Genomic DNA, 115,343 nt, shown 5'->3' with positions numbered 1-115,343 from the left:
GGGCGTGAGATGTGCTCACATTGGCGCAATATCCAGTAAGAAGGATATATTCATTGTTTAATGAACAGAGCTAATCAAGAAGGTGAGTATGGAAGGTATCAGTATTACCAAATTGTTGGTAGTCGGCATATTGATTGTGTTGTTGTTTGGAACCAGCAAATTGCGCACGTTGGGCGCGGATCTGGGGGCTGCCCTGAAAGGCTTTAAAAAGGCTATGGGTAATGATGATGCACCTGCGGCGGCGCCTGTTGCTGAAGCTAAAACGGCCGTTGAAACCAAAACAACACCACCAATTGAGCATAAGGACTGATTGCCCTCGCTCGATATAACCGGTATTCCGGTGAAAGCGGCAGGATGAAAATTCTTTAACTTAGCTATTATCAGCAAACTTATTATGTCTGATAACAGAAAACGGATCTCCAGTGGAAATCCGTTTTTGCTTGTCTGGCATTTAAGGTGTAACTAAATATTTCATAAAATTGGCCTGAAAGTCTCATCAGGCCAATTTATTTATTTTACTTCCAACCCTTTTGCTTGCAGATCGGCATGATAAGAAGAGCGAACAAACGGGCCACAAGCAGCGTGGGTAAAGCCCATTGCCATAGCTTCTGCTTTCATTTCGTCAAACTCAGCCGGGCTGACGTAGCGCTGCACGGGTAAATGGTGGCGGCTTGGTTGCAAATATTGCCCTAGAGTCAGCATGGTTACTCCATGGCGGCGCAGATCATGCATAACCTCAACGATTTCAGCATTGGTTTCCCCCAAGCCAACCATCAAACCTGATTTAGTCGGAATATCAGGATGAGCCTCTTTAAAGCGCTCAAGTAATTTAAGCGACCACTCATAGTTAGCCCCAGGTCGCACTTGGCGATACACCCGTGGTACGTTTTCCAGATTATGGTTAAACACATCCGGTGGGGTGACAGTCAAAATATCTAACGCGCGATCCATACGGCCACGGAAGTCAGGCACCAATGTTTCAATTTTTATGGTCGGATTTTTGGCTCGAATGGCTGCGATACAATCTGCAAAATGTTGAGCGCCACCATCGCGTAAGTCATCACGGTCAACCGAGGTGATAACCACATAGCGCAATCCCATATCTTTGATTGTTTGAGCCAGCTTTTCTGGCTCATTGGCATCAGGTGTAACCGGACGACCATGGGCAACGTCACAGAATGGGCAGCGGCGGGTACAAATTGCGCCGAGGATCATAAAGGTCGCCGTTCCGTGGTTGAAGCACTCTGACAAGTTAGGGCAGGATGCCTCTTCGCAAACCGAGTGCAGACCGTTTTTACGCATTGCTGCCTTGATACCCTGAATGCGGCTGGAGTCAGCGGGTAGCTTGATTTTCATCCATTCGGGTTTACGTAACAGTTCCTGACGTTCGGTAACCACGGTTTTAATCGGGATTAACGCCATTTTATCTGCGTCGCGGTATTTTACGCCACGTTCCATCTGAATCGGTTTACTCATAATCGTGCAGGTTCCAGTTCTGAATCTCTCAATTTGAGATTTTTCATTAAATTCAACGTGATATGGCTTGCGTTAAAAATTTTTTGAAAATTGTTTAAAAATTATATCATCATTACCCTATCCTATTCAGCCCCCAATTACGTGGGCTATCTTAAAAGAGTCAGGGCATTCACGATTTCAATTGGCTAACTTAGGATACGTCAGATGATAAATAGTCTGCCAGTGACCATGGCTGCTGTTCCGCTTGCGGATAGCCCAATTGGCGGGTAAATTCGCGCACCAAGATTGGCTGGATATCAGCAACAGTTGTCCCTGTTTTTAAGGCACTGACTTGGGTCATTTGCATGCCAGCATAACCGCATGGGTTTATGCGTTGGAACGGCTCCAGGTCCATATCGATATTCAAGGCCAGCCCGTGAAACGAGCAACCTCTACGGATGCGTAATCCCAACGAGCATATTTTCTGCTGGCCGACATAGACACCGGGGGCATCTGGGCGGGCTTGTGAGTCAATAGCAAAATGAGCCAATGTCTGAATCACGGTATTCTCAATCGCGGTAACCAATTGCCGCACGCCAATTTTGGCACGCTTGAGGTCAATCATGACATACATGACTTGCTGGCCGGGGCCATGATAGGTGACCTGACCGCCTCTATCACTTTGGATAACCGGAATATCACCGGGCATCAGCACATGTTCGGCTTTTCCCGCCTGACCTTGAGTGAAAACGTGCTGATGCTCAACCAGCCAGATTTCATCTGGAGTGGCGTCAGTACGGAACTCAGTGAAATTATGCATAGCTTGAGATACGGGGGCATAGGGTTGTAGCCCTAGCTGACGTAAAATGATCTTGTGTTGTTGCAAGCGAGGCATCATCTGGTTACAGAAATGGTGGCGTCAGTATACCAGCCCAGCGATGTGGGGCTACTATTTTGACATTTAAAAAAGCAGGTTTGCGGTTCAACCATGGGGTTAAAAGGCAAAATAAGGCCCAGAGCGTGAATAACCGCTCCGGGCCATAATAAGGCGGGCTTGGTACAAATTAGGTATCTTGCTCGTAGGCAATATGGACTTAACTCGATGGTCCTAACTATATGGTCTTAACTACAGTACCATTCGCACCAGTTCAAGGTCGGCCAGCTCTTTATACAGGATTTCCACTTGATCAATATGGGTGGCTGTAATGGTGATGGAGACGGAGTGAAAGTTGCCTTTGCTGCTCGGTTTTACCTGCGGGGTATAATCACCCGGAGCATGGCGCTGTACCACTTCTACCACCTGGTTTACCAACTGTGGTTCTGCAATGCCCATTACCTTGTAGGTAAAAGAACAAGGGAACTCAAGCAGTTCGTTCAGTTTAGTTTTCATGTGCGCTCCTGGGGTGTTGACGGACAGATTACTGCCGGATAGGTGCTAGGATAAAGAAAGAATTATCCGACCTTAAAATTATAACTCCCGCCGGGGCGGGAGTTTCAGATTATTTATAATATGGGGATAGTCTGCTGATTTTCAAGCCCGCCAACTAACCGAACCAGCGGTGGAACATCAGTTTGATGTAGTCCACCATGCGACTAAAGAATCCGCCTTCTTTAACTTCATTCATCACCACTAATGGGCGCTGATCGATAGTTTTGCCATCTAACTGGAAGTTAATCATGCCAACAACCTGATTCTTCGCCAGTGGCGCATGAATCTCTGGGGTATTCAGTACATAGCTGGCTTTCAGGTCTTTCATACGGCCACGTGGAATAGTCAGGTAGACGTCTTTATCAACACCCAACTGCACTCGGTCACTGTCGCCGAACCAGACTGGCTCTGACGCAAACTCTTTACCCACTTTCAATGGTGCGACAGTTTCAAAGAAACGGAAGCCCCAGGTCAGTAATTTTTTACTCTCGGTTTCACGGCCTTTATAGGTGTGACCGCCCAGCACGGCTGAGATCAAACGCATTTGACCATCGGTAGCGGAGGCCACCAGATTGTAGCCAGCAGCATCGGTATGACCGGTTTTAATACCATCAACATTCAAACTGGTATCCCACAGTAAACCGTTACGGTTCATCTGACGGATATTGTTGAAGGTGAATTCTTTCTCTTTGTAAATGGCATACTCATCCGGTACATCGCGAATCAGTGCTTGACCAATCAGCGCCATATCGCGCGCAGAGCTGTACTGGCCTTCAGCATCTAAACCGTGAACTGTTTTGAACTGGGTATTTTGCAGGCCCAGTGCTTTAACGTAGTTGTTCATCAGGTTGACGAATGAGTCCTGGCTGCCAGCAACATAATCAGCCATCGCGACACAGGCGTCATTACCGGATTGCAGATTGATACCCCGAGTCAGTTTAGAAACCGGTACACGGTCACCGGGTTTCAAAAACATCAACGAAGAGCCTTTGAATTCTGGATTGCCGGTTGCCCAGGCATCTTTCCCCACGGTAACCATATCTTCTGGCCCGATTTTGCCTGCTTTGATTGCTTGGCCGATAACATAACTGGTCATCATTTTGGTCAAGCTGGCCGGATTACGACGCGCATCAGCATTCATTTCTGCCAATACTTTGCCGGAGTTGTAATCAATCAGCACATACGCTTCTGAGTCGATCTGTGGCACGCCGGGGATCATGGTTTTCAGATTGACGTCATCAGCGTTTGCAGCAGACGCTGTGCTCATAACAATAACAGTGCTGAGCGCCAGGCTCTTGATAATGCGAGAAGTAGTTACATATTTCATGATCAGGACAACAACATCCGTGGGAGTAAGTTAAGAAAGTGCCACACTATACCATACCCTCACTTACTTAACGTTGTAGCGGCGTTAGCGGCACTCACTCATCCGAATCACATGTTCATCGGGATGCATTCATTTGCGGCCTTGCTGCAACGCCAATAAATTTGGCTATACACCTGTGTGGCGTTTATTGGTTTCACCGTAACATCCTGTTTGCACAAGGGGTTACGGTTATTTTTATCTGACAGACCTTAAATTGCTACAAGGTATGTATGTTTTAAGGCGCCGCGACCACAAATGATTGCTGCTGAGCTTCGCTCGATAGGCGCTGTTGCAGTTCTACGGCTTGTTGGCGGCTACTGAATGGCCCAAGTTGGACACGATGCACGCTACCATTGGTGTCTACTTTACCCGGGACCCCAAAACGTTGGCTCAGGCTTTGCTGCCAAGTTTGTGCCCGTTGAGCATCACTCAACGCACCGACCTGAACCACATAACCACCAGAGGTCGCAGCACCTGTTGTTGCTACTGATGAGGTCACGGGACCTGGGTTGGCAACAACCGGTGGTGTCACCGGCCCTGCACCCAGAGTGGATACAGAATCCACGGCAGGTTCTGAGCTTTCCAACACGCCAGCCGGTACCGGAGTCGATGCCCTCAGGAAGCCGCTACTTTGTGGCGCGACCGGTTGAGTGGCATCCGCACCAGACAAATTACTGTTAGCGATAGGGCGCACTGGCGCACTTACTGCGGGCGCATCCTGTTGCACTGGCGTCCCCATCCCGCTGGAGGTCAAGTCCGGGCGGCTTGGTAAGGCATAACTTTGCTTGGCAATGGTGGTACCGACCATACCTGGGCCTGACAGCGAGCCATCAGGTGCGACATTGATAAAATCAATTTTCACTTTGGTATTATTCGAAATATTCAGGCGATCAGCGGCCGCTTTGGATAAATCAATTACTCGCCCAGGGGTATACGGGCCACGGTCATTCACGCGCACCACAATCTGGCGGCCATTACTGACATTGGTGACGCGCACATAACTTGGAATGGGCAAAGTAGGGTGGGCGGCGGTCAATGCATTAGGATCGAACGTTTCGCCAGTGGCGGTTGTATTGCCGTTAGCTTCTTCGCCATACCAAGCGGCAAGACCCACCTGAGTGAAGTTTTGTGGATCTTTAATAATGCTGTAAGACTGGCCATTGGCTTTATAATCCTGATTAAAATTAGGATTAAAGGGTTCATAGCGCGGTTCTGCCCCGCCAATCTCTTCAACCGGGCCGTTGTACGTCTGTTGCACCTGTTGCTGGGGTGCCGGAGGCTGACTGGTACATGCTGATAACAGCACGCCTGCGATGCCTATCCAAAGCCATTCCTTACGCATTGCTCACCTCTATAAATTCTTCGATAACATTTTGCGATGAGTATGTATCGACATCACGATACCAAACCCGGCCATCAGAACTATCAGTGCCGAGCCTCCATAGCTGACCAAAGGCAAAGGTACGCCAACCACAGGTAAAATTCCACTGACCATACCTATGTTAACAAACACATATACAAATAGTATCAGCATTAATCCTCCTACCATCACTCGGCCGAAGGTGGTTTGTGCGTGGGCGGCAATCACCAAACCACGCATAATGAGACAGAGATAAAGCGCTAATAGTACCAGCACGCCAATTAAACCTAGCTCCTCTGCCAGTACGGCAAAGATAAAATCAGTATGGCGTTCCGGTAAAAACTCCAGTTGTGACTGAGTTCCGTGTAGCCAGCCTTTCCCTGATAAGCCACCTGAGCCGATGGCGATTTTTGATTGGATAATATGATAACCGGCGCCGAGCGGATCACTTTCCGGGTCCAGCAGCATCATCACGCGGTCGCGCTGATAGCCGTGCATCAGGAAGAACCACAATATCGGGATAAATGCAGCGACCAATACGGCGGCAATAGCGATTAAACGCCAACTCATACCGGAGAGAAACAGTACGAACAGGCCAGAGGCCGCAATCAGGATAGAGGTACCCAAATCGGGCTGAGCGGCTACTAATAAGGTGGGCATAAAGATTAAAATTAGCGCAATACCGGTGTTTTTCAATGAGGGCGGACAGACGTCACGGTTCATAAAGCGAGCCACCATCAGCGGAACCGCAATTTTAGCAATTTCAGAAGGTTGAAAGCGGATAAAACCCAAGTCCAGCCAGCGCTGTGCACCTTTACTTATTTGGCCAAAGGCATCAACCAATACCAACAAAATTACGCACACGAAATAGAGGTAGGGTGCCCAGTTTTCATAGACGCGCGGCGGTATCTGCGCCATAACCAGCATGACAATCAGGCCCATCGCGATTTGGCCAACTTTGCGTTCCATCATGCCGATATCTTGCCCGCTGGCGCTCCACATCACAAAGGCGCTATAAGCCAACAGCGCCAGGATGCAAATCAAAAACGGCAGATCGATGTGCATTTTGTACCACAAAGAGCCTTTTTGTTGATTATCAGTCATGAGTTACCTTAGTCCACTTCAATTAATCTGCTTCAACACCTGGAGGCAGAGGGGCCGCATCCGGTAATTCAGTATTGTTATCACCCAACAAAATGTGGTCGAGAATTTGGCGAGTAATGGTCCCCACCGCAGGCCCGGCACCCCCATTTTCTAAAATCATGGCGACAGATACCGTTGGATTTTCGTAGGGCGCAAACGCAACCATCAATTTATGGTCGCGTAAGTGTTCTGCCACTTTATGGGCATTATAGGTTTCATAGCTATACACTTGGGCGGTACCGGATTTTGCCGCTGCTTTATAAGGTGTACCTTCAAAAAACTTACGCCCCGTTCCGTTCGGACGGTTGGCTACACCATACATGCCATCTTTAGCAATTTCCCAATAACCGGAATGTATATCACCAATTTGCGTGCGATCTTCTTGTTGATAGGGGACTAACTCTCCATTAATCCGGGTGCTTTGTAGCAGATGTGGCGTTTTAACCGCGCCATCATTAATCAGCGTCATTAACGCTTTTGCCATCTGGATTGGGGTGGCGGTCCAATACCCTTGGCCGATACCCACCGGAATGGTATCCCCTTGGTACCACGGTTTTTTGTGGCGTTTTTGTTTCCACTCACGGGTCGGCATCAGGCCCGCGCGCTCTTCGGATAGATCGATACCAGTATATTCACCGTAGCCGAATTTACTCATCCATGAGGACAAACGATCAATCCCCATGTCATAGGAAACCTGATAGAAGAAGGTATCCGCCGACTCTTCCAGCGCCTTGGTGACATTCAACCGACCATGACCCCATTTTTTCCAGTCGCGAAAGCGTTTTTCTGAGCCAGGCAGTTGCCACCAGCCAGGGTCAAACAAGCTGGTATTTTTGGTGATAACCCCGGCACTCAGGGCGGAAACGGCAATATAGGGTTTTACTGTAGACGCAGGGGGGTAGACACCCTGGGTGGCACGGTTAATCAGCGGGCGGTCAGGATCGTTCAACAACCCCTGATAATCTTTGCTGGAGATCCCATCGACAAATAGGTTCGGGTCATAACTTGGGTTCGATACCAAGGCTAAGATAGCGCCGGTGCGTGGGTCCGTGACCACCACTGCGGCGCGGCTGCCACTCAGCAGTTTTTCAATATAGGTTTGCAGATGTAAATCAAGCGTCAGGTAAATATCTTTACCGGCCTGCGGCGGCTGCTCATGTAGCTGGCGGATCACCCGGCCACGGTTATTGACTTCAACTTCTTCATAACCGGTTTTGCCGTGTAATACGGATTCATAATAGCGCTCAATACCCAGTTTGCCGATATCGTGGGTTGCGGCATAGTTAGCCAGAATGCCTTCTTTATCCAACCGTTCGACATCTTTATCGTTAATTTTCGATACATAACCGATAACGTGAGTCAGGGCCGAACCATAGGGATAGAAACGGCGTTGATAGCCTTTGACTTCAATACCGGGGAAGCGGAATTGGTTAACGGCGAAACGGGCGACCTGCACCTCGGTAAGGGGGGTCTTAACGGCAATGGAGGTAAAGCGGCGTGAGCGCTTACGCTCTTTTTCAAAATTAGCGATATCCTCATCCGTCAGATCCACTATCGGGCGTAGTGCATTGAGTGTCGCGGGGAGGTCTTCGATTTTTTCCGGCATCAATTCTAATTGATAAATGGTCCGGTTCATCGCCAACGGGGTGCCGTTGCGATCAAATATCATACCGCGGCTAGGAGCGATAGGGACCAGCTTAATGCGGTTTTCATTGGAACGGGTGCGATAGTCTTCGAAACGCACTATCTGCAAATTGTACAAGTTTACAGTCAATATTCCGCTTAGCAGCAGGATACCGAGGAAAGCCACAAGGGCGCGGCGGACAAACAAGGCTGATTCAGCTGAATAGTCGCGAAAAGGGTTAGGTTCTTTTTTCATCCCGCAGCTACTTCATCTTGTCCAAAACCAACACGTTACTCAAAGCCATCACTTTACTCAGGTTCATCGCCGCTTATTCCCGATGATAAGGGTGATTGGTCGTAATACTCCAGGCGCGATAGAGGCTTTCAGCCACTAAAACACGCACTAAAGGATGGGGTAGCGTAAGCACAGAGAGCGACCAGCTCTGCTCTGCGGCAGCTTTACAGGCTGGGGCTAATCCCTCCGGCCCGCCAATCAGCAGACTGACATCACGGCCGTCCTGCTTCCAGCGTTCTAATTGCTGAGCCAATTGTGGAGTTTCCCAGGGAGTGCCTGGGATATCCAGCGTGACAATGCGGTTATTCTTGCCAACCGCCGCCAGCATCAGTTCGCCTTCTTTTTCCAAAATGCGTTTAATATCCGCATTTTTGCCCCGCTTACCGGCCGGTATTTCTACCAGCTCGAAGGGCATATCTTTGGGAAAGCGGCGCAGGTAATCCATGAAACCTGTCTGCACCCAGTCTGGCATTTTGGTGCCGACAGCCACCAGTTGCAGTTTCACCGCTTAGCTCCAGAGTTTTTCCAGTTCATACAGACGGCGGCTTTCTTCTTGCATGACATGCACAATGATTTCGCCTAAATCCACAACAACCCAGTCAGACACACCCTGGCCTTCTACGCCCAGCGGTATCATGCCTGCCACACGGGATTCCTGCACCAGATTGTCTGCCAGCGCCATAACATGGCGGGTAGAAGTCCCGGTACAGATGATCATGTAATCAGTGATGCTGGACTTACCCTGAACATCCAAAGTGATAATGTCCTGGCCTTTCAAGTCATCGAGCTTGTCGATAACAAATTCTTGGAGCGCTTTACCTTGCAAAGGTTCCCCCTCGGGTGATTTCTGTCCATACCCTTCGTCCTTGAAGTTGCTGGGGTGTTAGCTGCACTTTCTCACCCGAATCACTTACTCATGTAAGCTTATCGGGATTCGTGCGCTGGCTGGCTACCTGCAACGTCAAGTTCTTTGGGTATTAACGTTCTTCCGTATTGTTTGCAGGAGTTCCCACGAACAGTTACCGGTATGAACAGTTAGAATGTAACGGTTTTTCAGCGAATACCTGAAATTTAGCGGCGGAGTATAACATGGGTGAATGCGTCGCGATATAAACCCTCAGTTCCTCAACCGCGATATAAACCTTGTAACTCAATATATCGCTGGACAGCACGCGGCAGCAGGTCATCGCAGCTCTCACCATTATGACGCCGATGACGAATATCGGTAGCTGAAATATTCAATAAAGGTGTATCAGCCAGATAGATTAACCCTTGTGGTTGCAGGTTTAATGCTTGCGGATCCAAGACCCGTCGCTCATCAAGCCATTGTTGTAACTCAGGTGTTTCCAGCGTTTGTGAGTAACCAGGGCGGGCGCAAACCAGCAAATGGCACACATCCAATATCGATTGCCAGCGATGCCATTTATGCAGCGATAATAATGAATCCTGCCCAATGATAAACGCTAACGGCAGTTCAGCACCACGTTCTTTACGCAGTGATTCCAGGGTATCAATGGTGAATGAGGGGGTATCGCGTAATAACTCCCGCGAGTCGACGCTGAACAGCGGGTTACCGGCTACCGCCAGTTCCACCATTTTCAGCCGTTGCTGTGCATTGGCCTCGGGTTGTGGGCGGTGAGGTGGGACATTATTGGGTAATAAAATAATATGTTGCAGACCCACTTGTTGAGCCAATGCTTCAACCGGCGTCAAGTGGCCGTAATGAATGGGGTCAAAGGTACCGCCGAACAGGGCATGTAGGGCGCGAGTCGGGGATTTATTGGGCATCAAAAAAGCTCTCAGGTAATATTTTGCCACACATCAGCATAGATAGCGTTTCTAATTCAGGCCAGATTGACTGACCATAATCCTGTTTCAAGCGAACTTCTATCTGTGCCAGCAAATGAACGGCTTGTTGCAATTGTGGCAGCGAAAGGCGTTGCAGAGCCTGCGTCATCATGGGCCGGCGATTTTGCCACACTTTTAACTGATCAAATAGCGTACGCAGTGGCACCTGATCCATGCAGCGCTTCAACGTTAGCAGCAAGAGCAGTTCTCGCTGTAAGGTGCGCAGCAAAATAACCGGTTCACTCTCTTCCTGCTGCAATTGTTGCAGGATATGCCAGGCGCGTTTGCTCTTCCCAGCTATTAGGGCATCGAGCCAGTGGTAAGGGGTGAAATGCGCAGCATCGTTGACCGCTTGCTCAACTTTAGGCAGCGTCAGTTTACCGTCAGGGTAGAGCAACGATAACCGTTCCAAAGCTTGTGATAGCGCCAGCAGATTGCCTTCGTAGCAGTAACAAAGCAGTTGAATGGCGGGGTCATCGACCTCCAGATTCAGGCTTTTAGCCCGTGTACTGACCCAACGTGGCAGTTGTGCCTGCTCCGGCGTTTGGCAACTGACAAATACGCTATTGCTACCGAGTGCTTTAAACCAGGCACTGTTTTCTTGTGCTTTGGTTAGTTTATTTGCGCGCAAAATCAATAAAATATCTGAATGTAACAGGCCCGATAACTTAACCAATTGTTCGTTCATTGGTGCCGTTAAACCACTGTCAGGGAAGCTCAGCGTCAATGTCTGGCGGCTGGCAAATAGACTGAGTGCCTGACAAAGACTAAAGATATTGTCCCACTCGGTATGAGTATCCAGCGCAAAACTGAAATGTTCGGTGAAATCATGCTCTATTGCTACCCGACGAATGTGGTCCTGACTTTCTTGTAACAGCAATGGCTCATTGCCGCATAACAGATAGCAAGCGCGCAGCCCCTCATGGAGCTGCGCGACAAGTTGTTCAGGATAGACTCGGATCATTGGGCCGGGGTACTGACTGCGGGTTTGCCAATATTGATTTCTTTAGTTTCTGCCATCTTGGCGGCGCCTGTTGCTGTATTATTGCCAACCGGCTTGTCACCATTTTCTTGCGCATTTTTGACTTCTGCAGCATGTACGGTCAGAAGCTGACGTACTAACTGCTGAGCGGCTTGTTCACGCATTTCCTGACGGAGAACCTGAGCTTCAGCATCTTTGGCGAGCGCTGTTAACGGGTTATCGAAGAATGTGCGGAAGATATTAACCCGTAATGGGTAAATATCATGGCCCGGTATCAATACCTGCGCCTGCACATGCAACACTAACTGATACTCCGCCGTTACCCCATTGCGGAAGATTGACACGGTATCCTGATTTTCTGATGAACCAAGGATCCGCAAGGCGGGTAAGTCTTTACGCATCGGGTCATCAACAATGGTGACATTGCTTAAACGCAACTGTTGACGTACAGCTCGGGTTAACGGGCCATAAGGGTCACTACTTTCCAGCAACAGTTTTTGCAGTTCAGGTGGCACCTGAGTGGTGCCTCGCAGATTAAAGCCACAGCCAGCGGTGACCAGCACCGCTAACCCCAGCAACAATGTCAGAATACGATGTCGCACAACTCCTCCTTGTCTTAACCTACAACCAGGTTAAGCAGTTTGCCAGGGACGTAGATTACTTTACGCACAGTAACCCCATCCAGGTATTTAGCCACCAGGTGCTCTTGACCAGCGCGTTCGCGAACTTGCTGTTCAGTGGCATCGGCAGGCACAGTAATTCTGCCACGCACTTTACCATTAACCTGTACGACTACTAATTTAGAGTCTTCGACCATCGCCTGTTCATCAGCAATTGGCCATGGTGCGGTATCGATATCACCTTCACCACCCAGAGCTTGCCACAAACTGAAGCAAACGTGCGGGGTGAATGGATAAAGCATACGTACCACTGCCAGTAATGCTTCTTGCAGCAGAGCACGATCTTGCTCAGTTTCCTGAGGTGCACGGCCCAGCTTGTTCATCAACTCCATCACCGCAGCGATGGCGGTGTTGAAGGTTTGACGGCGGCCCACGTCATCAGTGACTTTGGCAATCGTTTTGTGCAGATCACGACGCAGTGATTTTTGCTCTTCCGTCAGGCTGGCAATATCCAGCGGCGCAGTTGCACCTTTGGCAGTGCTTTCAAACACCAGACGCCAGACACGTTTTAAGAAGCGGTTAGCCCCTTCAACGCCAGACTCCTGCCATTCCAACGTCATTTCTGCCGGCGATGCAAACATCATAAACAGGCGCACAGTATCGGCACCGTATTTTTCTACCATAACTTGCGGGTCGATACCGTTGTTTTTCGATTTCGACATTTTGCTCATACCGGCATACACCAGTTCATGGCCTTGCGCGTCGGTCGCTTTAACAATCCGCCCTTTCTCATCACGCTCGACAATAGCATCAGCCGGTGAAACCCAGATACGTTCACCGCTGGTACCGGTGTAGTAGAAGGCGTCAGCCAATACCATGCCTTGGCACAACAGACGTTTGGCTGGTTCGTCGGAGTTCACCAGACCGGCATCACGCAGTAGTTTGTGGAAGAAACGGAAATACATCAGGTGCATGATGGCGTGTTCAATACCGCCTACATACTGATCAACCGGCAGCCAGTAGTTGGCGGCGGCAGGGTCCAGCATGCCCTCGTCAAATTGTGGGCAGGTGTAGCGTGCGTAATACCAAGATGATTCCATAAAGGTATCGAAAGTATCAGTTTCACGCAGGCCCGGCATCCCGTTAACGGTGGTTTTCGCCCACTCAGGATTAGCCTTGATCGGGCTGGTAATACCGTCCATTACAACATCTTCTGGCAGGATAACCGGCAGTTGGTCTTCTGGTGTTGGCACGACGGTGCCATCTTCCAATGTCACCATTGGGATAGGCGCACCCCAATAACGCTGACGTGATACACCCCAATCGCGCAGGCGATAATTCACTTTACGCTGGCCAACACCGAGAGCCACCAGCTTGTCAGCAATGGCATTAAAGCCCGCTTCATAATCCAGACCATCGAACTCGCCGGAGTTGAACAGGGTGCCTTTTTCGGTCATGGCTTCCTGACTCAAATCAGGCTCGCTACCGTCAGCGGCTAAAATAACTGGCTTGATTGGCAGGTGGTATTTGGTGGCAAATTCCCAGTCACGGGCATCGTGGCCTGGAACCGCCATTACCGCGCCGGTACCGTAATCCATCAAGACAAAGTTAGCGGCCCAGATAGCCAGCTTCTCACCTGTCAGTGGATGGATGGCGTATAGGCCGGTCGCCATGCCTTTTTTCTCCATCGTTGCCATTTCAGCTTCGGCAACTTTGGTATTGCGACATTCAGCCACAAAATCAGCTAGCGCCGGGTTGGTGGCAGCTGCTTGCAGTGACAATGGGTGACCGGCAGCAACCGCCACATAGGTCACACCCATAAAGGTGTCTGGGCGGGTGGTATAAACTGACAGTTTTTCTTCGCTATCTTGCACGTCGAAAACGATATCAACCCCTTCGGAGCGGCCAATCCAGTTGCGTTGCATGGTTTTCACCTGCTCTGGCCAGCTTTCCAGCGTGTCGAGATCATTAAGCAACTGATCAGCGTAATCGGTGATTTTAATAAACCACTGCGGGATCTCTTTGCGTTCAACTTTGGTATCACAACGCCAACAGCAGCCGTCGATTACCTGTTCGTTGGCTAACACGGTCATATCTTGTGGACACCAGTTAACCGCAGAGGTCTTTTTGTAGACCATACCTTTTTCATACAACTTGGTGAAGAACCACTGTTCCCAACGGTAATAGTCAGGTTTACAGGTGGCAATCTCGCGATCCCAGTCGTAACCGAAGCCCAGTAGTTTCAACTGGTTCTTCATATATTCGATGTTGTCGTAAGTCCATGGGGCCGGTGCGGTGTTATTTTTAACTGCTGCACCTTCTGCCGGCAGGCCAAACGCATCCCAGCCAATCGGCTGTAGGACGTTCTTGCCCAGCATACGTTGGTAGCGTGAGATAACATCACCAATGGTGTAGTTACGAACGTGCCCCATATGTAGGCGTCCTGAAGGGTATGGCAGCATAGATAGGCAGTAATATTTTTCTTTGCTGGTATCTTCAGTGACTTTAAATGTTTGCTTCTCTTGCCAGTGAAGCTGTACTTGCGTTTCGATATCTTCTGGGCGGTATTGCTCTTGCATGGCGGCCAGTGGTCCTATAGTGAAAAACAGCTACGCCTGTAGCATCATCTGTTTCATATCATAAAGAGAGATCCGCATAGCATAGCTGATAAGCGGCAGGCGCAACAACACTCAGCATCCCGCAGAACGGTTTTTCTGCGCGGTGAATGGCAGAAATCATCAAAGTGGGGGAGTAACAACCTTATGATGACGTGACTTCAGTCATTTACGGCTAAAATAATAAACGTTAGCTTTAATATCAGAGTAAGTACCAGCAGACAACAGCAGCGGGGCAACCATAAGCAGGCGAGAGATTGGCTCTATCACTATTTTCTTTGTAACAACCTTTGCTGTACCACAATCGCGGATCGAGGAGACAGTATGAACAAGGTAGCTCAATATTATCGTGAGTTGGTGGCATCACTGACAGAACGCTTGAAAAATGGTGAACGTGATATCGATAAGCTGGTGGAAAGCGCCGAGCAGCGGTTAGACGCAGTAGAAGAGTTGAGCCGGAGTGAGGTTGAGCAAATCATTCAGGCGGTGCGCCGCGATCTGGAGGAGTTTGCCCGTAGTTATGAAGAGAGTAAGGACGAATTCACTGATAGTGTATTTATGCGGGTGATTAAAGAGAGCCTGTGGCAGGAGCTGGCGGATATCACTGATAAAACACAGCTAGAGTGGCGTGAAGTGTTTAAAGATGTCAGCCACCATGGGGTGTATCACAGTGGTGAGGTGGTTGGATTAGGGAATCTGGTGTGTGAAAAGTGCCACCATCGCCTGGCTTTCTATACCCCTGAAGTGTTGCCGCTCTGCCCTAAGTGTGGGCATGACCAATTTAACCGCCGGCCATTCCAGCCCTAACATTAATTTGGGCTAAAAAGAGACACTCCGCAGTGGCGGAGTGTCATTCGATTATTCGCTGTAGCGGGCAACCCGTTCAACCAGCAAATCAATAAATCCTTTCCTGTCGATACCCATCAACACTTCTGCATTAGGCACATTATCTGTGAGCTGGTAATAATCGACCACCGTCATGCCTTGGGTGTATTCACCACGCGTTTCGATGCCGACCCAGCGTTCAATGCTAGTGAATAACTCGGGGGCCAATAACCAGGCAATGGTGCAAGGGTCATGTAGCGGGGCACCTTGAAAACCCCAGCGTTCCTGGCGGTGATACAGCATGAAGAAGTCCAGTAAGCCTGCTACCACGTCGGCGACCGGATTATTCAACTGACGAATGCGATCGATATCTTCATCCATTACTTGCGCCTGATGGGTCACATCCAACCCGGCCATAGTAAGCGGAATACCTGATTTAAATACCCGATCAGCGGCCTCAGGGTCGACAAAAATATTAAATTCAGCAGCGGCGGTCCAGTTTCCTAGCATCACGGCCCCCCCCATGATGACTATACGCTCTATTTTGGCCGTCAGAGCGCCATGACCGGCCAGCAGCAAGGCAATGTTAGTCAATGGGCCTGTAGCCACAAGGGTCACCGGATGAGGGCTGGCACGCAATATTCTCGCCATTAGCTCCACCGCATTGTCAGTTTGCGGGGCAAAATCTGGATCCGGTAATGAGGGGCCATCTAACCCGCTTTCACCGTGAACATTGTCGGCAATAATCAATTCGCGCAGTAATGGTTTGAGTGCGCCGCCTGCCACCGGGATATCCTGACGCTTGAGCAGTGTCAGAATGCGCAGGGCATTACGCAAAGTTTTGTCGGGAGTTTGGTTACCGGCACAAGTGGTAACCGCTGCTACGTTGAGTTCGGGGGAGGCCAACGCCAGAATCAATGCAATAGCATCGTCATGGCCGGGGTCGCAATCAATGATAATAGAGCGGGGCATCACTTTTCCTCTTGTTAGTCACAGTGTTAACCAGAGGATGCGCACAAAAAAACGGATAAGCAATCACGCAGGGCGTAAAAAGAGAACAGGCGCAAATTCCTCCCCTACAGATGCAGGGGAGGCAATATGATTAATGCAGGATTTTTGCCAGGAAATCTTTGGCGCGATCTGATTTAGGATTATTAAAGAAATCATCTTTGTTGCTGTCTTCGACGATTTTCCCTTCATCCATAAAAATAACGCGGTTAGCCACTTTGCGGGCGAAGCCCATTTCGTGGGTAACTACCATCATGGTCATCCCTTCCAATGCCAGTTTGACCATCACATCCAACACTTCGTTGATCATTTCCGGGTCAAGTGCGGAGGTGGGTTCATCAAACAGCATGGCAATGGGGTCCATGCAGAGTGCGCGGGCAATTGCCACGCGCTGCTGCTGGCCACCCGATAACTGAGAAGGAAATTTATCTGCATGGGTAGAAAGGCCCACGCGATCTAACAGTTTCAACCCCTTTTCACGTGCTTCTGCTTTATCACGTTTGAGTACTTTGATTTGCGCCAGCGTCAGATTTTCAATGATAGACAGGTGTGGGAACAGCTCGAAATGTTGGAACACCATGCCCACTTTGGAACGCAGTTGGGCCAGATTAGTGCCTTTATCATTCACACCAATACCATTAACTGTAATGCTGCCTTTTTGAATAGGTTCCAGCCCATTAACAGTTTTGATTAAGGTTGATTTGCCTGAGCCTGAAGGACCACAGACCACCACAACCTCACCTTTTTTAACTTCGGTGGTGCAGTCAGCCAGCACCTGAAAGTGGCCGTACCACTTAGAAACATTTTTCAGGGAAATCATCAAACAGTCCTTTTCTTCAAATAGTTAACCAGCATCGACGCGGCAATACTGATAACGAAATAAACCAAACCGGCAAACAGCACCATTTCGACCTGAGTACCGTCCCGTTCGCCAATGGTGGTGGCGGTGCGGAAGAAATCGGCCAGGCTAAGGACATACACCAGTGAAGTATCCTGAAATAACACTATCCCCTGAGTTAACAGCAGCGGCACCATTGCGCGGAAAGCCTGGGGCAGGATAACCAGCCGCATTGACTGCCCATGGGTCATGCCCAATGCCAGCGCAGCAGAGGATTGCCCACGGGAAATACTCATGATCCCGGCGCGGATAATTTCTGAGTAATAGGCCGCTTCAAACAGCGAAAAGGCTACCATGGCTGAGATTAACCGAATATCAGTTTTTGGTGATAAGCCCAGCACATTTTGTAATAAGCTCGGGACAACCAAATAAAACCACAGCAGCACCATCACCAACGGAATAGAGCGGAACACGTTGACATAGGCAGTTGCAAACCAACTGATGGCTTTAATCGGCGACAAGCGCATGACTGCCAGAACCGTCCCCCAGATAATGCCAAATACGATAGCGGTAATGGTTATCTTGGCGGTGACCACTAACCCTTGCAGTAGATAGGGCATGCTGGGGGCGATAGAACTCCAATCAAATTCGTACATTATTTACTCCCCAGATTGCCGGGTAACTGCACTTTCTTTTCAACTAATCGCATCAACAGCATGATCACGGCGTTGATCAGTACATAACCAAGAGTGATGGCGGTGAAGGACTCATAGGCGTGAGCTGAATAATCCAGCAATTTACCGGCTTGAGCGGCCATATCGACCAATCCGATTGTTGAAGCAATGGCGGAGTTTTTTACCAGGTTGAGCATTTCTGAGGTCATCGGGGGAATGATCACCCGATAAGCATTGGGCAGTAACACATAGCGATAGGTTTGTGGCAGGGTCAACCCCATAGCCAAACCCGCTGCTTTCTGGCCTCGAGGCAGTGACTGAATCCCGGCACGGACTTGTTCACAAACACGTGCTGCGGTAAATAAGCCAAGGCAAAGCATCGATGAAAGAAAGAACTGTATGTTCGGGTCAAGTTCACTTTTAAACCACATGCCAATATCAACTGGCAACAGTTCAGGTACCACCAGATACCAGGTAAAGAATTGCACAATCAAGGGTACGTTACGAAACAGCTCAACGTAGCAGGTCCCAATCCCTGACAGGATTCGATTGGGCACGGTTCTTAAAATACCAAACAGTGAACCGACAAAGAACGCGATCACCCAGGCGCACAGTGACAAAGCGACGGTGACTTGAAAGCCGGACCAGATCCAGCCGAGGTAGGTGGTATTGCCGAAGGGGGCAGGTTGCAAGAAGATGCCCCAGTTCCAGTCTATTGACATAACAAACTCCCTTAAAAGGATGGATAAGCCACCCTGATGACTGATGATTTAATGCGTAGCGACCTTGAGGACTCACAAAAAAATGCGGAGTGGGGAACGGCCACCCCGCATCCTGTCTTTACCCTGCATCTTTCAAATTGCAGATGTGTTGGCTGCCCTCGTTCACCTGAATCACTTATTTGTATAAGCTCATCAGGATTATGAACCTCATCAGAGGCTCACCCTACGGGCCAGCGCAAGCGCTGTTCAAAATGGTTTACAACCAATTTGTCTCTTGCTTGCCGTCTTCCTGCACTCTGAAATCTATTGGGTATCTCCTATCGGCCCATCATCAATCGAATCGGGCAGGTAACCACCCGCCCTGATTTATTATTGTTAGTTCAATGCTTTATCGTTAGGTGCTTTGAACAGCGCCTTCATTTCATCAGACAGTGAGAAATTCAGGTTAAGATTTTTAGGTGGAATTGGGTTTTTGAACCAGCGATCGAATGATTTTTCAGCTACACCAGAAGTTTGTGCACTGGCAATGGTTTCATCCAATAAGGCTTTAAAGGCCGGATCATTTTTGCGCAACATACAGCCGTAAGCTTCCTGAGACTGCGGAGTACCGACGATATCCCATTGGTCTGGTTTCTTGGCTTTGGCTCGCTCACCGGCTAGCAGAGCATCATCCATCATAAAGGCCACTGCGCGGCCACTTTCCAAGGTGCGGAAAGAGTCACCGTGGTCTTTGGCGCTGATGATGCGCATATCCATTTTGTCTTTTTCATTTAGCTTATTCAGCAGGACTTCAGATGTCGTACCTGAAGTTACAACCACTGCTTTACCGGCCAAATCTTTGAAATCTTTAACTTCAGACCCTTTTTTGGTCAGTAAACGGGTACCGACGACAAAAATGGTATTACTGAACGCCGCTTGTTGCTGACGCTCCAGATTATTGGTGGTGGAACCACACTCAAAGTCAAAGGTGCCGTTTTGCAGTAGTGGAATACGATTCTGTGAGGTGATTGGGATCAGTTTGACCTGTAAGTCTGGAGCATTAAGTTTTTTCTTAACTGCATCAATGATCAGATTAGAATAATCTTGTGCGTAACCAACAACTTTCTGCTGATTATCGTAATAAGAGAAGGGAACGGAAGATTCACGGTGACCCACTACGATAACGCCGCTGTCTTTAATCTTTTTCAGAGTATCAGCCTGGGCTTCAGCTTTCGCTGCGGGTTGTGCTGCCGCTTCTTCTGCTTGGGCTACGCCACTTGCCATCCCAGCTAACAGTAGCGCTAACGCCAATTTACGCATATGCATGGTCCAACTCCTTTGCTGTTGTTTTATTACTTGATGTTGTGATGCTAAAAATACGTTGTTGCTAAATCTCGTCAGGCGAGAAATCGTTTTGTTTCGTTTCAGCGGTACAACCACCGATGTTTTGTTGGCCAGTACGTGGTTTTCGCTGTTACTTGTATCAGATTATCTTTAAAAAATAGCCAAATGTTATGCGAATGATGAATAAATGTTTGTTTTTTGGGACGCAAATCGCACCAAATAGAGGCAATAAAACAGCAATGCACTTCTATGGTGCGGGCTATGCCCTATAAACGAGCGTGTAAATAATCCTGATCCCGCATTTGAAACGCTGTGTTCCCTACTTGTTGCGGTAATCCCCGACAACGGCTAAAAGATTGGCGGGCATTGGCAGAGAGTTAACACATAATGGTTAGAAACAATGCAAGGTCTGTGCCAGTCGCGGCGAAGAGATGAGGATAATAGTTCTACAATTGAGAGCTATAGAATACCCACGGGGAGTTGTGGGTATTAATCAGCCGCCAAACAGCGGCTTTACTGCCAGTTAGCCTAATTGCTGGTTGTTGATAGCCACATGGGCCTTAAACACATCCAATGCTGTCGGAATGGTCTCTTTTGCGGCGTGTTTTTCTGGGCTCCACAGCTTGGCAAAGGTAATCGCGCGGCCACAATGAATAAACACTTCATCTACCTCGATCACTAACACACTGCGGGCGGGGTGGCCATTTTGGCTAAAGCGCTCACACAGTTCAGGATCGACCGAAATCTTAGCCCGGCCATTCACCCGAAAACCTTCGTCCCAGTTGGGGATCAGGAACAAGATACCGATAGCGGGGTTATGCAGCAGGTTGCGGATACCATCCAGGCGGTTGTTCCCCGGGCGGTCTGGTAGCATCAGGGTTTTACTGTCCTGTACATGGATAAAACCCGGTTCCCCACCTTTGGGTGAGCAGTCGATACCATTGGCGCCGAGGGTACCCAGTACGGCGAAGGGGGCTGCCGCGATGAGTTTTTTAGCATAATCATCAATGTGATCTATCTGTTTCTTCAACACGGTTTCAAAGGGGGCGGCGTAGTGCTCGCTGAGTTGTGCTTCGCTGGTGAGGATAAATTCATGCTTCAGTGACATAAGGCTCTCAAGATTAACGGGCATGCAGATAACATGCCCACATATTATGTTATTTGTTATCAGAACGACTACGGATCGCGCGGTACAGCGTGAGGGCACCAAGCACCAGCGTGATAATCCACATCGGCCATGAACCCAAACGGGCATAGGGGGTGACGCCCGTTGTTGGTGTAACTTTGGCCTCTAACACCTGTTGGGTAAATTGCGGGATCTGGGCGAGCACTTCACCGCTCGGGCCAACCACCGCAGTGATACCGTTATTGGTACTGCGCAGCAGAGGGCGACCCAATTCAAGCGCGCGCATCCGTGCCATCTGGAAATGTTGCCATGGTCCAATTGAGTGGCCGAACCAGGCATCATTCGAGACGGTCAGCAGGAAATTGGTATCAGGATTGAAATTATCCCGTACCTGCTGGCCTAACACGATTTCATAACAAATAGCCGCAGTCAGGTTATATCCTGCCACCTTGAGCGATGGTTGCACATAACTGCCACGGCTGAACGTTGACATCGGTAGGTCAAACAGCGGTGCCAGCGGACGCAGTAAGGATTCTAGCGGCACAAATTCACCAAATGGGACCAGATGGTGTTTGCTGTAACGGTTTCGGCTCGGATATTGATACGGTTCTTTATCGCCTAAGACGATGACGCTATTAAAGAAATGATACCCCTGACCTTCAGGCCGACGCTGGGCATCGACAATCCCCGTGATCAAGCTGCTATGATTGGCTCGCATCAGATCATCAACCATTGTCAGGAAGCCGGTTTGATCGGTTTCAATATCAGGAATGGCAGATTCCGGCCAGATGATGATCGGCGCTTTGCCCATAAACGGGCGAGTTTCATCCAGATAGACTTGCAGGGTCGAAAGCAGGACTTTAGGGTCCCACTTCATGGACTGAGCAATGTTACCTTGCACCATGGCGATATTGACAGCGCGTTCCGGCTCTGGCGTGAACCAATGCACTTGGCGCAGTGGCCATGGTAACAATAACAGTGCCATCGCCACTATTGCCGCAGTCACCCGGCGCTGATAGCAGGCGTAGACCAGTAATCCACTGATTGCCATCAGTACAAAGGTGATGCCATCAACCCCGAGTATTGGGGCAATCCCACGCAGCGGGCCATTAATCTGGCTGTAGCCAAATTGCAGCCACGGGAAGCCGGTCAACACCCAGCCGCGCAAGAATTCCGTCAGTTGCCATACAACCGGGGCGGCAATCGCTAGCCGCCACCATGTCGCTTTTGGGCTGAGACGCGCTAACACACCGGCAAATAGCAGGGTGTAGAGCGATAGGTAGGCCGCCAGTAGTACCACCAGGAAAATATTGATTGCCGTTGGCATTCCGCCGAACTCGGAAATACTGACATAGACCCAGTTAATACCGCTACCGAATAGCCCCATTCCCCAACAAAAGCCAATAAAGGCGGACTGCCGGGTATTACGGTTCAGGGTTAGGCTGAGTAAGCCAAACAGTGAAACAATGGCTGCGGGCCAGTAATCAAACGGTGAATAGGCCAGCGTACCGCAGGCACCAAAAAATAGCGCCAGTAGGGCGCGAACCCACTGGCGTTGAAGATATGAAGCAATAGGCATCAAGGATTTATTCTTCCAGTTTGGGTTGCGGAGCATCATCCGGGATTTTTACATGAACCTGAATGATACGTCGGCTATCCGCCATGGCAACTTTAAATAAGTAACCTTCAATTTCAATGGTTTCACCCCGGGCAGGTAAATGGCCAAATGCCTGCATTACCAAGCCACCAATGGTGTCAACCTCATCGTCGCTGAAATGGGTATTGAACACTTCATTGAAATCTTCAATTTGCGTCAGCGCACGAATGGTATAGGTATGCTTGCTGAGTTGACGCACATCTCTGTCTTCTTCATCGTCATACTCATCTTCTATTTCGCCAACGATCAGCTCAAGAATATCTTCAATGGTCACCAGCCCTGACACGCCACCAAACTCATCAATGACAATAGCCATATGGTAGCGCTGGGAACGGAACTCCTTCAGCATCCGATCGACACGCTTACTTTCTGGCACTACAACCGCCGTCCGTAACACTTTATCAATACTGAATGGCTCGGAGTCGGTGCGCATAAACGGCAACAAATCCTTGGCCATCAGGATACCTTCGATGTGATCTTTATCTTCGCTAATCACCGGAAAGCGGGAGTGAGCAGATTCAATAATCACATCCAAACACTCATCCAGCGTTTGGTTACGCTTTAATGTGACCATTTGAGAACGGGGGATCATGATGTCCCGCACGCGCTGCTCGGCAATATCCATCACGCCTTCCAGCATGTCACGGGTATCGGGATCGATCAGATCGTTTTGTTCAGAATCACGGATAAGCTCTACCAAATCACCACGGTTTTTAGGTTCACCGTGAAATAACTGGTTAAGGATAAGAGTAAAGAACCCTTTCTTGGGACTGGGGCTATCGTTGTTTTGTGAGTGGTCGTCGCTCATGGCGTTTTAGTTAAGTTTACTCATGTTATACCCTTGTATCTGATGCCGTAGGGGCTAGCAAGGTTTGCTTGCCGCCTACCTGCAATTCCAATGACGTTGGGTAAAGATTATATTTTATCGGTAGCAGTAGACTCACACCGCCGACAGTTTTCCCCGACTAACAGGGCATTATAACACCCGATATGATGGGTTTATTCGGGGTCTTTCTCCGAAATATACGGATCTGGATAACCCAGACTTTGCATAATTTCAGTTTCGATTGACTCCATTTCTTCTGCTTCATCGTCCACGATGTGGTCATACCCTAGCAGATGGAGACTGCCGTGAACAACCATATGCGCCCAATGAGCTAATAGTGCTTTTTCTTGCTCGATAGCTTCTTGTTCAACCACCTGACGGCAAATGATTAAATCACCCAATAGTGGCAGTTCAATTTCAGGTGGGGCCTCAAAAGGAAAAGACAAGACATTGGTCGGTTTATCTTTACCGCGATAGGTTAGATTCAGCTCATGGCTTTCAGCTTCATCAACCAACCGAATGGTCACTTCTGCTACGTCTTGAAACTGCGGTAATACCGCCTCCAACCAACGCTGAAAGTCAGCTTCGGCAGGTAAACCCTGGCTATCGGCGCAGGCAATTTGTAAATCGAGTATAACTTGGCTCACGGAGCCTCCTGCTCAGACGGGGTATGGTTTTCCCGCTTACGTTGTTCGGCAATAGTCTCTTTGCGTTTTTGTTCCGCCGCTTCCCAGGCCTCATAGGCAATAACCACACGGGCCACCACGGGGTGACGCACCACATCTTCGCTATGGAAGAAGTTAAAGCTCAGCTCTTCTACCTCAGACAGCACTTCAATGGCATGACTTAAGCCAGATTTTTGGTGGCGCGGTAAGTCGGTTTGCGTCACATCACCGGTAATAACTGCCTTGGAGTTAAAGCCCATACGGGTGAGAAACATCTTCATCTGTTCGATGGTGGTGTTCTGGCTCTCATCCAGAATGATAAAGGCATCATTGAGTGTCCGGCCCCGCATATATGCCAGCGGAGCCACTTCAATCACGTTACGTTCGATCAATTTTTCAACGCGCTCAAAGCCAAGCATTTCAAACAGTGCATCATAAAGTGGGCGCAGGTATGGATCGACTTTCTGACTCAGGTCCCCGGGCAGGAAACCCAATTTTTCGCCTGCTTCAACGGCCGGGCGGGTCAGTAAGATACGGCGCACATTCTGGCGCTCCAGAGCATCAACTGCCGCGGCTACCGCCAGATAGGTTTTACCGGTCCCGGCAGGACCAATCCCAAAGGTAATATCGTGATCAAGAATATTGGCGATGTATTGCGCCTGATTGGGGGTACGCGGTTTAACCATGCCGCGCTTGGTACGGATATTCACGGCTTTTCCGTAATCGGGTACGCTCTGTGCCGTTTGCTCCAATACATGACTCTCTTTCACCGCAAGGTGGATATCTTCTGGGGATATCTCTGGGGTAACACCCCGAATGGGGGCGGTGTCAACATACAGATGGCGCAGGATATCTGCCGCTGCAACAACGCAGATATTCTTACCGACTAACTTGAAACGGTTGTCTCGGCGATTAATTTCAATACCTAACCGGCGCTCCAACTGCTTGATGTTGTCATCAAAAGGGCCGCACAGACTCAACAAACGCTGATTGTCGGTGGGCTCTAGCAAGATTTCTTGTGTCACTACGTGCAAACTATTTCTCTGAGTCACTGTGTTCCTCTGGATATATCATTCACGGATATTATTTGTCTGATACCCGATTATACCTTTCGTATTGGAAATGGCCTTGGGTATATAACGTCAATCATACATGTCATTTAAGAATTATTCATGGTGCATGGTGCTGACGCAAGTTTACTTATCAATCCGTGCTTTCACGCTCTATTCAAGTAGCGACCCTCTGGAGGTGCAACTTAAACAGTCCGAATCTGCGCAGCAGCCCACTAGAATAAAACAGGCACTGACAATGCAGCGCCTGCTAATGCGAGTCAACTCGAACAACTATGGTCAGGGTTGATACTGCCCCACGCCAATTTCATTTTCTTTTCGGGTCCGCGCAATGACCGATTGTGGCGATTCATGAACCCGTAGCGCCATCTGGTCTTCGGTGCGCTGCAAAATACCGCGCAGTGAACTGGCATAAACGTCTACAATTTCGACATCAACGAATTTGCCAATCATCTCTGGTGTACCTTCAAAATTCACCACCCGGTTATTTTCGGTACGCCCGGCCAGCTCCATCGCACTTTTGCGGGAGGGGCCTTCTACCAGAATACGTTGCACACTACCAACCATCTCGCGGCTGATTTCCATGGCCTGCTGAGTGATACGCTGTTGCAAAATATGCAGTCGCTGTTTTTTCTCCTCTTCACTGACATCGTCTGGTAGCTCTGCCGCGGGTGTGCCAGGGCGTGGAGAGTAAATAAAGCTGTAACTGGTATCGAAATGAATCTCCGCGACCAGCTTGATGGTTTGTGCAAAATCCTGCTGAGTTTCACCAGGGAAACCGATAATAAAATCGGAACTTATCTGGATATCTGGCCGCGCCTGCCGCAGTTTGCGGATGATAGCTTTGTACTCCAGTGCGGTGTGGGCGCGTTTCATCATGGTTAAAATTCGGTCGGAACCACTTTGCACTGGCAGATGCAGAAAACTCACCAGTTCTGGCGTATCGCGATAAACATCGATGATATCGTCGGTAAACTCAATCGGATGGCTGGTGGTAAAGCGAATGCGATCGATACCGTCAATGGCGGCAACCAGCCGCAATAACTCGGCAAAACTACAGATATCGCCGTCATAGGTGGCACCGCGATAAGCATTGACATTCTGGCCGAGCAGATTCACTTCCCGCACCCCTTGGGACGCTAACTGTGCAATTTCAAACAGAATATCGTCACTTGGGCGGCTGATCTCTTCGCCACGAGTGTAAGGCACCACGCAGAAGGTACAATATTTATTGCATCCTTCCATGATAGAAACGAACGCGGTCGGGCCTTCAGCACGCGGCTCTGGCAGCCGATCAAACTTTTCAATCTCAGGGAAGCTGATATCTACCACCGGACTGTGGGTGCCTTGGACGTGGTTAATCATTTCTGGCAGGCGATGCAGGGTTTGCGGCCCGAAAATGACATCAACACAGGGCGCGCGTTGGCGCAGATGTTCGCCTTCCTGTGATGCTACACATCCACCGACACCAATAATCAGATTGGGATTCTTTTCTTTCAGGAGCTTCCAATGGCCCAGCAGGCTGAATACTTTTTCTTGTGCTTTTTCGCGAATTGAACAGGTATTCAGTAGCAGTAAATCGGCTTCTTCCGGGATCTCAGTCAACTGGTAGCCATGGGTGCTGGCCAGCAAATCTGCCATTTTAGATGAATCATATTCATTCATCTGGCAGCCCCAGGTTTTAATATGCAGTTTTTTCGTCATGGCTTATCTACCATCAAAAATTCATCATAAATGTCACATCGCGCGGTGCGGTGATCCATGTGTTCGCCAGGCGCAAAGGCTCATTAGTTGCGGGGTATTGTAGTCATTTGCAGTTGCGATGACCACCGCAGTTCGGCTTAGTTATTCTGTGGGGTGATGAAAAATCCGGTACACTGAGGGCAGATAAAGTATGGATGTTATTTTAACTTTTAAAAAATGGCCAAAATGAATAAATCGCAACCAAATTATGATGTTGTGGTGGTGGGGGGCGGTATGGTCGGTGCTGCTGCCGCGCTTGGACTGGCACAAACAGGCTGGTCAGTCGCGTTACTTGAGCATGAAGCCCCAGCCCCATTTGAGGCTGACAGCGTGCCCGATTTACGAGTTTCCGCTATCGGCTGCACTTCGGTGTCGTTGCTGAAACAGCTCGGTGTCTGGCCGCAGGTACAGCAGATGCGTTATGCACCTTATCGTCGGTTGGAGACCTGGGAGCAGCCCGGTTCACAGGTGGTGTTTGATGCCGCCTCGCTCTCTTTGCCTGAGCTGGGGTTTATGGTTGAGAACCGGATTTTGCAGTTGGCATTATGGCAACAGATAGCGGAATGCCCCAATTTAACGTTGCTGTGCCCGTCACGGCTGCAAACTATGGTTAGAGTAGATGAGTGCTGGCAAATCACGTTAGACGCTCAGCAACAGATACAGGGCCGTTTAGTGATAGGTGCTGATGGTGCCAACTCTCTGGTACGACGGTTAGCTGGTATCGGCACCAATGGCTGGCAGTATCGCCAGTCTTGCATGTTAATTACGGTAGAGACGGATACAGCTCAGCAAGACACCACCTGGCAGCAGTTTTTCCCAACGGGGCCGCGTGCTTTCTTACCGCTATTTGGCCAGTGGGCATCATTGGTCTGGTACGACAGCCCGCAGCGTATTCGTCAGCTTCAGGCGCTGCCGATGGCACAGTTGAATCAGGAAATTGCCAAGGCTTTCCCATCACGTTTGGGGGCTGTTAAAGCGATTGCTGCTGGCTCTTTCCCGCTAGTGCGGCGCCATGCACAACGTTATGTACAGCCGGGATTGGTCTTACTCGGGGATGCAGCCCATACCATTAATCCACTGGCCGGGCAGGGGGTGAATCTGGGATATCGCGATGTTGATGCGCTGTTGGAGGTGCTAAATCAAGCGCGTGAACGGGCAGAACCGTGGCACAGCGAGCGGGTATTACTGCGTTATCAACGCCGCCGCCGCACTGATAATCTGATTATGCAAAGTGGTATGGATGTGTTTTACACCACATTCAGCAATGATCTGCCACCGGTGAAATTCGTACGGAATCTGGCGTTGATAGCCGCTCAGCGCGCGGGCAAATTGAAAGAACATGCGTTGAGGTATGCATTGGGGTTGTAGGGGATGTCTGTTTTTTTGAGTTCAATACTTAATATTTGGGACAGTTCGGAGCTGGTTTCGGTTGATATTCGATCTGTTCTTTTGGCGGGCGTTGTCGCCTCAAGCAACCATCAATCGAAACCTAATCCAACCTGGACTTGAGACATCGGACTCAAGTAAGAGGGAATATAGTGAAATCCCAGAATGCAAAAAGCCCGCCGAAGCGAGCTTTTCTAAATTTGGCTGGGGTACGAGGATTCGAACCTCGGAATGCTGGAATCAGAATCCAGTGCCTTACCGCTTGGCGATACCCCAAAAGATGGTGGCTACGACGGGAATCGAACCTGTGACCCCAGCATTATGAGTGCTGTGCTCTAACCAGCTGAGCTACGTAGCCATCTTTAAATCTTTAATCTTGAGAAGTTGTATGGCTGGGATACCAGGATTCGAACCTGGGAATGCCAGGATCAAAACCTGGTGCCTTACCGCTTGGCGATATCCCAACTGAAATACAATTCTTTTTTATATGACAACTCTCTTGCCTTACAGCTATCCATCCAAAAAAAAGATGGCTGGGATACCAGGATTCGAACCTGGGAATGCCAGGATCAAAACCTGGTGCCTTACCGCTTGGCGATATCCCATCCGCTGTGACAAACCGATGAACGAATAATGGTGCGGGAGGCGAGACTTGAACTCGCACACCTTGCGGCGCTAGAACCTAAATCTAGTGCGTCTACCAATTTCGCCACTCCCGCAAAAAGATGGTGGCTACGACGGGAATCGAACCTGTGACCCCAGCATTATGAGTGCTGTGCTCTAACCAGCTGAGCTACGTAGCCATCTTTTTCCGCATTACCTTCATCGGCGTTGCGGGGCGCATTATGCGTATATGGCCGAATTGCGTCAACTAATTTTTTCCCAAAAAAGCGCTGAAAGGGTTCGTTTGTGTGGCTTGTGAACAGTCTGGTGATTAAAGCAGCACTTATGGTGATTAATTGTTGAATTTGCCAGCAAAAAACAAGGCTACCCTAGGGCAGCCTTGAGATTGGACAGTCAATATAGGCAGACCATCACATTCAATTATTTATAAGCGTCCTGATGCACGCCAACCGCACGGCCGGAAGGGTCATCCATACTTTTGAATGATTCATCCCACTCGATGGCTTTTGCTGATGAACAGGCGACTGATGGGCCACCAGGGACACATTCAGCGGCACTTGGCAGCGGGAACAGCTCTTCAAAAATTTCGCGATACAAGTAGCCTTCTTTTGACGATGGCGTGTTGTATGGGAAACGGAAGTGGGCAGTTTCCATCTGTTGATCAGTGACTTGCTCTGCGGCTTTCTCTTTTAGTGTGTCAATCCAGCTATAGCCGACACCATCAGAGAATTGTTCTTTCTGACGCCAGGCGACGCTGTGTGGTAAGTAAGATTCAAAACATTCACGCAGGACATGTTTTTCCATTTTGCCATTACCACACATTTTGTCCTGCGGATTGATACGCATCGCAACATCGAGGAAGTTCTTATCTAGGAAGGGGACGCGGGCCTCAACACCCCAGGCAGACATCGCTTTGTTGGCACGCGCACAGTCATACATGTGCAGGGCTAGCAATTTACGCACAGTCTCTTCATGCAATTCTTTCGCATTTGGTGCTTTGTGGAAGTAGAGGTAGCCGCCGAACACTTCATCAGACCCTTCGCCAGACAGCACCATCTTGATCCCCATCGCTTTGATTTTACGCGACATCAGATACATTGGTGTTGAGGCACGGATGGTGGTGACATCATAGGTTTCAATGTGATAAATCACATCACGGATAGCATCCAAACCTTCTTGCACGGTGAAATGAATTTCATGGTGCACGGTACCTAAATGGTTGGCGACTTCTTTCGCAGCACGTAAATCCGGTGAGCCAATCAGACCCACTGCAAAGGAGTGCAGTTGTGGCCACCAGGCTTCACTGCGCTCATCGTCTTCGACACGACGGGCGGCAAATTTTTTGGTGATAGCAGAGATAACGGAAGAGTCCAGACCACCGGACAGCAATACACCGTAAGGCACGTCAGACATCAAGTGGCTTTTTACCGCGTCTTCTAACGCGTTAGCCAACTGAACTTTGTCAGTTACATTGTCTTTGACGTTGTCGAAATCAAACCAATCGCGATGATAGTATTCGCGAATCTCACCCTCTTTACTCCACAGATAGCTGCCCGCTGGGAACTCTTTAATGGTGCGGCACACCGGTACCAATGCTTTCATCTCTGAAGCCACAAACATGTTGCCGTTTTCATCATGGCCCATATACAGCGGGATAATCCCCAGATGGTCACGGCCAATCAGATAGGCATCTTTCTCTGTGTCGTACAGGATGAAAGCGAACATACCTTGCAGGTCGTCGAGGAATTCAGGCCCTTTCTCCTGATACAACGCCAGAATGACTTCACAGTCTGAGCCGGTTTGAAACGCGTAACGGTCACCATATTGCTGACGTAATGCCTGATGATTATAGATCTCACCGTTAACGGCCAAAATATGCGTGTGGGCCGCATTAAACAGGGGCTGGGCACCGGTATTGACGTCAACGATAGACAAACGTTCGTGGGCGAGAATGGCTTTATCATTTGCCCACACACCAGACCAATCCGGGCCACGATGGCGCATTAAACGTGACATTTCCAGCGCTTTTTTACGTAACTCAATGGGGTCGGTTTTAAGGTCGAGGACCCCGAAAATAGAACACATAATAATCTCCCTAACTTCTCTGCTTTGGCGGTGATGATGTTGAATTTGAGTCGTTCATCGCTGGATCTGTTTTTTCACACTTGCTTATGAGTGATGCAAGTTATGCCCCATGACGATACAGTCATCCAAATTATTTCTAAACTAGATGTGAGAAATACATGCAATTTATACGCCAATTCACAGCGCTATTATTTTGGTGCAATGGTTGGTACGGCAATGGGTACCTATACCCAAAGCACTTGACGTTGCAGGCAGGCAGCCAGCGAGTCAGTCCCGATGAGCTTAACTCAGTCAAGTGATTCGGGTGAGTGAACCCAGCTAACACCCCAGCAGCTTCAAGGACGAAGGCTATAAAAGAAAATGCGCCAAAATAGGGCGTAATGGCAAGAAACTTTGGTGCACTGCACTAAAAAAAGGCATAGCGCTAAAGGGGGTGGGGGCAAAAAAGAGAGTGGCGGCCATGACATGACCGCCAACAGAGATTAGATAATATTGATATCAACCACGGAAGAGAAAACGTAGTTCGGGCGAAATGGCATGGCTTCAATATCTGTTAGCGTTGAAACACCGGACAGGACCAAAATCGTTTTCAACCCAGCCTGGAAACCGGCCAGAATATCGGTACGTAGGTTATCACCGACAATTACCGTGCTTTCTGAATGGGCATGCATTTTATTCAGCGCCGCGCGAATGATCCACGGGCTGGGCTTGCCCACATAAAACGGCTTGCGACCGGAGATTTTCTCAATAGGTGCGCACAATGCGCCACACGCCGGAGCAAACCCGTGCCCGTGGCTATCGGGGTTGGTGGCAATAAAACGCGCACCATTGGCGACAAAATAGGCGGCTTTATGCATCATGTCCCAGTTGTAGGACCGGGTTTCACCGACAATCACAAAGTCAGGATTGATATCGGTGATAGTAAAGCCAGCTTTATAGAGTTCATGTACTAATGCACCTTCACCCACAACATAGGCTTTTTTACCTTCCTGATTGCGCAGGAAGTCGGCAGTGGCCATCGCCGAGGTATAAAAGGCACTTTCTGGGACATCCAGCCCAGCAGAACTGAAGCGGTTAGCCAGATCCTGCGCGGTTTGTGACGGATAGTTGGTCAGAATAACCAGCGGCATTCCGGCATTTTGGATCCGGGCCAGAAAGTCGTTAGCGCCCGGTATCGCTTTATTATCATGTAACAACACACCATCGATATCGCAAATAACGCTTTTAATTGTCATGGTTAAACCCAAATTAATTGGAGTTACAGTTAGGCAGCAAATGAGTGCATCCCGATGCGCTGACGCTGGTCAGTATTCGGGTCAGTGAGAGCAGCAGCCTCAAGTCAGAAGGGTATTATATTACTCATTTTTGCACGGCAATGGTCCACTATAACATGACCGATAAGGCGTTTACCCCTGCCGTTGCCTTATTTGCATCTACGCGTCAGCTTTCCAGCAGGCGTTGCAATAATACACCGTTCAACATGGCGCGCTTAGCCAGAGCAAAAGCACCAATTGCAGACTGATGATCAAGCTGCGACGTCACGATAGGCAGATTCAGGCGGAAGTTTTTCAATACTTGTGTATTGATGCAACTCTGAATGGCTGGCAGTAGGATTTTATCGGCTTCAATGATTTCACCCGCAATAACGACTTTTTGCGGATTAAATAAGTTGATGGCGATAGAAATGGCTTTGCCCAGATAGCGGCCCACGTGCTCAATCACTTCGCTTGCCAGCAAGTCACCCCGGTTAGCCGCTTTGCAGATAGCGCCGATATGACAATCATCCAACGTTAATTTGCTTGGGTAGCCCTGAGCGAGCAGGTGGCGCACTCGATTTTCAATGGCTGCATTGGAGGCAACCGTTTCCAGGCAGCCAAAATTGCCGCAATAACAGCGCTCACCCAATGGATCAATCTGGATATGACCGATTTCACCCACGTTACCGTTACTGCCCAAGAATATCTGGCTGTTAACGATAATACCCGCACCGGTACCACGATGCAGACGAACCAAGATGGAGTCTTCACAGTCACGAGTTGCACCAAAGTAGTGCTCCGCCAGTGCCAAACTACGAATATCGTGGCCAACAAAACTGGTGACATTAAAACGATTTTGCAGATTTTCGACTAATGGCCAGTTGCTGACACTGATATGGGGCATATAGCGCACGATACCTTTGTGCGGTTCAACCAGGCCTGGGAGGATAACCGCAATGGCAATCAGCTCACGCAATTTGCGCTGATAGGCTTCGATAAACTGACTGATAATAGTAAACAGCGCGTGTTCCAGCGTTTCTTGCGTGCGTTCAGGTAGCGAATAATGTTCTTCACCCAGTGATTTACCGCTCATATCAAACAGGGTAATAGTCGCATCATGGCGGCCCAGGCGCACCGCAATGGTATGGAACTGGCGGTTTTCTGTCACTATAGATATAGCACGGCGACCGCCGGTAGAGGCTTGCTGATCAACTTCCTTGATAAGCCCCCGTTCCAGCAGCTGACGCGTAATTTTGGTGACACTGGCGGGGGCGAGTTGGCTGAGATCGGCAATCTGAATGCGCGAGATCGGGCCTTGCTGATCAATAAGCCGGTAAACAACGGCACCATTGAGTTGTTTCACAAGATCCACATTACCAATTTGTGACTGTCCGCCGGTGCTCATCAATAAAATTACTCGCTTATTTTAAAACCTCGTTACCGTTAACGATGGTTTTAGTGATTTTATAATCGCGGGTAAAGGCAGTCAGGTTGGCCACTTTGCCGACTTCAATACTCCCTAACTGCTTATCCACGCCAATAGCGCGGGCCGCATACAGTGTCGCCATACGCAATGTTTCGTCCAGTGCGATGCCAACGTGTTCCACACTATTTTGTACCGCTTCGATCATCGTCAGTGCTGAACCGCTTAATGTGCCATTCTCATCCACACATAAACCATCGCGATAGTATATTGTTTTGCCAGCAAAAATAAATTGATCAATTTCAGCACCCGCCGGAGCGGTAGCATCAGTTACCAGTACCAGCTTGTCACCTTTCAGACGTTTTGCGTTGCGAATATTGGCCCAGTCGACATGCAGGCCATCTGCTATCACCCCGGTGTAGATTTCCGGCGTATCAAAAATCGCTCCGATCAGGCCGGGTTCACGCCCGGTGATGTATGGCATGGCATTATACAGATGTGTCGCAAAGCGGATACCGGCCGCAAAGCCTTGGCGGGCTTGCTGATAAGTGGCATTCGAGTGACCGGCTGAAACCAAAATACCGGCTTCAGTCAACTGGCGAATGTATTTGTCATCAACCATCTCTGGTGCCAGAGTGAATTGGGTAATCACATCCGCATTTGCACACAGATAATCAATCATCTCTGCGGTTGGTTTGCGAATAAACGCTGGGTTATGTGTGCCTTTCTTGAGCGGGCTAAGATATGGCCCCTCCAGATGCAGACCCAACGCTTTATGTTGGTTTTTTTGCAGGTATGAACGCATGACATTAATGCCGTGCTTCATAAACTCATCACTACATGTGATGAGTGTTGGCAGGAAGCTGGTGCAACCAGACTTTTCATTCGCGCGCTGCATGATATCCAATGTCTCTTCGGAGATAGCTTCGAGAGAATCATTGAATTGCACGCCGCCGCAGCCATTTAACTGCACATCAATAAAACCGGGGGCCAGAATGGCGCCACCCAAATCGCGCACCTCAATATCAGCCGGAAGTTCAGCGGCAGGACAGATACGTTCGATCAATCCATCAGCCACGACAACAGCATGATTATCCAGTACTTCGTGGCTGGTATAAATACGGCCGTGAGTTAAAGCGTACATCTTAGCCCCCTGATGACTGTTACAGACCTTTGATATTTTCAGCTTCCAATTCGTGGAAGTATTTTACAGTTTTAACCTTCAATTCCATAGTGGAAGGTTCATCACACACCATGATGGCTTTGGCATGCAGTTGCAGGCAACTGATGGTCCACATGTGGTTGATGCTACCTTCGACCGCAGCTTGCAAGGCTTGTGCTTTACCGTGGCCAGTGACCAGAATCATCACTTCTTCCGCATCCAGCAAGGTACCTACACCTACTGTAAGCGCATATTTCGGCACGAGGTTTGCATCACCACCAAAGAAGCGGGAGTTAGCGATGCGGGTTTCTTGCGTTAGCGTTTTGATACGAGTACGGGATGCCAAAGACGATGCCGGTTCATTAAATGCGATGTGACCGTCAACGCCCACGCCCCCCATAAACAGGTTAATTTTACCGTAAGACTTAATTTTTTCTTCGTAACGACGACATTCTTCATCGATATCTGGCGCGTTGCCATTTAACAGGTTGATGTTCTCGGCTGGGATATCAACATGATCGAAGAAATTGGAGTGCATGAAGGTGTAGTAACTTTCGGGGTGTTCTTGTGGCAAACCGACATATTCGTCCATATTGAATGTAACAACGTTTTTAAAACTGACGTCACCGGCTTTGTGCATCGCAACCAAATGTTTGTATGCTTCCATCGGTGTGCCACCGGTTGGCAGACCCAATACAAATGGGCGCTCAGCGGTTGGTTTAAATGCGTTGATACGGCTAACGATATGACGTGCTGCCCATTTACCAACTTCTGTGGTGTTTTTCAGCGGGATAAGTCTCATCTTGCACCTCTTGGATTGCTAATAGTGGCTATACTCTACGCGATTTGAATCATCAGCTAAGCGTAACCCAGATTTTGACTCATGCGTTGGTACAATGCTTTGTTCATTTTTCGAATGATAAAATAAGTTTTGTATCGTGGCTAGTGCATTGGTGCTTTTTCACTAGTTTTTGGTGACATTTATCACAGAATAGGGGGTTTTAATTTGCGTTACGAAATAATTTTTTTACACTCCGCAATGAGTAATACGTGCCGTGAATAAATAAAAAGTGTGCCATGCGTTTTTCTAAAAGGTAGTGAGTCAATTAAATAAACTACTTAAAGGGTCCGATAGCGGACGAATAGGGGGAAAGGTGAATATTCTTAGTTACTTACAAAAAGTGGGCCGGGCCTTGATGGTCCCAGTGGCCACACTACCAGCCGCCGCGATACTGATGGGCGTAGGCTATTGGATCGATCCGGTAAGCTGGGGTGGTGATAATGCACTGGCGGCATTATTTATCAAATCCGGTGCGGCGATTATCGACAACATGTCCGTGCTGTTCGCAATTGGTGTTGCTTACGGTATGTCAAAAGACAAAGACGGTGCGGCTGCACTGACCGGCTTTGTAGGTTTCCTGGTATTAACCACGCTGTGCTCGCCTGCTGCGGTGTCGATGATTCAAAAGATCCCGGTTGATCAGGTTCCGGCCGCTTTTGGTAAAATCAACAACCAGTTCGTGGGTATTCTGGTGGGTATTATCTCTGCTGAGTTGTACAACCGCTTTAGCAGCGTTGAATTGCCAAAAGCACTCTCCTTCTTCAGCGGCCGCCGTCTGGTTCCAATTCTGACGTCCTTCCTGATGATCGTGGTTGCCTTCATTCTGATGTACGTTTGGCCACTGATTTATAACGCACTGGTGACCTTCGGCGAATACATCAAAGATATGGGTTCAGTGGGGGCGGGTATCTATGCCTTCTTCAACCGCTTGCTTATCCCAGTCGGCCTGCACCATGCCCTGAACTCAGTGTTCTGGTTTGACGTTGCTGGTATTAACGATATTCCTAACTTCCTCGGTGGCCAACAATCTATCGATTCTGGTAAAGCTGTTGTGGGTATCACTGGCCGTTATCAGGCTGGCTTCTTCCCAATCATGATGTTTGGTTTACCGGGTGCGGCGTTGGCGATTTATCACTGCGCGCGTCCTGAAAATAGAGCGAAAGTGGCTGGTATCATGTTGGCGGGTGCATTTGCAGCTTTCTTCACTGGTATCACCGAACCACTTGAATTCTCCTTCATGTTTGTCGCACCGGTACTGTACTTCTTGCACGCCGTGCTGACCGGTATTTCGGTGTTCATTGCTGCCAGCATGCATTGGATTGCCGGCTTTGGTTTCAGCGCCGGTTTAGTGGATATGGTGCTCTCTTCTCGCAACCCGCTAGCCACACAGTGGTATATGCTGATCCCACAAGGTTTGGTGTTCTTCGCCATTTACTACGTGGTGTTCCGTTTCACCATCCAAAAATTCAACTTGCTGACACCTGGGCGTGAATTGGCAGTTGAAGGCAGTGAAGAAGATGGTTATGACGTCAATGTTGATAACACCCCAGCAGTGAACGAAAGTGAAATCAACGGTTTGGCGCGTCGCTATATTGGTGCTATCGGTGGTTCAGATAACCTGACTGCCATTGATGCCTGCATCACCCGCCTACGTCTGAACGTAAAAGATTCTGCCCAGGTTAATGACAGTGTTGCCAAGCGCTTAGGTGCGTCAGGTGTCATTCGTCTGAATAAACAAAGTGTGCAAATCATTGTGGGTACCCGCGCAGAATTGATTGCTTCGGCCATGCGTACTGTGTTGGCAGGTGGTTCGGTTCCTGCCGCCACCAGCAGTTCTGTGGCACCCGCAGACGTTAAGCCTCAGGCAGTTATTAACACCACTAAAACAGCCTCTCTGGTACTGGTTTCGCCTATTACCGGTGATGTTGTCGCACTGGATCAGGTTCCTGATGAAGCTTTTGCCAGCAAAGCAGTCGGTGAGGGTGTTGCCATCCGTCCTACTGATAAAATGGTGGTTTCTCCGGCGAACGGGACTATCGTAAAAATCTTCAATACTGACCATGCATTCTGTCTGGAAACTGAAACCGGCGCAGAAATTGTGGTTCATATCGGGATTGATACGGTAAAACTGAACGGTCAGGGCTTTGCTCGTCTGGTTGACGAGGGAGCCACTGTCGTTGCCGGTCAACCGATATTGGAACTGGACCTGGCTTATCTGAACGCCAATGCGCGCTCAATGATTAGCCCGGTTGTGGTAAGCAATATTGATGATTATGCCGGTATCTCGGTATTGGCAGGCAGCTCTGTTGTGGCCGGTCAAAGCCCGTTGTTTGAGATTCAGAGCAAATAATTGGCTTATACTCGTCATACTTCAAGCTGCATGTACGTTGGCTGCGTTCAATCACCCGAATCACTTACTACAGTAAGCTCATCGGGATTCATTCGCTTGCCGCCTTCCTGCAACTCGTATTATTTAGAGTATAGAATTCGCGGTAGTAGAGTACTTATGTATTGAATGACCGGACTGAGTTTTAATCAAATCAGCGGGAAGAGAGCGATCTCTTCCCGTTTTTTTGTTTTGTTTCCTGTAACAAACGGTTGTTTCCAAGTCGGGCTTGTTGGATTATATGCGGTTATATTTGTTGCGTTTGCATTGAGGAATAGAACAATGAGTGAGGCAGAAGCCCGCCCGAGTAATTTTATCCGTCAGATAATTGACGAAGATTTAGCCAGCGGTAAACACACGTCGGTTCATACCCGCTTTCCGCCAGAGCCAAATGGCTACCTGCATATTGGTCATGCCAAATCTATCTGCCTGAACTTTGGCATCGCACAAGATTATCAGGGTCAGTGTAATTTGCGTTTCGACGACACCAACCCGGTGAAAGAAGACGTCGAGTTCGTCGAGTCGATTAAACACGATGTAGAGTGGCTAGGCTTCACCTGGAGCGGTGATGTGCGTTACTCCTCAGACTATTTCGACCAACTGTACCAGTACGCTGTCGAGCTGATTAATAAGGGCCTGGCGTATGTCGATGAGTTAACCGCTGAGCAGATGCGCGAATATCGCGGCACACTGACTGCGCCGGGGAAAAATAGCCCGTACCGTGATCGCAGTGTGGAAGAGAATCTGGCGCTGTTTGAAAAGATGCGTGCTGGTGGTTTTGCTGAGGGAACTGCGTGTCTGCGTGCCAAAATCGATATGGCGTCACCGTTTATCGTGATGCGTGACCCGGTGCTGTATCGTATTAAGTTTGCCGAACACCATCAGTCTGGTAACAAGTGGTGCATCTACCCGATGTATGACTTTACCCATTGTATTTCTGATGCGATTGAAGGGATCACCCATTCACTCTGTACGCTGGAATTCCAGGATAACCGCCGCTTATATGATTGGGTGCTGGATAATATCTCTATCGAATGTCATCCGCGTCAGTATGAATTCTCTCGCCTGAATCTAGAATACGCCATTATGTCTAAGCGTAAGCTGAATCAATTGGTGACCGAGAAAGTCGTGGAAGGCTGGGATGATCCACGTATGCCAACGATTTCTGGTTTGCGTCGCCGTGGCTACACCGCGGCTTCCATCCGGGAGTTCTGCCGCCGTATTGGGGTGACCAAGCAGGATAACAACGTTGAAATGATGTCACTGGAGTCTTGTATCCGTGATGATCTCAACGAAAATGCCCCACGGGCCATGGCGGTTCTTGACCCAATCAAGGTGATTATTGAAAATCGTGTGGCCGGGGAAGAGTGGCTGACTATGCCAAATCACCCGAATAACCCGGAGATGGGCACGCGTCAGGTTCCTTTCGATAGCGAGCTTTATATCGATCGCGCCGACTTCCGTGAAGAAGCCAATAAACAGTACAAGCGTTTGGTGCTAGGCAAAGAAGTGCGCTTACGTAATGCCTATGTTATCAAAGCTGAACGTGTCGAAAAGGACGCAGAAGGCAATGTGACTACGCTTTATTGCAGTTATGACGCAGAAACCTTAAACAAAGATCCAGCCGATGGCCGCAAAGTTAAAGGCGTTATTCATTGGGTTTCTGTTAAGCATGCATTGCCGGCAGAAATTCGCCTGTATGACCGTCTGTTTAGCGTACCAAACCCTGCGGCGGCGGAAGACTTCTTGTCTACCATCAATCCTGAGTCGTTGATTATCCGTCAGGGTTTTGTTGAACCAGGTTTGGTTGATGCGGTTCCAGAGCTAACCTATCAATTTGAACGTGAAGGTTATTTCTGTGCCGATAGCCGCTATTCACGCCCTGATGCCTTGGTATTTAACCGTACTGTCGGTTTGCGTGATACTTGGGCGGCAAAAGCGACCAGTTAAGTTTTAGTTCTCACTCAGAACAGTAGAATTGGCGTGGCTTAGTCCACGCTTTTTTTATGCCCTGATTTCCTGCAAATTTGATGTTAACAACGGGTATTCACCCAAATCACATGACTGCGTAAGTTCATCCAGATAGCTGTGCATTGTCTGGTTGCACACTCGGTTTATTAGAAATAAAACTGAAATTGTTTATTGTACTAAACACTAATAACTCCCTTTCTCTTTTCCACTTCTGCGTTTTATCCCCTGGTCAATGTCGACATATTGCTCCTTTTTTTAGCAACAAAGCGGCTGTCTGTAAGTCTTTCTTAAATATTCGCTTTACGAATTAACTGAGGAGAAATCCCTATTTCATGGAGAGAAAACGCAGGCTTTATTGTATCGGCTGAAACCATTCAATATGTCAATGAGAGAAGATTTATAATTAAGAATATGACCTTATGCATTGTTTTTAAAGCTTTTGTGAACTCTGTAATATTTTTTCACAGTTATGTGCTCGTTGTCATACTTTGAATAATTAGCGTTATTTTTAATTGATAATTCGCGTCGCGAAAAATAGTCTGTGTGGCAGCAGCAATCTACAGAGCGGTTGTTTTTCGCAACAGAAGTTTTTTAGCAGTAATGGCTGGTGGTTATTTCTCCCCAGCAAAAATTTTACCCACTAGGGTTTTTTTGAGGCTAAACCTGTGAGCTGTGGTGGACACAGGCAACGCACTTTAAATGTGATGTCAAAGAGGAATTTTTTCATATGGTTACGCACGGTGCTAAACGTAAAACGCTGGCGCTCGCAGTCGCGGGTGCATTGTTAGGAACGGGGTTCATGGTAGCCCCAGAGGCCAAGGCTAAAGGCTTTATTGATGATTCGTCACTGACCGGTGGGATTTATTATTGGCAGCGTCAGCGTGACCGTAAAGATTTAACGCCAGGGAGTGCGGAGTACGGCAAATATGTCGCCAACTTGCACCATTCTACCTTTAACGCCAATCTGGATTTCTCTTCCGGTTATGCGGCTGACATGTTTGGTATTGACTTGGCTGCTTTCGGCGCAGTTGAAATGACCAACAGTGGCCCGGCAGCGCCAAACGAAATTGGTTTCAGTGACGCTAAAACCCGTTGGGATGAGAAATGGACCGGTGATAAGAGTGGCGTCAGTGTTTATAAAGCCGCGGCCAAATTTAAGTTAGGTGATTTCTGGGCGCGGGGTGGTTATATCCAGCCAACGGGTCAGACACTGCTCGCACCACACTGGAGCTTTATGCCAGGGACCTACCGTGGGGCTGAAGGTGGCGCCAAATTCGATTTTGATACTGCCGGTGCCTTGTCCATGTCTTACATGTGGACTGATGAATATAAAGCACCTTGGTATCAGAATATGTACAACTTCCGCCAGGCTGATGGCAAGACCGGAGTAAGTTACCTGCACTCAATCGGTGCTAAATACGATTTCAAAAACAAACTGGTGATGGAAGCGGCATTTGGCCAGGCAAAAGATTACATGGACCAGTATTTCGCCAAGGCTTCTTACGCCTTCCCGGTGGCTGGCAATGATCTTCGTACCTCTTATCAGTTCTACGGCGCAAAAGATAAAGTTGATGGTGGTGCCAGCAATGTAAACGACGTCTATGACGGATTAGCCTGGCTACAAGCGCTGACATTGGGCTACACCACCGGGCCATTTGACTTGCGTCTTGAAGGTACCTGGGCCAAAGCTGACGGTAACCAAGGTTACTTCCTGCAACGTATGACGCCAGGCTATGCGACCTCTAATGGCCGTTTGGATGTTTGGTGGGATTCCCGCTCTGATTTCAACGCCAACGGCGAAAAAGCGCTGTTTGGTGGCGTGATGTATGACCTGAAAAACTGGAATCTTGCGGGTTGGTCAGTGGGAACCTCCTATGCGTATGGCTGGGATGCAAAACCAAGTACTAACCCAATTTATGACCAGAATACGCGTCTGAAAGAATCTGCTTGGAACTTTGATGTTCTCTACACTCTGCAAGAAGGCCGGGCGAAAGGCACGCTCTTCAAACTGCATTACACCATGTATGACAACCACACCAATATTCCAAGCTTTGGCGGCGGTTTTGGCAACGTATTCCAGGATGAAAAAGACGTTAAATTCATCGTGATTGCACCCTTTACCATCTTCTGATGTTGACCACTTTTTGATTGCCATCCCCGGTAACCAACCCGGGGACATAATGGAGCACCCGCCATGAAGAAAATGCTTTTTATTATTACCACAGTATTGGGATTAAGTGCCTGCGCACCACAAACCCCAGTTCAACCGGAAGATAGCAAACTCAAACAAGCCTACAGCGCGTGCATCAATGCCAGCGAAGGTTCGCCAGAAAGATTGATCCCCTGCAAGGCGGTGCTAGATGTGCTGAAACAAGAGAAAGCGCATCAGGCTTTTACTGAGAAAGAGACCGTTCGAGTATTGGATTACCAGCGTTGCATTGATGCTGCACATACCGGTAATGGTCAGGCCTATGACGCGCAATGCGGGAAGCTGTGGCAAGAAATACGCAGTAATAATAACCCAGATAAATAATAGTCCTGATAAAAGTGACCAGGATAACGGCAATTGAGCTAACAATAACGCTGCCAGCAGCAATACTGTCAATAGCCGTTTTGGCAGCAGTTATTAATTACGGATGAGGTTAGTGATGAATAAATTCAAATTAAATGCTTTAGCGGCGATAACCGCAACCTTTGGCTTGATGGGATATGCCAATGCTGATACCCGTAATCAACAACTTGTTGATCAACTCAGCACATTGAAAGTTAATTATAAATTGTTGGATAACCGTGCTGCTGAAAATGGCGTTGATTGCGCCAAACTGGGTGCCGACTGGGCATCATGTAATAAAGTCATGATTACTCTGACCAACACCGGGGATGAGATAGTCGGCCAAGACTGGGCTATTTATTTCCATAGTATCCGCCAGATTCTGACCGTCGATAACAGCCAGTTTAAAATTACGCATCTGACGGGCGATTTGCATAAAATTGAACCTACCGCCAAATTCACCGGATTCCCCGCCAATCAAGCGGTTGAAATCCCTATTACTGGCGAATACTGGCAGTTGTTTGCCACTGACTTTATGCCGCGCTGGTATGCCACTGCTGGCGATGCTAAACCCAAAGTACTAAAAAATACCGATACCGAAGATATCAATGAGTATCTGACACAGTTTACTGGCGATCAGTGGAAACGAACCAAAGATGACAATAATGTGCTGATGACGCCGGAATCACGCTTTGTTAAAAACGAAGCGGTAAAAACGTTGTCTGTGGCTAACTTGCGTGGGCAAATAATCCCTACGCCTATGGAGATTAAGCTCTATAAACAGGATGTGGATCTGAGTCACGGGGTTGCGCTGGATCTGAGTGTATTGCCTAAAGCTGCCGCAGAGGCAGCTCAGCAGCGCTTCGAATTACTGGGTCTGAAGGCCAATTCAGCCGGTTTCCCGATAAAAACTGTGATTCAACCTGCCGCGTTTAAAGGTGACTTAGCGGTTTCCGGTGCTTACGAGCTGAAAATTGGCGAGAAAGGGGCACAGGTTATTGGTTTTGATCCGAGCGGCGTGTTCTATGGCCTGCAATCCATTCTATCGTTGGTGCCGACTGACGGCACTAAGACTATTGCCACTCTTGAGGCGAAAGATGCGCCACGTTTTGAATACCGGGGTGTGTTCCTCGATGTTGGCCGTAATTTTAAAACCAAAGATGCAGTGCTGCGCTTACTTGATCAGATGTCAGCTTATAAGCTGAACAAATTCCACTTCCATCTAAGTGATGATGAAGGCTGGCGTATTGAAATCCCAGGCTTGCCCGAATTGACCGATGTTGGTAGCAAACGTTGTCACGATTTGACGGAGAATACCTGCTTGCTGCCGCAATTGGGTTCTGGCCCAGACAGCAATAATATGGGTAGCGGCCATTTCACTCGTGATGATTATATTGAGATTCTGAAATATGCCAAAGCACGCCAGATTGATGTGATCCCTGAAATCGATGTGCCAGCACACGCCCGTGCAGCCGTAGTGTCGATGGAAGCCCGTTATAACAATCTAATGAAACAGGGCAAAGAAAAAGAAGCTAACGAATTCCGTCTGCTTGACCCGACTGATGATTCCAATACCACGTCAGTTCAGTTCTATGAGCGTAAAAGCTATCTCAACCCATGCCTCGACTCTTCTAAGCGGTTTGTCGATAAAGTGATTGGCGAAATGGCGCAGATGCATAAAGAAGCCGGTATGCCACTGACTACCTGGCACTTTGGTGGCGATGAAGCGAAAAATATCCGTTTGGGTGCGGGTTATCAGGACAAAAACGGGCCGATTGAAGCGGGTAAAGGCATTATTGATAAGAGTGTTGAAGATAAACCTTGGGCCAAATCACAAGTTTGTCAGGATATGGTCAAACAAGGCAAGGTGCAGGATGTTGAACATCTTTCCAGCTATTTTGCCATTGAAGTCAGTAAGTTGGTTAATGCTCACGGCATCGAGAAGATGCAGGCTTGGCAGGATGGGTTGAAAGACGCCAAAGACGCCAAAGCGTTTGCCACTAAACGCGTTGGTGTCAACTTCTGGGATACCCTCTATTGGGGTGGTGCTGACTCAATCAATGATTGGGCCAATAAAGGTTATGAAGTGGTCGCGTCAAATCCAGATTATGTCTACTTCGATATGCCATATGAAGTTAATCCGAATGAACGCGGTTACTACTGGGCAACCCGCTTTAATGACGAAGCGAAAGTATTCAGCTTCGCACCAGATAACATGCCGCAGAATGCCGAGACCTCAGTGGACCGCGATGGTAATCACTTTAGCGCGAAAAGCGATAAACCTTGGCCGGGTGTACATGGCATCTCGGGTCAGTCATGGAATGAAACCGTCCGCACTGATGAGCAGATGGAATACATGATCTTCCCGCGGATGTTGCCATTGGCCGAGCGTGCCTGGCATCGCGCTTCGTGGGAGCAAGATTACAAAGCGGGCCGCGAATATCAAGGTGGCCAGACGCATAGCGTCGATACCAAGGCGTTGGACATCGATTGGCAACGTTTTGCCAACATCATGGGCCAACGTGAACTGGCAAAACTGGATAAAGCCGGTGTGTCATATCGCCTGCCTGTCCCCGGTGCTCGGGTTGTGGCGGGGCAGTTGGAAGCCAATATCTCACTGCCGGGCCTGATTATCGAGTATTCAACTGATGGCGGTAAGCAGTGGCAGAAGTATGATGCGAAGGCAAAACCTACCGTGAGTGGCGAGGTGATGATCCGCTCCACCAGCCCAGACGGTAAGCGTAGTAGCCGTGCTGAGTCGGTTAAAGTCTGAAAATTGGTAATATCGAGCTGTGTCTAATGTTATCTCCTGTTTGCTTTATTTTTTGGCCAAACAAATTTAAGTGAAGTTGAGTTGATGGTTTTTCCCCCGGCAGGTCCGGGGTTTTTTTTGCTGTAAAATTGATGCAGCTCGCTAAAGGGGGGAGAGTCAATAAATGGGGGCGATAAACAGTGAATTTGTCACTCAGGAAAGAACAATAACGGGATAGATACCCAATGTTATTGGTGTTGCAGATAGCTAGCAGGCGAACGAACCCAGAACATCGCTAATACTCTAGTGGCTTTCAGTACCAAGGGGATAAATATCAAGGACATAAATAAGAACGACCACCTGACTCCCAACCGAGAGATACTCAGGTATAGAACGGGAAAGGTGGCCATCTTGCTGATAGCTTATGTTAACCAAACAGTAGAACCTATCAATCTGGATTAAACATAAGCCGTAGTGTATTCAGTGCTTAAAATCTTTATAAGATAATGCTTTCAAAGCACATTATCTTTTATCGTGTGCCGACTCGTTTTCACGGCAATCACCGGTCTCACAATGGCCGTACAGATACAGACTGTGATTGGTCAGCTTGATACCATGCTGTTTAGAAATTTCACGTTGAAGCGATTCAATGGATTCATTGCTAAACTCAATCACTTTGCCGCAATCCAGGCAAATCAAGTGATCATGATGATGCTGCTGCGTCAGCTCAAAGACTGATTTACCGCCTTCGAAATTGTGGCGGGTAACAATACCGGCATCATCAAACTGGTTCAGTACGCGGTAAACCGTGGCTAAACCAATCTCTTCACCAATATCGATCAGCTTTTTATAAAGATCTTCCGCGCTGACGTGGTGGCACGCCGGATCTTGCAACACTTCCAGAATTTTAAGCCGGGGCAGTGTTACTTTAAGGCCTGCGTTTTTTAAGGCTTTGTTGTTGTCAGTCATGCGGATTCAGTCCTGTTACTATCGTTTCAAATTAAGGCTGTTCAGCCTATGACATCCGTGGCGCAATAATTACAATTGCGTCTCATTATAGAACTGCTAGCCCCAAATGAAAACCGTGGTTGTTAACAAAGATATAATTGCACACTTTGTAAGATTAATCATGCAGTGTATTGATGAATGGGGATAACACATCATTTAAGTGTACAGTGACGAGGGATAAAGTTACAAATTTGTAGCAGTTTATTTTCATTTTGCGCGCAGGAAGATGTGGATCTGTGGGCCGCTTAACAAAGCACAATCGGATAGCCGGACGCGCTGTTCACCATGGATGGGAGCTAAAGAGAGAGAAAACAACGTTATGACAAAAAGCACAGCTCAAAAGGATAAAAGGCAACGGAAACGCCCGGCAGTGTTGAACACGACCATAGCGTTTCCGACAGGCTTGATTAACCCACTATCTCAGACAGGCTCAGTTCTTCAGTAATCTGTTTTACCCATGCCTCAACCCGCTCATTGGTAAGTTCTGGCTGACGGTCTTCATCAATTGCCAGACCAATAAAGTGGTCGTCATCCGCCAGACCTTTGGACGCTTCAAAATGGTAGCCCGCGGTTGGCCAATGGCCCACGATTGCGGCACCACGTGGCTCAATGATGTCGCGCACGGTACCCATCGCATCACAGAAATATTCTGCGTAGTCTTCCTGGTCACCACAACCAAACAGCGCCACCAACTTGCCATTGAAATCGATCTCTTCCAGTGTTGGGAAGAAATCATCCCAATCACACTGCGCTTCGCCGTAATACCAGGTTGGGATCCCAATCAGCAAAATATCGAAGCCTTCTAAATCTTCTTTACTGCTTTTGGCAATGTCGTGAACCTCAGCAACATCTTTGCCCAGTTGCTTTTGGATCATCTTGGCAATGTTTTCAGTATTGCCAGTATCGCTGCCAAAGAAAATGCCTACAGTTGCCATATAGCTAAATACCTTTTAAATTCAAATAGTTATGCAAATTACTGAGCGTTCTGCCCAATATTATAACACATGTATAGGGCGACATAATGCCAGAGAACCCCATCAGGCTTTTATCAAGTTTATGCGATATTAAATTTTTGTGAGTCGCTCAACCTTATAACGCCATTGCCGATAACCGTTGTGTAACTGAATAGTTGCAATTTGCGGTGCCAGGGGGAAACCCGTCAGATGAAGGTCTGCCGGCAAAGGAGTTGTCGTTAGCTGTATGAACGTCCTTTATTGCTTTTCGGTCATCAAATAACACCAGAGTCTCTAACGATAACTATCCGATATATAAGGGGAACGAACATGCAGTTTTTAAAAAATATTACTATCAGGGCGGCATTGCTTTGGGTACTTGGCGCATTTTGTCTGCTCTGGGGCGGTGTATCGGCCTATACCTTGTTATCACTCAACCAACTGACACAATCCTCCAACGCGAATACTGTGTTGGTTGAAAATATGAATTTGGTTAATCAGGGGACGGATCAATATTTCCGTATGGTGACACGTCTGTCTCGTTCAGTAGATTACCGCCAGAGCGGTAATATCGTGGATGCTGACAAAGAATTGAAATCATCCCATGTTGCATTGGAAAACCTGAAACAAAAGTTGGCAGAATTTAAAACTATTGACCATGCACAGTTAGACTCCGCTTTGGTTAGCGGCGTGATTGATGGATGGAGTGGGTTAATTGAACAAGGGGTTACGCCGCTGTATCAAGCTGCAATGGACAATAACAGCGCCGCTTATCAGGATTTAGCGAAAAAAACGGTACCTGCATTGAGTCGCCAGTATGGTTCAGTGGCTGAAAAGTTTAATCAGGCGGCATCAAAAGCTATCGGGGTGGCTAAAGATCAATTCTCTCATTTGACCAAAGTGAGCAGCATTACCCTTATCTCAGCGCTGATCGCCGGTCTGGTGATTTTACTGGCAACAGATCGCTATCTGGTTGCCAACCTGGTGCGCCCACTGGACGATATTCGCGAGCATTTTCGCGTGATTGCTTCTGGTCAGCTTGGTCTGCCTATTGCTGATTTTGGTCGCAACTGTGTTGGGCGGTTATTCCCGCTGCTGCGTGATGTACAAACCAGTTTGGTGAATACTGTTCAGGCAATTCGTAGTAGCACCGATGGGATCTATCATGGTGCAGCCGAGATTTCAGCCGGTAACACCGATTTGTCATCCCGCACTGAGCAGCAAGCTGCGGCGCTTGAAGAAACAGCGGCTAGCATGGAGCAGTTAACCGCAACCGTAAAACACAATGCTGATAATGCACACCATGCCAGTCAACTGGCGGCGAATGCCTCCGCCACCGCGAAAAAGGGCGGAATATTGGTAGCAGATGTGGTTAACACCATGAATGAGATTTCAGCCAGTTCGCGGAAAATAGCCGATATCACGACGGTAATTAACAGCATTGCTTTTCAGACTAACATTTTGGCACTGAATGCAGCCGTTGAAGCTGCCCGTGCCGGTGAACAAGGTCGTGGCTTTGCTGTGGTTGCCAGCGAGGTGCGTAATCTTGCACAACGCAGTGCACAGGCCGCGAAGGAGATTGATGGCTTGATTAATGAGTCGGTTAGCCGTGTCAGTAGTGGTTCGGCCTTGGTGGAAAGTGCTGGTATTACTATGGATGAAATTGTTCGTTCCATCACCAATGTGACCGATTTAATGGGTGAGATAGCTTCTGCATCTGATGAACAGAGCAAAGGTATTAGCCAGGTCGGACAAGCGGTGGCAGAAATGGACAGTGTGACACAGCAAAATGCCGCGTTAGTACAGCAAGCTTCCCGTGCTGCGGCCTCGCTAGAAGAGCAGGCCACTCAGTTAAACCGGGCGGTGGCCGTGTTTAAACTAAAGGCAGATGACGAACGAGTAAAACCGGCAGTGAAAACACGGGCAAATCCATTAACCGCAGCACCTGCCAGCGCGAGAGTGGATAACAACGCAAACTGGGAAACATTCTAAAAACCGCTAACAGCCCGGTGACTTCAGTATGAGCGGGGTAAAGTAAAAACGGCGTAGCGTAAGTGATTACGCCACGCCGTCGTGGTAACCGATAGGGTTAAAACCCTTCTTGTGAATGGGCTAATTGAGCCAGCAACATTTGTTCAATCAGCTCACTACGGCTGATGTTACGCTGCTCTGCAAGGCTGTTGAGAGCATCGACGGCATCGGCATTAATCTTCAGTTCCACGCGTCGTAAGCCACGCACTTTATCGCGCCGTAGTTGATTTCGCTTATTAATTCTAAGCTGCTCATCACGGGATAATGGATTTGTTTTCGGACGCCCCGGACGGCGTTCATCTGCGAACAGATCCAGCGTCGTGCGATCCGTTTGTTCTTTTGCCATAGGTAGCAGTACTACAAGGGATTTACATCAGAAAGCGTAACGAAGCCTTGTCTGACGATTCGGTTTACATGTTTCAGGTTGAGAACATAGCTTGAGCGCATTGAATAACCTATATACCAGCAGCCTGAATTTGCATTTGCACCGGTTACGATCTGTGAACAGCGACCGAAGTCCGCAGCAAAATTAGAGCGCGCCATAATACCCCAGCCAACTGAGCAACGACAATGCTTTACTGTGATTAGATTGTGCTAATTCGTTCTTTTTTGCACAATTTTTCCACAGGAAATACATTTTTTTTCCCCAGGGGATGATTTTTAATCAATCCCCATCGTGCGCTGTACTTTTTTTATTCAGCCTCTTTTTCATCGATGCTGTTTTCATCAATAAAGCGGTGGATAGCCCGCAAGACAGAATCCGGCTTTTCCGCATGTACCCAGTGGCCAGTCCCTGCGACCACATAGGCACGGGCTTGCGGAAATTGGCGGGCAATATCATCACGATGGCTATCTTGAATATATGGCGACAGCTCACCGCGAATAAAGAGGATTGGGTGCGGCCACGGTGGAATAGGCTGCCAGCCGACAATATTTTCGTATTGATCCCAGAGTGTGGGCACATTAAACCGCCATTCGCCGTTGTGGAATGATTTCAATAAGAACTGAATGACCCCTTCTTCTTTTATCGACTCACGCATCAATTGAGCGGCTTCTTGTCGCTGGGTTATACCCGCAGTACTCACAGCATTGAGGGCAGTAAAGATAGTGTCGTGGCGGCGTACTTGATAGTTAACCGGGGCGACATCAATCGCGACCAGCTTTGCAATACGATGAGGAGCAATTGCTGTCAGTGCCATTGCCACTTTACCTCCCATCGAATGGCCGATGATAATGGCTTTCTCTATTGCGAGGTGGTCGAGCAGCTCCAGCACATCCTGCGCCATTGCAGGGTAATCCACTTGCGGTGAGCGGGGTGATAAACCATGGTCACGCATATCAACCTGAACCACGGTATGATCTCTTTGCAAGTCACGGGCCAAAACACCCAGGTTATCCAGATTACCAAATAGCCCATGAATCAGCATGATTGGCAGGGAAGGTGTGGCAGAAAGCGCGTTTTGTAAGCGGAAGTTTAATTTCATAGCGACGTTCATACTGAGAGATAATGTAGTTAGGATATCATGGCTGAACAAAGGTGTGCTGTTACACAATTATTTGCCTTATCATCAGTCATATGTAGATTATTGAGTTGCTGTGGGTGGGGTGGGCCATTTATCCCGATAAAGCCATTATAAAGGTACTCGTCAGCGCACTTTGACTTTATAATCCTAAGATATGTATAAGAAAGTAGAAACCCGTACTGGATAAAGATGAAAACTATTGAACTCGACGAAGAACTTTATCGCTATATTGCCAGCCATACGCAGCACATTGGCGAGAGCGCGTCTGATATTTTACGACGTATGCTGAAGTTTACGGCCGGTCAGCCGGTACCCAGTATCCCTGCCAGCACTGATGCGGTGAAAGCGGCTACAGCTCCAGCACCACGAGATCGGGTTCGTGCAGTGCGTGAATTGCTGTTGTCCGATGAGTATGCAGAGCAAAATAGGGCGGTTAACCGCTTTATGTTGGTGTTATCCACACTTTACACGCTGGATGCACAGGCGTTTACCGAGGCGACTGAATCATTACATGGTCGCACCCGGGTTTATTTTGCCGGTGACCAACAGACATTGTTGCAAAACGGGACGCACACCAAACCCAAACATGTCCCAGGTACGCCATACTGGGTTATTACCAATACCAATACCGAGCGTAAACGCAGTATGGTGCAACATCTCATGCTGGCAATGCAGTTCCCGCCGGATTTGACCGAAAAAGTGTGCGGGACTATTTAATTTCGTTGAACCGATACCCAAAGAAATTGGAGTTGCAGGTAGGCAGCAAGCGAACGACAAATGGGTTGTAAACCATGTTGAACAGCACTTGCACTGGCCCGCAGGGTGAGCCTCATCAGAGGCTCATAATCCCGATGAACTTACGCAAATATGCGATTCGGGTGAGTGAACGCAGCTTGCGGCTCCAAGTGCGAAGGGGATATATAGGGAGTAGTGACTGTGGCCAATCACCCTCGTGCCGGGCAACCCGCTCAGCAAAGCGATTTGATAAATGTTGCGCAGTTAACGTCGCAATATTATGTATTGCAGCCAGATGCTGAAAATTCGGCCCATGCGGTCAAATTTGGCACCTCCGGCCATCGTGGCAGTTCATTACGCCACAGTTTTAATGAAGCACACATCTTAGCAATCGCTCAGGCGATCGCCGAAGTTCGTCATCAACATGGCATTAGTGGCCCGTGTTATGTGGGTAAAGATACCCATGCACTCTCTGAACCGGCATTTATCTCGGTATTAGAAGTGCTGACGGCGAATGGTGTGGATGTCGTGGTACAGCAAGATAATGGTTTTACACCAACCCCGGCGATTTCACATGCTATTCTCTGCCATAATGTGCAGGGGAAAGCCTTGGCTGACGGCATTGTTATCACACCGTCACACAATCCGCCTGAAGATGGTGGCATCAAGTACAACCCACCGAATGGCGGCCCGGCCGATACCAATCTGACCTCGGTAATTGAAAAAAGAGCTAATCAGTTACTCAGCCTGAAATTAGAGGGCATCAAACGCCAAACGCTGGATAAAGCCTGGCGTGGTAATCATCTGCGTGAGCAAGATTTGATTCAGCCGTATGTTGCAGGCTTGGTGGATGTGGTCGATATTCCGGCTATTCAACGTGCTGGTTTGAAATTAGGTGTTGATCCTCTCGGTGGCTCCGGTATTGCTTATTGGCAACGTATTGGTGAGCACTATAAGCTGGATCTAACACTGGTTAATGATTCTATCGATCAGACCTTCCGCTTTATGCATCTGGACCATGATGGCGTGATCCGGATGGATTGCTCGTCAGAGTCCGCCATGGCTGGCTTATTGGCGTTACGCGATAAATTTGATTTAGCTTTTGCTAACGATCCCGATTATGACCGCCATGGTATTGTGACTCCGGCAGGGTTGATGAATCCGAATCATTATCTTGCAGTATCGATCAATTACCTGTTCCAGCACCGTCCACAATGGGGAGCTGAGGTGGCCGTGGGTAAAACCCTGGTCTCCAGTGCGATGATTGATCGCGTGGTGGCTGATTTAGGCCGTAAGTTGGTAGAAGTTCCGGTCGGCTTTAAATGGTTTGTTGACGGTTTGCACGACGGTAGCTTTGGTTTTGGCGGTGAAGAGAGTGCTGGGGCTTCCTTCCTGCGCTTCGATGGCACGCCGTGGTCTACTGATAAAGACGGTATTATCATGTGTTTGCTGGCAGCAGAAATCACAGCAGTTACCGGTAAAAATCCACAGCATCACTATGATGATTTAGCTAAACGCTTTGGCGCACCGAGCTATAACCGTATTCAGGCTCCGGCGACTCAGGCGCAGAAAAACGCGTTGTCTAAACTGTCACCTGAGATGGTGACAGCCAACATGTTGGCGGGTGATCCTATTACTGCCCGTTTAACCACAGCACCTGGCAATGGTGCATCCATTGGCGGCCTGAAAGTGATGACGGATAACGGCTGGTTTGCGGCCCGTCCATCCGGTACTGAAGACGCTTACAAAATTTACTGTGAAAGTTTTATCAGCCCAGAGCATCGTGAAAAGATAGAGCAGGAAGCCGTAGATATTGTCAGTGAAGTGCTAGCGGGTAAATAGTCATAACCGGTAAGAAATAGCGCCTATTGGTGCTATTTCTTCGCCAGAAGTTAGATCAGCCGATAAGCTGACACCTAATATTATATTTCTTCTTTTAGCCCTGTTTTCCATTGCCAGGAGCCGATTACCCCAATGCTACTAGCAATGCTCCGGCGGTAATTAGTGCGACGCCCAAGCTGGCCAGCAGAGAGATTTTTTCACCAAATAGGATAACCGCCAGAATTACCGCAAAAACCACACTGAGTTTATCAATCGGGGCCACTTGAGAGACATTGCCATGCTTGATAGCCATAAAGTAAAACAGCCAGGATAACGCACCCGCAACGCCACTGAGAATAATGAATAACAGGGCTTTTTTATCGGCCAATACACCACTGATCAGATTGAATTTCCCTTGAGCTAACACCACACCGACCAGGAACAGCGCCATCACGACAGCACGAACGGCAGTCGCAGTATTGGCATCCAACTGCTGCAAGCCGATTTTACCGAAGATAGCGACCAGAGAGGCGGTGAAGGCAGATAGCAGGGCGTAAATCAACCATGTACTCATGAATAATAAGACCTATTAGCATTTAAAAGTTTGATGCTACGCCGCTGACAGCTATTTTCCTAGTATCAATGTAAATTTTTATATCACACAAGGTGTTACGGGATAAAGCGATAGCCGACGCCGGTTTCAGTTAGCAGATGCTTAGGGCGGGTCGGGTCTGTTTCTAATTTCTGCCGTAAATGGCCCATATAAATACGCAGATAGTGGCTGTGTTCGACATAATTTGGCCCCCAGACTTGGCTTAATAACTGGCGCTGGGTAATGACTTTACCGGCATTCGCCAATAATGCAGAGAGCAGGCGAAACTCAATCGGTGTCAGGTGCAGATTTTCGCCGGCACGGGTAACCTGACGATTAATCAGATCAACGCTGATATCCGCAAAGCCCACCAGCGGGCTTTCCTGACTACCACCGCTATGGCGGCGCAAAGCAACCCGCACTCTAGCCAATAACTCACTGATTCCAAATGGTTTGCTTAGGTAGTCATCGGCTCCGGCATCCAACGCGGCCACTTTATCTTCTTCATTGTTACGAGCCGATAAGACGATAATAGGAATGGCACTCCACTGGCGCAGGTCTTGAATATAAGTCAGCCCATCGCCGTCTGGTAACCCCAAATCCAAAATAATCAGGTCCGGTTTGCGGGTACCGGCTTCAATTAGCCCCCGTTGCAAGGTATCACTCTCGAATACTCGCCAGCCCTCACTCTCCAGCGCAATACGAACAAAGCGCCGGATCTCTTTTTCATCTTCTACGATTAGAATGTTAGTCGGGGATATAGTCACTTCTCCTTCATTAGGCTATTTTATTTGCCATTTTGAACCTGGGCAGTGCTCAGAATCCTCACGTACTCGGTGTACGCTCCGGTTCTTCCGCTCTGTCCGTGTTCAAACTGCCTGCAACAATGACGCCTACTGAGATAGGTTCTATACCCGTCATACTTCAAGCTGCTTGTGTGTTGGCTGCTTTCGTTACTCGGCCCGTCCATGGGCCTCGCCTCTGTGAGGCCGCTGCAAGCAGCGTTCAAATCTGCTCCTGGCAGGTTTGTCACCCCGGTCACTTACTTAAGTAAGTGACCGGGGACTTACTCAGTTGCCGCCTTCCTGCAACTCGAATTATTTAGGGTATATCATTTTTCAGCATCAAGGTGTTCACTATCAATGTTTTCACCATCAATATCTGGCGCTCTCTCGAGTGGTAGCGTGAAGCGGAAGCTAGCACCGCCATCTTTATTGTTCTCAACCCAGATACGCCCGCCGTGTACATCAATAATGGCACGACAAATGGCTAAACCCAAGCCGACACCGGGAATGGCTGACTCTTTGTTACCTCGGGAGAATTTATCAAAGATTAGCTGTTCTTGCCCAAGTGTCACTCCTGGGCCATTATCCCATACTTCTACATTTAGCCACTCACCTTGTACCGCGGCCCGAATCCCCAGCAATGCCCCCTGACCGGCATATTTATGTGCATTTTCCAACAAATTGATAAACACCCGTTCCAGTAAGCTGCCGTCACAGTTGATCAACACCATTTCATCCGGTAACTCGACGTTGATGTGATGATGATTGAGGGCGGTTTCTAGCATATGCAGGGCGCTACCCACGATCTCTTCCAGTGATTGCCACTCTTTACGTAGATTAAACCCACCCGATTGAATACGCGCCATATCCAATAAGTTATTCACCAGTCGGGTGGTACTCAGCACTTGTTGGCGGATTTGATTGGCTTGCGGCGCATGGCGTGAACCTTCCGCTGCCAGATCCAGCGTCAAAATTTCGGCCTGACCGAATAGCACCGTCAATGGGGTACGTAAATCATGAGATAGTGCCGCCAGCAGTGAGTTACGCAGTTGCTCGCGTTCGGCATCCAGTTTTGCCAATTCGGCACTGCGTGCCAGATGTAGCCTTTCCAGAGCATTGGCGATCAGACTGGTAAAGGTTTGCAGCAAGCGCTGCTGCTCCGGCACCATTAATTGGCGCAGGTTGGCAGGTTCGATTGCCAGCACGCCAAAAGTTTGCTTGGAGGCGGTCAACGGTAATAACTGATAGGGGACACCGGGCAGGGTGTCGGTACCGGCACCTGCCGGTGCGCCTTTGTCAAAACTCCAGCGGGCAATAGCCACATCAACAGAAAGTGCGCCGCCTTCGTCAGTGGCGACTTGCTGCAAGCGTCCATCTTCCTGTGGCAGTAACAGGTCAGTTTTCGCTTGAAAACTGCTGGAGAGAAAATGACGACTGGTTTTGACAATATCCGCAGGCGTTAGGGCACGGCTTAATCCGCGCGACATCTCATACAAATGCCTAGCGCGTTGCTCGCGATAACGGGCAATTCTGGCTTGATAGCGCACCCCAGCGGTAAGATTACCCACCACGATACCGACAATCAGCATCACGCCAAACGTCACCAGATACTGCACATCAGTGACCGCCAGTGACCCATGCGGTTGAACAAAAAACAGATCGAAACTGGCGACATTAATCACTGCCGCCAAGACTGACGGCCAGCGGCCATAGAACAGTGCAATAATCACCACACCCAGTAAGTAGACCATCACCAGGTTGGCTTGATCGAAACCGGGGATGAGCCACTGCGATAACACCGTAATCAGGGCACACAAGCCGATGGCTGCCGCACAGCCACGCAGTTGCATCCGCCACTTTTCAGTAAAGGTACGAGAATCACTCTCTTTCACCACATTGGGGGGGGTATCGCCCTCCAGTGCAATAATCACCAAATCCAGATCTGGCCCCAGCTTGCCCAGGCGATCTGCAAAGCTACCACGCAGTTTCCACTGTTTTTCCGTGCGGCGACCAATGATGATTTTCCCCAGATTATGTTCTCGGGCGTAACGCAGGATGGCCTGTTCTTCACGGGGTTCTGACAGCGTAGCGGTTTCTGCTCCTAACTCTTGCGCCAATTTTAGTGTGCGTAAAATGGCCCGGCGCTTCGCTTCCGGCAGGCCATGCAGACGGGGTGTTTCCACATAGACTGCATGCCAGATACACCCCAGTCGGGCTGCCAGCCGGGCAGCAGTTCGGACCAGTTTTTCGTTACCGCTGTTATGGCCAATACACAATAAAATGGCATCACGGGTATGCCAGACACGTTCGCGCCCCTGAGTGTCACGGAAAGCACGCATCTGGTCATCAACCCGATCCGCGGTACGGCGCAGTGCCAGTTCGCGCAGGGCGATTAAATTGCCCTTACGGAAGAAGTGCTCAATGGCTCGCTCCGCCTGACCCGAAATATAGACCTTGCCTTCATTCAGCCGCTGGCGCAGGTCATCGGGGGGGAGGTCGACCAAAACCACTTCAGTGGCTTCATCAAACATATGGTCGGGCACGGTTTCCCGCACCCGGATACCGGTCACGCCGCCGACCACATCATTCAGGCTTTCTAGATGCTGTACATTGACGGTGGTCAGCACATCAATGCCAGCATCCAGCAGTTCTTCAACATCCTGCCAGCGTTTCGGATGGCGCGAGCCATAGGCATTACTGTGCGCCAGCTCATCCATCAGGATCAGTGCCGGGTGGCGTGCCAGGGCCGCATCCAAATCAAATTCACGTACCTGACGATTGCGGTGATGAATTCGCTTTTGCGGTAGGATGGTCAGCCCTTCGAGCAGCGCTGCGGTTTCGCTACGCCCGTGTGTTTCCACCACACCAACCAATACATCCAGCCCTTGAGTCCGCAGGCGCTGAGCCTCTTGCAGCATGGCGTAAGTTTTGCCTACCCCCGCACAGGCCCCGAAAAACACTTTTAGCCGGCCACGGGTTTTCTCATTGGCTGCTGCGAGCAGGCTGTCGGGGTCGGGGCGGGTTGGTTCTGCATCCACCATGTTATGTCCTTAAGATTTTGCCGGGTTGATCGGTACTTTTACCGGGCTTTGGGCATCCAACGCCATATTCAGATTCAGCACATTCACCACAGATTCACCGAAGAAGTTCGGTGTCGCTTTTTGCACACTACTATCAATCAACTGCTTCACTTCAGACAATGGCATCTGGCGCACGCTGGCGATGCGGGGAGCCTGATAATAGGCCGCTTCCAGTGAAATACTGGGATCCAGACCACTGCCTGATGCTGTCACCAAATCAACCGGGACTGGGCCAGTTTGTGTCGGGTTAGCCTGACGCAGTAATGTTACTCGCTCACTGATAACCTGATCCAGTGCGGGATTGCTGATGGACAGATTACTCCCACCAGAGGCCATTGGATTATAAGGCATATCTGCTGTTACCGATGGGCGGCCAGCAAAATAGCCTGGCTGAGTAAAGTTTTGGCCTAGCAAGGTAGAGCCGACAACTTCATCACCCAGCATCGCCAGTGAACCACGCGCTTGCTCGGCAAACATCAATTTTGCCAATCCGGTAGTCAGCAGAGGATAAGCTATCCCGGTGATAAGTGTCAGTAATATCAGTAGAACCAATGAAGGTCGCAGGTATGACATGGATATTGCCTCTCTATTCGGTCTTAATAGCGGCCACGAGCAAAACACGCCGTGGCCATTGCAAACATTAATTACTGAGTTTTCAGCTCATCATTAGGGCGGTCAGTACCAGATCGATCAGCTTGATACCGACAAACGGCACCAATAGGCCACCCAGCCCATAAATCCACAAGTTACGGCGCAGCAGCGCCGCTGCACTCATCGCCTTGTAACTCACCCCTTTCAGTGCCAGCGGGATCAGGAACATAATCACCAGTGCGTTAAAAATAACCGCCGACAGTATGGCCGACGCCGGGGAGTGCAACTGCATGACGTTCAGGGCATTAAGCTGCGGATAGGTAGCTGCAAATGCAGCCGGGATAATGGCGAAATATTTAGCAACGTCGTTGGCGATACTGAAGGTGGTCAGCGAGCCACGGGTCATCAGCATCTGTTTACCGATATGCACCACTTCAATCAACTTGGTCGGGTTAGAATCCAAATCCACCATGTTGCCAGCTTCTTTCGCCGCTTGTGTCCCCGAGTTCATCGCCACGGCGACGTCAGCCTGCGCCAGTGCCGGGGCGTCGTTGGTACCGTCACCGGTCATTGCCACCAATCGACCTTCGGCCTGATACTGGCGAATCAATGCCAGTTTGGCCTCTGGCGTGGCTTCCGCCAGAAAATCATCCACACCCGCTTCGGCGGCAATGGCGGCTGCTGTCAGGCGGTTATCACCGGTGATCATCACTGTTTTGATGCCCATTTTGCGCAACTCGGCAAAACGTTCTTTGATGCCACCTTTGACGATATCTTTCAGCGCCACTACACCCAGCACCCGTGGCCCATCGGCCACCACCAGTGGCGTACCACCGGTGCGGGCGACGCTTTCCACCGCGTCTTCCACTGCCCGCGGGAAATGGCCCTGATTGGACTCGACATGGCGGCGAATAGCATCCACAGCACCTTTACGGATCATTCTGTCCTGCACGTTCACACCACTCATCCGTGTTTGTGCCGAGAAAGGCACAAAGGTGGCATTTAGACTGTGCAAGTCACGTTCGCGCAGGTTAAAGCGCTGTTTCGCTAACACCACGATACTGCGGCCTTCTGGCGTTTCATCCGCCAAAGAAGAGAGTTGCGCGGCATCGGCCAGTTGTTGCTCGGTGACACCCGGTGCAGGTAAAAACTCAGACGCCTGGCGGTTACCCAGTGTGATAGTGCCGGTTTTATCCAACAACAGCACATCAACGTCACCGGCCGCTTCCACCGCGCGCCCGCTGGTGGCAATCACGTTAGCGCCCAGCATCCGGCTCATCCCGGCAACCCCGATGGCTGATAGCAGGCCACCGATAGTGGTTGGGATCAGACAAACCAGCAGCGCCACCAGTACCGTAATTGTCACCGGTGAACCGGCATGGTTGGCCTCAACACTGAACACCGAGAACGGATAGAGTGTCGCCGTCGCCAGTAAGAAGACAATAGTCAGAGCCACCAGCAAAATGGTCAACGCCACTTCGTTAGGGGTTTTACGCCGTTTCGCGCCTTCAACCATGGCGATCATCCGGTCGAGGAAGGTTTCGCCGGGGTTAACGCTGCACTCAACTACCAACCAGTCGGACAGCACGCGGGTACCGCCGGTCACGGAAGAGAAGTCACCACCGGATTCACGGATAACCGGAGCAGATTCGCCGGTAATGGCGCTTTCATCAACGGATGCACCACCTTCCAGCACTTCGCCGTCACAGGGCACGGTATCGCCAGCTTCAATCAACACCACATCGCCTTTGCGCAAGCTATCGGCGGAGACTTTCTCCTGTGGCGCATCAAAGCGGGCTTCTGACAATTTTTTGGCCCAACTGGTTTTTTTCACCCCACGCAGACTTTCTGCTTGCGCTTTACTGCGCCCCTCGGCCAAAGCTTCGGCGAAGTTGGCAAACAGCACGGTAAACCACAGCCACAGAGCCACATTGCCGGTAAACATGGCACTACCGGTGGTTTGGCCGCTTAATATCGCCAGCCAAATCAGAGTGGTCAACCAACTCCCCAGATAGACCACGAACATCACTGGGTTACGCCATTGGACGCGTGGGTCCAGTTTCTTCACGGCATCAATAAGCGCAGTACGAACCAGTGCTGGCTCAAAAATCGCGCGTTGTTTGCGTGTCATAGTAGTTCTCTCATCAATGTGCTAACCAAACTTGCAGATGCTCAGCAACCGGACCTAAGGCCAGCGCTGGGATAAAGGTCAATGCGCCGACCAACAGCACCGTACCTACCAGCAAACCGATAAATAGTGGTCCAGCGGTTGGCAGCGTGCCATTACCCGCGGGTTGCCGCTTCTTCGCCACCAATGAGTTGGCAATGGCCAATACCGGCAGAATCACGCCAAAGCGGCCGAAGAACATGGCGGCAGCCAGCAGCAGGTTATAAAACGGCGTATTGACACTCAGACCAGCAAAGGCGCTGCCGTTATTGTTGGCCGCAGAGGAGAGGGCGTAGAGAACTTCGCTAAAACCATGCGCACCGGGGTTAAGAATCCCCGCCCGCCCGGCATCAGTACAGAGTGCCAGTGCGGTACCCAGCAGCACGATAGCCGGGGTGACCAGAATGGCCAGCGCGGTCATTTTCATATCAAATACGTCAATTTTCTTGCCAAGATATTCAGGGGTACGACCAATCATCAACCCGGCAATAAAGACGGTCAGCAGCACGAATAGCAGCATGCCGTATAACCCAGAACCGACCCCACCAAACACCACCTCGCCAATCTGCATTAACCACATCGGTACCATGCCACCTAAGGCGGTAAAGGAGTCATGCATGGCGTTAACGGCCCCACAAGAGGCTGCGGTAGTGACCACGGCATACATACTGGTTGCCAGAATGCCGAAGCGGGATTCTTTACCTTCCATATTGATATTGCTGTCGGCACCTAACTGAGTTAAGTGCGGGTTACCGGCCAGTTCTGCATACATCACCACGACTACGGCCACCACAAAAATCAGTGACATAGCCCAGATCAGCGCATGGCCCTGACGGCTATCACCCACCACCTGACCGAAGGCAAAACAGAGTGCACAGGGTATGAGGAAAATCGCCAGCATCTGCACAAAGTTACTAAAAGCAGTTGGGTTTTCAAATGGATGTGCGGAGTTAGCGCCAAAAAAACCGCCGCCGTTGGTCCCCAACATTTTTATGGCTTCCTGCGAGGCTACCGGTCCCATTGGTAGGGTCTGTTTTACCCCTTCAAGGGTGGTGATATGCAGGTAGCCATCCAGGTTTTGTAATACCCCCTGACTGACGAAAATTAGCGCGATAATCAGCGCAATCGGCAGCAACACATATAAGGTGATGCGCACCAGATCGACCCAGGCATTTCCCAGTGTGTGGGCAGAATGGCGGGCAAAGGCACGGATCAGAGCAAAAGCGACGGCAATGCCGGTTGCAGCAGAGAGGAAGTTTTGTACCGTCAGACCGGCCATTTGACTCAGATAACTGAGGGTGTTTTCGCCGCTATAGGCTTGCCAGTTGGTGTTAGTGACAAAGCTGACCGCGGTATTTAAGGCCAGATGCCATGACATACCCGGCATGTGTTCAGGATTTAGCGGTAACGAACCTTGCGCCATCAACAGCGTGAACAGCAAGGCAATACCCAGTAAGTTAAAGCAGAGAATGGCGAGCGCATATTGCCAGCCGTTCATCTCTTCATTTTTTACACCGCTACAACGCCATAAACCGGCCTCGACTTGGCGCAATGGCGCAAAGGGTTCGCCTTCGATTATGCGAGCCAAAAAGCTCCCCAACGGGCGGGACAGCACCAACAACACCAGCATGAAGCTGGCGATAAGCAGAAATCCTGACGCTGCCATTTAAAAATCCTCCGCATTAAACAAGGCATAAACCAGATAGCCAAGAAGCAGTAGGACCAACAGCGCACCACTAATGATGCTGAAACTCACGATACACCTCCACAACGCTTATTTTTGATAACAACAGCTTATGAAGTCGAGCGAAAAGTTCCTGATAAAAAATGGCCGAGAGGTGTAAAAAAAGTATAAAAACGGTCAAAAAATAGACACGAAATGGGTGTAAATTAACCAGTGGCGGCGCAGTGTCGCCAATTCTGGCCCTTGAAGGGTTAGGCACTGAGTCAATACATATAATGTGCCAATTACTAAAGAGTACATAACTGCAATGTAACTAATGATTGGTTTTAAATTAACCTTGTTGTAACAAAATTACAGAATTGACAATTTATTTCGGATTTTGACGTGATTGAGTGGTCGGATGAGTGGTAAAATTTCAACCGATACGGTAAAATTTTGTCCAGTTTCCAATTTTGTTTATTTTATTTTTAACGCCAAGTTGTAAATCGACTCTCTGTTTAACCGAGTTGGCTGTTACACCAAGGCGTTTTAAAGGAGGATCGTTATGACCATGTACAACGCATACCCATTGCATCAGGTTCTCTTGCGCCGGAGCGCAGTGATTCTGGTCGGTTTACTGGCACTGCCGGTGATGCTTTTCCGCAAAGATCGCGCCCGTTTTTACAGCTATCTGCACCGGGTTTGGGCTAAAACCAGTGATAAGCCGGTGTGGTTGGCACAGTCTGAATCGGCAATACAGGATTTTTACTGAGATAAATCAGTAAGCTGCTCGTAGATAAAAACGGCGTAAAATTAATGGCCCGTGGGTTAACACTCGCGGGCTTTTTACTGCCTTTATATCTGCCCCAGATATAAAGGTATCAAGCAAGAGCGTGGTTCTCGGGCAACAACTGTTATGCTGTGATGAGAAAAGCTGCCAAGGCCAAGGGAGAATAGAATGCTGGAGAGTAATCAGGTAACCCACAGTATCGAGTACTGCCATGCGCGAGACGAGCTTGATGCGTTATATGCAGCAGGCATAACACGTGGCCAATTGATGGATTTTCATAGCCGCTATAAGTTAGTGCTGTTGGCGCATTCGCAGCCTGAATACCGCGAAATCGGTCCTTTTATTGCCTCAATGGATAGATGGTCATCATTAATTGAGTTTACTGATGAGTATCGCCAGCGTTTACTGCATTTGTTGTCTCATCAGCCAACGTCCGCCAATCACACCAACGTATTAATGCATGTACAGGGTTATTTTCGGCCTTACCTTACGTCAACACAACGTCAGGCATTGGCACAGCTTATCGAGCAGTATCGGGTAGGTGAGTTGCCTTTGAGTGTCCCCATCGGCCAAATAAATGCTTACTTGGTTGAATTCCCGAATGAGTATCTGGCCGGACAACGCTATTTTACATTTTACTCGGCACAAGGATAAGGCATGGCGACGCATCTGGTCTGGTTTCGTAATGATTTACGCGTAACGGATAATCTGGCGCTGCATGCCGCTTGTCAGGACCCACAAGCCACTGTGATTGCGCTATTTATCGCGACCCCTGCACAATGGGCCGCACATGATATGGCCCCTCGGCAGGCCACCTTCCTGCTGCAAAACCTACAACAGTTACAGCACGCACTGGCTATCCGGGCGATACCGCTACACTATCATCAGTGTGATGATTTTCAGGACTCCATTATCTGGCTGGATGATTTTTGTCAGCAGCAGCAAGTTGATGCGCTATTTTTTAACCAACAGTATGAGTTAAATGAACAACTGCGAGATGGGGCGCTAGTGACGCGGCTCAATCATCGGCAAGAAGCCGGTCATACCATTACCTGCCACCGTTTCGATGACAGTGTGTTATTGCCGCCGGGCAGTGTCCTGACCGGTAATAATGAGATGTACAAAGTATTTACCCCGTTTCGTCGTGCTTTTATTCAGCGTTTAATGATGAGTGAATGCCGTTGTGTCCCTGCGCCAAAAACGCGCGATAACGTGGTAGCTGCCATGCCATTACCACTGCTCCCGTTTGACTATCCGCAACAACCGGTAGATAGCCAATTATTTCCGGCAGGCGAAGAGGCGGCATTACATCGCCTGCGCAGTTTTTGTCGCGAGCAGGTTCAGGACTACCAGCAACAACGTGATCTGCCTGCTGTGGCAGGAACCAGTTGTTTGTCACCTTATCTGGCGTTGGGGATACTTTCGCCCCGTCAATGCTTTAACCGCTTGTTGGCAGAATGTCCCGCGTTGCTGGAAAACTCCGACGGTGGTGCTTTTACTTGGCTCAATGAGTTGGTCTGGCGTGAATTTTATCGTCATTTGTTAGTGGCTTATCCGCGTTTATGCCAGCATCGTCCCTTTATTGACTGGACTGATGGCGTAATATGGCATCACTCAGAACAGCAACTACTTGCCTGGCAGCAGGGACAAACAGGTTACCCTATTGTTGATGCAGCTATGCGGCAGTTGAATGAAACCGGCTGGATGCATAACCGCCTGCGGATGATCAGCGCCAGTTTTCTGGTTAAAGACCTGTTGATCGATTGGCGACACGGCGAACGCTATTTTATGTCCCAACTATTGGATGGGGATTTGGCCGCCAATAATGGAGGCTGGCAGTGGGCTGCCTCCACGGGTACTGATGCTGCACCCTATTTTCGTATTTTTAATCCCACCACCCAGGGCGAGCGTTTTGACCCGAGCGGCGTTTTTATCCGCCGTTGGTTACCTGAGCTGGCTAGGGTGCCAGACAGTGATATCCATCAGCCATGGCGCTGGGCGCAGCGGCAACAGCAACATCTGGATTACCCACTACCGCTGGTGGATCATAAGCTGGCCAGATTGGCTACACTCGCGGCATTTGAAGCCGCTAAGCGGGATGGCCGCAAGGATCCCTAATCACCAGGAGCTTGCATGTTTTTGACATATATTTCGACTAAATTCTGTGTTTCAACTAAAACCCATGTTTTAACGAAACCCACGTTATGTACCAATAAGATAACCCACATGGTGCTTAACGCCGGGCTGATTTTATCGTTTAGCCTATATAGCTCGCTGGCAGCGGCCGGTTTTGAGGTGGTGGCACTGGGGGTGGATGGTGGTGTCAGCGATGGCAATCTGACATCTTATCTGATTCGTGATGATAGTCAGCCGGTCTATTTAGCTCTGGATGCCGGTTCGGTGCTACCGGGTATTGCCAAAGCTCTGGAGAAGGGCGCTTTCCCCGATATTACCGATGAAACCGCCGCCCCGCTGACACGTCAGGGTTATATCTTTCGCCAGCGCATCAACAGCTATTTTCTTAGTCATGCCCATCTTGACCATGTTTCCGGCCTGATTATCGGTTCGCCGCAAGACAGCAACAAGCCCCTTTATGCCTCGGCAGACACGATTGATGTATTGCGAAACTACTATTTTAACTGGCGTGTCTGGCCTAACTTTACTGACAGCGGCAGCGGTACCCGGCTGGGAACCTATCGCATGCAAATGGTGCGGCCAAACCAGCCTCTAAGCCTGGGCTTAACCCGTTTGACGGGGGAATTGTATCCACTGAGCCATGATAAGTCCCCCTCTGCTATGTTATTGATCAGTAGTAATAATCAGTCATTTGCCTATTTTGGTGATACTGGCCCGGATGAGATGGAAAAGTCGAAAAATCTGGATACGGTGTGGCGTAACTTGGCCGAAAAGGTTAAACAGCAGCAATTGAAAGGGATGATAATCGAAGTTTCTTTCCCCAATGACGTTGCTGATAACAAGTTGTACGGCCATATGACGCCTAAGTGGTTGCTGAAGGAATTGAAAAATCTGGAGAAATACAGCGGTGAAGGCCAACCATTAAAGGGGCTGCCGGTGGTTATCAGTCATATAAAACCTTCATTTAAACAGGGACAAGATGTGCGTAAAACCATTGCCACTGAGTTGCAACAAGGTAATGATATGGGGGTTAATTTTATCCTGATGGAGCAAGGCGATAGCCAGCGTTTTTAACTACCCATTTATATTTTTTGAGGCTGATGAAATGCGCAATACCGAACTGGAAACTCTACTCAATAGCCAACTGAATATCTCGGCTTTTCAAGACTATGCACCCAATGGTTTGCAAGTTGAGGGGCGCGAAGAGATCAAGCGCATTGTCACCGGCGTGACCGCCAGCCAGGCACTATTGGATGCTGCGGTTGGGCAACAGGCCGATGCTATTTTGGTTCATCACGGTTATTTTTGGAAAAATGAACCGGTCGTGGTGCGTGGAATGAAACGTAACCGGCTGAAAACATTGCTTACCAACGATATCAATTTGTATGGCTACCATTTGCCACTGGATGCTCATCCTGAATTAGGCAATAACGCGCAATTGGCTAAATTACTGGGTATTCGGGTGTCGGGTGAAATTGAATCTTTCTTACCTTATGGTGAGTTTGATGCACCGTTAAATGCGGTAATTTTACGTGAACGGCTGGAAAAATTGTTGGGCCGTGAGGTATTACATTGTGGTGATCGAGCGCCAGTAGATGTGCGTCGTCTTGCCTGGTGTACCGGCGGCGGGCAGGGTTTTATCCAACAAGCGGCTGATTTTGGTGTTGATGCATTTATCACTGGTGAAGTTTCAGAGCAAACAATTCATATTGCCCGGGAGATGGGCGTGAATTTTTATGCTGCGGGGCATCACGCCACTGAGCGCTACGGTATCAAGGCGTTAGGCGAATGGTTGGCTAGCAAGCATCAATTTGAAGTTATCTTTATCGATATCCCCAATCCCGCCTGACCATTATGCAACATTATGCACTGGTAATAAGTATCGGTGCATAATCTACTGTAGGTATCTCCTTGTTTATGTGCAATTAAACCATGTTTTAAACAAGGTTTTATCCTCTCTCTGGCTATTTAAAATCATCATCTGGCCATAGTTGGATGATAAAGCGACAGTTTTTAAGAATATTTGCTCTCTATAGCCTGATTCTAAATAAGAAAAGAATCGATTATTTACCACTTTCCTTCGTAAAAAACTTCAAAATACGCTGTTTTCAGCGGTTAATTTCAGTATTTACATTGAATCTAGTGATTGCTGATATCTATTGGTTGATTCAGTTCTATTGACAGCAGTTAGGTGCTAACGCATAAATATGTCCTTATAAAAGCTATTTATCTAATGAAAATAAAAACTATACATGTCTTAGGGGGACGGGAGTGCAAAGAGCACGATGCTATTTATTGGGAGAGAGTGCGGTGGTTCTGGAATTGGAACCGCCGGTAACATTAGCAAGCCAGCAACGGATCTGGGGCTTAGCTGATCGTCTGATTCATCATCCTGATGTCCTTGAAGCGATTCCGGGTATGAATAATCTGACTCTATTATTGTCAGATCCACAAAATACGGCGCTGGACGCCATTGAACGCCTCCAACGCTGGTGGGAGGAGAGCGAATCATTAGTGCCTGAATCACGTGATATCACCATTCCAGTGGTTTATGGCGGTGAGGCAGGCCCAGACCTGGCTGAAGTGGCTCGTCACACTGGCATGACAGAGCGTCAGGTGGTGGAGTGCCACGCTGGCGCGAGCTATATCGTCTATTTTTTGGGGTTCCAGCCGGGCTTCTCATATCTGGGGGGGATGCCGGAAAAACTCGCCACGCCACGGCGTGCTGAACCACGTTTAGTGGTCGCGCCCGGTTCTGTCGGTATTGGCGGTAGCCAAACCGGTATCTATCCACTGGCAACGCCCGGCGGCTGGCAACTTATTGGCCGCACATCATTGGCACTGTTTAACCCGCTGGAGATGCCGCCAACCTTGTTACGGCCCGGCGATAATGTGCGCTTCCTGCCCTTAAAGGAGGGCGTATGCTGAATATTATTCGTTCAGGTATTTATACCACAGTACAAGACAGTGGCCGTGGCGGTTTTCGCCGTTTGGGAATCAGCCAGGGTGGGGCACTCGATTTACCAGCGCTCAGCATGGCAAATATGCTGGTAGGTAATGAGCCTGATGCTGCCGGGCTGGAAATTACCCTTGGTCAGTTTACGGCACAATTTACGCAACCAGGCTGGATAGCGGTGACAGGAGCTGGTTGCGATGCCCGGCTTGATAACCAATTGCTGTGGACCGGCTGGCGTTATCCGGTCAAGCCGGGGCAGCAGCTAAAACTCAGTGTGCCACATCGGGGAATGCGCAGCTATTTAGCCATCTCTGGAGGGATTGCAGTACCGGAGATGTTGGGTTCACGCAGCACCGACCTGAAAGCCGGTTTTGGCGGTTATCAGGGGCGACTGATCAAAGATGGCGACACCCTGCCATTAGGCCAAACCACACGTTTACCACGTGAATCAGTCGGTATCAAACAACTGTTATTTGGTAACCGTGTCCGGGCTGTTCCTGGCCCGGAATATCATGAGTTCGACGATATCGCACAGGGTGCTTTTTGGCGTGAAGCCTGGCAACTCAGCCCACAGAGCAACCGTATGGGATATCGCCTGACCGGGCGCGAATTAGCGCGCACCACGGACCGCGAGATGCTATCCCACGGATTATTACCTGGCGTGGTGCAAGTGCCGCACAACGGCCAGCCGATTGTGCTGATGGCTGATGCGCAGACAACCGGCGGTTATCCGCGCATTGCCTGCGTTATCGAAGCAGATCTTTATCATTTAGCTCAGCTTAGGCTCGGCGAACCAGTGCATTTTGTGCCATGCACAGTTGAGGAGGCGCTGCGGGCCAAAGCGGAGCAACAGCATTTCTTAAAACAGATCGAATGGGGTTTACAGCAAGGATTCGATGCGACGGAGGCCAAATGAAGATTGATTTAAACGCCGATTTAGGTGAAGGCTGCGCTAATGATCAAGCACTGCTGCAATTGGTCAGTTCAGCCAATATTGCCTGTGGCTTTCATGCCGGTGATGCGCAGACCATGCGCCAGTCGGTGCGCTGGGCTATGGAATATGGCGTTGCTATCGGTGCGCATCCGAGTTTCCCTGATCGCGAGAATTTTGGTCGAACCGCGATGCAGTTACCCCCTGAGACGGTGTATGCCCAAGTGGTTTATCAATTAGGTGCCTTGGCAGCTATCGTGAAGGCGGAGGGCGGCGTGATGCAACATGTGAAGCCTCATGGCATGTTGTATAACCAGGCGGCGGTTGATCCTCTGCTGGCGGATGCCATAGCGAAAGCGGTGAAAGCCGTGGACACGTCGTTACGGCTGGTTGGATTGGCGGGAAGCGAATTGATCCGTGCCGGTGAACGCGCAGGTTTGGTGACCCGACAAGAGGTATTCGCTGATCGTCGCTATCAGCCTGATGGCACTCTCGTGCCGCGCAGCCAGCCAGATGCCTTAATTGAAAGTGACGAGTTGGCGTTGTCACAAACGTTGGCAATGGTGCAGCGTCAGCAGGTTCAGGCTCGTGATAGCAGTTGGGTAGCGGTACAGGCGGATACAGTATGCGTCCACGGTGATGGAGCCCATGCCTTGGATTTTGCCCGCCGTTTACGCCACAGTTTTCAGCAGCAAAATATCACGGTAACCGCGCAGTAAGATGGACGTTGGGCAGTAAAAATTATAACCGCCTGGCCCGGGTGGAATTGCTTCATCAATTAGCTACATATCACACTTTATAACAACACTTTAGGACAGGAGAGTCACCTTGGAACAAACGGTAAACCTTTGGCCGCTAATTGGTATTGCGGCGATCGTAATCGGATTTTTACTGCGTATCAACGCAGTACTGGTGGTGATTACCGCCGGTATCATCACTGGTCTGGCGGCGCTAATGCCAATGGCCACTATTTTGGAAAAACTGGGTGAAGGTTTTCTCAATACCCGCAACCTGCCTCTGATTCTGTTACTGCCACTGGCTGTTATCGGCTTGCTGGAGCGCCACGGCTTGAAAGAGCGAGCGCAGGTGTGGATTTCACAAATTAAAAGTGCCACCTCTGGCCGTTTATTGATTGTGTATCTGTTTGTGCGTGAAGCGACAGCCGCGCTGGGTTTAACCAGTCTGGGTGGTCATCCGCAAATGGTACGGCCATTACTGGCACCGATGGCAGAAGGGGCGGCTGAAACCCGTTATGGTGAGTTACCGGAGAAAGTGCGTTATCGCCTGCGTGCAATGTCTGCCGCGACCGATAACGTTGGGTTGTTCTTCGGTGAAGATATTTTTGTCGCTTTCGGTGCGATTATTTTTATGCACAACTTTATGCTGGAATCCGGTGGCATTCAGACCGAGCCGTTACACATTGCGTTGTGGGGTATCCCGACGGCGATTTGTGCTTTCCTGATCCACGCCTACCGTTTGCAACGTTTGGATAAACACCTCGCCGCTGAGTTAACCGCGCTGAGTCAGTCTGCTTTGGCTACCAAGGGAGACGCAAAATGATTTTCCAACAACAATATCTTTATTGGCTGGCTGGCGTAGTGCTGTTGATTGTCGCGTTAATGTCATTTCGTGATAAGGCCAACCCGCGCCGTATCACCACCGGTTTATTTTGGGGATTATACGGGCTGATTTTCCTGGTGGGTGATTGGACCTATCGTCTGGCCAATACTTTGGCGGGCGAGGGACCGGATGAGAAGCGCATTCTGAATATTACTGTCGGTGTGGTGGTGGTGATTATGGCGCTGATTGCCGGTTTTGGTGGGGTAAAACTGGGTAGCTATCATCAACGCACTCCAGAACAGCGCGAAGTGAGTGCCAAGCGTTTGGGGAACCGGCTGTTCATCCCGACATTGGCTATCCCAGTGGTGACGGTTATTGGCGTGCTGCTGTTTAACAATATCCCCGCGCTGGATCAATGGCTGTTTGGCACCGGCAACCACGCCACCTTAGTCACCTTATTCTCGATGACTGTTGGTTGTGTTCTCGGTTTGATTATTGCGGTCGTCATGACCCACGAAACCGCGGCACAACCGGTGCAGGAAGCTCGGCGTTTGCTCGATTCCATCGGCTGGGCATTTATCTTGCCACAGATATTGGCCACCCTTGGCCTGCTGTTTACCACCGCCGGGGTCGGAACTGCTATTGCCCATCTGACACAGGAATATCTGGCAGTCGATCATCGCTTTGTCGCCGTGGCGGTCTATGCTATTGGCATGGCACTGTTAACCATGATCATGGGTAATGCCTTTGCTGCTTTCCCCATCGTCACTGCCGGTATCGGTATTCCAATTTTAGTATTGCAACACGGCGGTAATCCCGCAGTGATGGCAGCTATTGGTATGTTCTCAGGGTACTGCGGTACCTTAATGACGCCGATGGCAGCCAACTTTAATATCGTTCCTGCTGCGTTACTGGAGTTGCCGGATAAGAATGCGGTGATTAAAGCGCAGATTCCAACCGGGGTGACTCTATTGATTGTTAACGTATTCTTGCTGTATTTCCTGATGTTCCTCTAGGAGTGGTGATGAGAAGTGTATTAATTACCGGGTTTGAGCCATTTGGTGGGGAGCGAGTAAATCCTTCTTGGGAAGTGGTCAAACAATTGAATGATTTAATGCTGGGTGGGGTCAGAGTGGTGGCTCGCCAGTTGCCTTGCGCCTTTGGTGAAGCATTAATTGCGTTGAATGCCGCGATAGATGAAATTCAGCCAGTATTGGTGTTGGCTGTCGGTCAGGCCGGGGGACGCGCCGATATTACTATCGAACGGGTAGCTATTAACGTTGATGATGCCCGTATTCCTGACAATTTGGGGAATCAACCGGTAGATCAGCCGATAGTTGAGGATGGCCCGGCGGCATACTTTACCCGTTTGCCCATCAAGGCGATGGTGCAGGGTATCCGTGAGGCGGGCATTCCGGCCTCGGTCTCCCAGACGGCCGGAACCTATGTCTGTAACCATGTGATGTACGGGTTATTGCATCGGTTAAACCAGCTCAATAGTGAGGTGAAGGGTGGTTTCATTCATATCCCTTATCTGCCGGAACAGGCGGTAGCTCACCCCGGATCACCCAGTATGTCAACACATTCAGTGCTGGTAGCCTTAGAACTGGCTATCTCTATTGCCATGCAAATTGAACACGATCTGCATATATCAGGCGGCGCGATCCACTGATTTCTCTATAAAAAAACGCCACCTTCACCGGTGGCGCTCTCATCATAAACAGTCTAATTACTCTGCTTATTTCTTCAGTTGACTATTGAAGTCACGTTCGGCATAACCGGTATAAAGCTGACGCGGACGGGCAATTTTAAGGCCCTCATCGTGCATTTCATTCCAGTGAGCAATCCAGCCAATGGTACGGGCTATCGCGAACATCACGGTAAACATTGAAGACGGGATCCCCATGGCTTTCAGGATGATACCTGAATAGAAGTCCACGTTTGGATATAGCTTTTTCTCAACGAAGTAGGGGTCTTCCAGTGCGATACGTTCCAGCTCTTTCGCGACAGCAAATAGGCTGTCATTTTCCAGTTTGAGTTCTTTCAATACCTCATCACAGGTTTCTTTCATCACCGTAGCGCGCGGATCGTAATTCTTATACACGCGGTGACCGAAGCCCATCAGGCGGAATGAGTCGTTTTTATCCTTCGCGCGTTTGATAAATTCTGGAATATGCTCGACAGATTTAATCTCTTCCAGCATTTTCAGGCAGGCTTCGTTCGCGCCGCCGTGAGCTGGCCCCCACAGGGATGCTATCCCCGCGGCGATACAGGCAAACGGGTTAGCGCCCGAAGAACCTGCGGTGCGCACAGTAGAGGTAGAGGCGTTCTGTTCGTGGTCGGCATGTAGGATAAAAATACGATCCATCGCGCGTTCCAGCACCGGGTTGACTTCATACTCTTCGCACGGTGTGGAGAACATCATACGCAGGAAGTTACCGGCATAGGACAGGTCGTTACGTGGATAAACAAACGGCTGGCCGATGGAATATTTATAACACATGGCAGCCACTGTTGGCATTTTAGACAGCAGACGGAAGGCGGTAATTTCACGATGGCGCTCGTTGTTTACATCCAGTGCGTCATGGTAGAACGCGGCCAGTGCACCGGTCACTCCGCATAATACAGCCATCGGATGTGAGTCGCGACGGAACCCACGGAACAAGCTGGTGATTTGCTCGTGGATCATGGTGTGGCGGGTTACTGTCGCTTTGAAGGTTTCATACTCTTCTGCTGTGGGGGTTTCGCCGTACAGCAAAATGTAGCAAACTTCCAGATAAGTAGAGTTTTTTGCCAATTGATCAATAGGGTATCCACGATGCAGTAGGATCCCTTTATCACCATCGATAAACGTGATTTTTGATTCGCAGGACGCGGTAGAGGTAAACCCAGGGTCATAGGTAAAATACCCTTTAGAACCTAAAGTGCTGACGTCGATCACGTCAGTGCCGAGGGTTGGGGATAGAACCTTCAGTTCAATCGCAGCTTCGCCTGCCAGATTCAGCGTCGCTTTTTTATCAGCCATTTACAGTCTCCTTCGCGCTTATTTTAAAAACCGCTAACAACTGGAATGTCTTAGATGCCTGTAGGGCATTATCTTATCGGCACTGCTCTGTTTGATTCACGATTAAACGTTTTATTCACGATTAAAACATGATTTAGGGTACAGAGTGTCTTACCAATGCGGCCAGCGATCCGAGAGGCTGGATCGATAGCGACGTTACAAAGTTGTTAACGATTTGTCGGATGCTTATCGTTTATAGTTCATTGCCTACGATATCTATGGGGATATTCACTTAATACACTGTTGCATAACTTAGGCTTATGGGGAAGTGTATCCGCAGACCTTTAGTGCATCATAGGGCTTATTTCTACCCTAGTTGTAATGGAAATGTTTATTCTTTGTCAAATCAGATAATTAATTTTATATAAATTGTGTAAATCGTGATCCTAATCACTGTTCAGGGGAAATGTTACCAATCGGTTTGTGTGGGAATTGTAATAAGAATGTGAACCCCCTATACTGCCGCCAGGTCTCCGGATTACCCTGAAGTAGGAGCACCCAGCGTTATATAGAACACGTCATTTAGGCATGCAGGATGTTATGTTTAAATGTGCGATGTGAAGGGTTTCGGCTCTTAACGCTGTCTGATCCCAACAAGGCCCGGAGGAAGGAAAATAATAAGAGCTGTGTGGGCAAAACCGTGAAAAAACAAAGACCTGTCAACTTGGATCTGCAAACGATTCGATTTCCCGTTACTGCGATAGCGTCCATTTTACACCGAGTCTCTGGCGTAATTACTTTCGTTGCCGTTGGTATCCTCCTTTGGCTGTTAGGTTTGTCTGTTTCCTCGCAAGAGGGATTCATGCAAGCAGCGGCTGTCATGAATAGTTTTATTGTTAAATTCATCTTCTGGGGAATACTTACTGCGCTGGCCTATCACGTTTGCGGTGGCATCCGTCACTTGCTTATGGATTTTGGCTACATCGAAGAGAGCTTGGCTGCGGGGACCCGCTCCGCACAAGTAACAATGGTGTTAACCTTGGTGCTGTCAGTTTTAGCTGGAGTCCTCGTATGGTAAGCAATGCTTCTGCGTTAGGGCGTAATGGAGTACACGACTGGCTGTTACTGCGTGCTTCTGCAATCGTCATCACTCTTTATATTCTTTATATCCTGGGCTTCGTCGTTATTGTCCCGGACATCACCTATGAAATCTGGCGCGGCTTTTTTGCCTCGCACATCACAAAAGTATTTACCCTGCTGACCTTGCTGTCGATTCTGGCTCACGCTTGGATTGGTCTGTGGCAGGTATTAACGGACTATATAAAGCCGCTAGCGGTACGACTGGTGTTACAACTGGCCGTTGTGGTTACGCTGCTGGTCTATCTATTGTATGGAACAATTGTGGTGTGGGGTGCTTAAATGAAACTGCCGGTCAGAGAGTTTGACGCTGTCGTCGTCGGTGCAGGTGGTGCAGGTATGCGCGCCGCACTGCAAATTTCACAAATGGGGCTGTCTTGTGCCCTGATATCTAAAGTTTTCCCTACCCGTTCCCATACGGTATCTGCGCAGGGCGGTATTACCGTGGCGCTGGGTAATACCCATGAAGATAACTGGGAATGGCATATGTATGACACGGTAAAAGGTTCCGATTATATCGGTGACCAGGATGCCATTGAATATATGTGTAAAACCGGTCCAGAAGCGGTACTCGAACTGGAACATATGGGGTTACCTTTCTCCCGTTTAGAAGATGGCAGCATTTATCAGCGGCCATTTGGTGGGCAATCGCGCAACTTTGGTGGTGAGCAGGCGGCGCGAACTGCGGCAGCCGCAGACCGTACCGGCCATGCGCTATTACACACCCTTTATCAGCAAAACCTGAAAAACCACACCACTATCTTCTCTGAGTGGTATGCACTGGATCTGGTGAAAAATCAGGATGGCGCCTTCGTTGGCTGTACTGCTATCTGTATTGAAACCGGTGAAGTGGTCTATTTCAAAGCGCGGGCCACGGTGCTGGCCACCGGTGGTGCGGGTCGTATCTATCAATCAACCACCAATGCGCACATTAATACCGGTGACGGCGTGGGGATGGCACTGCGTGCCGGTGTACCGGTGCAGGATATGGAAATGTGGCAGTTCCACCCGACGGGTATCGCTGGGGCAGGGGTGCTGGTTACCGAGGGTTGCCGTGGTGAAGGTGGCTATCTGCTGAATAAGCACGGTGAACGCTTTATGGAACGTTATGCCCCGAACGCCAAAGATTTGGCGGGTCGTGACGTGGTTGCACGTTCCATTATGATTGAAATCCGTGAAGGTCGTGGCTGTGATGGTCCTTGGGGCCCACATGCCAAACTGAAATTAGATCACTTGGGTAAAGATGTGCTGGAATCCCGCCTGCCGGGCATCCTTGAGTTATCTCGCACCTTTGCTCATGTTGACCCAATCAAAGAGCCTATTCCGGTTATTCCAACCTGTCATTACATGATGGGCGGTATTCCGACCAAAGTGACCGGCCAGGCAATTACAGTAAATGAAAAGGGTGAAGATGTTGTCATCCCTGGTTTGTTTGCGGTCGGTGAAATCGCCTGTGTTTCCGTCCACGGTGCCAACCGCCTGGGGGGCAACTCATTGCTGGACCTGGTGGTGTTTGGTCGTGCTGCCGGTATGCATCTGCAAGAGTCATTACTGGAGCAGGGTGCTAGCCGCGATGCCAGCGAATCAGATATTGAAGCCTCACTGGAACGAATGAACCGTTGGAACAACACCCGTTCAGGTGAAGATCCCGTTGAGATCCGCAAAGCACTGCAATCTTGCATGCAGCATAACTTCTCGGTATTCCGCGAAGGTGATGCGATGGCGAAAGGATTGGAAGAGTTAAGAACTATCCGCGAACGTCTGCAAAATGCCCGTCTGGATGACACTTCCAGCGAGTTCAATACCCAGCGTATTGAATGTCTGGAATTGGATAACCTGATGGAAACTGCGTTTTCCACCGCCGTATCAGCAAACTTCCGTACCGAAAGTCGTGGTGCTCATAGCCGCTTCGACTTCCCGGACCGTGATGATGCTAACTGGCTGTGCCATTCGCTCTATTTGCCAGACACTGAGAGCATGACCCGCCGTGAGGTAAACATGCAGCCTAAGCTACGCGCGGCATTCCCGCCGAAAGTGCGTTCTTATTAATGCATGTGTTGTGTTGATAGGGTTAAACCTAACCCGTTGCGGAGGAAAAGGTCATGAAACTTGAGTTCTCAATTTATCGTTATAACCCGGACATCGATAACGCGCCGCACATGCAGGATTATGAGCTGGAAGCGGAAGAAGGCCGGGATATGATGTTGCTGGATGCGCTCATCCAGTTGAAAGAAAAAGATCCTACCCTGTCGTTTCGCCGTTCATGCCGTGAAGGTGTGTGTGGTTCAGACGGTTTGAATATGAATGGCAAAAACGGTCTGGCTTGTATTACGCCAGTCTCGGCATTGCAAAAGGGTAATAAAAAGATTGTGATTCGCCCATTGCCGGGGTTACCGGTGGTGCGGGATTTAGTGGTCGATATGGGGCAGTTTTATACTCAGTACGAGAAAATTAAACCTTACCTGTTGAATGATGGCAAAAATCCGCCGGCACGTGAGCATTTGCAATCCCCGGAACAGCGCGAAAAACTGGATGGTTTGTATGAATGCATCCTGTGCGCCTGTTGCTCGACATCTTGTCCGTCATTCTGGTGGAATCCAGATAAGTTTGTCGGCCCGGCAGGGTTACTGGCTGCTTATCGCTTCCTGATTGACAGCCGTGATACCGAAACAGCAGCACGGTTGGATGACCTGGACGACGCTTTTAGTGTTTTCCGCTGCCATAGCATCATGAATTGTGTCAGTGTTTGTCCTAAAGGCCTTAACCCGACCAAAGCAATTGGTCACATTAAGTCTATGTTGTTACAGCGTAGCGCATGATAGTTACAGCGTAGCGCATGTATAGCTACAGGGTAGCGAATGATAGTTGCAACGTAGTGCATGATGTGAGTTTATTAACCCGGGGAATGTATTTCCCGGGTTGCTTCAAGGTAGGGAATCTCTAAAAGCCGGCATGCAGTCAGTTTTTAGAGGTTCCTTGAACGGGACCGTTAAGGTCCATAACAGAACGTGCATTGAGCATGTCGAGTGAACCGTTTTTACGGCAAACCGTTGATACTACGGTGTATATGTTAACCACGGCGAAAACTGAAGCTTCAAAGCTTAAGGGATCATGATGCAGAACGGCGCAATGAAGGCCTGGCTGGATTCCTCCTATCTGGCGGGCGCGAACCAGTCCTACATAGAGCAGCTCTATGAAGACTTTTTAACCGATCCTGGTTCCGTTGATGATAGTTGGCGTTCAATTTTTCAACAGCTACCAACAACGGGTGTAAAACCTGATCAGTTCCACTCTCAAACACGTGAGTATTTCCGTCGCTTGGCGAAGGATTCCTCTCGTTATAACTCATCCATCAGCGATCCTGAAAATGATGCCAAGCAAGTTAAGGTGTTGCAGTTAATCAACGCCTTCCGCTTCCGTGGTCATCAACATGCCAACCTTGATCCACTCGGTTTGTGGAAGCAGGAGTCTGTTCCAGACCTTGAACCTTCCTACCACCACCTGACCGAAGCCGATTTCCAAAACACCTTCAATGTGGGTTCTTTTGCTATTGGCAAAGAAACCATGAAGTTGTCTGACCTGTATGCAGCACTGAAACAGACCTATTGCGGCTCTATCGGCGCTGAATACATGCACATTACCAACACCGAAGAAAAACGCTGGCTTCAGCAGCGTATTGAGTCGGTGGTTGGGAAACCGACATTCAGTGATGAAGAAAAACGTCGCTTCCTGAGCGAATTGACTGCCGCTGAAGGTCTGGAACGTTATTTAGGGGCTAAATTCCCGGGCGCGAAGCGTTTCTCGCTGGAGGGCGGCGATTCGCTGGTCACCATGCTGAAAGAGATGATTCGCCATGCGGGGAAAAATGGTACCCGTGAAGTGGTTCTGGGGATGGCTCACCGTGGCCGCCTCAACGTATTGATCAACGTTTTGGGTAAGAAGCCGGAAGATTTGTTTGACGAATTTGCCGGTAAGCATAAAGAGCATCTGGGGACCGGTGACGTTAAATATCACCAAGGCTTCTCATCCGATGTGGAAACTGAAGGTGGCCTGGTTCACCTGGCACTGGCCTTTAACCCATCCCATCTGGAAATTGTCAGCCCGGTGGTTATCGGTTCGGTACGTGCACGCCGTGATCGTCTGGATGAAGCACGCAGCAATATGGTTCTGCCAATCACTATTCATGGTGATGCGGCGATTACCGGCCAGGGCGTGGTGCAAGAAACACTGAATATGTCACAGGCACGTGGCTATGAAGTGGGCGGGACGGTGCGCATTGTTATCAACAACCAGATTGGTTTCACTACCTCGAACCCACTGGATGCGCGTTCTACCCAGTACTGTACCGATATCGCCAAAATGGTACAGGCTCCGATTTTCCACGTGAATGCTGATGATCCTGAAGCTGTGGCGTTTGTTACCCGTCTGGCGTTGGATTTCCGTAACACCTTTAAACGTGACGTGATGATCGATCTGGTTTGCTATCGCCGCCATGGGCATAACGAAGCCGATGAGCCAAGTGCAACGCAGCCCGTGATGTATCAGAAGATCAAAAAACACCCGACGCCGCGCAAGATTTATGCTGACAAGCTGACCGAGCAAAATATCGCCAGCCTGGAAGATGCCACGGAAATGGTCAACCTGTATCGTGATGCGCTGGATGGTGGTGACTGTGTGGTGGAAGAGTGGCGTCCGATGAATCTGCAATCCTTCACCTGGTCGCCGTATCTGAACCATGAGTGGGACGAAGAATATCCAAGCAAAGTTGAGATGAAACGCCTGCAAGATCTGGCGCGTCGCATCAGCCATGCGCCGGAAGCCATTGAAATGCAATCCCGTGTTGCCAAGATTTATGGCGATCGTGCTTTGATGGCAAGTGGTGAGAAGCCGTTTGACTGGGGTGGGGCTGAAACACTGGCTTACGCAACGCTGGTAGATGAAGGGATTCCGATTCGTTTGTCCGGTGAAGACGCGGGTCGCGGTACCTTCTTCCATCGTCATGCGGTGATCCATAACCAGAAAAATGGCTCGGTTTATGTGCCGCTGGCGAACGTACACAGTGGGCAGGGTGACTTCCAGGTTTGGGACTCCGTGCTGTCAGAAGAAGCGGTGTTAGCATTTGAATATGGCTATGCCACCGCAGAACCACGCACCCTGACTATCTGGGAAGCGCAGTTTGGTGACTTTGCCAACGGTGCGCAAGTGGTTATCGACCAGTTCATCAGCTCCGGTGAGCAGAAATGGGGCCGGATGTGTGGCCTGGTGATGTTGCTGCCACATGGTTATGAAGGGCAGGGTCCAGAGCACTCATCCGCACGACTGGAGCGTTATCTGCAACTTTGTGCCGAACAAAATATGCAGGTGTGTATCCCCTCTACGCCGGCGCAGGTTTACCACATGATCCGTCGTCAGGCATTACGTGGTATGCGTCGCCCGCTGGTGGTAATGTCACCTAAGTCATTGTTGCGTCATCCGTTGGCCATATCATCGCTTGATGAATTGGCAAATGGCAGCTTCTTACCAGCGATTGGTGAAGTTGACGAGCTGGATGCGAAAGGCGTCAAACGTGTCGTTATGTGTTCAGGCAAAGTGTATTACGACCTGCTGGAACAACGCCGTAAGAATGGGCAAACCGATGTTGCTATCGTGCGTATTGAGCAGCTTTATCCGTTCCCGCATCATGCTGTACAAGCGGTGTTGGAACAGTTCGCTCATGTGCATGATTTCGTCTGGTGCCAGGAAGAGCCGCTGAACCAGGGTGCCTGGTATTGTAGCCAGCACAACTTCCGCGAAGTGATTCCATTTGGTGCTTCCTTGCGTTATGCCGGTCGCCCTGCATCAGCTTCACCGGCAGTTGGATACATTTCCGTACACCAGAAACAACAACAAGCTCTGGTTAATGACGCGCTTACCGTCGAGTAGCGAGCCGGTTAACATATAAAGGATAGAGAATGAGTAGCGTAGATATTAATGTTCCTGACCTCCCTGAGTCTGTCGCTGATGGCTCTGTAGCAACTTGGCACAAGAAACCGGGCGACAGCGTTAAACGCGATGAAGTGCTGGTTGAGATTGAAACGGACAAAGTGATTCTGGAAGTTCCGGCCAGTCAGGACGGTATTTTAGACGCCATTTTGGAAGACGAAGGCGCGACTGTGACCTCACGTCAGGTACTGGGCCGTATTCGTCCAAGTGACAGTTCAGGTAAGCCGACGGAAGAAAAAAGTCAAAGCACTGAGTCCACTCCGGCGCAGCGCCAGACCGCTAGCCTGGAAGAAGAGAGTAACGATACTCTCAGCCCGGCAATTCGCCGTCTGATTGCAGAACATGACCTTGATGCTACTGCCATTAAAGGCAGCGGCGTGGGTGGCCGTATTACCCGTGAAGATGTCGATAGTCATTTGGCAAACCGTAAAACGGCACCGGCAGTGGCTGAGACCAAAGTAGCCGCCGCCGCACCTGCGGCACTGGCTAGCCGTAGCGAAAAACGCGTACCTATGACCCGCTTGCGTAAACGTGTTGCTGAGCGTTTGTTGGAAGCGAAAAACAGTACAGCAATGCTGACCACGTTTAACGAAATCAATATGAAGCCGATCATGGACCTGCGTAAGCAGTACGGTGAAGCTTTCGAGAAGCGCCACGGTGTTCGTCTTGGCTTTATGTCCTTCTATATCAAAGCGGTAGTTGAAGCTTTGAAACGTTATCCTGAAGTGAATGCTTCTATTGATGGCGAAGATGTGGTCTATCACAACTACTTTGATGTCAGTATTGCGGTTTCTACCCCGCGCGGTCTGGTGACGCCAGTGTTGCGTGATGTAGATACCCTGGGTATGGCTGATATCGAGAAGAAAATCAAAGAACTGGCTGTAAAAGGCCGTGACGGCAAACTGAAAGTAGAAGAGCTGACTGGCGGTAATTTCACTATTACCAATGGCGGCGTATTCGGCTCCCTGATGTCGACTCCGATCATTAACCCACCACAAAGCGCGATCCTTGGTATGCATGCTATCAAAGACCGGCCAATGGCGGTAAATGGTCAGGTAGTGATTCTGCCAATGATGTATTTGGCACTGTCCTACGATCACCGTTTGATTGATGGCCGCGAGTCCGTGGGTTATCTGGTGACGGTGAAAGAGATGCTGGAAGATCCAGCTCGCTTACTGCTCGACGTATAAAAAAGATAAATGACAAGGTCAGTCTGATTGCAAGGTGTTGATTAACCTGCCTCCGTGCAATCAGGCTACCTAGTAGGCTTCGGCCCATCTCAGACCTTATATGGATAGAACATCATGAATTTACACGAATATCAGGCAAAACAACTGTTTGCTCGGTATGGCATGCCAGCGCCAACTGGCTACGCTTGTACTACACCGCGTGAAGCAGAAGAAGCCGCATCTAAAATCGGTGCTGGCCCGTGGGTGGTTAAATGTCAGGTGCATGCGGGTGGTCGCGGTAAAGCGGGCGGCGTGAAACTGGTTAACAGCAAAGAAGATATTCGTGCTTTCGCTGAACAGTGGTTGGGTAAAAACTTGGTGACCTACCAGACAGATGCCCACGGTCAGCCGGTTCACCAAATTCTGGTTGAAGCTGCGACTGATATCGATAAAGAGCTGTATCTGGGCGCGGTTATTGACCGTAGCTCCCGTCGCGTGGTGTTTATGGCATCCACTGAAGGCGGTGTTGAAATTGAGAAAGTTGCCGAAGAAACGCCTGAACTGATCCACAAAATCGCATTGGATCCGTTGACGGGGCCGCAGCCTTATCAGGGCCGCGAGTTAGCCTTTAAACTGGGCCTGACCGGTAAGCAAGTCACTCAGTTCACCAAGATCTTTATGGGCCTGGCAACATTGTTCTTGGAACGTGACTTGGCGATGGTTGAGATCAACCCGCTGGTGATTACCAAACAGGGCGATCTGATCTGTCTGGATGGCAAGCTGGGTGCTGATGGTAACGCCTTGTTCCGTCAACCAGAACTGCGTGAAATGCGTGATAAGTCGCAGGAAGATAAACGTGAAGCTGATGCGGCGCAGTGGGAACTGAACTACGTGGCGTTGGATGGCAACATTGGTTGCATGGTTAACGGTGCCGGTTTGGCAATGGGAACCATGGACATCGTGAAACTTCACGGTGGTGAACCGGCTAACTTCCTCGATGTTGGCGGTGGTGCAACCAAAGAGCGTGTGACTGAAGCATTCAAAATCATTCTGTCTGATGACAAAGTGAAAGCGGTTCTGGTTAACATTTTCGGCGGCATTGTGCGCTGTGACCTGATCGCTGACGGCATCATTGGTGCGGTTGAAGAAGTGGGCGTAAACGTGCCAGTGGTGGTTCGTCTGGAAGGAAATAACGCTGAACTGGGTGCCAAAAAATTGGCAGACAGCGGTTTGAATATCATTGCTGCGACCAGCCTGACAGATGCGGCTCAGCAAGTTGTAGCGGCAGTGGGGGCTAAATAATGTCTATTTTAATTGATAAAAACACCAAAGTTATTTGCCAGGGTTTTACCGGTAGCCAAGGGACTTTCCACTCCGAACAAGCTATTGCCTATGGTACAAAAATGGTTGGCGGCGTAACGCCAGGTAAAGGCGGCACCCAGCATCTGGGCCTACCAGTATTCAATACCGTACGTGAAGCAGTAGAAACTACCGGTGCTACGGCATCTGTTATCTACGTGCCAGCGCCGTTCTGTAAAGACTCCATTCTGGAAGCTATTGATGCCGGTATCAAACTGATCATCTGTATTACTGAAGGCATCCCAACACTGGATATGCTGGTAGTAAAAGTCAGATTAGAACAGTCTGATGCACGGATGATCGGTCCGAACTGCCCAGGTGTTATCACCCCAGGTGAATGTAAGATTGGCATCATGCCGGGCCACATTCATTTACCGGGCAAAGTGGGTATTGTTTCTCGTTCCGGTACTTTGACCTATGAAGCGGTAAAACAAACCACGGATATCGGTTTCGGTCAGTCCACTTGTGTTGGCATCGGTGGCGACCCGATCCCAGGTTCTAACTTCATTGATATTCTGAAGTTGTTCCAGGAAGACCCGCAGACTGAAGTTATTGTGATGATCGGTGAAATTGGTGGTAACGCTGAAGAAGAAGCCGCTGCTTATATTAAAGATCACGTGACCAAACCTGTTGTGGGTTACATCGCCGGTGTAACTGCACCAAAAGGTAAGCGTATGGGCCACGCAGGCGCCATCATTGCGGGTGGTAAAGGAACTGCGGATGATAAGTTCGCGGCGCTGGAAGCTGCCGGTGTGAAAACAGTCCGTAGTCTGGCTGAAATCGGCAATGCCGTTAAAGCCGTGTTACCGCAGTAAGCCATTAGATACGATGTTAGTTTGATAACTAACTCAAGATAGAGGCCACCTTGCGGTGGCCTTTTTTGTGGCTAATCAGAACGTATTCAGGGCGGTGATTAAGATAATATCTGTTTGCGCTTGTTGCTTAGCCTGCTCAGTGCTGGCACTGGTAGTTTGTTGCTGCAACGTAGCCAATGCAGCATCATAACTGGCTCTATCCTTAAACAACTTATCTTTGACGTTAATTGACGCAATATTGGTGTAGCGACCATCTGCTGTTGCTGGTACTGCAATTTTGCCACTATTAATCAACTGTTTGACAATCTTCTGCTGTTTGTCAAAACCTTCCAACCCGATTAAATGCCAGCGCTGCTGAACTTTACCCTCATACTTCCCGGCCTTAATATCAGTCAAATAGCGAATGGTCAGATTACGTATTGTGCCGTCTTCCTCACCGTATTGTGCTTTACTGTCTGATAACACTTGGAATTTCTGTCCTTCCAATGCGCCACCTTTTTGCGTCAAATGCCCCATCCGGTAACTGTTCATTCCCAGATGAATAGGAGTGCTATCGGTAACAGGCGTGCCGTCATTGAGGCGTAGGTCGGTGATGCGCGAACCTGCTGGTTTACGCAAATCGATGGTGTAGGTCACACCATCGAAGAAGTCATTGGTCGAATATTTTGAAGCGCGACGTTGTGGATTAAAACTGTAGGTGACATCACCCGCTTTAACCTGATTAAAGTAATCAGCCGACCACTCCATGTACTGTTTTAACGCTTTACCGGTCAGAGCATAAACGGTGATTTCACCGCCGGCATATTGATAGTTAAATGCAATGTCTTTAGCGGTGATATCACCGACATCCAGTTTAGGATGGTCGTTATCAATCTGTAAGGCAATAACCTGCGCCTGAGGAGCATAATAATGTGCCGCCTCCTGATACAACGCGCTGATACCGGTATCCTGAATATGAACCTGAGGAATACCTTTAATCTCATCGGCCGGTACCAGATTACTGCCGCTCAAGGTTGCAATCACCCGATTAGCATTGGCGCGCAAAATATCATGATAAGGCTGGTAAATCGCTTCCAGCTTTTTATCAGACTCGACTCCCTTGATCGGGTAGGTATAGCTGTCTTTATCCACCAGATGATATTTACCCTCACGCTGCTCAAATTTCAGATCAATGCGGGAGAGCGCGCGGCCATACTTATCTGGTTCAGTGATAATGACACCGTTAACCACTGCTTTATCAATCTTCACATGCATATGACCTGCGACAATGGCTGCCAGCTCTGGATTGGCCTTGGCGATATCGCCAACCCCGGTACCAGGGCGCTGATTCTCATTATCGACTCCCATATGGGCAACCAGCACGATGGCATCTACTTGTGGCTGGATTTGCTGAATAACCTTTTTCACTTCTTGTACTGGATCGGTGAAATGAATGCCATTGATACGGTCGGTGCCTTGTGCAAACTCCGCAGTCATTGGGGTATCCATGCCAATAATGCCGATTTTCACCCCCTGACGTTCGATGATTTTATAAGAGGGGAGGTAAGGTTTACCTGAATCCCAGAAGATATTCCCCGCCAGTGCCGTGCCATCAAATTGTTTTAGTGAAGTGGAAAGGGCTTTCAGGCCAAAATCAAATTCGTGGTTGCCCATCACCCAGGCATCATATTTTAAGGCATTGAAGCCGAGAATCATCGGGCTGATCGGCTCATTTTTAAAGGTTTCAACAAAGTTGCCCTGAAGGGTATCACCGGCATCGACCAGAATCACATTCGGCTGTTCAGCCCGTATTTTTTGCACTTTCGTGGCTATCTGGCTCAGGCTACCGGCTAAGTTTTCACTGTCACTGGCATAGTCCCACGGCACAAAAGTACCATGTAAATCAGAGGTGCCTAAAATAGTGATATCAACTTGTTGCGCGGCGATGGAAGTGGTACTGACACAGAGTAATGTGGTGAGCGCTATTTTTTTCATTGTAGAGGATTCAATATTTTATCAAGAAATAGCATTTCATCATGCAACAAAATGGCAACACTTGCGAACGCTTCCCTCAAGTTAGACTAATATATTTATATAAAACTCGGAATTGTGATTTAACTCTCTCTGAGTGTAATAAATTTAAACGTTAATCTGGATCGCATAATAACGCAGTAATAAAGCATTAGAGAAACCATAAAATTACATTTCATTAACAGATTGGGGTTATATAAAAACAATCAAACTTTTAATTAACATGAAAAAGAATTAATTGTTCTAAATCAAGTTTTGAATATAGCAATAATGTTCATATGAGCTTAAATTGTTCTAGATCAAACTACGGCGGGATGGGCAAATGGCCTGTTTGTTGACCTGTATCCAGAACTCAACGCTGGGTCACGTAAAATCCTATTTATTGTGTGGGATTAGAAGCGTACTATTACCGCGGTGTAATACTGGGTAGTTGATATTGTTATTTTTGTTGTGTTTTTTTGGGCATTCACTGCGGGGTAATTTCAGGGCTTCCAATTTAGTTAGCGGAGGCTCGGTTGCCGCAAGTCGGAGTCTTCCTGCGAGGAGCAAGGAGTCAAGATGTTTGATATTGTCGAACTGTCACGGTTACAGTTTGCCTTAACGGCAATGTACCATTTCTTATTTGTCCCACTAACGCTGGGTATGGCGTTTATGTTGGCAATTATGGAATCGGTTTATGTGCTGTCTGGTAAACAAATCTATAAAGATATGACCAAATTCTGGGGCAAGTTATTTGCTATTAACTTTGCTCTGGGGGTTGCTACTGGTTTGACTATGGAGTTCCAGTTCGGGACTAACTGGTCATATTTCTCACATTACGTCGGTGATATCTTCGGTGCCCCTCTGGCAATTGAAGGTTTGATGGCGTTCTTCCTGGAGTCTACTTTCGTCGGTCTGTTCTTCTTCGGATGGGATCGCCTGAGTAAACATCAGCATTTGGCTGTAACCTGGCTGGTTGCATTAGGCTCTAACTTCTCTGCGTTGTGGATCTTGGTTGCCAACGGTTGGATGCAAAACCCGATTGCATCTGATTTCAACTTTGAAACTATGCGTATGGAAATGCTGAGCTTCTCTGAACTGGTTCTCAACCCGGTTGCACAGGTGAAATTCGTTCACACTGTAGCGGCAGGGTATGTGACTGGCGCGATGTTTGTGCTGGGTATCAGTTCTTACTATCTGTTGAAAGGCCGTGATATTCCGTTTGCCAAGCGTTCCTTTGCCATTGCGGCGAGCTTTGGCTTGGCTGCCGTATTGTCGGTTATCGTGCTGGGTGATGAATCTGGTTACGAAATGGGCGATGTGCAGAAAACCAAATTGGCTGCAATTGAAGCTGAATGGGAAACCCAACCGCCTCCGGCAGCCTTTACGCTGTTTGCTATCCCGAATCAAGAAACCATGGAGAACCGATTTGCGGTTCAGATTCCATTTGCCTTGGGGATAATAGCGACCCGTTCATTGGATACACCGGTTATCGGCTTGCGTGATTTGATGTCTCAGCATGAAGTCCGTATCCGTAATGGTATTCATGCTTACAGTCTGCTAGAAAAATTACGTTCGGGTAACACTGACCCTGAGGTGCGTGAAGCCTTTAGTAAGGCGAAACAAGATCTGGGCTACGGTCTGTTACTGAAGCGTTATACCCAAAACGTTACCGATGCGACTGAAGAACAAATTCAGTTGGCGGCTAAAGACTCAATCCCACGTGTTCTGCCACTGTATTTCGCTTTCCGCATCATGGTTGCCTGTGGCTTCCTGATGTTGCTGATTATCGGTCTGTCCTTCTATAACGTAGTTCGTGGCCGGATTGGTGAGAAAAAATGGTTACTGCGCGCAGCATTGTTTGGTATTCCGTTGCCGTGGATTGCAGTAGAAGCAGGTTGGTTTGTGGCGGAATATGGTCGTCAGCCATGGGCTATCGGTGAAGTGCTGCCGACAGCAATTGCAAACTCGTCAGTCACCGCTGGGGATATTCTATTCTCCATGGGGTTGATCTGTGGTCTGTACACGCTGTTCCTGGTGGCAGAAATGTACCTGATGTTCAAATTCGCGCGCCTTGGGCCAAGTAGCCTGAAAACGGGCCGCTATCATTTTGAACAGCCGACTGCCCCAGTGCAGGAAGCACGGTAAACAGGAGTCCACTTATGTTTGATTATGAAGTATTACGATTTATCTGGTGGCTGCTGATCGGTGTGCTGCTGATTGGGTTCGCAGTAACCGATGGTTTCGATATGGGTGTCGGTATCCTGCTGCGTATCATCGGTAAGAATGATACAGAACGTCGTATTATGATTAACTCGATTGCCCCTCACTGGGATGGTAATCAGGTTTGGTTGATCACTGCGGGTGGGGCGCTGTTTGCTGCCTGGCCAATGGTGTATGCAGCCGCATTCTCCGGCTTCTATATTGCGATGATTCTGGTATTGGCTGCGTTATTCTTCCGTCCGGTCGGTTTTGATTACCGTTCTAAGGTGGAAGATAACCGTTGGCGCAATATGTGGGACTGGGGCATTTTTGCTGGTAGCTTCGTGCCAGCGGTAGTCTTCGGTGTGGCATTCGGTAACTTGCTGCAAGGGGTACCGTTCCACATGGATAGCTACATGCGCCTGTTCTACACCGGTAACTTCTTCCAGTTGCTGAATCCGTTTGGGTTACTGGCGGGTGTTGTCAGCTTGACCATGCTGGTAACGCAAGGTGCTACTTACCTGCAAATGCGTACCCGTGGTGAGTTGCATCTGCGCTCCCGTACTGCGGCTCAGATCTCTGCGTTGGTGATGAGTGTGGCCTTCCTGTTGGCCGGTATCTGGTTAGTTAAAGGTATTGATGGCTTCGTTATAACCTCAGCTTTGGATACGGCGGCTGAATCTAACCCGATGCGCAAAGAAGTTGCACATCAGGCGGGTGCATGGTTGATTAACTTCAATAAGTACCCAAGCCTGTGGGCGCTGCCTGCTCTTGGGGTTATTCTGCCACTGTTCACCATTTTGCTGTCGCGCTTTGAAAAAGGGGCTTGGGCCTTCCTGTTCTCATCACTGACTATTGCCTGTGTGATTCTGACTGCCGGGGTAACTATGTTCCCGTTCGTTATGCCATCAAGCACGGTACCAAATGTCAGTCTGACAATGTGGGATGCCACCTCTAGCCTGTTGACGCTGAAAGTGATGACCGTTGTTGCGATAATCTTTGTTCCTATCATCCTGCTGTACACCAGTTGGTGTTACTACAAGATGTTCGGGCGCATTGATAAAGACTTTATCGAAAACAATAAGCACTCACTGTACTAAGGAGCATAAAGCATGTGGTATTTTGCCTGGATTCTAGGGACACTTCTGGCCTGCTCCTTTGGTATCATTACTGCTCTGGCGCTGGAGCAGAGTGAAGCCAATGCAGCAGCGAAAGCCGCTAATAATGGCAATGATGATGTTGTCTGATAAGTTATACGATTTACTGGATAAGGGCCCGTTCAGGGCCCTTTCACTGGTGCTCGCGTTTGCTGTGGCATTCTGTGTGTTTTGGGACCCTTCGCGTTTTGCGGCGGCAACCAGTTCACTTGAGGTCTGGCAAGAGGTGTTTATCGTGTGGGCGGTTTGTACCGGTGTGATTCATGGGGTAGGTTTTCGCCCTAAGCGGATATGGTTGCGTGCTTTTTTCTCACCACTTCCCGCAATTGTGATCTTGTGCGCGGGATTATTCTACTTTTTTGTCTAATCTGTACACGTTTCGTCTAATCTGAACACAATCTATCCTTATGGGCCATTCGGCCCATAATTATTTTCGTTCTATTCCCTCAAGTGATTCCAAAGCTTAGCGCTCTTCAGTATAGTGTGTCCGTTAACTGCATTACTGGGAAGTAGAGTGAGTAATACGTTGTTTCGATGGCCGGTACGTGTCTATTTTGAAGACACCGATGCTGGCGGCGTGGTATACCACGCACGCTACGTTGCCTTTTATGAAAGGGCGCGCACTGAAATGTTGCGCCAACGCAATTTTCACCAGCAGCAATTGCTCAGTGAGCATGTCGCTTTCGCTGTCCGCCGCATGACGGTAGAATACCTGGCACCGGCACGTCTTGATGATATGCTGGAAGTACAGAGTGAAATTACCGCAATGCGTGGGGCTTCTCTCACGTTTGCTCAACGAATTCTCGACACACATGGCAATCTTCTGAGTAGTGCAGAAGTATTGATCGCATGTATCGATCCACACCAAATGAAGCCAAGAGCGCTTCCTAAGTCTATTGTCGCGGAGTTTAAGTAGTGGCTGACATGAACATTCTGGATTTATTCCTGCAGGCAAGCCTATTCGTTAAGCTTATCATGCTGGTATTAATGGGCTTTTCTATTGCTTCATGGGCGATCATCATTCAACGAACGCGTATTCTGAATGCTGCCACCCGCGATGCAGAAGCCTTTGAAGATAAGTTTTGGTCCGGTATTGAGCTGTCTCGCTTGTATCAGGAAAGCCAGGCTCGTCGCGAGACTCTCGGGGGCTCCGAGCAGATCTTCCATTCTGGATTTAAAGAGTTTGCCCGTTTACATCGCGCAAACAGCCATGCACCAGAGGCGGTGATTGACGGTGCCTCCCGTGCGATGCGCATCTCAATGAACCGTGAATTAGAAGCTCTGGAAACTCATATTCCATTCCTCGGTACTGTTGGTTCCATCAGCCCGTATATTGGCCTGTTTGGTACAGTATGGGGGATTATGCATGCCTTTATTTCTCTGGGTGCAGTAAAGCAGGCGACGTTACAAATGGTCGCACCAGGTATTGCCGAAGCACTGATTGCTACCGCGATCGGTCTGTTCGCTGCGATCCCTGCTGTTATGGCCTATAACCGCCTGAACCAGCGCGTGAATAAACTTGAACAAAACTATGACAACTTCATGGAAGAGTTCATTGCTATTCTGCATCGTCAGGCTTTTGCCAGCGCCGAGAGCAAATAAGTAGGGGGTTGTATGGCGCGAGTACGTGGTCGTAAACGTCGCGAGCTTAAGTCTGAAATTAACATTGTTCCCTTACTGGACGTGTTGCTGGTGCTATTGCTGATCTTTATGGCGACCGCGCCGATCATTACGCAAAGCGTTGAGGTGGACTTGCCCGACGCGACGGACTCAAAAACCGTCTCAAGTGATGATAATCCACCAGTGATTGTGGAAGTGTCAGGGGTGGGGCAATACTCGTTGGTGGTAGATCACCAGCGGATGGAGCAACTGCCTTCAGAACAAGTTGTGGCAGAGGCTCAGGCCAGATTGAAATCGAATCCGAAAACTGTGTTCCTGATAGGTGGTGCTAAAGAGGTGCCTTATGATGAAATTATCAAGGCTCTGAATATGCTGCATCAGGCGGGTGTGACGTCGGTGGGCTTAATGACTCAACCGATATAAATTTGCGTTGATATTGGTTGGATTGAGAGTCACTCCAGCCAGTAGATACCTTGTTTTTAGCAGTTCCGTTTTTTAGCAATAGATGCGGACATCGAGTGTGGAAATCGAGCGTGGGTAAGGCAACCGAGCAAAATGATAAGCTGAATCGCGCCGTTATCGTGTCGGTGGTTCTGCACATCATATTGATTGCCCTGTTGATTTGGGGCTCTCTGACGCAGAAGACTGAAATGGGCGGCGGCGGTGCTGGCGGCGAAGTTATTGACGCCGTCATGGTCGATCCGGGCGCAGTAACAGAACAGTATAACCGTCAGCAGCAACAGCAGACTGACGCTAAACGCGCAGAACAACAGCGCCAGAAAAAAGCCGATCAGCAAGCAGAAGAATTGCAGCAAAAGCAGGCTGCTGAGCAACAACGGCTGAAAGAATTGGAAAAAGAGCGTCTGCAAGCGCAAGAAGATGCCAAGCAGGCGGCTGAAGAACAGAAAAAACAAGCCGCTGAGCAGCAAAAAGAGGCCGCTGAGCAACAGAAAGTTGCTGCTGCCGCTGCTGCAAAAGCGAAAGAAGAGCAGAAACAGGCAGAGGCCGCAGCCGCACAAGCAAAAGCAGAAGCTGATAAAATCGTGAAAGCACAAGCTGACGCGCAGAAAAAAGCAGAAGCCGAAGCCAAAAAAGAGGCGGCTGTAGCAGCAGCAGCGAAGAAACAAGCTGATGCTGAGGCGAAGAAAGCGGCTGATGCTGCCGAGAAAGCAGCAACTGCCGCCGCTGAGAAGAAAGCTGCGGCTGATGCTGAGAAAAAAGCGGCCGCAGAGGCTAAAAAAACCGCTGCTGCTGATGCCAAGAAAAAAGCGGCTGCAGAAGCGGCGGCAACAACCGATGTTGATGATTTATTTGGTGGTTTAGCTAACTCCAAAAATGCACCGAAAAGTGGGGCCGGCGCGGGCGCTGCTGCTGCGGGTAAAGGTGGTGGCAAGAAGAGCGGGGCATCAGCGGGTGATGTTAGTGGCTATTTGGGCCAGATAACCGCTGCGATCCAGAGTAAATTTTATGATGCAGATCTTTACAAAGGCCGTACCTGTGATCTGCGAATTAAATTAGCACCAGATGGTCTATTAATTGATGTTAAAGCAGAAGGGGGTGACCCGGCACTGTGCCAGGCTGCTATCGCTGCTGCAAAACAAGCGAAGATTCCTAAGCCTCCAAGCTCGGACGTTTATGAAGTGTTTAAGAATGCTCCGCTTGTATTTAAACCTCAATAAAGGTTGATTAACAGGGGTATAACTTTGTTGATCAACCGTGGATTATGTAGTTTTGTTTGCGTTGGTTTGTTAAAATTCTGCTAATTATCGCGGGCATCCCGCTCGGATAAGGGAGATAAGATGAAGCAGGCATTTCGAGTTGCGCTAGGCTTTTTAGTTTTGTGGGCTTCTGTGTTACATGCAGAAGTTCGAATTGAGATTACCCAAGGGGTAGACTCTGCTCGTCCAATTGGTGTTGTTCCGTTTAAATGGATGGGGCCGGGTACACCACCTGAAGAGATCGGTGCTATTGTTGGCGCAGATTTACGTAACAGCGGCAAATTTAACCCAATTGATGCGGCTCGCATGCCACAACAGCCTTCAACTGCGGCAGAAGTAACGCCAGCAGCCTGGACTGCGTTGGGTATTGATGCTGTTGTTGTTGGTCAGGTTCAACCGAGTGCTGATGGTAGCTATGTGGTTTCTTACCAGTTAGTCGATACTTCTGGTGCAGCCGGTAGCGTTTTAGCGCAAAATCAGTATAAAGTAACTAAACAATGGTTACGTTATTCAGCGCATACTGCCAGTGATGAAGTATTTGAGAAGCTGACTGGGATTAAAGGTGCTTTCCGTACCCGTATTGCTTATGTTGTGCAAACCAACGGAGGCAAATTCCCACACGAATTGCGGGTTTCTGATTACGACGGCTACAACCAGTTTGTCGTTCACCGTTCGCCAGAACCTTTGATGTCACCAGCCTGGTCTTCAGATGGTAGCAAAATTGCTTATGTCACTTTCGAGAGTGGTAAGTCAGCACTGGTTATTCAGACGCTGGCTAATGGTGCAATCAGACAAGTGGCTTCATTCCCTCGTCATAACGGTGCGCCTTCTTTCTCACCGGACGGGACTAAACTGGCTTTCGCGTTATCTAAAAGCGGTAGTTTGAACTTGTATGTTATGGACTTAGGGTCTGGTCAAATCAGCCAGGTTACTGATGGTCGTAGCAATAACACTGAACCAAGCTGGTTCCCGGATAGCCAGAATCTGGCCTATACCTCGGATCAGGGCGGTCGTCCACAAGTGTATAAAGTGAATATTAATGGTGGTGCACCACAGCGAATCACGTGGGAAGGTTCTCAGAACCAGAACGCAGATGTGAGTCCTGATGGTAAGTTCCTGGCATTGGTTAGTTCTAATGGTGGGGCACAACACATCGCCAAACAGGATCTAGAAACGGGAGCCGTTCAAGTATTAACGGACACGTTCCTGGATGAAACGCCTAGTATCGCGCCTAACGGCACCATGGTTATCTATAGCTCGACACAAGGGCTGGGAGCTGTGTTACAGCTGGTCTCGACTGATGGGCGTTTCAAAGCGCGTCTTCCGGCAACTGATGGACAGGTCAAATTTCCTGCCTGGTCGCCGTATCTGTGATGCATGTGTAAATACGTATGTATGGCAAACTATAAAAGGATCAAAGAGATGCAACTGAACAAAGTGCTAAAAGGGCTAATGTTGGCTTTGCCAGTTCTGGCAATCGCTGCGTGTAGTTCTAACAAAAGCGCAAATAATGACCAATCTGGCATGGGCGCTGGCACTGGTACAGAAAATGGCAGCAACTTGTCTTCAGAAGAGCAAGCTCGTCTTCAGATGCAAGAACTGCAAAAGAACAATATCGTTTACTTCGGTTTCGATAAATACGATATCGGTTCTGACTTCGCTCAAATGCTGGATGCACATGCTGCATTCCTGCGTAGCAACCCATCTTACAAAGTTGTTGTTGAAGGCCACGCGGATGAACGCGGTACGCCAGAATACAACATCGCGTTGGGCGAGCGTCGTGCAAATGCTGTGAAAATGTATCTGCAAGGTAAAGGCGTTTCGGCTGACCAGATCTCTATCGTTTCTTACGGTAAAGAGAAACCAGCAGTACTGGGCCATGACGAAGCAGCGTTTGCTAAAAACCGTCGTGCAGTTCTGGTTTACTAAGAGAATCGCATGAACAGTAACTTCAGACGTCACTTAGTGGGTCTGTCGTTACTGGTTGGCGTAGCGGTCCCATGGGCCGCTACTGCCCAAGCGCCAATCAGTAATGTCGGCTCCGGCTCGGTAGAAGATCGGGTCACTCAACTTGAGCGTATTTCCAACGCTCACAGCCAACTATTAACTCAACTTCAGCAACAGCTATCCGATTCGCAACGCGATGTAGATAGTTTACGCGGTCAGATCCAAGAAAATCAGTACCAGCTCAATCAAATTGTTGAGCGGCAAAAACAGATCTACCAGCAGATGGAGAGTCTGAGCGGTGGTCAGGGGGCGCAGGGTTCAGCTTCTGCGGCTACTGGTGCTGCGACAGATAATTCTGCGGCTGGAAGTTCCGCTACTGCTGCCGCAGGCGCAGCGGCTGCTACAGCGGCACCTGCAGCAAGTACTGGTGATGAAAACAGCGATTATAATGCAGCCGTTTCTTTGGCTCTTGAGAAAAAGCAATTCGATCAAGCGATCACTGCTTTCCAAGGTTTTGTGAAACAGTATCCAAAGTCGACTTACCAGCCTAATGCCAACTATTGGTTAGGGCAGTTGTATTACAACAAAGGTAAGAAAGACGACGCTGCATATTATTATGCTGTTGTAGTAAAAAATTATCCAAAGTCTCCAAAAAGTTCAGAAGCGATGTTTAAAGTTGGGGTGATCATGCAGGATAAAGGCCAAAGCGATAAAGCGAAGGCGGTTTATCAACAAGTGATCAAGCAATATCCTAATACTGATGCTGCTAAACAGGCACAGAAACGTTTATCTGCTCTTTAGCCATTTTCGAGTCCAGGAATTGGTCATATTGACTAATTTCTGGACTTTGGCGAGCGAAGAACAAGCAGTTAAACGCTTCAACAGAAATTTAAGTTGCACTGTGAAGAGAAATTAGTAATATATGCCGCCGTTGCCAAGACAACTTGTAAAACGTTAAAGCAGCAGGAAATTATAGTAAGCAATGCACATAATGGGTCGTTAGCTCAGTTGGTAGAGCAGTTGACTTTTAATCAATTGGTCGCAGGTTCGAATCCCGCACGACCCACCATTATGCAGAGTTATTAGGGTATCAAATCGTAGGGATGAGAGCCGTAAAGGTTCGAGCCGAGCGAAGCGAGACAGCAACGCGTAGCGTTGACCCGAAGGGCGAGTCCGCAGGACGAGTAATCCCGCACGACCACCACTATGTTAAGCAGTACCGCATTACAGCGGGTCGTTAGCTCAGTTGGTAGAGCAGTTGACTTTTAATCAATTGGTCGCAGGTTCGAATCCCGCACGACCCACCATTCTCCCCGCACGCCGGTTTGAATGTAAGAAGTTGAAATCAGCGCAAAGATTTTTCTTCCTGTTTTGTACTAAAAAGTACCCGAAGTGCGAGTAATCCCGCACGACAGGCACTAAATTGTCATTAGTAGCATACATAATGGGTCGTTAGCTCAGTTGGTAGAGCAGTTGACTTTTAATCAATTGGTTAAAGGTTCGAGCGAAGCGAGACAGCAACGCTTTAGCGTTGACCCGAAGGGCGAGTCCGCAGGACGAGTAATCCCGCACGACAGGCACTGAATTGTCATTAGTAGTACACATAATGGGTCGTTAGCTCAGTTGGTAGAGCAGTTGACTTTTAATCAATTGGTCGCAGGTTCGAATCCCGCACGACCCACCATTATGTCAAGTAATCCCGCACGACAGGCACTGAATTGTCATTAGTAGTACACATAATGGGTCGTTAGCTCAGTTGGTAGAGCAGTTGACTTTTAATCAATTGGTCGCAGGTTCGAATCCCGCACGACCCACCATTATGCAGAGTTATTAGGGTATCAAATCGTAGGGATGAGAGCCGTAAAGGTTCGAGCCGAGCGAAGCGAGACAGCAACGCGTAGCGTTGACCCGAAGGGCGAGTCCGCAGGACGAGTAATCCCGCACGACCCACCATTATGTCAAGTAATCCCGCACAACCTACCATTATACCCCCCAGTGATACCTTTTCCCTGCAATGTTACATATACTGCTAATCTCAGTGTCCCAAAGTTCCCCCTATAATTCTCTGACATTCCATCTGTATCTCACTTTTCCATCTCATTTTTAACTCCATTAAACATTTTCACCATTATCAGACAATTTTGGGCGACTTTTAGCTGGATATTGGGTATTTTGTTTAGGATAAAAAACAAATGAAGTCTTACTGGCAGCCAGCAACGTTTGCTGACTCTGGAATAACTGGCAACAGAGATGTGAGCGATGAGTGAAACTTTTGATGTAAATGCGGCTATTTATCCATTTCCTCCACGGCCTGTCCTTTTGGATGAAGAGGAAAAAGCCTTTTACCGTGAGAAGATCAAAACACTGCTGAAGCAGCGCGATGCAGTGTTAGTCGCTCACTATTATACTGATCCCGAAATCCAAGCTTTAGCCGAAGAAACCGGCGGTTGCGTCGCCGATTCCCTTGAAATGGCACGATTTGGTAATAACCATCCGGCATCGACATTACTGGTCGCCGGCGTGCGTTTCATGGGAGAGACGGCCAAAATCTTGAACCCTGAGAAGCAAGTGTTGATGCCAACCCTGAATGCAGAGTGTTCACTGGATTTAGGCTGCCCGGCGGATGAATTTGCCGCATTTTGTGATAGTCATCCAGACCGCACCGTAGTGGTGTATGCCAATACCTCTGCGGCGGTTAAGGCCCGAGCTGATTGGGTAGTGACCTCCAGTATTGCGGTTGAGCTTATTGAGCATCTCGATAGCTTGGGTGAGAAAATTATCTGGGCGCCGGATCGCCACTTGGGCAATTATGTGCAGAAGAAGAGCGGGGCCGATGTATTGTGCTGGCAGGGGGCCTGTATCGTCCATGACGAGTTTAAAACTCAGGCACTGGCTCGCATGAAAGTACTGCATCCTGATGCTGCGGTGTTAGTTCACCCGGAATCACCCCAGGCCGTGGTTGATATGGCTGATGCTGTCGGCTCGACTAGCCAACTGATTCAGGCTGCAAAAACGTTGCCACAGCAAAAACTTATTGTGGCGACTGACCGTGGCATTTTTTACAAAATGCAGCAGGCGTGCCCAGATAAAGAATTATTCGAAGCCCCGACGGCGGGTGAAGGTGCGACGTGCAGAACATGCGCTCACTGTCCGTGGATGGCAATGAATGGTCTCAGAGCGATTGCTGAGGGGCTGGAGCAGGGAGGTGTAATGCATGAGATACATGTCGATGAAGAATTGCGTCAGCAGGCGCTGATACCGCTGAATCGGATGTTGGATTTTGCCAACCAGTTGAAGTTACAGGTCAAAGGCAATGCCTAAGTCGTAAATGACACCGATTGACCTCAATACTTATTATTTCTCCCCAATAAAAGGATTGCCAGATGGATTTCCTCAGTACAAGCAATATATTGGTGCATATTCCGCTGGGTGCGGGGGGGTATGACCTTTCATGGATAGAGGCGATTGGTACCCTGTTTGGATTACTCTGTATTTGGTTTGCCAGCAAAGAGAAGATAATTAACTATTTGTTTGGCCTGATTAACGTGACGTTATTTGCGGTAATCTTTTTCCAGATTCAGCTCTATGCCAGCCTGCTATTACAGTTGTTCTTCTTCGTCGCTAATATCTATGGCTGGTATGCCTGGAGTAAGCAAACGTCTGATAATCAAGCTGAATTGAAAATTCGCTGGTTATCATTGCCGAAAGCATTGATTTGGGGCGCAGTGTGCGTGGCTGGTATCGCTTTAATGACCTTGCATATTGATACTGTTTTTGCCGGGTTGACCCGTGCCGCAGTGGTGGTGATGCAGCGTTTGGGCGCTAATGTGCAAATGCCTGAACTGCAACCTGATGCATTCCCATTCTGGGATTCCACCATGATGGTGTTATCAATTGTGGCGATGATCCTGATGACACGCAAATATGTTGAGAACTGGCTGATTTGGGTGGTGATTGATGTCATCAGTGTAGCGATTTTCGCCTATCAGGGGGTTTATGCGATGGCTCTGGAATACGTGATACTGACACTGATTGCCCTGAATGGCTCTTGGTTGTGGATGAAGAGCGCGGCAAGAAATCATTCACGTCCGTTATCAACTCAGAGTCACTAGCGGCTAAGTCAGGCCACTGTTTTATCGGGCTTATCTCCGTTGAAACAGTGGCCTGTTTGCCCTCAGTGAGGGTGGTAATGGTGCGCGTCGTTACTGGCGGTCTGATTAATGCCACAATCGGGTGCGGCACAATGCTGATATTCCATTTGAATGGTGGCATGCCCAATATTGTAGTGATGCAGTAAATGGTGCTGGATACGATGCAATAATTCATCGTTATCCCTCGGAGGGATCACTTGCACATGCAGCGTCATTAGCCGTTTTTCGCCAACTTGCCATAAGTGAACATGATGAACGTCCCTCACTTCATATATGCTGGCACATAAGTCTTTGCGCAATTTGGTGATATCAATCTCTTGCGGCGCGCCCTCTAACAGTTCGTGAAAACTCTCTTTCAGCAGCCGCCAGGCGCTGCGGAGCACCAACACTGAGACCAATACCGACAATATCGGATCAATAGGTGTCCAGCCGGTAGTCAGAATGACCACTGCAGCCACTATCGCCCCAACGGAACCTAATAGATCTCCCAGCACATGTAAGGCTGCGGCGCGCACATTGATATTCTTTTCTTCCTCGCCACGATGCAGTATCCAGAAGCAGAAAATATTCGCACATAATCCGGCGATGGCGATGAATAACATCGGCATCCCCATCACTTCATGGGGAGAAAAGAAACGCCGTACCGCTTCCCAGACTATCAATACCACAATCAACAATAATGCCGCCGCGTTGACGAACGCCGCCAGTGTGGTCAGGCGCAAATAACCAAAGGTATGGCGAGAGTCAGGTTTTCGCTGCGAGAAATGAACTGCCATCAATGCGATGAATAATGCGGCCGAGTCTGTCAGCATATGTCCGGCATCCGCCAATAATGCCAGCGAACCCGATAGCCAGCCACCAATGGCTTCCACCACCATAAACAGAGTGGTAACCACAAAAGCTATCAGTAGGCGTTTGCTGTTGCTGTCTTGGGGGAAAAATGAAGATACAGCCATAGTTATCCTTGGACCATAAGATGTGTGCACCGAACTGTCGGTTTATGTTAGCTCTGACAGGGTTTGATTCAAACCTTTAATCAACTGTGCTAATAGATTCTGCAGTTGAGTATAGGCCGCAGGAGCGATTTTTCCTTGCTGGCATTGGCTAATTAACTGCTGACATAATGCGGCACCTGCGGCATTTTGCAATATCAGAAAACTGCCCTTAATGCGGTGTAATACCTGTGCACGGGCCGCTAGCGGCTGTGGTACCAGTGCAAGTTGTTGGCGGTCATGCACCATGGAATCAAGCAGCGTCACCACTAATTTGCGCACCATAATTGGGTCTTGATTACCCAATCGTAATAGTATTTCCCGCAGGTTATCGTAAACCGGTTGCTCTGTGGTCATAACGGTTTGTATGCGTAATACCCGCTCAATATCACTGAGTGTCACCGGTTTGGTCAGCCAATGGTCGATAACGATATTCCCAGGCCGGATACGGGTAAATTCTTGTACATCGGCCGAGCAAAGGATGATTTTTACCGCCTTAGACTGAGATGGGCGCTCTTGTCGGCGAATGATTCGCGCCAGGGTAAAACCATCCAGAGTGGGCATATTGTAATCGACAAACAGCACATCGAACGGTTGCTGAAAATGAGCGTGTAATAGCTGGCGGCCATTATCAAACAGCTCGGATTCAATACCAAAATGCCTGAGCTGTTGTTGCATCAATAGGAGGTTACTCGGGTGGTCATCAACCATCGCGACACGAAGAGGAGACCGGCATAACGTGTCTGTAATTTCTGTTGCGGGCCTCAGGATTGGCGGCGATACCGTCTCCATGGCAAGCAATAATTTGATGGTGACCACGGTGCCTTTATTCAGCTCTGAGGCCAGGCTGATAGTGCCATTCATTCGGTCAATAAGCTCTTTGCAGATCGATAAACCCAAACCACTGCCTGGGATCATCAGATTGTTGCTGCTCTCAACCCGATAAAAGGGCTGGAACAGGTGGGGTATTTCCGCAGCGGCTATTCCGCAACCACTGTCCTCCACCTGCAATATCAACTCTCCTTGCCCTTCGTGCTGCGGTTGCCACGCCATCCGAACATTAATTTCGCCTTGGCGGGTAAACTTAATGGCATTGTTAATTAGATTGTTCATGACCTGAAGTAAGCGACCGCCATCAAGCAGAACTGTTTCAGGTAAGTTATCACTGTAACTGACATTTAAGGTTATCGGCCGCATACCCAACAGCGGTTGATAAACCGCGCGAATATGATTAATCCAAGGAATCAACGCAGTAGGTTGTGGTAAAAGCTGTAACGAGCCAATTTCCAACTTGGCATAATCTTGTAGGTCATTGAGTAGACTTAATAACGATGATGCTGAGCTGTAAATAACGGGCAAATTACCCTGCGCGATAGTGTTTTTTTTAAGCTCCAGTTCCAACAAACCAAGGATGGCATTCATTGGTGTTCGTAGCTCATGGCTGATAGTTGCCAGAAATTTACTTTTCATCTGATTAGCGGTTTCGGCTTGCAGGCGCGCCTGTTCCAAGACTTCTCGCTCACGTCGCTCTTTGCGCCGCTGAATAAAACGGCGGACCATCACCACCAAGAGCAGTATCAATAGCCCGCCAAGGGCGCTAAACAACCAGGTGGCAGGGGGCATCATGCGATTTTCATTTACCGCATCAATAATATTGCGAGGATCGGATACCCATTCATCACGCAGTGATTGTAGGGTGGCGGGGGGGATTTGTAGCAAGTTTTTATTGAGAATCGACAGCAGTAACGGTGAATGTTGGGCGACGCCAAAGGCCAGTGGATAAGCAATGTTATCTGCCGCAAATGCCAGTTTGATGACCCCGGAATAGCGGGAAAGAACCATAAAATTGGCGGAGATGACATTATCAATCAACCCGTCCAACTGCCCATTAGCCAGTGCATCATACATTGCCTTACGGTTAGCAAAGACAGTGGCCAAGGTCTGGGGGGGGATCAGTTGCTGACCTAAATCCCCTTCCACCACACCGAGACGCTTGCCAGATAGATCTCCCCACGTTGAGACGTTATGGGTGAACGCGTTGGTATACACCCCCCACAAGGCACGGTGAATGGGCATCGAGCTGTCATATTGCGCTTTGAAACCACCGGCTAGCGGCAGTAAAGCCCGCATCATGGCCCTATTTTGTTGCACCAGTTGATCGGCCAACCGTGGGTTACTGCTCCAGACCGGCGAAAATTGCAGGCCAGTATTTTGCGCAATGGTATTGAGAATATCGACAATATAGCCGCGTGGTTGTTTATCGCTGCCACGATAAGTAAAGGGATAGTCATCATCGATGGCGGCGTAATACACCACGGGATGGGCCTTAACCCATTCTTGCTCCATGCGGGTAAGATCAGCATTACCGGTATCGAGATAGCTGGGAATTTTTTTACTCCAGCGGCCCTGAATGGTATTAAGAACGTCCATAGGGACGTTGCTGATAACGTGATCAAGCGTCTCTATCAATGCCGGATTGGTTGCCGCAAACACCAAAGAGATACTGCCGGGCTTTATATCATTCTCAACCTGATAAATTTGCCCCAGTTGCAGTTGATCAATAATAAAGCTGGCACTGGTTTCATCGGCAATAAAGTAGTCATTAAGGCCGTTTAATAAGGAGTAAATGGCTTGCAGATTATTATCAAACAGCTGGTTATGCGGGGTTTTATTCTGAATTTCATCGACCAACTGCATACCGGCCATTTTACTAATAGCAATGCGCGCATCAGCCGAGTTTAACATTACCTGACGGCTATTTTGGCGGCTACGTAACACCAGTAACTTACTGACATAGTAAGGTTTTGATATATATAAGTTGGGATTTAATGCGCTGCGAGGTAAACCAAACAGTAGGTCGATATCACCTTGTTTTAATGCCTGATTCAGGGTTGTGGCGTCGGAGAAGCCTATCACCTCCACATTGGCCCCGGTTGCTTGCTTAATATAGTTAAGGTAATCGGCATTCAGACCGTACAGGTCACCATCGACAATAATATTATACGGGCTCACATTGTCGTTGAGGATGCCAACCCGCAAAGTGGCATTACGCCATGGATTATTAGGTGTGATAAACGGTGTGCTGGCCGGTATGTTCAAGCTGCTAACTAAATTGTAGTGCAAAGTAGAGGTCGCTTGTGCGGGTAGCAGCAGGCAGAATTGGACAATGAATAGCAATACTAACCCGCATTTTCTCATGGTTGTAGCTCGTTAAATACGGCAATTAATGCCAGTAAATTTGCTGCACCGGTTTTATTGAGAATATTTTTCTTATGTGTGCTGACAGTTTTATTGCTGATATTCAGTAACTCAGCAATATGTAAATTAGAATGGCCTTTACTGAGTAATCCCAATATTTGCAGCTCTTTCTGGGTTAAATGGTATTTTTCATCGTTAGGTGTGGAGCTGCTATCCAGCGTACTGGCGGGGAATACTCGTTGGCCGGCAATAACGGCATCAATGGCTTGCAATAGGTTATCCATCGGCTGCCCTTTATGCATAAAACCCTGTGCCCCAGCGGAATAAGCCATTTTGGCATAAACCTCTTCTTCCTGGGCGGTGTAAATCATGATGGACTGCTGTGGATAGTGGCGGCGGATTTTGCGTAAAAACTGCAAACCGTCAAGCTGTGGCAAACTGATATCCAAAATTAACAGATCAAAGTGATATTCCGCCAATAAGGCCAATGCCTGCTGGTCATCAGCAGCGCAATGCAGATGATAACGTGGTGTCGCGCGCATCAGTGCGGCTTCAAGGGCAACATGCACCACGGGGTGATCATCAACTAACAGTAACCTAGGCATAAACCGTATTAACCTTTAGGGATAAGAGGGGGGTGATAACCGAGTATGACTCTTATTAATGATTTTATAACAAATAACAATCCAGATAAAAATTGATGGCTTCATTCAATAAGTTGATACCTAATCGAGTAAACCGCATTATTGCTGTTTATCTGCACAGAACACCAAATGTAATAAAGTAGATTTACAGCGTTCAATTCACCAGCTAGATTGGTTCAACTAGATTGGTACCGATAGACGTTGTGCGATGACCGTCACAAGACTTAATGGAAGAACTATGAATTACCTGAATGATGACCTACGGATTAATGAAATTAAGGAACTCCTGCCCCCTGTTGCTTTGTTAGAGAAGTTTCCAGCCAGTGAGAACGCAGCAGAGACGGTATCCAAGACCCGCACAGCTATTCATAACATCCTGCGTGCCCAAGACGACCGTTTGTTGGTTGTCATCGGTCCATGCTCTATTCATGATACCCAAGCGGCCAAAGAGTATGCGGCCCGTTTGCTAACCCTGCGTGAAGAACTGCAAGGCGAGCTTGAAGTGGTGATGCGGGTTTATTTTGAAAAACCGCGTACCACGGTGGGTTGGAAAGGTCTGATTAACGATCCGCATATGGATGCTAGCTATGACATCAATGACGGTCTGCGTATCGCGCGTAAGTTATTGTTAGATATCAACGAGAGCGGGCTGCCAGCAGCGGGTGAGTTTTTGGATATGATAACCCCGCAGTATTTGGCTGACCTGATGAGCTGGGGTGCCATCGGCGCCCGTACCACTGAATCTCAGGTTCACCGTGAGCTGGCTTCAGGTCTGTCTTGCCCGGTTGGGTTTAAAAATGGCACCGATGGCACTATCAAGGTCGCTATCGATGCCATTAATGCGGCTAGTGCACCGCACTGCTTCCTGTCAGTGACCAAATGGGGTCATTCAGCGATTGTAAATACCGCCGGTAACGACGATTGTCATATTATTCTGCGTGGTGGCAAAGAGCCAAACTACAGCAGTGCTCATGTTGCTGCGGTTAAAGAAGGGCTGAGTAAAGCGGGCCTGGAACCACAGATCATGATCGATTTCAGCCATGCTAATAGTAGCAAGCAATTTAAAAAGCAGATGGACGTCAGTAAAGATGTCTGCAACCAGATTGCTCATGGTGAAAAATCGATTATGGGCGTGATGATTGAAAGTCATTTGGTGGAAGGCAATCAGAATCTGGAAAGTGGCGAACCACTGACTTACGGCAAAAGTGTCACCGATGCGTGTATCGGCTGGGAAGACACCGAAACGGTATTACGTGAGTTAGCAGATGCCGTCAAAGCGCGCCGCCAATAATAGCGAGCAGGCAAATAAAAACCCCCGGCATTGATCATGTTCGGGGGTTTTTTAATGGTGCTAATCAGGGATGATTACTTCGCTTTGCCTTGGTTAGCAACAGCGGCGGCTTTAGCCGCGATTTCATCAGCGTTACCCAGATAGTAGCGTTTGATTGGTTTGAAGTTTTCATCAAACTCATACACCAAAGGTACGGCAGTTGGGATGTTCAGCTCAAGAATTTCATCTTCGCTCAGGTCATCCAGATATTTTACCAATGCTCGCAGAGAGTTACCGTGGGCGGCGATAATGACTCGCTCACCACTGACAATGCGGGGTTTGATCACTTCATTCCAGTAAGGAATAACGCGTTCGATGGTCAGCGCCAGGCTTTCTGTGGTTGGCAGTTCTGCATCGGTAAGTTTTGCGTAACGTGGGTCATTACCAGGGAAGCGCTCATCGCTTTTTTCCAGCGCAGGTGGGGTGATAGCAAAACCACGACGCCACAATTTAACTTGCTCGTCGCCATACTTGGCCGCAGTTTCTGATTTATCCAGACCTTGCAGTGCGCCGTAATGACGCTCATTCAGTTTCCAGGTTTTTTCCGTTGGCAGCCAGGCCTGATCCAGTTCATCCAGCACACTCCACAAGGTGTGGATAGCACGTTTCAGTACTGAGGTATAAGCAAAATCAAACGCGAAACCTTCGTCTTTTAACAGCTTGCCCGCCGCTTGTGCTTCTCCACGGCCTTTCTCAGATAAATCAACATCATACCAACCGGTGAAGCGGTTTTCATTGTTCCACTGACTTTCGCCGTGTCGTACCAGAACCAGCTTAGTTACTGCCATAGCGTTAACTCCTTTAATGTGAAACTCAATCTCTATACCCCTCGGACTTGAAGACGCTGTCTAACCACGCAATTACCTGAGGGTATAGATTAATATTCAATGATAACTATTATCATTATATTGCGGGATTGCCGCCAACAGCAATGGTTTGTGTTTAACCATAGCCAATTTTTTAGCGGAAGTTAAGCTCATTGGGGTTCCCTCGCTTACCGCCTTCCTGGATCTTGATATTTATTAGGTATCGGTTTATATCCAATTAAAAGAGGGGTACTAAATACCCCTCCGGCTGCGGGGATTAGGCGGCTTTCTTCAGGCAGGTACTCATAAAGGTTTTACGCTCATCACCTTTTAACGCTTTGGTCACTGCGTCGGCATTGCAGCTTTTCATTTTCTGCTGTTGTGGCGTCAGGGCTTTTTCATCGGGATGAATCTGCGCTTTCAGGCACTGACTCATAAACTTCTTCCGATCATCGCCTTTCAGTGATTGGGTCGTTGCCTGCTGATTACAGTCAGTCATCTTCTTCTGTTGTGCGGCCTGAGCGGGTGACGGTGTTTTCGCCGTATCTGCTGCCATCACATTGACACTAAGCAGTAATCCCGCACAGAGTAACCATAGGGTAGTTAGGCGCATAAACATTCCTTAAATAATATTGAGGGTCGGAAAGGGCGGGAAACAGGTCAGTATCACCGCAGATAGATGCTGTTAAGCGTAGTCGGCAGTGCTCAATATGGGTAGTTATCCCCGTCATCTTTCAAACAGCGTTCAAATCGGTTCCCGACCGATTTGTCACCCGAATCACTGACCTATGTCAGCTCATCGGGATCTCGTCTTCCTGCATCTTGAAATCTGTTGGGTATATAGCTTTATAGCGCGATAAAGTGATAAACCGTGGTGGCGCGGTAGGTTTTCCCCGGTTTTAGCCAGCAATCAGGTTGTGGCCATTCGGGGTGGTTAGGGCTATCAGGTAGGAATTCACTTTCCAGCGCTACGCCGGTGTAGCTGGCGTAAGTGCCCCCTTTGCGGGCCGGTGTTCCGCCAAGGAAGTTGCCACTATACAACTGCAACGCAGGTGCGGTGGTATAAACACTCATTTGTACCCGGTTATCAGATGACCACAGATGAGCCGCCGGGCTTTCCGTTGCACCGCAAGTACGATGGAGCAGGTAAGCATGATCATAGCCTTTAACCCGCTGCTGACAACGGTCTTGCAGGAAGTCGCGTGCCAATGTTTTTGGTTGTCGGAAATCCATACCGGTTTTCTCAACATTAGCCAATCCGCCGCTTGGGATCCCCTCACTATCAACCGGTAAGTAACGATCCGCAAATAGCTGCAACCGATGCGCCCGTACGTCCAGCCCTTCACCATCAAGATTAAAGTAAGCATGATTGGTCAGATTCACCGGACAGGTTTTATCGACCTGAGCCTGATAGTGGATCTCCAATCGGTTATCTTCCGTCAACAGATATTGCACTTCGGCGGTCAGATTACCGGGGAAGCCCTGATCACCATCAGGTGAGTGCAGTTGATAAGTCACCTGCCTCTCATCCTGCTTAACCTTTTGCCAGCGGCGAGCATGGAAACCTTCAGGACCACCATGCAGTTGGTTAGGTCCCTGATTAGGTAACAGATTGAGGGTTTGACCCTCCACCGTGATTTGGCTGTTAGCAATACGGTTGGCATAGCGGCCAACGGTGGCACCAAGATAAGCGGCTTGACGTAGGTAGTCTGCGGGAGTCTGGCAGCCCAGCAATAGCTCGCGCTTTTCGCCATCGGTCAGCGGCAGGACCGCAGATAGCCAGGTTGCGCCCCAGTCCATCAGCGTTACACTCATACCGGCTTTATTATGCAATTCGGTCAATTCAAAGGGGTGACCATCTGGTGCTAACTGGTCAACACTGCTTGATGATGCAGCGTCGTTTTTCAGCATAAACCCGCTCCTTGTGAAGCCTGACATACGTAGAAGGTCTCTTTCCTACCGCCGCTATGAGCCGGATACTCCTGGGCTACGGCTGCACGAACCTGCTCAACCAGCGACGTTGGCATCAGTGCGACAATGCAGCCACCGAACCCCCCGCCAGTCATACGAACACCACCTTGCTCCCCAATAACGGATTTCACAATATCCACCAAGCTATCGATCGGCGGAACTGTGATCTCGAAGTCATCACGCATCGAAATATGAGACTCCTGCATCAATTGCCCCATCAATTTCAAATCACCGGAGGCCAGGGCATCAGCTGCCGCTAGCGTGCGTTCGTTTTCGGTAATTACATGGCGTGCACGCTTAGCGACGACGGGATCCAACTCATCCTGAATAGAGAAGAACAGGGTTGGATCCACATCACGCAAGGCTTTAACACCAAAGAAACGGGCGGCAGTTTCACATTGCTGGCGGCGGGTGTTGTATTCGCTATCAACCAGACCCCGTTTCACATTGGAGTTAATGATGACGACCGCAACGTTTTCCGGCATTGCCACGGCACGGGTTTCAAGGGTACGGCAATCGATCAGTAGTGCATGATCTTGTTTACCCAGCGCTGAAATGAGCTGATCCATAATGCCGCAGTTACAGCCAACAAACTGGTTCTCTGCCTCTTGCCCATTTAGCGCCAGATCGACACCGCTAAGGGGCAATTGATAAAGAGACTGCAACGCTTGCCCGACCGCGACCTCAAGTGATGCTGAAGAGCTGAGACCGGCACCTTGTGGCACATTGCCACTGATCACCAGATCTGCACCACCAAAATCGGCATGGCGCAGTTGCAAGTGTTTCACGACGCCGCGCACGTAATCCGCCCAGCGGTATTCGGCATGTGGGACGATTGGCGCATCCAGTGAGAATATATCCTGCTGATTTTCATAATCAGCAGCAATAACACGAATCTGGCGGTCATCACGTTTGCCACAACTGATGACGGTTTCATAATCAATAGCACAGGGCAGCACGAAACCGTCGTTATAATCGGTGTGTTCGCCAATAAGATTGACGCGACCCGGCGCTTTGATAGTGATGTCAGGTTCTTGATTAAACTGTTGGCGAAAAATAGCCTGGGTATGCTGTTTTAAACTCATTATTTGACTCCGGCTTCTCGATAATGAACATCACTTACTGCCCGCAGGTGTTCAGCCGCCTGTTCTGCTGTAAGGTCGCGCTGGGTTTCAGCCAACATCTCATAACCCACCATAAATTTACGTACCGACGCCGAACGCAGCAACGGCGGATAAAAATGAGCATGCAATTGCCAGTGTGTGTTGTCGCTTGCGTTATACGGTGCGCCATGCCACCCCATCGAATAGGGAAAAGAGCACGAGAATAAGTTGTCGTAGCGGCTGGTCAGCTTTTTCAGGGCAATGGCGAGACAACTGCGTTGTTCCACAGAAAGGTCTTCTAACCGCAGCACATGGGCTTTGGGCAGTAATAATATTTCAAACGGCCATGCTGCCCAATAGGGCACTACCGCCAGCCAGTGCTCGGTTTCAACTACCGTCCTGCTGCCGTCACGACGCTCACGTTCAGCATAATCGACCAGCATGGGGGACTGATTTTGCTGAAAATAGTGCTGTTGCAGGCTGTCTTCCCGTGCCGCTTCATTTGGCAAAAAACTATTGGCCCAAATTTGGCCATGGGGATGCGGATTTGAGCACCCCATCGCCGCGCCTTTATTTTCAAATACCTGCACCCATGGGTAGGTTTGGCCTAATTCGGCACTCTGTTGCTGCCAGGTCTGAATAACATCTTCCAACGCAGGCAAAGAGAGTTGCGGCAGCGTCTTACTGTGGTCAGGTGAGAAGCAAATAACCCTGCTGGTGCCGCGCGCACTTTGGCTCCGCATCAAGGGATCATCACTTTGCGGCGCATCAGGTGTATCTGGCATCAGCGCGGCAAAGTCATTGGTAAACACATAGGTTGATGGATAGTCAGGATTGACATCGCCGGTCACCCGAGTATTACCAGGGCACAAGAAGCAATCAGGGTCGTGCGCCGGTAAATTCTCCGTCGCCGGGGCCTCTTGCTGGCCTTGCCATGGGCGCTTGGCCCGATGAGGTGAGACCAGCACCCATTGATCACTTAATGGATTGTATCTACGGTGTGGATGATCCACAGGGTTAAAATCAGTCATAACAACACCTTAATCGGGATAGCCCTGAGGATTATTGGATTGCCAACGCCAGGTATCTGCCGCCATTTCATCAAGCGAGCGGTGTACCCGCCAACCCAATTGTGCGGCAGCTTTGCTCGGATCTGCCCAGTAAGCCGGTAAGTCACCTTCGCGGCGCGGGGCAAAATGGTAGGCCAGCGGCTTGCCACACGCCTTGCTGAATGCCTCGACCACTTGTAAAACACTGCTACCCACGCCGGCACCCAGATTGAAAATATGCATGCCAGGCTGATTGTGTAGTTTTTTCATCGCCGCCACATGGCCATCTGCTAAATCGACCACGTGAATATAATCGCGTACCCCGGTGCCATCAGGTGTCGGGTAGTCATTACCGAATATGGCCAGCGATTCACGACGACCAACGGCAACTTGTGCAATAAATGGCATCAGGTTATTCGGGATACCTTGTGGGTCTTCACCCATGGAGCCTGACGGATGTGCGCCAACGGGATTGAAATAGCGCAGAATGGTCATATTCCATTGTGGGTCAGCCAGTTGCACATCTTGCAAAATTTGCTCAACCATCAACTTGCTACGGCCATACGGGCTGGATGGCAAGCCGGTCGGGAAGCTTTCGACATACGGAATTTGTGGCTGATCACCGTAGACCGTGGCAGAGGAACTGAAGATAAAGTTTTTGATCTGTGCAGCACGCATGGCCTCCAGCAATACTAAGGTGCCGAAGACATTATTATTGTAATATTCCAGTGGCTTACTGACCGACTCACCCACGGCTTTCAGGCCAGCAAAGTGAATGACTGCATGGATAGACTGCTCAGCAAATATTCGGTCGAGTAAAGCGCGGTCACGGATGTCACCTTGATAAAGCTTCGGTGTATAGCCGCTAAGGGCATGTATCCGGGCTAATACGCTGGATTTGCTGTTGCAAAGGTTATCGAGGATGACCGGTTGGTAGCCAGCTTCAATCAATTGCACACAGGTATGGCTACCGATGTAACCGCTACCACCTGTTACCAGAACGTACATAAAAGACTCCTCGAATGACTTTAGTCTAAGAAAGATAGCACGCCATTATGTGAGAAAAGGTGATCTGCGCTCAATAATGGAATCGTTTACATTTAAATTTCTCTCAGTTTAATCCCAGTAAAAGCATAAAGACAGGGGAATAAGCAAGGATAGGCAAAAACAAGAGATAAATAACAGTCACCACATAGATAACTGGATTGGTAGCGTTCTCATCCATTAATTCAGCAGAAATGTCCTGCCTGTTATGCACCGCCCGATTCCAGTTAAGAATGCTAGCCTCGGGTCGGTAGATAACAGGGTAGATAAAGATTAGTGCGATGAATAAAGAGGATAAGTGAAGAACAATAAATGCATCAAATTCAGGGCGAAGTGAAAGGCAACCGCCACCAATAAACGACCACTCCACAGCCATGCCAGGCCGTAAATTAACCCTGCCAATGCGGCGAACACCATCAATAGCGGGCCGCCTGCAATATGTGCTGCGCCAAATAATAGGGCGGTGAGCAGTAGGGCCGGATAGTTACCCAACCACTGACTTAACCTTTGTTGCAAATAGCCACGAAACAGTGCTTCTTCTGCCAGACAAACAAAAAACACATTAGCGACCACAAAGGAACCTATCCATGCTGGGGTGTGCATCTCAATTTTCAGGCCGCCTAAGGCAACAGCCAGCAACAGCAATGCAGGGATACTGACAATCAATACCAGCCAGCTTGCACGGCTCACTGATGGATGCTTTTTCGCGACAAATAAGGTTGGCAGGCAAACCAGTAAAATAAAAGGTATTAATGCTTTATCAAGATTGTAATACAGGCTGAAGGGTGCGCTGAGTGGCCCTGTCTTCACGTCTTTCAATACATTTAGATTATTAAAACCGGGTACCAGATGCAGAAACAGTGCGATTGCTGCCATCACCAGCAGCAATTCCAGTGCGACGGCCGGCCATTTCCGGTGACGATATTTTTTCAGTAGTAGTGCCACAATCAATGTTAGAAGCAAGAATGCGGCCGATGGTAGAGTCAAAACACCGTGATACAAGGCAATTGACAGTGACGACAGCAAGAGAAACAGGGAAAGTACCCGGTTAATTGATAAGAAAAGTAACGAAGCAGCAAGTATGCCCCACATAAATATCCCTTTAATGTTATGCCCGTCATCTTTCAAATCGCAGGTGCGGTGGCCGCTTGATTCGCTCGGCTTATAGGGCTATACCCCTTTTGAGACTTAGCCTGCGGACTCACGTACATGCAGTTCAAATCGGCTTATGAGCGCTTTGTTTCTTGCGGCTGGCCTGCACCTGAAATTTATAGGGTATAAATCCTGATGGTGGCTGAATATGTTAAGTTTATCGCCGGCTCTGATAGGGGCTGGCAGTAAGAATGATAGCATAAGCCCCCGCCAATAAACGCCGCTTCCGTTGAGGATAGCTCTCATTATCCTCAACGAAATGCCTGAAGAGTTTTAACCTGCTAACTTTTCCTGTTGGTAGTGATAAATATCGCCATCAGGAACAAAGGTCAGACGGTGGGTAATGCACTGTGGTGCATCTTCAGCATGGTGAGAAACGAATAACAGTTGCGTGTCACCCTCACTGATCATTACATCAATAAAACGCCGTACCAATAGGCGATTAAGCGGGTCCAAACCCTGCAAGGGTTCATCAAGAATCAACAGTGCAGGATGCTTAACCAGTGCTCGGGCGATCAGTGCCAACCGCTGTTGTCCCCAAGAGAGACTGTGGAAGGGCTGATTAGCGGTCACGGCGGAAAAACCGAGTAAGTCTAACCATTGATTGGCTAATTGTTGTTGGCGATCAGACACTGCCTGATAAATACCGATTGAATCGAAAAAACCGGAGAGAATCACGGTACGTAGATTGGTGCTGACGCGGTAATCCAGATGCAAACTACTGCTGACATAACCAATATGGCGTTTAATATCCCAGATAGTTTCCCCACTGCCACGGCGGCGGCCAAACAGTGTCAAATCATTACTGTATCCTTGCGGATGGTCGCCAGTAATCAGGCTGAGTAAGGTTGACTTCCCAGCACCGTTTTGGCCAATAATTTGCCAGTGTTCACCGGGATTAACCTGCCAACTCAGGTTATGAAGAATAGGGCGGTCATTGTATTCAACCACGCCATTACGCAAGATAATTAGTGGCTTATCTGGTGCGAAAGGGGCCTGCTGTTGCGGGTGTTCTGTTTCTGGCAACAACATACCATCAAGGTTTTCACTGTGCGCCAGTTGGGCAATCAATGCCTCGGAAAGAATCTGCTGGCGGGGGCCAGTATGGGTTAATTGGCAATCTGCCAGCACACCGACGTATTGCACAAAATCAGGGATATCATCAAAACGATTTAGTACCAGCACCAGCGTGACACCTTGTGCTGAAAGGGTGGATAGCATACCAGCCAACTGCGTGCGGGCTGTCACATCCAGACCATCAAAGGGTTCATCCAGAATCAACAGATCCGGTTGTGGCATCAGCGCTCGGCACAGCAATGTTTTGCGGGTCTCACCAGTAGAAAGATATTTAAAGCGACGCGAGAGTAACTGGCTGATACCAAACTGCTCTGCCAACTGCTGACAACGTTGCGGATCAACGTATTCTTCCTGAATGATCTCTGCGGTAGTACGCCCGGTATCGTCTTCATCTGCGCTGAGTAAATCAGTGTTATTGCGCTGCCACTCTTCGCTGACTAACTGCTGAAGTTGCTCGAACGACAAATGCACGCTGTGGCGAAAATGGTTGTGGCGGCTGCCGCTCAACAGGATTAATTCCCCTGCTAATGCCTTTGCCAACGCGGATTTCCCGCTACCATTGGCACCGACAAATGCCCAGCTATCACCCGATTGAACATGCAATGCTGGCAGGATGAGTGTCCGGGTGTCACTCAGGCGAAAACAACCTTGCGATATTTGCAACTCCGACATCATTCTTTCCATATTTTGCAACACAATAAGGGTGTTAGGGATAATCGGAAAGGGGCAAAATGTCAACAGTAAATACTAAGGTTATTTTGCATAACTAAGCTGAATTATTTAGCAAAGTGTAGCGATAATGACCCGATCTGCATTGAATTGGGCAATGACGTGACTACCAACATGCAAATTCAGCTTATGTAATTCGCTATTGTTTTGTGTCGAACACAAGCTGGCTCCCCCAGTTAAGGTCACGATAACTTCACTGTGATCGCTGCCGGGTTCAATACTGGCCACGGTGCCGGGCAGAGAGTTATCAGCAGCCCCCGCCAGTGCCTGATCAGTAACCAGTTTTACCCAAGGGGCTTTGATCAGTGCCAATACTTCTTTGCCCGCCGAAAGTTGCAAGCGATCAGCACTCTGTTGAGTGAGTGCCGCAGATAACCGGGTTTTGCCGTCTGATAATAGGATATTGACGTGTTGTTGAACCTGCTGATGATCCCGCTCAATCAGGGTGCCGAAAAATTGATTACGGGCGCTGGTTTGTAAAGAGAAGCGCGAAATAGCTGCCAATAAACTATCGAGTGGCAGCGAATCATCTTTCAGCGTGTCAAATGCCTTTTGCTGGATCTTGGCGAGCAAATCATAAAGTTGAATTAAACGCTCGCCGTAACGAGTCAGGTGCGCGCCGCCACCGCCTTTACCACCTGTTGCCCGCTCAACCAATATTTCCTCGGCTAAGGTATTCATTTCGTTAATCGCGTCCCAGGCACTTTTATAGCTAATCCCAGCCAGTTTTGCGCCCTGGCTGATGGAACCGGTATGCTGTATTTGTTTCAGTAATGCGATACGCCGGGGATCAGCAAACAGCCGTTGCTGAAGTTTTAGGGTAAGAAGAATTTCAGCCTGCATGATTTTTTACTCCGGCGGGAAAGGATTATTGCTATCTAAGTGCTTGTATACACCTGAATCGCACGTTTGGCAGGTTACATTCTTTTGCTGTTAGTTAAAATAACAGGGTTCATTCATCGCTGATATAATTTACAGTAAATGATAGATCCTAGTTATTGTGATAACGTAAGTTATCGCTCAATG

The 115,343-nt window shown here is 49.0% G+C and carries 99 protein-coding genes, 10 tRNA genes, 3 other RNA genes and 1 pseudogene; 52 read left to right on the top strand and 61 right to left on the bottom strand.

Annotated features, from left to right (window positions below; genetic code table 11):
• The first annotated feature begins 88 nt into the window (after nucleotides 1-88).
• Complete coding sequence (locus A6J66_010180; protein ID PNM24520.1) at nucleotides 89-310, top strand: twin-arginine translocase subunit TatE; 222 nt, start codon at nucleotides 89-91, stop codon at nucleotides 308-310.
• A gap of 200 nt (nucleotides 311-510) precedes the next feature.
• Here A6J66_010180 and lipA read toward each other — a convergent pair whose 3' ends face one another.
• The 13 genes from lipA to leuS form a co-directional block, all read right to left on the bottom strand.
• Nucleotides 511-1,476: a lipoyl synthase gene (gene lipA / locus A6J66_010175; protein PNM24519.1), complete on the bottom strand. Its 966-nt coding sequence runs from the start codon at nucleotides 1,474-1,476 to the stop codon at nucleotides 511-513.
• Nucleotides 1,477-1,666: 190 nt separating this feature from the next.
• Nucleotides 1,667-2,353, bottom strand: coding sequence for a lipoyl(octanoyl) transferase LipB (locus tag A6J66_010170; GenBank protein PNM24518.1), 687 nt, complete (start codon nucleotides 2,351-2,353; stop codon nucleotides 1,667-1,669).
• Between the two features lie 228 nt (nucleotides 2,354-2,581).
• Complete coding sequence (locus tag A6J66_010165; GenBank protein ID PNM24517.1) at nucleotides 2,582-2,845, bottom strand: hypothetical protein; 264 nt, start codon at nucleotides 2,843-2,845, stop codon at nucleotides 2,582-2,584.
• Nucleotides 2,846-2,999: 154 nt separating this feature from the next.
• Nucleotides 3,000-4,211, bottom strand: a complete 1,212-nt coding sequence (locus tag A6J66_010160; protein ID PNM24516.1) for a serine-type D-Ala-D-Ala carboxypeptidase — start codon at nucleotides 4,209-4,211, stop codon at nucleotides 3,000-3,002.
• A gap of 274 nt (nucleotides 4,212-4,485) precedes the next feature.
• Complete coding sequence (locus A6J66_010155; protein PNM24515.1) at nucleotides 4,486-5,592, bottom strand: endolytic peptidoglycan transglycosylase RlpA; 1,107 nt, start codon at nucleotides 5,590-5,592, stop codon at nucleotides 4,486-4,488.
• A 9-nt stretch (nucleotides 5,593-5,601) separates the two neighbouring features.
• Entirely contained in the window at nucleotides 5,602-6,714 is a 1,113-nt protein-coding gene (locus A6J66_010150) for a rod shape-determining protein RodA (GenBank protein PNM24514.1), read from the bottom strand.
• Between the two features lie 22 nt (nucleotides 6,715-6,736).
• Nucleotides 6,737-8,632, bottom strand: a complete 1,896-nt coding sequence (locus A6J66_010145; GenBank protein ID PNM24513.1) for a penicillin-binding protein 2 — start codon at nucleotides 8,630-8,632, stop codon at nucleotides 6,737-6,739.
• A 73-nt stretch (nucleotides 8,633-8,705) separates the two neighbouring features.
• Nucleotides 8,706-9,176, bottom strand: a complete 471-nt coding sequence (locus tag A6J66_010140) for a 23S rRNA (pseudouridine(1915)-N(3))-methyltransferase RlmH (protein PNM24512.1) — start codon at nucleotides 9,174-9,176, stop codon at nucleotides 8,706-8,708.
• 3 nt (nucleotides 9,177-9,179) lie between these two features.
• Nucleotides 9,180-9,497 carry a ribosome silencing factor gene (locus A6J66_010135; protein PNM24511.1) on the bottom strand — a complete coding sequence of 106 codons (318 nt, stop codon included), beginning with the start codon at nucleotides 9,495-9,497 and terminating at the stop codon, nucleotides 9,180-9,182.
• 299 nt (nucleotides 9,498-9,796) lie between these two features.
• A complete protein-coding gene (locus A6J66_010130; GenBank protein PNM24510.1) occupies nucleotides 9,797-10,459 on the bottom strand; it encodes a nicotinate-nucleotide adenylyltransferase in 663 nt (220 codons plus the stop codon).
• On the bottom strand, nucleotides 10,449-11,483 hold the full coding sequence (locus tag A6J66_010125) for a DNA polymerase III subunit delta (protein PNM24509.1): 1,035 nt from the start codon (nucleotides 11,481-11,483) through the stop codon (nucleotides 10,449-10,451). The genes A6J66_010130 and A6J66_010125 overlap by 11 nt, the downstream gene beginning before the upstream one ends.
• Nucleotides 11,480-12,103, bottom strand: coding sequence for an LPS assembly lipoprotein LptE (locus A6J66_010120; protein ID PNM24508.1), 624 nt, complete (start codon nucleotides 12,101-12,103; stop codon nucleotides 11,480-11,482). Before A6J66_010120 ends, A6J66_010125 begins: the two co-directional genes overlap by 4 nt.
• Before the next feature lie 14 nt (nucleotides 12,104-12,117).
• Nucleotides 12,118-14,700, bottom strand: a complete 2,583-nt coding sequence (leuS, locus tag A6J66_010115; GenBank protein PNM24507.1) for a leucine--tRNA ligase — start codon at nucleotides 14,698-14,700, stop codon at nucleotides 12,118-12,120.
• Nucleotides 14,701-15,060: 360 nt separating this feature from the next.
• Between leuS and A6J66_010110 the strand changes: the two genes are divergently transcribed.
• Nucleotides 15,061-15,543 carry a hypothetical protein gene (locus A6J66_010110; protein ID PNM24506.1) on the top strand — a complete coding sequence of 161 codons (483 nt, stop codon included), beginning with the start codon at nucleotides 15,061-15,063 and terminating at the stop codon, nucleotides 15,541-15,543.
• Nucleotides 15,544-15,594: 51 nt separating this feature from the next.
• Here the strand turns inward: A6J66_010110 and A6J66_010105 are convergent, their stop codons facing one another.
• The 4 genes from A6J66_010105 to A6J66_010090 all read right to left on the bottom strand — a co-directional run bounded on the left by A6J66_010105 (nucleotide 15,595) and on the right by A6J66_010090 (nucleotide 18,803).
• Nucleotides 15,595-16,533 carry a pyrimidine-specific ribonucleoside hydrolase RihA gene (locus A6J66_010105; GenBank protein ID PNM24505.1) on the bottom strand — a complete coding sequence of 313 codons (939 nt, stop codon included), beginning with the start codon at nucleotides 16,531-16,533 and terminating at the stop codon, nucleotides 15,595-15,597.
• A gap of 130 nt (nucleotides 16,534-16,663) precedes the next feature.
• Complete coding sequence (artP, locus tag A6J66_010100; GenBank protein ID PNM24504.1) at nucleotides 16,664-17,389, bottom strand: amino acid ABC transporter ATP-binding protein; 726 nt, start codon at nucleotides 17,387-17,389, stop codon at nucleotides 16,664-16,666.
• Nucleotides 17,389-18,063 carry an amino acid ABC transporter permease gene (locus A6J66_010095; GenBank protein ID PNM24503.1) on the bottom strand — a complete coding sequence of 225 codons (675 nt, stop codon included), beginning with the start codon at nucleotides 18,061-18,063 and terminating at the stop codon, nucleotides 17,389-17,391. The genes artP and A6J66_010095 overlap by 1 nt, the downstream gene beginning before the upstream one ends.
• Complete coding sequence (locus A6J66_010090; GenBank protein PNM24502.1) at nucleotides 18,063-18,803, bottom strand: amino acid ABC transporter permease; 741 nt, start codon at nucleotides 18,801-18,803, stop codon at nucleotides 18,063-18,065. Before A6J66_010090 ends, A6J66_010095 begins: the two co-directional genes overlap by 1 nt.
• Nucleotides 18,804-18,892: 89 nt before the next feature.
• On the opposite strand from A6J66_010090, the pseudogene A6J66_010085 reads away from it, so the two are divergent.
• A pseudogene (locus A6J66_010085) lies at nucleotides 18,893-19,093 on the top strand (hypothetical protein).
• Between the two features lie 85 nt (nucleotides 19,094-19,178).
• Here the strand turns inward: A6J66_010085 and A6J66_010080 are convergent.
• From A6J66_010080 to A6J66_010050, 7 genes are all read right to left on the bottom strand, one after another.
• Nucleotides 19,179-20,108: an amino acid ABC transporter substrate-binding protein gene (locus A6J66_010080; protein ID PNM24501.1), complete on the bottom strand. Its 930-nt coding sequence runs from the start codon at nucleotides 20,106-20,108 to the stop codon at nucleotides 19,179-19,181.
• Nucleotides 20,109-20,649: 541 nt separating this feature from the next.
• On the bottom strand, nucleotides 20,650-21,234 hold the full coding sequence (locus tag A6J66_010075; protein PNM24500.1) for a pyridoxamine 5-phosphate oxidase: 585 nt from the start codon (nucleotides 21,232-21,234) through the stop codon (nucleotides 20,650-20,652).
• Nucleotides 21,235-21,283: 49 nt separating this feature from the next.
• A complete protein-coding gene (locus A6J66_010070) occupies nucleotides 21,284-22,831 on the bottom strand; it encodes an apolipoprotein N-acyltransferase (GenBank protein ID PNM24499.1) in 1,548 nt (515 codons plus the stop codon).
• 7 nt (nucleotides 22,832-22,838) lie between these two features.
• A complete protein-coding gene (locus A6J66_010065) occupies nucleotides 22,839-23,717 on the bottom strand; it encodes a magnesium/cobalt transporter CorC (GenBank protein ID PNM24498.1) in 879 nt (292 codons plus the stop codon).
• 191 nt (nucleotides 23,718-23,908) lie between these two features.
• Nucleotides 23,909-24,382 carry an rRNA maturation RNase YbeY gene (locus tag A6J66_010060; protein PNM24497.1) on the bottom strand — a complete coding sequence of 158 codons (474 nt, stop codon included), beginning with the start codon at nucleotides 24,380-24,382 and terminating at the stop codon, nucleotides 23,909-23,911.
• A complete protein-coding gene (locus tag A6J66_010055) occupies nucleotides 24,379-25,434 on the bottom strand; it encodes a PhoH family protein (protein PNM26969.1) in 1,056 nt (351 codons plus the stop codon). The genes A6J66_010060 and A6J66_010055 overlap by 4 nt, the downstream gene beginning before the upstream one ends.
• A gap of 315 nt (nucleotides 25,435-25,749) precedes the next feature.
• Complete coding sequence (locus A6J66_010050) at nucleotides 25,750-27,174, bottom strand: tRNA (N6-isopentenyl adenosine(37)-C2)-methylthiotransferase MiaB (GenBank protein PNM24496.1); 1,425 nt, start codon at nucleotides 27,172-27,174, stop codon at nucleotides 25,750-25,752.
• A 225-nt stretch (nucleotides 27,175-27,399) separates the two neighbouring features.
• Here A6J66_010050 and ubiF point away from each other — a divergent pair, with 225 nt between their 5' ends.
• Complete coding sequence (ubiF, locus tag A6J66_010045; protein PNM26968.1) at nucleotides 27,400-28,581, top strand: 2-octaprenyl-3-methyl-6-methoxy-1,4-benzoquinol hydroxylase; 1,182 nt, start codon at nucleotides 27,400-27,402, stop codon at nucleotides 28,579-28,581.
• A 219-nt stretch (nucleotides 28,582-28,800) separates the two neighbouring features.
• Here ubiF and A6J66_010040 read toward each other — a convergent pair.
• The 12 genes from A6J66_010040 to A6J66_009985 all read right to left on the bottom strand — a co-directional run bounded on the left by A6J66_010040 (nucleotide 28,801) and on the right by A6J66_009985 (nucleotide 35,951).
• A tRNA-Gln gene (locus tag A6J66_010040) sits at nucleotides 28,801-28,875 on the bottom strand.
• Nucleotides 28,876-28,880: 5 nt separating this feature from the next.
• Nucleotides 28,881-28,957: transfer RNA gene (locus A6J66_010035), tRNA-Met, on the bottom strand.
• Nucleotides 28,958-28,988: 31 nt separating this feature from the next.
• Nucleotides 28,989-29,063: transfer RNA gene (locus A6J66_010030), tRNA-Gln, on the bottom strand.
• A gap of 66 nt (nucleotides 29,064-29,129) precedes the next feature.
• Nucleotides 29,130-29,204: transfer RNA gene (locus A6J66_010025), tRNA-Gln, on the bottom strand.
• 29 nt (nucleotides 29,205-29,233) lie between these two features.
• Nucleotides 29,234-29,318 (bottom strand) — tRNA-Leu (locus A6J66_010020).
• Between the two features lie 7 nt (nucleotides 29,319-29,325).
• A tRNA-Met gene (locus A6J66_010015) sits at nucleotides 29,326-29,402 on the bottom strand.
• 241 nt (nucleotides 29,403-29,643) lie between these two features.
• The gene (gene asnB / locus A6J66_010010) at nucleotides 29,644-31,308 is read right to left on the bottom strand and encodes an asparagine synthase B (GenBank protein ID PNM24495.1); all 1,665 of its coding nucleotides are present in this window, start codon (nucleotides 31,306-31,308) and stop codon (nucleotides 29,644-29,646) included.
• A 136-nt stretch (nucleotides 31,309-31,444) separates the two neighbouring features.
• Nucleotides 31,445-31,633, bottom strand: coding sequence for a hypothetical protein (locus A6J66_010005; GenBank protein ID PNM24494.1), 189 nt, complete (start codon nucleotides 31,631-31,633; stop codon nucleotides 31,445-31,447).
• A 157-nt stretch (nucleotides 31,634-31,790) separates the two neighbouring features.
• Entirely contained in the window at nucleotides 31,791-32,543 is a 753-nt protein-coding gene (locus tag A6J66_010000; GenBank protein PNM24493.1) for a UMP phosphatase, read from the bottom strand.
• Between the two features lie 205 nt (nucleotides 32,544-32,748).
• Nucleotides 32,749-33,972 (bottom strand): ROK family transcriptional regulator, encoded by a 1,224-nt coding sequence (locus A6J66_009995; GenBank protein PNM24492.1) that lies wholly within the window; start codon nucleotides 33,970-33,972, stop codon nucleotides 32,749-32,751.
• A 13-nt stretch (nucleotides 33,973-33,985) separates the two neighbouring features.
• Nucleotides 33,986-35,131: an N-acetylglucosamine-6-phosphate deacetylase gene (locus A6J66_009990; GenBank protein ID PNM24491.1), complete on the bottom strand. Its 1,146-nt coding sequence runs from the start codon at nucleotides 35,129-35,131 to the stop codon at nucleotides 33,986-33,988.
• 19 nt (nucleotides 35,132-35,150) lie between these two features.
• Nucleotides 35,151-35,951, bottom strand: a complete 801-nt coding sequence (locus tag A6J66_009985) for a glucosamine-6-phosphate deaminase (GenBank protein ID PNM24490.1) — start codon at nucleotides 35,949-35,951, stop codon at nucleotides 35,151-35,153.
• 352 nt (nucleotides 35,952-36,303) lie between these two features.
• Here A6J66_009985 and A6J66_009980 point away from each other — a divergent pair, with 352 nt between their 5' ends.
• The 5 genes from A6J66_009980 (at nucleotide 36,304) to A6J66_009960 (ending at nucleotide 45,671) form a co-directional block, all read left to right on the top strand.
• A complete protein-coding gene (locus A6J66_009980; protein ID PNM24489.1) occupies nucleotides 36,304-38,340 on the top strand; it encodes a PTS N-acetyl glucosamine transporter subunit IIABC in 2,037 nt (678 codons plus the stop codon).
• Nucleotides 38,341-38,658: 318 nt separating this feature from the next.
• Nucleotides 38,659-40,326 (top strand): glutamine--tRNA ligase, encoded by a 1,668-nt coding sequence (locus A6J66_009975; protein ID PNM24488.1) that lies wholly within the window; start codon nucleotides 38,659-38,661, stop codon nucleotides 40,324-40,326.
• A 748-nt stretch (nucleotides 40,327-41,074) separates the two neighbouring features.
• Nucleotides 41,075-42,478, top strand: coding sequence for an outer membrane porin, OprD family (gene chiP / locus A6J66_009970; protein ID PNM24487.1), 1,404 nt, complete (start codon nucleotides 41,075-41,077; stop codon nucleotides 42,476-42,478).
• A gap of 63 nt (nucleotides 42,479-42,541) precedes the next feature.
• Nucleotides 42,542-42,880, top strand: coding sequence for a hypothetical protein (locus A6J66_009965; GenBank protein ID PNM24486.1), 339 nt, complete (start codon nucleotides 42,542-42,544; stop codon nucleotides 42,878-42,880).
• Between the two features lie 115 nt (nucleotides 42,881-42,995).
• Nucleotides 42,996-45,671, top strand: a complete 2,676-nt coding sequence (locus tag A6J66_009960) for a beta-N-acetylhexosaminidase (protein ID PNM24485.1) — start codon at nucleotides 42,996-42,998, stop codon at nucleotides 45,669-45,671.
• Between the two features lie 501 nt (nucleotides 45,672-46,172).
• On the opposite strand, the gene A6J66_009955 is transcribed toward A6J66_009960, so the two are convergent.
• Nucleotides 46,173-46,619: a ferric iron uptake transcriptional regulator gene (locus A6J66_009955; protein PNM24484.1), complete on the bottom strand. Its 447-nt coding sequence runs from the start codon at nucleotides 46,617-46,619 to the stop codon at nucleotides 46,173-46,175.
• Nucleotides 46,620-47,065: 446 nt separating this feature from the next.
• Nucleotides 47,066-47,593, bottom strand: coding sequence for a flavodoxin FldA (locus A6J66_009950; GenBank protein PNM24483.1), 528 nt, complete (start codon nucleotides 47,591-47,593; stop codon nucleotides 47,066-47,068).
• 348 nt (nucleotides 47,594-47,941) lie between these two features.
• Here A6J66_009950 and A6J66_009945 point away from each other — a divergent pair, with 348 nt between their 5' ends.
• Nucleotides 47,942-49,603, top strand: coding sequence for a methyl-accepting chemotaxis protein (locus A6J66_009945; GenBank protein ID PNM24482.1), 1,662 nt, complete (start codon nucleotides 47,942-47,944; stop codon nucleotides 49,601-49,603).
• 97 nt (nucleotides 49,604-49,700) lie between these two features.
• Here A6J66_009945 and A6J66_009940 read toward each other — a convergent pair whose 3' ends face one another.
• Both A6J66_009940 and A6J66_009935 read right to left on the bottom strand, forming a co-directional pair.
• Entirely contained in the window at nucleotides 49,701-49,988 is a 288-nt protein-coding gene (locus A6J66_009940; protein PNM24481.1) for a LexA regulated protein, read from the bottom strand.
• A gap of 346 nt (nucleotides 49,989-50,334) precedes the next feature.
• Nucleotides 50,335-51,126 carry an alpha/beta hydrolase gene (locus A6J66_009935; protein ID PNM24480.1) on the bottom strand — a complete coding sequence of 264 codons (792 nt, stop codon included), beginning with the start codon at nucleotides 51,124-51,126 and terminating at the stop codon, nucleotides 50,335-50,337.
• Nucleotides 51,127-51,354: 228 nt separating this feature from the next.
• On the opposite strand from A6J66_009935, the gene A6J66_009930 reads away from it, so the two are divergent.
• The gene (locus A6J66_009930) at nucleotides 51,355-51,882 is read left to right on the top strand and encodes a replication initiation negative regulator SeqA (protein ID PNM24479.1); all 528 of its coding nucleotides are present in this window, start codon (nucleotides 51,355-51,357) and stop codon (nucleotides 51,880-51,882) included.
• Between the two features lie 219 nt (nucleotides 51,883-52,101).
• Entirely contained in the window at nucleotides 52,102-53,742 is a 1,641-nt protein-coding gene (locus A6J66_009925) for an alpha-D-glucose phosphate-specific phosphoglucomutase (protein PNM24478.1), read from the top strand.
• A gap of 124 nt (nucleotides 53,743-53,866) precedes the next feature.
• Here A6J66_009925 and A6J66_009920 read toward each other — a convergent pair whose 3' ends face one another.
• The 7 genes from A6J66_009920 to A6J66_009890 form a co-directional block, all read right to left on the bottom strand.
• Nucleotides 53,867-54,295: an EamA family transporter gene (locus A6J66_009920; protein PNM24477.1), complete on the bottom strand. Its 429-nt coding sequence runs from the start codon at nucleotides 54,293-54,295 to the stop codon at nucleotides 53,867-53,869.
• 95 nt (nucleotides 54,296-54,390) lie between these two features.
• A complete protein-coding gene (locus tag A6J66_009915; GenBank protein PNM24476.1) occupies nucleotides 54,391-55,080 on the bottom strand; it encodes a two-component system response regulator KdpE in 690 nt (229 codons plus the stop codon).
• Nucleotides 55,081-55,424: 344 nt separating this feature from the next.
• Complete coding sequence (locus A6J66_009910; protein PNM24475.1) at nucleotides 55,425-58,139, bottom strand: two-component system sensor histidine kinase KdbD; 2,715 nt, start codon at nucleotides 58,137-58,139, stop codon at nucleotides 55,425-55,427.
• Nucleotides 58,140-58,148: 9 nt separating this feature from the next.
• Entirely contained in the window at nucleotides 58,149-58,751 is a 603-nt protein-coding gene (locus A6J66_009905; protein ID PNM24474.1) for a potassium-transporting ATPase subunit KdpC, read from the bottom strand.
• 82 nt (nucleotides 58,752-58,833) lie between these two features.
• Nucleotides 58,834-60,900: a K(+)-transporting ATPase subunit B gene (gene kdpB, locus A6J66_009900; GenBank protein PNM24473.1), complete on the bottom strand. Its 2,067-nt coding sequence runs from the start codon at nucleotides 60,898-60,900 to the stop codon at nucleotides 58,834-58,836.
• Nucleotides 60,901-60,913: 13 nt separating this feature from the next.
• Nucleotides 60,914-62,602 (bottom strand): potassium-transporting ATPase subunit KdpA, encoded by a 1,689-nt coding sequence (locus A6J66_009895; protein ID PNM24472.1) that lies wholly within the window; start codon nucleotides 62,600-62,602, stop codon nucleotides 60,914-60,916.
• Complete coding sequence (locus A6J66_009890) at nucleotides 62,603-62,692, bottom strand: K(+)-transporting ATPase subunit F (protein PNM24471.1); 90 nt, start codon at nucleotides 62,690-62,692, stop codon at nucleotides 62,603-62,605. It abuts the gene before it with no gap.
• A gap of 472 nt (nucleotides 62,693-63,164) precedes the next feature.
• Between A6J66_009890 and A6J66_009885 the strand changes: the two genes are divergently transcribed.
• The 11 genes from A6J66_009885 to pcp all read left to right on the top strand — a co-directional run bounded on the left by A6J66_009885 (nucleotide 63,165) and on the right by pcp (nucleotide 72,644).
• Entirely contained in the window at nucleotides 63,165-63,371 is a 207-nt protein-coding gene (locus A6J66_009885; protein ID PNM24470.1) for a DUF2517 domain-containing protein, read from the top strand.
• Nucleotides 63,372-63,557: 186 nt separating this feature from the next.
• Nucleotides 63,558-64,043, top strand: coding sequence for a hypothetical protein (locus A6J66_009880; protein PNM24469.1), 486 nt, complete (start codon nucleotides 63,558-63,560; stop codon nucleotides 64,041-64,043).
• A 3-nt stretch (nucleotides 64,044-64,046) separates the two neighbouring features.
• Nucleotides 64,047-65,507 carry a deoxyribodipyrimidine photo-lyase gene (locus tag A6J66_009875; GenBank protein ID PNM24468.1) on the top strand — a complete coding sequence of 487 codons (1,461 nt, stop codon included), beginning with the start codon at nucleotides 64,047-64,049 and terminating at the stop codon, nucleotides 65,505-65,507.
• A 126-nt stretch (nucleotides 65,508-65,633) separates the two neighbouring features.
• On the top strand, nucleotides 65,634-66,599 hold the full coding sequence (locus A6J66_009870) for a 3',5'-cyclic-nucleotide phosphodiesterase (GenBank protein ID PNM26967.1): 966 nt from the start codon (nucleotides 65,634-65,636) through the stop codon (nucleotides 66,597-66,599).
• A gap of 31 nt (nucleotides 66,600-66,630) precedes the next feature.
• Complete coding sequence (locus A6J66_009865; GenBank protein ID PNM24467.1) at nucleotides 66,631-67,374, top strand: type 2 GTP cyclohydrolase I; 744 nt, start codon at nucleotides 66,631-66,633, stop codon at nucleotides 67,372-67,374.
• A 422-nt stretch (nucleotides 67,375-67,796) separates the two neighbouring features.
• Nucleotides 67,797-68,453, top strand: coding sequence for a hypothetical protein (locus tag A6J66_009860; protein ID PNM24466.1), 657 nt, complete (start codon nucleotides 67,797-67,799; stop codon nucleotides 68,451-68,453).
• Nucleotides 68,447-69,397 (top strand): hypothetical protein, encoded by a 951-nt coding sequence (locus tag A6J66_009855; protein PNM24465.1) that lies wholly within the window; start codon nucleotides 68,447-68,449, stop codon nucleotides 69,395-69,397. Before A6J66_009860 ends, A6J66_009855 begins: the two co-directional genes overlap by 7 nt.
• A complete protein-coding gene (locus tag A6J66_009850) occupies nucleotides 69,394-70,131 on the top strand; it encodes a LamB/YcsF family protein (protein ID PNM24464.1) in 738 nt (245 codons plus the stop codon). Before A6J66_009855 ends, A6J66_009850 begins: the two co-directional genes overlap by 4 nt.
• Before the next feature lie 109 nt (nucleotides 70,132-70,240).
• On the top strand, nucleotides 70,241-70,972 hold the full coding sequence (locus tag A6J66_009845) for a DUF969 domain-containing protein (protein PNM24463.1): 732 nt from the start codon (nucleotides 70,241-70,243) through the stop codon (nucleotides 70,970-70,972).
• Nucleotides 70,969-71,988 (top strand): DUF979 domain-containing protein, encoded by a 1,020-nt coding sequence (locus A6J66_009840; GenBank protein PNM24462.1) that lies wholly within the window; start codon nucleotides 70,969-70,971, stop codon nucleotides 71,986-71,988. Before A6J66_009845 ends, A6J66_009840 begins: the two co-directional genes overlap by 4 nt.
• 8 nt (nucleotides 71,989-71,996) lie before the next feature.
• Complete coding sequence (gene pcp / locus A6J66_009835; protein PNM24461.1) at nucleotides 71,997-72,644, top strand: pyroglutamyl-peptidase I; 648 nt, start codon at nucleotides 71,997-71,999, stop codon at nucleotides 72,642-72,644.
• A 66-nt stretch (nucleotides 72,645-72,710) separates the two neighbouring features.
• Here the strand turns inward: pcp and gltA are convergent, their stop codons facing one another.
• The gene (gene gltA / locus A6J66_009830) at nucleotides 72,711-73,997 is read right to left on the bottom strand and encodes a citrate synthase (protein PNM24460.1); all 1,287 of its coding nucleotides are present in this window, start codon (nucleotides 73,995-73,997) and stop codon (nucleotides 72,711-72,713) included.
• 667 nt (nucleotides 73,998-74,664) lie between these two features.
• Between gltA and A6J66_009825 the strand changes: the two genes are divergently transcribed.
• The 8 genes from A6J66_009825 (at nucleotide 74,665) to A6J66_009790 (ending at nucleotide 84,438) form a co-directional block, all read left to right on the top strand.
• Entirely contained in the window at nucleotides 74,665-75,054 is a 390-nt protein-coding gene (locus tag A6J66_009825) for a succinate dehydrogenase cytochrome b556 subunit (GenBank protein PNM26966.1), read from the top strand.
• Nucleotides 75,048-75,395 (top strand): succinate dehydrogenase, hydrophobic membrane anchor protein, encoded by a 348-nt coding sequence (gene sdhD, locus A6J66_009820; protein PNM24459.1) that lies wholly within the window; start codon nucleotides 75,048-75,050, stop codon nucleotides 75,393-75,395. Before A6J66_009825 ends, sdhD begins: the two co-directional genes overlap by 7 nt.
• Nucleotides 75,396-77,162 (top strand): succinate dehydrogenase flavoprotein subunit, encoded by a 1,767-nt coding sequence (locus tag A6J66_009815; GenBank protein ID PNM24458.1) that lies wholly within the window; start codon nucleotides 75,396-75,398, stop codon nucleotides 77,160-77,162.
• A gap of 53 nt (nucleotides 77,163-77,215) precedes the next feature.
• A complete protein-coding gene (gene sdhB, locus A6J66_009810) occupies nucleotides 77,216-77,932 on the top strand; it encodes a succinate dehydrogenase iron-sulfur subunit (GenBank protein PNM24457.1) in 717 nt (238 codons plus the stop codon).
• A gap of 295 nt (nucleotides 77,933-78,227) precedes the next feature.
• On the top strand, nucleotides 78,228-81,035 hold the full coding sequence (locus A6J66_009805; protein PNM24456.1) for a 2-oxoglutarate dehydrogenase E1 component: 2,808 nt from the start codon (nucleotides 78,228-78,230) through the stop codon (nucleotides 81,033-81,035).
• Nucleotides 81,036-81,064: 29 nt separating this feature from the next.
• Entirely contained in the window at nucleotides 81,065-82,285 is a 1,221-nt protein-coding gene (locus A6J66_009800; protein PNM24455.1) for a dihydrolipoyllysine-residue succinyltransferase, read from the top strand.
• A gap of 114 nt (nucleotides 82,286-82,399) precedes the next feature.
• Nucleotides 82,400-83,566 carry an ADP-forming succinate--CoA ligase subunit beta gene (locus A6J66_009795; GenBank protein PNM24454.1) on the top strand — a complete coding sequence of 389 codons (1,167 nt, stop codon included), beginning with the start codon at nucleotides 82,400-82,402 and terminating at the stop codon, nucleotides 83,564-83,566.
• Nucleotides 83,566-84,438 (top strand): succinate--CoA ligase subunit alpha, encoded by an 873-nt coding sequence (locus A6J66_009790; protein PNM24453.1) that lies wholly within the window; start codon nucleotides 83,566-83,568, stop codon nucleotides 84,436-84,438. The genes A6J66_009795 and A6J66_009790 overlap by 1 nt, the downstream gene beginning before the upstream one ends.
• Nucleotides 84,439-84,513: 75 nt before the next feature.
• On the opposite strand, the gene A6J66_009785 is transcribed toward A6J66_009790, so the two are convergent.
• Nucleotides 84,514-86,412, bottom strand: a complete 1,899-nt coding sequence (locus tag A6J66_009785; GenBank protein ID PNM24452.1) for a bifunctional metallophosphatase/5'-nucleotidase — start codon at nucleotides 86,410-86,412, stop codon at nucleotides 84,514-84,516.
• Nucleotides 86,413-87,006: 594 nt separating this feature from the next.
• Here A6J66_009785 and A6J66_009780 point away from each other — a divergent pair.
• The 20 genes from A6J66_009780 to A6J66_009685 all read left to right on the top strand — a co-directional run bounded on the left by A6J66_009780 (nucleotide 87,007) and on the right by A6J66_009685 (nucleotide 99,183).
• Entirely contained in the window at nucleotides 87,007-88,575 is a 1,569-nt protein-coding gene (locus tag A6J66_009780; protein PNM24451.1) for a cytochrome bd-I ubiquinol oxidase subunit I, read from the top strand.
• Nucleotides 88,576-88,589: 14 nt separating this feature from the next.
• Complete coding sequence (gene cydB / locus A6J66_009775; GenBank protein PNM24450.1) at nucleotides 88,590-89,729, top strand: cytochrome d ubiquinol oxidase subunit II; 1,140 nt, start codon at nucleotides 88,590-88,592, stop codon at nucleotides 89,727-89,729.
• 12 nt (nucleotides 89,730-89,741) lie between these two features.
• Nucleotides 89,742-89,876, top strand: coding sequence for a cytochrome bd-I oxidase subunit CydX (locus A6J66_009770; protein ID PNM24449.1), 135 nt, complete (start codon nucleotides 89,742-89,744; stop codon nucleotides 89,874-89,876).
• A complete protein-coding gene (locus tag A6J66_009765) occupies nucleotides 89,821-90,153 on the top strand; it encodes a cyd operon protein YbgE (protein ID PNM24448.1) in 333 nt (110 codons plus the stop codon). The genes A6J66_009770 and A6J66_009765 overlap by 56 nt, the downstream gene beginning before the upstream one ends.
• A gap of 147 nt (nucleotides 90,154-90,300) precedes the next feature.
• On the top strand, nucleotides 90,301-90,702 hold the full coding sequence (gene ybgC, locus A6J66_009760) for a tol-pal system-associated acyl-CoA thioesterase (GenBank protein PNM24447.1): 402 nt from the start codon (nucleotides 90,301-90,303) through the stop codon (nucleotides 90,700-90,702).
• Nucleotides 90,702-91,388, top strand: coding sequence for a Tol-Pal system subunit TolQ (gene tolQ / locus A6J66_009755; GenBank protein PNM24446.1), 687 nt, complete (start codon nucleotides 90,702-90,704; stop codon nucleotides 91,386-91,388). The genes ybgC and tolQ overlap by 1 nt, the downstream gene beginning before the upstream one ends.
• A 12-nt stretch (nucleotides 91,389-91,400) precedes the next feature.
• A complete protein-coding gene (gene tolR, locus A6J66_009750) occupies nucleotides 91,401-91,829 on the top strand; it encodes a protein TolR (protein PNM24445.1) in 429 nt (142 codons plus the stop codon).
• Between the two features lie 95 nt (nucleotides 91,830-91,924).
• Complete coding sequence (locus A6J66_009745; GenBank protein ID PNM24444.1) at nucleotides 91,925-93,085, top strand: cell envelope integrity protein TolA; 1,161 nt, start codon at nucleotides 91,925-91,927, stop codon at nucleotides 93,083-93,085.
• Between the two features lie 120 nt (nucleotides 93,086-93,205).
• Entirely contained in the window at nucleotides 93,206-94,498 is a 1,293-nt protein-coding gene (tolB, locus tag A6J66_009740) for a Tol-Pal system protein TolB (GenBank protein ID PNM24443.1), read from the top strand.
• A gap of 48 nt (nucleotides 94,499-94,546) precedes the next feature.
• Nucleotides 94,547-95,053 (top strand): peptidoglycan-associated lipoprotein Pal, encoded by a 507-nt coding sequence (gene pal / locus A6J66_009735; protein PNM24442.1) that lies wholly within the window; start codon nucleotides 94,547-94,549, stop codon nucleotides 95,051-95,053.
• A 9-nt stretch (nucleotides 95,054-95,062) separates the two neighbouring features.
• The gene (locus tag A6J66_009730; GenBank protein ID PNM24441.1) at nucleotides 95,063-95,872 is read left to right on the top strand and encodes a cell division protein CpoB; all 810 of its coding nucleotides are present in this window, start codon (nucleotides 95,063-95,065) and stop codon (nucleotides 95,870-95,872) included.
• 192 nt (nucleotides 95,873-96,064) lie between these two features.
• Nucleotides 96,065-96,140 (top strand) — tRNA-Lys (locus tag A6J66_009725).
• Nucleotides 96,141-96,152: 12 nt separating this feature from the next.
• A non-coding RNA gene (locus tag A6J66_009720) (RtT sRNA) lies at nucleotides 96,153-96,278 on the top strand.
• Between the two features lie 24 nt (nucleotides 96,279-96,302).
• Nucleotides 96,303-96,378, top strand: a tRNA-Lys gene (locus tag A6J66_009715).
• Nucleotides 96,379-96,524: 146 nt separating this feature from the next.
• Nucleotides 96,525-96,652: non-coding RNA, RtT sRNA (locus A6J66_009710), on the top strand.
• A gap of 27 nt (nucleotides 96,653-96,679) precedes the next feature.
• Nucleotides 96,680-96,755 (top strand) — tRNA-Lys (locus A6J66_009705).
• 57 nt (nucleotides 96,756-96,812) lie between these two features.
• Nucleotides 96,813-96,888: transfer RNA gene (locus A6J66_009700), tRNA-Lys, on the top strand.
• Nucleotides 96,889-96,902: 14 nt separating this feature from the next.
• Nucleotides 96,903-97,024, top strand: a non-coding RNA gene (locus tag A6J66_009695) — RtT sRNA.
• A gap of 306 nt (nucleotides 97,025-97,330) precedes the next feature.
• Nucleotides 97,331-98,392 carry a quinolinate synthase NadA gene (locus A6J66_009690; GenBank protein PNM24440.1) on the top strand — a complete coding sequence of 354 codons (1,062 nt, stop codon included), beginning with the start codon at nucleotides 97,331-97,333 and terminating at the stop codon, nucleotides 98,390-98,392.
• Nucleotides 98,393-98,454: 62 nt separating this feature from the next.
• The gene (locus tag A6J66_009685) at nucleotides 98,455-99,183 is read left to right on the top strand and encodes a nicotinamide riboside transporter PnuC (protein PNM24439.1); all 729 of its coding nucleotides are present in this window, start codon (nucleotides 98,455-98,457) and stop codon (nucleotides 99,181-99,183) included.
• 62 nt (nucleotides 99,184-99,245) lie between these two features.
• Here the strand turns inward: A6J66_009685 and A6J66_009680 are convergent, their stop codons facing one another.
• The 3 genes from A6J66_009680 to A6J66_009670 are packed head-to-tail and all read right to left on the bottom strand — an operon-like array spanning nucleotide 99,246 to nucleotide 104,017.
• Nucleotides 99,246-100,178, bottom strand: a complete 933-nt coding sequence (locus A6J66_009680; protein ID PNM24438.1) for a zinc transporter ZitB — start codon at nucleotides 100,176-100,178, stop codon at nucleotides 99,246-99,248.
• A gap of 42 nt (nucleotides 100,179-100,220) precedes the next feature.
• Nucleotides 100,221-103,412 carry a histidine kinase gene (locus A6J66_009675; GenBank protein PNM24437.1) on the bottom strand — a complete coding sequence of 1,064 codons (3,192 nt, stop codon included), beginning with the start codon at nucleotides 103,410-103,412 and terminating at the stop codon, nucleotides 100,221-100,223.
• Entirely contained in the window at nucleotides 103,409-104,017 is a 609-nt protein-coding gene (locus A6J66_009670) for a DNA-binding response regulator (protein PNM24436.1), read from the bottom strand. Before A6J66_009670 ends, A6J66_009675 begins: the two co-directional genes overlap by 4 nt.
• Nucleotides 104,018-104,294: 277 nt before the next feature.
• Between A6J66_009670 and A6J66_009665 the strand changes: the two genes are divergently transcribed.
• Entirely contained in the window at nucleotides 104,295-105,347 is a 1,053-nt protein-coding gene (locus A6J66_009665; GenBank protein PNM24435.1) for a 3-deoxy-7-phosphoheptulonate synthase, read from the top strand.
• 74 nt (nucleotides 105,348-105,421) lie between these two features.
• On the opposite strand, the gene A6J66_009660 is transcribed toward A6J66_009665, so the two are convergent.
• From A6J66_009660 to A6J66_009620, 9 genes are all read right to left on the bottom strand, one after another.
• The gene (locus A6J66_009660) at nucleotides 105,422-106,174 is read right to left on the bottom strand and encodes a 2,3-diphosphoglycerate-dependent phosphoglycerate mutase (protein PNM24434.1); all 753 of its coding nucleotides are present in this window, start codon (nucleotides 106,172-106,174) and stop codon (nucleotides 105,422-105,424) included.
• 295 nt (nucleotides 106,175-106,469) lie between these two features.
• On the bottom strand, nucleotides 106,470-106,805 hold the full coding sequence (locus A6J66_009655) for a phosphate-starvation-inducible protein PsiF (GenBank protein PNM24433.1): 336 nt from the start codon (nucleotides 106,803-106,805) through the stop codon (nucleotides 106,470-106,472).
• Between the two features lie 233 nt (nucleotides 106,806-107,038).
• Nucleotides 107,039-108,103 (bottom strand): galactose mutarotase, encoded by a 1,065-nt coding sequence (galM, locus tag A6J66_009650; protein ID PNM24432.1) that lies wholly within the window; start codon nucleotides 108,101-108,103, stop codon nucleotides 107,039-107,041.
• Entirely contained in the window at nucleotides 108,097-109,248 is a 1,152-nt protein-coding gene (locus tag A6J66_009645; GenBank protein ID PNM24431.1) for a galactokinase, read from the bottom strand. The genes galM and A6J66_009645 overlap by 7 nt, the downstream gene beginning before the upstream one ends.
• Nucleotides 109,248-110,297 (bottom strand): galactose-1-phosphate uridylyltransferase, encoded by a 1,050-nt coding sequence (locus A6J66_009640; GenBank protein PNM24430.1) that lies wholly within the window; start codon nucleotides 110,295-110,297, stop codon nucleotides 109,248-109,250. The genes A6J66_009645 and A6J66_009640 overlap by 1 nt, the downstream gene beginning before the upstream one ends.
• 9 nt (nucleotides 110,298-110,306) lie before the next feature.
• A complete protein-coding gene (galE, locus tag A6J66_009635) occupies nucleotides 110,307-111,323 on the bottom strand; it encodes a UDP-glucose 4-epimerase GalE (protein PNM24429.1) in 1,017 nt (338 codons plus the stop codon).
• A 309-nt stretch (nucleotides 111,324-111,632) separates the two neighbouring features.
• Nucleotides 111,633-112,451 carry a CPBP family intramembrane metalloprotease gene (locus A6J66_009630; protein PNM24428.1) on the bottom strand — a complete coding sequence of 273 codons (819 nt, stop codon included), beginning with the start codon at nucleotides 112,449-112,451 and terminating at the stop codon, nucleotides 111,633-111,635.
• Nucleotides 112,452-112,784: 333 nt separating this feature from the next.
• Nucleotides 112,785-114,260, bottom strand: a complete 1,476-nt coding sequence (locus A6J66_009625) for a molybdate ABC transporter ATP-binding protein ModF (protein PNM24427.1) — start codon at nucleotides 114,258-114,260, stop codon at nucleotides 112,785-112,787.
• Nucleotides 114,261-114,368: 108 nt separating this feature from the next.
• On the bottom strand, nucleotides 114,369-115,160 hold the full coding sequence (locus A6J66_009620; GenBank protein PNM24426.1) for a molybdenum-dependent transcriptional regulator: 792 nt from the start codon (nucleotides 115,158-115,160) through the stop codon (nucleotides 114,369-114,371).
• Nucleotides 115,161-115,343 lie beyond the last annotated feature (183 nt).

Origin of the sequence: Yersinia enterocolitica, from assembly GCA_002082245.2 — a bacterium.
Classification (GTDB): domain Bacteria; phylum Pseudomonadota; class Gammaproteobacteria; order Enterobacterales; family Enterobacteriaceae; genus Yersinia; species Yersinia enterocolitica_E.
This window is presented reverse-complemented; position numbering and strand designations above follow the sequence as displayed.

Bases quoted from the DNA above. Each gene is read 5' to 3' on its own strand.
- A6J66_010180 (PNM24520.1), top strand. From the start codon at position 89: ATGGAAGGTATCAGTATTACCAAATTGTTGGTAGTCGGCATATTGATT.
- lipA (PNM24519.1), bottom strand. From the start codon at position 1,476: ATGAGTAAACCGATTCAGATGGAACGTGGCGTAAAATACCGCGACGCA.
- A6J66_010170 (PNM24518.1), bottom strand. From the start codon at position 2,353: ATGATGCCTCGCTTGCAACAACACAAGATCATTTTACGTCAGCTAGGG.
- A6J66_010165 (PNM24517.1), bottom strand. From the start codon at position 2,845: ATGAAAACTAAACTGAACGAACTGCTTGAGTTCCCTTGTTCTTTTACC.
- A6J66_010160 (PNM24516.1), bottom strand. From the start codon at position 4,211: ATGAAATATGTAACTACTTCTCGCATTATCAAGAGCCTGGCGCTCAGC.
- A6J66_010155 (PNM24515.1), bottom strand. From the start codon at position 5,592: ATGCGTAAGGAATGGCTTTGGATAGGCATCGCAGGCGTGCTGTTATCA.
- A6J66_010150 (PNM24514.1), bottom strand. From the start codon at position 6,714: ATGACTGATAATCAACAAAAAGGCTCTTTGTGGTACAAAATGCACATC.
- A6J66_010145 (PNM24513.1), bottom strand. From the start codon at position 8,632: ATGAAAAAAGAACCTAACCCTTTTCGCGACTATTCAGCTGAATCAGCC.
- A6J66_010130 (PNM24510.1), bottom strand. From the start codon at position 10,459: ATGCCCAATAAATCCCCGACTCGCGCCCTACATGCCCTGTTCGGCGGT.
- A6J66_010125 (PNM24509.1), bottom strand. From the start codon at position 11,483: ATGATCCGAGTCTATCCTGAACAACTTGTCGCGCAGCTCCATGAGGGG.
- leuS (PNM24507.1), bottom strand. From the start codon at position 14,700: ATGCAAGAGCAATACCGCCCAGAAGATATCGAAACGCAAGTACAGCTT.
- A6J66_010110 (PNM24506.1), top strand. From the start codon at position 15,061: ATGAACAAGGTAGCTCAATATTATCGTGAGTTGGTGGCATCACTGACA.
- A6J66_010105 (PNM24505.1), bottom strand. From the start codon at position 16,533: ATGCCCCGCTCTATTATCATTGATTGCGACCCCGGCCATGACGATGCT.
- artP (PNM24504.1), bottom strand. From the start codon at position 17,389: ATGATTTCCCTGAAAAATGTTTCTAAGTGGTACGGCCACTTTCAGGTG.
- A6J66_010095 (PNM24503.1), bottom strand. From the start codon at position 18,063: ATGTACGAATTTGATTGGAGTTCTATCGCCCCCAGCATGCCCTATCTA.
- A6J66_010090 (PNM24502.1), bottom strand. From the start codon at position 18,803: ATGTCAATAGACTGGAACTGGGGCATCTTCTTGCAACCTGCCCCCTTC.
- A6J66_010080 (PNM24501.1), bottom strand. From the start codon at position 20,108: ATGCATATGCGTAAATTGGCGTTAGCGCTACTGTTAGCTGGGATGGCA.
- A6J66_010075 (PNM24500.1), bottom strand. From the start codon at position 21,234: ATGTCACTGAAGCATGAATTTATCCTCACCAGCGAAGCACAACTCAGC.
- A6J66_010070 (PNM24499.1), bottom strand. From the start codon at position 22,831: ATGCCTATTGCTTCATATCTTCAACGCCAGTGGGTTCGCGCCCTACTG.
- A6J66_010065 (PNM24498.1), bottom strand. From the start codon at position 23,717: ATGAGCGACGACCACTCACAAAACAACGATAGCCCCAGTCCCAAGAAA.
- A6J66_010050 (PNM24496.1), bottom strand. From the start codon at position 27,174: ATGACGAAAAAACTGCATATTAAAACCTGGGGCTGCCAGATGAATGAA.
- ubiF (PNM26968.1), top strand. From the start codon at position 27,400: ATGAATAAATCGCAACCAAATTATGATGTTGTGGTGGTGGGGGGCGGT.
- asnB (PNM24495.1), bottom strand. From the start codon at position 31,308: ATGTGTTCTATTTTCGGGGTCCTCGACCTTAAAACCGACCCCATTGAG.
- A6J66_010000 (PNM24493.1), bottom strand. From the start codon at position 32,543: ATGACAATTAAAAGCGTTATTTGCGATATCGATGGTGTGTTGTTACAT.
- A6J66_009990 (PNM24491.1), bottom strand. From the start codon at position 35,131: ATGTACGCTTTAACTCACGGCCGTATTTATACCAGCCACGAAGTACTG.
- A6J66_009985 (PNM24490.1), bottom strand. From the start codon at position 35,951: ATGAGACTTATCCCGCTGAAAAACACCACAGAAGTTGGTAAATGGGCA.
- A6J66_009975 (PNM24488.1), top strand. From the start codon at position 38,659: ATGAGTGAGGCAGAAGCCCGCCCGAGTAATTTTATCCGTCAGATAATT.
- chiP (PNM24487.1), top strand. From the start codon at position 41,075: ATGGTTACGCACGGTGCTAAACGTAAAACGCTGGCGCTCGCAGTCGCG.
- A6J66_009965 (PNM24486.1), top strand. From the start codon at position 42,542: ATGAAGAAAATGCTTTTTATTATTACCACAGTATTGGGATTAAGTGCC.
- A6J66_009960 (PNM24485.1), top strand. From the start codon at position 42,996: ATGAATAAATTCAAATTAAATGCTTTAGCGGCGATAACCGCAACCTTT.
- A6J66_009955 (PNM24484.1), bottom strand. From the start codon at position 46,619: ATGACTGACAACAACAAAGCCTTAAAAAACGCAGGCCTTAAAGTAACA.
- A6J66_009950 (PNM24483.1), bottom strand. From the start codon at position 47,593: ATGGCAACTGTAGGCATTTTCTTTGGCAGCGATACTGGCAATACTGAA.
- A6J66_009945 (PNM24482.1), top strand. From the start codon at position 47,942: ATGCAGTTTTTAAAAAATATTACTATCAGGGCGGCATTGCTTTGGGTA.
- A6J66_009940 (PNM24481.1), bottom strand. From the start codon at position 49,988: ATGGCAAAAGAACAAACGGATCGCACGACGCTGGATCTGTTCGCAGAT.
- A6J66_009935 (PNM24480.1), bottom strand. From the start codon at position 51,126: ATGAAATTAAACTTCCGCTTACAAAACGCGCTTTCTGCCACACCTTCC.
- A6J66_009930 (PNM24479.1), top strand. From the start codon at position 51,355: ATGAAAACTATTGAACTCGACGAAGAACTTTATCGCTATATTGCCAGC.
- A6J66_009920 (PNM24477.1), bottom strand. From the start codon at position 54,295: ATGAGTACATGGTTGATTTACGCCCTGCTATCTGCCTTCACCGCCTCT.
- A6J66_009910 (PNM24475.1), bottom strand. From the start codon at position 58,139: ATGGTGGATGCAGAACCAACCCGCCCCGACCCCGACAGCCTGCTCGCA.
- A6J66_009905 (PNM24474.1), bottom strand. From the start codon at position 58,751: ATGTCATACCTGCGACCTTCATTGGTTCTACTGATATTACTGACACTT.
- kdpB (PNM24473.1), bottom strand. From the start codon at position 60,900: ATGACACGCAAACAACGCGCGATTTTTGAGCCAGCACTGGTTCGTACT.
- A6J66_009895 (PNM24472.1), bottom strand. From the start codon at position 62,602: ATGGCAGCGTCAGGATTTCTGCTTATCGCCAGCTTCATGCTGGTGTTG.
- A6J66_009885 (PNM24470.1), top strand. From the start codon at position 63,165: ATGACCATGTACAACGCATACCCATTGCATCAGGTTCTCTTGCGCCGG.
- A6J66_009880 (PNM24469.1), top strand. From the start codon at position 63,558: ATGCTGGAGAGTAATCAGGTAACCCACAGTATCGAGTACTGCCATGCG.
- A6J66_009875 (PNM24468.1), top strand. From the start codon at position 64,047: ATGGCGACGCATCTGGTCTGGTTTCGTAATGATTTACGCGTAACGGAT.
- A6J66_009865 (PNM24467.1), top strand. From the start codon at position 66,631: ATGCGCAATACCGAACTGGAAACTCTACTCAATAGCCAACTGAATATC.
- A6J66_009855 (PNM24465.1), top strand. From the start codon at position 68,447: ATGCTGAATATTATTCGTTCAGGTATTTATACCACAGTACAAGACAGT.
- A6J66_009850 (PNM24464.1), top strand. From the start codon at position 69,394: ATGAAGATTGATTTAAACGCCGATTTAGGTGAAGGCTGCGCTAATGAT.
- A6J66_009840 (PNM24462.1), top strand. From the start codon at position 70,969: ATGATTTTCCAACAACAATATCTTTATTGGCTGGCTGGCGTAGTGCTG.
- pcp (PNM24461.1), top strand. From the start codon at position 71,997: ATGAGAAGTGTATTAATTACCGGGTTTGAGCCATTTGGTGGGGAGCGA.
- gltA (PNM24460.1), bottom strand. From the start codon at position 73,997: ATGGCTGATAAAAAAGCGACGCTGAATCTGGCAGGCGAAGCTGCGATT.
- sdhD (PNM24459.1), top strand. From the start codon at position 75,048: ATGGTAAGCAATGCTTCTGCGTTAGGGCGTAATGGAGTACACGACTGG.
- A6J66_009815 (PNM24458.1), top strand. From the start codon at position 75,396: ATGAAACTGCCGGTCAGAGAGTTTGACGCTGTCGTCGTCGGTGCAGGT.
- sdhB (PNM24457.1), top strand. From the start codon at position 77,216: ATGAAACTTGAGTTCTCAATTTATCGTTATAACCCGGACATCGATAAC.
- A6J66_009805 (PNM24456.1), top strand. From the start codon at position 78,228: ATGCAGAACGGCGCAATGAAGGCCTGGCTGGATTCCTCCTATCTGGCG.
- A6J66_009800 (PNM24455.1), top strand. From the start codon at position 81,065: ATGAGTAGCGTAGATATTAATGTTCCTGACCTCCCTGAGTCTGTCGCT.
- A6J66_009795 (PNM24454.1), top strand. From the start codon at position 82,400: ATGAATTTACACGAATATCAGGCAAAACAACTGTTTGCTCGGTATGGC.
- A6J66_009790 (PNM24453.1), top strand. From the start codon at position 83,566: ATGTCTATTTTAATTGATAAAAACACCAAAGTTATTTGCCAGGGTTTT.
- A6J66_009785 (PNM24452.1), bottom strand. From the start codon at position 86,412: ATGAAAAAAATAGCGCTCACCACATTACTCTGTGTCAGTACCACTTCC.
- A6J66_009780 (PNM24451.1), top strand. From the start codon at position 87,007: ATGTTTGATATTGTCGAACTGTCACGGTTACAGTTTGCCTTAACGGCA.
- cydB (PNM24450.1), top strand. From the start codon at position 88,590: ATGTTTGATTATGAAGTATTACGATTTATCTGGTGGCTGCTGATCGGT.
- A6J66_009770 (PNM24449.1), top strand. From the start codon at position 89,742: ATGTGGTATTTTGCCTGGATTCTAGGGACACTTCTGGCCTGCTCCTTT.
- tolR (PNM24445.1), top strand. From the start codon at position 91,401: ATGGCGCGAGTACGTGGTCGTAAACGTCGCGAGCTTAAGTCTGAAATT.
- tolB (PNM24443.1), top strand. From the start codon at position 93,206: ATGAAGCAGGCATTTCGAGTTGCGCTAGGCTTTTTAGTTTTGTGGGCT.
- pal (PNM24442.1), top strand. From the start codon at position 94,547: ATGCAACTGAACAAAGTGCTAAAAGGGCTAATGTTGGCTTTGCCAGTT.
- A6J66_009730 (PNM24441.1), top strand. From the start codon at position 95,063: ATGAACAGTAACTTCAGACGTCACTTAGTGGGTCTGTCGTTACTGGTT.
- A6J66_009690 (PNM24440.1), top strand. From the start codon at position 97,331: ATGAGTGAAACTTTTGATGTAAATGCGGCTATTTATCCATTTCCTCCA.
- A6J66_009685 (PNM24439.1), top strand. From the start codon at position 98,455: ATGGATTTCCTCAGTACAAGCAATATATTGGTGCATATTCCGCTGGGT.
- A6J66_009680 (PNM24438.1), bottom strand. From the start codon at position 100,178: ATGGCTGTATCTTCATTTTTCCCCCAAGACAGCAACAGCAAACGCCTA.
- A6J66_009675 (PNM24437.1), bottom strand. From the start codon at position 103,412: ATGAGAAAATGCGGGTTAGTATTGCTATTCATTGTCCAATTCTGCCTG.
- A6J66_009670 (PNM24436.1), bottom strand. From the start codon at position 104,017: ATGCCTAGGTTACTGTTAGTTGATGATCACCCCGTGGTGCATGTTGCC.
- A6J66_009665 (PNM24435.1), top strand. From the start codon at position 104,295: ATGAATTACCTGAATGATGACCTACGGATTAATGAAATTAAGGAACTC.
- A6J66_009660 (PNM24434.1), bottom strand. From the start codon at position 106,174: ATGGCAGTAACTAAGCTGGTTCTGGTACGACACGGCGAAAGTCAGTGG.
- A6J66_009655 (PNM24433.1), bottom strand. From the start codon at position 106,805: ATGCGCCTAACTACCCTATGGTTACTCTGTGCGGGATTACTGCTTAGT.
- galM (PNM24432.1), bottom strand. From the start codon at position 108,103: ATGCTGAAAAACGACGCTGCATCATCAAGCAGTGTTGACCAGTTAGCA.
- A6J66_009645 (PNM24431.1), bottom strand. From the start codon at position 109,248: ATGAGTTTAAAACAGCATACCCAGGCTATTTTTCGCCAACAGTTTAAT.
- A6J66_009640 (PNM24430.1), bottom strand. From the start codon at position 110,297: ATGACTGATTTTAACCCTGTGGATCATCCACACCGTAGATACAATCCA.
- galE (PNM24429.1), bottom strand. From the start codon at position 111,323: ATGTACGTTCTGGTAACAGGTGGTAGCGGTTACATCGGTAGCCATACC.
- A6J66_009630 (PNM24428.1), bottom strand. From the start codon at position 112,451: ATGTGGGGCATACTTGCTGCTTCGTTACTTTTCTTATCAATTAACCGG.
- A6J66_009625 (PNM24427.1), bottom strand. From the start codon at position 114,260: ATGTCGGAGTTGCAAATATCGCAAGGTTGTTTTCGCCTGAGTGACACC.
- A6J66_009620 (PNM24426.1), bottom strand. From the start codon at position 115,160: ATGCAGGCTGAAATTCTTCTTACCCTAAAACTTCAGCAACGGCTGTTT.